The sequence below is a fragment of the Collinsella sp. An307 genome, assembly GCF_002161805.1.
GTDB lineage: Bacteria > Actinomycetota > Coriobacteriia > Coriobacteriales > Coriobacteriaceae > Coprousia.
The window spans coordinates 1-96,594 of sequence record NZ_NFIP01000010.1 but is presented as its reverse complement, the minus strand read 5'-3'; the positions used below and the strand labels follow the sequence as shown (position 1 = coordinate 96,594).

The window sequence follows — 96,594 nt, the reverse complement described above, 5'->3', positions numbered from 1 at the left end:
GAACTCTCCGTCCAATATTCCGGCCGGCACGGTCGTGCCGGTCTCAGTCCATATCGGCGCGGTGGAGCCCGCCCGTCTCGGCTGACGCCGAATCGGATCCATCGTTCGCGTTTCGACCTGAGCGGAATCGTAGGTAATGGAACCTACACCACTCTGAAATCTCATCTGGAAGATGGTGTTCTTCTCTGTCTCTCGGGGCGGAGGGATCTTCCTCCGCCTCCCCGCGATATCCGGTTCTCAAGGTGCCCGCCGCGGCTCGTCCGGCTCTCACCGGGCCGCGCGGCAAGGAGATATATTGCCAGCCCCGGGGCCCCCGCGCAAGGGGGATTCTGAGGTTCACAGTTCCTCCACAACTACTGAGCCGAGCGTTGAAACAGCCCCTATATATAGTGTTTTGGAAACGCTTATCTACTAATACCTACCGTTCGCCGAAGGTGAGCGGTCCACACGGGCGGTTTGCACTACAGAGAGCGCGGTTTTGGCCCTCACAGGTCCCCACGCGCGAGCTCGCTTCCCGCATCCAAAAGGGCGTCGCGCAGCTCTACCGTAGGGGCCTCGGCGCACACGCGCACCACCGGCTCCGTGCCGCTCGGGCGCAGCAGTAGCCAGCTCTCGTCCTCAAACTCCAGGCGCAGCCCGTCCATATGGCTCACACGCACCGGCGTTTTGCCTGCCACGTTCTGGGGGTTAAGCCCGGGCAGGAACGTGCGGAACATCTCTATTACCTCGTTTTCGAGGCGAAGGTCCCGCCTCGCATAGCTCGTCGCCCCAAAGCGACGCTCCAGATCATCCACCAGCTCGCCCAGCGTCTTGCCGCTGATTGCCATCAGCTCGCAGAGCAAGAGGTTCGCCAGGATGCCGTCACGCTCGGGGCAGTACGCGGGGATGCCTATGCCGCCCGCCTCTTCCCCACCGATGAGGACATCTCCCTTGCGCATCTCTTCATATATATACTTGAAGCCGACGGGCTTTACGCTCACGCGGCAGCCAAGTGCCGCAGCGGCGCGCCGTGCGATAACCGAGGTCGACTGATTGACGACCACGCGTCCGGTAAGGCCGTGATGGTTCACCAGATGCTCGGCCAGAAGGGCAATGATCTTATAGGGGGCAACATAGCGCCCGTGCTCGTCCACCGCACCCGCACGGTCCGCATCGCCGTCACTAATAAGGCCCGCGCATGCGCCGTGGGCCACAACCGCCTGCTCGCAGTCGTCAATCCATGGCTCGATAGGATCGGGATGGATATCTGCAGTGTCCGCATCGTCGTGGCCGTGAATCTCGACCACCGACACGCCGAGGGCACCCAAGACGTCAGGCACCAGCCCACGAGCCGCGCCGTACAGCGGGTCGTACACCACACGCAGATGAGCACGGGCAATGGCCTCGGCATCCACCGCCTCGCACAGATGGTCAAGATACGGCGTCACAAAGTCCTCGCGCGCAATTGGCCCGCGGGCGGACGTGGCGTCGGGGTCAATCGCCGCCTCGAGGGCATCGGTCACGTCCTGCGTAAGCGTGGCCCCTCCCGCAAGGCAGAACTTGATACCAAGGTAGTCGGGCGGATTGTGCGAACCGGTAACCATAAGACCGCCGCAGGAGCGCACGTCGTTTGCAACCGCCCACGATATGGCAGGCATGGGCGAGGGCTTTGTCGAGACCTTGGCAACGATTCCGTGTGCAGCGAGGACCTCGCCTGCCAGCACCGCGTAGTGCTCGGCGCCGAGGCGGGTGTCAAACCCCACGTAGACGATGGCGCCGGGCGTCGTTTGCGCCCAAAGCGCTCCCGCCGCGTCGGCGATGCGCACCACGTTTTCCTCGGTGAAGTCACCATCTAGGCGGGCGCGCCACCCATCGGTCCCAAAGCTGATCATCGTCGCCACCAGAAAGACACCTCTCGCGTTCGGCTGCGGCCAATTCATACGTGAGAGGTATACCCTTTAGCGTCGCTCAAGAAACGAACCCAGGCGCCCTCCACAAACAGAAGCACCCCGCCGCCTCTACCAAGAAGCGACGGGGTGATTTCGCCCGGCAAGGCGCTTTTGCCGGACGGGGCCTTTGCCCGACGGGACCTTTGCCCGACGGGGCCATTTCGCCAAAACCGCGTTTACCAGCTCCTGAGCGGCCTCAAGAGCTGGTAAACTCTGCTTCGCCGACAGGGCGCAGTAGCGTCAGTCAATGGGCGCACGGTAGAAGTTACCAAAGAAGTCCTCGGTCCTAAACACATTCACGACCGCGCCGCCGTCCTGCACGCGCACCAGATGCATGATGTCGTCCACCTCGTATGACGAGACCACGGTGTTGATGAGCCAGTAGCGCTTGCGGCTGCGCCCGCCCATGACTTCCATAACCGACGAGCCGTGCTTGTGGATGTCGTTGTACGCATCCAGAATCTGCTCGGGGCGCTGGGTCACGATCTGTAGCGTCACGCGATCGTAGCGGTGATAGAACATCTCGATTGCCTTGGTGGAGATGAACTGGAAGATAATCGAGTAGGCCGCCGCCTCCCAGCCAAACATCGCGCCAAAGATGCAAAGCACCACGCAGTTGCCCGCAAAGACAAGCCCCCAGATGGACTGCCCGGTCTTGTTGGAGACCATAAGCGAGATAAAGTCCGTTCCCGCCGTACTCGCACCGCCGCGCAGCGCCACCGCAATGGCAAATCCGTAGAGGAAGCCGCCAAAGACCACCTGCAGCATAAGGTCGTCGAGGATGGGCTCGAACGTCAGCACGCGCAAGAAGAAACTCGCGAGAAACACCTGCAGCATGGAGAAGATCACGAATCGCCGGCTGATGCTCTTCCAGCAAAGGATCGCTACGGGGATGTTGAGGGCGATCATGCCGAGCGAGGTGGAGAAATGCACGCCAAACAGGCCCGTGATGCGCTCGATGAGGATGGCCACGCCCGTGAAGCCGCTCGAGAGCAGGTTTGCCGGGTAGACGAAGGCCTGCATAGTGTAGGCCTGGATAAACGCCGAGCACACCACGGCGGCAAGCGTCATCGCACGGCGGATGAGCGTGAAGCGCCTCAGGTTCTTTAAGCGCTTGGCCTCAGCCTTGAAATCAATCTTGACCTCGGGGAACGTAAACAGCGGGGGCTCTTGGCCCTGCTCGGCCACAACCTCCTCGAGCTGCTGCATAACAGCCGCCCGGCGCTCCTCGCGCTCCTGCCGCGCATGCATGACGGCGCGGTTACGCGCATCGCGCCGGCGCTCGGCAGCACGGGCATGCGCCTCGGCACGCGCAATCGACCCTTTCTCCTCCGACTCACTCATATTAGAAGCATGCCTTCTGCTTGAGATCGGTGATGTCGGCGCCGTCCACAAGGCCCTTGGCGACGAGGCACATGTTCTTGAGGGCCTCGTTAAGGCCGGTGCCGCCCTTCTTGGGCGTGCGGACGATGGCAATCTTGTCGCGGTAACGCTCGATAACGTCGGCGTTCTCCTGGCTCACCGCAGCGAGGGCGTGGATCTTGCCCGCGGCCTCAATATCCGCGGCAACGCGGCAGGCCATCTCGGCGTACTCCACGTAGTTGAAGGTCGGTCCGCACATGACAACATCGGGGTTAATCTTGTGGCACATGGCAACGAGCTTGCGAGCGACCTCGTCGGGATTGTCGCCGTAGGTGCCCCAGCCGCAGTACAGCGTGGCCACAACCTTGCCGTCCACCTGCTTGAGCAGGTTCTCCATCATAATCGTGGGACCAACCGGCTCCTTCAAGATGCCGAGCGGAAGGTTGCGGTCGTCCTTGGCGCCAAGGCCGGACTGAATCTGGTCGTAGATCATAACGATTTTCATGACGATTCCTTTCCTATGCCCCGCAAGGCGGGGCGTTGGCAACGGTTGGAAGCGGGCCTACGCGGCGGGCTGCCTACGCGGCGGGCTCCCCTTTCTCCACAAGAGCGACCCGCGTACCCCCGATAAAGTCGTGCAGGCAGCGGTGGTCTTTGCGGATGAGAATCATGCCGCAGCTCACAGCGGTGATGGCAAAACCCACATACATAAGCGGGTGAACGATGTTGATACCCGTGACGATGGTCGCCATCTGGTGCCAGATGCCGCTCGCGTTGGCGATAACGCCCTCGAGGATCACCACGCCCACAATCTGGCGGAGCGCCAGGTGCGGGAAGTCAACGGGGCCGCCGTCGGCAAGCTCGATGCGGATACCGCACAGGCGCTTGCCGGGCGTCTGGCCCGGCCAGACAAGAAGCGGAATGGCTATGTAGTAGAGAAACGCGCACAGAAGCGCACCGGCACCGGCGATCAGCCCGTAGGGCGAGGGAAAGTCGACGAGGTACTGATTGGTAATGTCGCCCGTGAGCTTGGCCGCAACGAGCGAGATGGGGACCGCGGAGCAAAGAGCACCCACGTACCAATCGATAAGGTACGCAAAGAAGCGGCGTGCCACCGGAGCGGGCGCTCCCGCATGGGCGGCAATGCCGGCAATACGCGAGGCGATACCGCGCGACGCAGGAGCCTCGGCGACGGGCGCGCCTGCAGGCGCGGAGGCTGCCGTAGAGTGCTGCTTCTTCTTGTGCTTCTTAGAGCTCATGGTCCATCCCATCGGATCGTTGGTCGGTGTCTGCGCGCCCTCGGCCGCTTAGCGTGACAGCAGATAGAGCGACAGCGCGTAGATTTTGGCGTTGGTAATGATATCGGAGACGTCCATCCATTCGTTGGGCTGGTGGCCAATGCCCTTCTGCCCCGGGAACGACGGCCCAAAGGGCACGATGTTGGGCATGAGCTTGGCGTAGGTGCCCCCGGTGGTGGTCACAGGCGACCCGTCCGATCCCGTAACGTGCTCATAGGTATAGACGAGGGTCCGTACGAGGCGGCAGTCCTTCTCAAAACGCACGGGGTCGTAGTTGCCCGTGACTTCAAAGGCGAGCCCCTGCTCGGCTGCGACATCGCTGAGCTTGGCGCGAATCTCGTCGGCCGTAAGCGAGGCGGGGTAGCTGATGGCAAACTCCACCGCAGGCGCATCGGCAACGAGATCGAGCTTGTAGTTGCGGACCTCGGTCACACCAAACTCCGGGTCGGTGCGGTCGATGCCAAAACGCTCGCCTGTGGGCTTGGCGTTCAAAACAAACTCGTTCATGAACGAGAAGAAGCGCCCAAGCACATCGTCGGTGCGCCCTCCGCGCAGGCTCGGCCCGGTCAGGCGCACACCCATGCGGCCACGCTCGGCGTAGACGACAGGGTACTTGCAGTCGGGCGTGAAGCCCATAACGGGCGCGGGCTCGTGCTCGAGGTAGTAGCGCAGGTCACGAAAACCCGTCTCCTCGTTGCAGCCAAAGATGATGCGCACATCGCGGCGGGGTGCAAGGCCCAGGCGCTTAAGCGCCCAGAGCGCGTAGAGGCACGCGTAGATGGGGCCCTTGTTATCGAGCACGCCGCGGCTTGTAATGCGGCCGTCGGTAAGGTCGGCGCTGTACGGGTCGACCTTCCACCCCGTCGTGCCCTCGGGCACGACGTCGAGGTGGCCGAGCGCGCAGACGTAGCCGGGAAGCGGCTCCTCGCCTTCTGCGGCCTCGGCGCGCCAGAGGGCGTAGCCCATGTAGCCATCGACGTTTACCGTCTCGAACCCTAGCTCGCGGCAAAGGGCGAGCGTCTGGTCGAGGGCAGCGCGCACGCCGGTGCCAAACGGAGCGCCGGGCGCCGGGGTGTCCTCAACACTCTTCTGGCGCACGATGGCGCGGATCGCCTCGATCATGTCATCGGACACGGCATCGACCTCGGAGAGGATGCGCCCCTCGAGCTCGGCATCGATCGAAGTCTCTTCGTCTCGACTCATGTGAGACACCTCTAATCCAAGGTAACCGGGGCCATGCGCGAGGCCATGTAGGCGTCCTGCCACTCCTGGCTTGCAACCTCGTGGGTGCAGGTTCCGTCCGGCTGCGGGTGCGCCAGATAGACGCAGGCAGGCTCGGTCTCAGTCTCAACCACAAACGAGAACCCCTCGATGTTAGAGGCGGCGCCCCAGCGGCCCTGGGCGTCCATGGCAACAAACGAGATATCGCCCGCATGGCCGCGGCGCTCCTCGAGCTTCTTGCTAAAGGCAAAGATCGCCTTCTCGCAGGCCTGCTGCGGGTGCATGCCCTCGCCCATAAGGCGAACGATCTCGTAGCCCACGCAGCCCTTCATGACGTCCTCGCCAAGGCCGGTCGAGGCGGAGCCGCCCCAGGCGGAGTCCACGTAGAAGCCGGCACCCGGGATGGACGAGTCGCCCACGCGGCCGGGGCGCTTCATAAAGAGCCCGCTCGTGGAGGTGGCGGCGGTCATGGTTCCCGCGGCATCGAGGCAGACCATGCCCACGGTATCGTGGCCGCAGGGGTCGGTCCCCTCCTGGTCGACGCCGGCGCGCGGCGGCTCGGCCTCGCGACCGGACATGGCGCCGCGTGCGGTCTCCTGCTCGGCCTCGGGCTCGCCGAGGGTGCGCACCGCGTCGGGCATACGGCCGCCCTCCTCGGCAACGCGCTTGGTGTACATAATCTTGGCGCGGTCGGTGAGCATATTCTTGCGCTCAAAGCCCGCCTTGTCCGCAAACTTCTCGGCACCGGTTCCCACCAGCAGGTTGTTGGCGTCGCCGGTAGCAAGGGCGCGCGCAACGCTCACGGGGTTCGCAAAGTTCTTGAGCGCGCCAACGGCACCAAACTCGAGCGTGTCGCCGTTCATAAAGGCAGCGTCGAGCTCGACTTCCATCTCCTCGTTGGGCAGGCCACCGTAGCCAACCGACTTGTAGTACGGAAAATCCTCGACCTCGCGGATCGCACGCTCGATGGCGTCACCGGCGCTGCCGCCGCCAGCGAGCATGTCGCCCGCCGCCTCGACGCCCTCGCGCGCCATTCTCCAGGTCGCGATGATTCCCCACATGGCTTCCTCCTCAAACCTCAGGTCGCCCGGCGGGCGCCGGCAGTGCGTGCCGGCCCCGTCCCTTATACCAGATGCGCCCGTGCCCCGCGGCATCGCCAACGGGGCACGGGCGGCGATGCGGTGTGTTCGCATGCTCGCTGGGGTATGTCCCCGGCGCTTAGCTCTTACAGATCGTCGAACGAGAGGTCGTTGAGGTCAATGTCGTCCTCAACCGCGGTCTCGGCCTCGAGCGCAGCCTGCTCCTCATCGCGCAGGTACTGGTTGTCGATGGTCTTGATGAAGGGCAGATAGATGAACACGCCCATGATCAGAAGCAGGATCTGCAGGACGCCGCCGACCCAGTTGGTGGCGATGAGGCCCGAGATGCCGAGCGGCATCGTCCAGGGCACCTGGACGCCAGAGCAGATGGGGACGATGCCCAGGTCCATAGCGAAGTAGGAGATGACGATGTTCAGCGTCGGCACGAGGATGAACGGGATGATGATGACCGGGTTCATAACGATCGGCAGACCGAACACGATCGGCTCGTTGATGTTGAAGATGCCGGGCACGAAGGCAAGGCGGGAAAGCTGCTTGATGCGCGCGGACTTGCAGAAGAGCACCATGGCGATGAGCAGCGAAAGCGTGGAGCCGCAGCCGCCGAAGGTGGCGAAGAGGTCCTGGAACTGCTGGCAGATGATGTGGCCCTCGCCAACACCGGTGCGGAAGAACTCGAGGTTCTCGGCCGCGAGCGTCTGGAGGATCGGGTTGAAGACGGCGCCCACGACAGAGCCGCCGTTGATGCCGAAGAACCAGAAGGCGTGCAGGAACAGGTAGGCAACAACCATAGCGCCGAGCGTGTCACCAAGGCCGAGCAGCGGGGTCTGCAGGAACTGGAAGACGATGTCGAACACGTTGGTGCCAAAGAGGCCGAAGACGACGTTGATGAAGAAGAAGATCGTCATCGTGATCGTGATCGGGATGAGCGAGGAGAAGGACTCGGTGACGGTGGGCGGAACGCCGGCGGGCATCTTGATGACCCAGCCGCGGTTCTTGACCCAGGTGTAGATGGCGGTGGCACCGAAGGCGCAGAAGATACCCACGAAGATGCCCTTGGCGCCGACCCAGCCCAGCGGGATGCCAGAGAGGGCGACGTCAACGGCCTCGCCGCCGACCTCGACCGAACCGGTCACGGTGTAGGGCATGATAAGGAACCACGCCATGAGGGCGGCCGCCGCGCAGAAGAGCGAGTCGCTCTTGACCTGGTTGGCGTAGCTGTAGGCAATGCCAAAGGTCGCAAAGATAGCCATCAGCGAGAACGTGGCGTCAGACGGCTTGGAGAGGTAGGTCGCCAGCGTGCCGTCGGCGATGGGGATGCTCGCCACCCACTCGGAGAAACCCGGGATAGGCAGGTTGGCGATAACGAGGAAGATCGAGCCCGCGATGAGCAGCGGGGTCGAGATCAAAAAGCCGTCTCGAATGGAGACGAGGTACTTGTTGTTGCCGATGGCCTCGGCCAGGGGCATAAGGACTTTCTCGAGTTTCTCGAACACGGGAAGCCTCCTTAGTAACCTAAATAACTATCTGCTTACTTCTTGTAGGTCTTGATGAGCTTGACGGCGTACTTGAGCGACGCCTCGCCGTCCATAAGACCGTAGGCCTGCTGGTCGAGGATGCCGACGGGGATGTCATAGGTGCCCTCGATGCGTGCCTTGGTGGCCTCGTACTGATGGTGAACCTGCGGGCCCAGAAGGACGCAGGCCGGGTGCTCGGACGCGGCGATCTCATCGACCTTGCCGATGGGATAGGCGCGAACCTCGACCGGCAGATTGTGGGCGTCGCCCACCTGCTGCATGTTCTGGGCGAGCATGCTCGTGGACATGCCGGCGCTGCAGAACAGGTAGATCTTCTTCTTGTCTGCCATAGTCCCTTCCTTTCTCTGCGGCCTTGCGGCCGCGTGACGTAACCGCGCGGACCCATACCGCGCGGGGAGCAGCGATCTGGACCCTTACGCGTCCTTCTCCATGCGACGGTAGACGTCGATGAGCTCGGCGGCCACGATCTTGAAGCTCTCGGCAGCCATAAGCTGGTCCTCGGCGTGGGTGATCATGAGGGTCATGTTCACCGGGTCGCCGGCGGCCTCGCGCTGGATAAGCGAGGTGTGGGCGTCGTGCCCGCCCAAGAAGCTTTCGTCACCGGCCTTCATGAGCTCGTCGGCGCGCTCAAAATCGCCCGCCTTCGCCGCAGCGACGGCCTCGACATAGGAGCTTCGCGCACCGCCCACGGCGGCAATGATCTGGAAACTCGTCCGTACCAACTCGTCCATTTATTCTCCTTCCAGTTCGCTCAGGAGCACCTCGAACCGCATGTCGTCGATCAGTTCCTGAATTGCCTGCTGCTTGGTCAAAAGACCGGTCATGGCGCGATAAAACGCCTCAAGGTCCGCGCCCGCGTCGCGCGCGACGCAGACCATGAATACCGCTTGAACGGGCGTACCGCCCCAGTCGACGGGCGTGTCGGTGAGGGCCACGGCCACAAAGGTCTTGCTGCTTACAGCCTCGTAGGGGTGCGGAAGCGCCACCAGGTTGCCAAACGACGTGTTGGCCGCACGCTCGCGCTGCCACACGAGCGCCTCAAAGTTCTCGGGCAGCTCGTCGTAGGCGGCGCAGCGCTCGCAGAGGAAGTCGATGATCTCCTCGTGCGTGGTGAGCGCGCAGCGCGGGAAGAACAGGTCGCGCGAGAAATACGATTTGATGTTGGCGTCGCTGTCCTGCTTGAGGGCGCGCTTGACGTCGCGGCGGCTCGTCTCGTCCAAAAAGAGGCTGATGTGGACGACGGGCTGCTCGACAGCGCGCTCGAGGGGCACCGTGGTGAAGATGTAATCGATATCGGTGAGGTCGCGCGTGCTGAAGTCGGAGGCGTCACAGGTGTCCACGCACTCAAAGTCGGAGCTGAACTCCTCCTGCAGGCGGTAGGCAAGCAACCGGGCGCTGCCCGCACCGGACGCGCACACCACCAGCACGTGCTTTTTGGCGTGCCCCGTGTGGCGACGCTCGAGCGCAAGCGCAAAGAAGAGGGCCACATACCCAATCTCGGCATCCGACACCGCCGTGTCGTGGCGCTCGCCGAGCACGCCGAGCGCGTCAGTTGCCATGGAAAACGGCAGCGGATAGCGCGCCTTGATGTCGGGAAGCAGCGGATTGTCGTAGACCATGCCGTACTTGAGGCGGACCTCGAGCGGCATGAGGTGGCGCGCGAGGTTCATGCGCAGCTCCGCGTCATCGCGGAAGTCAAAACGGAAGGCGCGCCAGACAACGTCGAGCATCTCGGCGGCGAGGTTCCAAGCCTCGTCGGTAATCTCGAGGTTTTTGGCCCCCTCTCCGCTCGAGGAACCATCGCCCTCGATGAGATGCTTGCTCGCGAGGTGGATGGCGATGTAGGCGACCTCTTCCTCGGGCAGGTCGACGGTAAAGGCGCTCTCGATGGCGCGGGCGACCACGTCGGCAACGGCGTACTCCGCCGTATCGCGCACGTGCTCGAGGTTTGCCGCGTCCATGGGGACGTAGCAGTTCTTGCGGATGCGCGTGATGGCGATGGCGATGTGCACGACGAGGTTCTGGTGCGACACCGGGTTGATCTTGTACTGCTCGCGGTCGAGGACCTCGGTCACCCGGTGCTCCACGGCGTCGAGCATGGCGTGGTAGTCAGCGTCGCCGAGCTCGTCGTCGGCAAGGCGCGCCTCGACGGCGATGTTTGCGAGGCAAAGACGACGGTCCATCTCGGAGCCGGTAACGCGGATGCCGTGGCGCGGGCGCTTCTCGATATGCAGATGGAACTCGTCGAGGGTCTGCTCCACGCGGCGCAAGTCGCTCGAGATGGTGGAGCGCGATACAAACAGCAGGCTCGCCAGGTCCTCGAGCGTGATCCAGTCGGTGCGGGAGAGCAGGTCCTGCAACAGGTAGGCTACACGCTCCTCGGGCGTGGAGGGCAGACGGTCAAACGCGTCGCGCGCCGCCGAACCGCTGAGCCAGGCCTCAAAGCCCTCGCTATCGAGGATATCGACCACATAGCGCTGGCGCGCACGGTCGTAGACGATGATGCCGCGATCGTGCATAGAGTCATTGGCGTGGCGGATGCGGTCACGCATCGCGCGCTCCTTGACGCCGAGGTGCACGGCAAGCTCCGCCGGCGCAATGCCGTCGTGCTTCATGATGTAGCGCACCAGATTGGTATCTTGCATACCCTCATTCCTCCCTCGCCACCATACTATCCGCGATGGCGGCGATACGGACGGGCGTCCCGTGCCGGTAGAGGCGGCAGTGACTCTGCACGAATTACTGCCGCCCTGCACAAACGTACGGACGGGACTCTGGACGGGGCGCCTAGCGCCCTCGCCGGAGCCTCGCTAAAATGGGCGCCGCCCGGCCGTATGGCTGAGCGACGCCCGCATGTGCGTCAAATGGCGTATGTTGTGACGCTACGCCTTGATGAAGGCGAAGGGGTGCTCCGGCAGGATGTAGTCGAGCAGGAACAGCTCCTCGGCGGGGATGCGGCCAAGGAGGTTGCGCGTGCCGTCGTTGGGCATGTCGCGGCGGGCGATGTGGAGCTCGCCACGATAGTGCGCCATGTTGTCGTTCACCACGAGGACGTCGCCCTTGTGGAAGGTCTCGGGCGCCTCGCGCGGGGCGATCTCGCGCTCGCGGAAGATGAAGCGCGGCCAGCTCGAACGGATGAGGTACTCAGAGCAGTCGCCGCGCTCGTTGTGGTTGAAGCCCCACAGAACCTCGCGCTCGCCCTCGGTGATGCCGGGGTCAAGGTCGATGCGCATGGTAACGCGGCTGGTGTCGACTGCCGCCATGGCAGCAAGCTCGTCCTCGCTCGCAAAGGCGTTGCCGATGATGATGTCGTCGATAAGACCCGTGCCCACGAGGTGGCGCACCTGCAGGTCAATGGGGCGACGGCGGTCATCCTCGCAGGTGGGAAGACCGGCAAAGACGGGCCAGGGGCCAAAGGTCTCGGGCTGCTGGCTCGAGACAAAGGCAGCCGTCTGGAAGCCGGCCTTATGGTACTTGCGGGAGAGCTCGACAAAGCGCTCTTCGCTCATGCCCGTCCAGGGCTCGGGGAAGAAGTTCGCGCAGGTGACCATGTTGCGCTTGTCGGCACCGCGCTCAACAAGCAGGTCGAGGCCGAGGTTGCCGCTGCCGTTGAACTCAACCTTGATGCCCTCGCGATTGCGGGTGAGCATGATGTCGCCCTCGTCGCCCAGATGGCCGTCGAGGCGGATGATGTCAACGCCCATGTCGGCAAAGGGCTTGAGGTTCGTCGCCGTGGCACCCAGGCGCTCAAACACGTGCGGATTCGTGTCGACCGCAACGGTGTAGCCCAGCTCGTGGGCGCGCTTCATGAAGCCGCCAAACTCGGCCACCGTCTCCTCGGCACCCTTCTCCACCGAGAGCAAGCAGGTGAAGATGCGGGAGAAGCCGTACTTGGCGGCAAGCTCCATGTACGCGAAGTCCTTCTCCTGAGTCGAATGCTCAGGGTAGAGGGAAATTCCTAGACGGTGCATGCTTTGTCCTTTCTCTCGGGGGCGAGCGCCCCGTTGTACCACAGAGAGTTTCCCGGATGCCCGGTGCAGCGCCGAGGCATACCGCTCCTATTGTTCCCACTATCGATACAGGCTATCGGCAGGTGAGAGGCAAGTCAATCAGGCCAACTGCCGGCTGGCGTGGCAGAAATCGCGAACGTTTGAGGGCATGGCGGCGGCGCTGAGACCTCTATGATGGGCTAAAGACCGATTCTAATCGGCGCGTCCGCGCCCGTGCGCGGCGCGATCCATCGTGTTGGGAGGAACCATGGCACTGCTGAGAGAGTTCTGCGCAGAGAACATGGAGCGCGTACCGGCCGCCGTTGCGGCGGGCGCCGGGCGTATCGAACTCTGCGACAACCTTGCCGTTGGCGGCACGAGCCCCAGCGTAGGCGTCGTGCGCGCCGCTGTGGCCTTTGCGCGCGAGCATAACGTGGCCGTAATGGCCATGGCACGCCCGCGCGGCGGTAACTTTGTCTACACCGCCGCCGAGCAGCAGATGATGGCAGATGACATTGCCTGCGAGCGCGCCGAGGGCGTGACGGGCGTTGTCTTTGGCTGCCTCGTGCGCGACGATGCAACCGGTGAGCTTGCCATCGACCGTGCCATGACCCGCGCCCTCGTCCGCGCCGCTAAGGGCGCCGACGGTGAAGGGGAGCCTGTGCAGGTGACCTTCCACATGGCCTTTGACGAGCTTTCTGAGGAGCGCCAGCGCGAGGCCATCGACGTACTTGCCGAGCTCGGTGTCGAGCGCATCCTCACCCACGGCGGCGCCGCCGGCACGCCGATTATGGGCAACATCGATCACCTCGCCCGCCTTATTGCCTACGCGAACGGGCGCATCACCATCCTCCCCGGCGGCGGCATCACGCACGCCAACGCCGTTGAGGTAGCCGAGGCCCTTGGGGTATCTGAGGTCCACGGCACCAAGATTGTCGAGCTCTAACATCGTTTGCGCTCGACGTCTCCCCTATCCGGGCAGCACGTCCCCCCCCCTCGTCTGCCACAAGGCGCGGCGGCGGAAGTCTTTAGGGCTTCCGCCGCCGCGCCGTTTTTCTCAAGATTGGGGATGCCGTCTGATGCGAGACGCCGCCGCCTATGCGAGGGCGTCCGCCATGGCAGCCGTCGTCTGCGGCGTCGCCCCGCAGCACGCACCTACGAGGTGAGCCCCGGCAGCAACCCAGTCGTTGACGGCACGACCGAACGCCTCGGGACCGTCAGGCCAGGTGAGCGTGCCGTCCTCGTCACGCACGGGTATGCCGGCGTTAGGTCTGACCATAACCGGCGTACGCGCCGTGGCAACCATGCGCGGCAGCACCTGCGTTGCCGCCGCAATCGAGCAGCAGTTGATGCCAACCGCCTCGGCCCCGCGCTTCTCCGCCCAGAGCACCGCGCCCTCGATCGTGAGGCCGTCTCCCAAAAGATTTCCCTCGTCATCGATGACAAAACTCACCAGGACGGGCATACCGTCCGCCGCATCACACACCCCGGCAAGCGCCGGCTCCAGATCGCGGATGGATGTGAACGTCTCGAGCAAAATGCCGTCTACGCCCGCAACGAGCAGGGCCTCTGCCTGCTCGCGATACGCCGCGCGACAAGCGCGAAACTCGGGCGTGTCGCGCCGCATCCACGCAAGGCCGCAGGGGCCGACCGACCCAAGCAGCACCTGCGGGTGCGCCGCGCGCGCGTTGTCTGTGGCAGCGCGGTTGACCTCGGCCATGGCAGGCACAATCAGATCGCGCGCAAGTGCCGGCTCAGAGGCCTGAAACGTATTGGTGATGAGGACCTGCGCGCCCGACGCCTCGTACAGACGGTGAATCGTCTGCACGGTCTGCGGCTCGGCGAGGTTCCAGAACGCCGCCGGCACATCCGCCGCGCCTGACTCGCCCATAAGCACTGTTCCCATGGGGCCCTGTGCAAGCAGCACCTCAGACGCGAGGCGCTCGCGCAGCTCCTGCGCGCCCGTGCGGTTATAGTAGGCGGTCGAATCCGGCAAGGTCTCTACTCCTCGCCAACCATGATGTTTTGGCCCTCAAGGTAGGTGAGCCAGCGGTTCATGGTGTCCTCAGAGACGGCGTGCTCCATCTGGCAGGCCTCCTCATCCGCACGCTCAAAGGGAACCCCGAGCTCCTTGATGAGGAAGGTGCGCAGCAGGCGGTGGCGGTACCACACCGCCTCACCGATCTCGCGCCCGCGGGGCGTGAGCATGACCCTGCCGTAATGCGCCTGCTCAACAAGACCTTGAGCCTTGAGCACCGAGACCGCCTTGTTAACCGAGGCCTTGGAGACCTCAAGACGCGTGGCGATGTCGACGGAGCGGACGCCGCCCTCGGCACCCTCCTCCTGCTCGATGCGCACCATGCACTCGAGATAGTCCTCGTTTGCCATGGTGAGGTGAAGATCTTGGCCTTGTTCGGTCGCTGCCATGCGCCCGCCTCCTTGGGAGTCGCGCCGGCGCCGTTGGACAGAAGCAAAAACGGCGACGGGCCCAGTGGTGTTCAGCTGATTCTACCCCAACGCGCCGCGCGTGCTAGAGTGGGAGGGTCCGACCACACAAGCGAAGGGATCGAGATGTCCGAAACCGCACACTCCGATGTTCTTGCGCGCTTTATGCGCTACGTCCGCATTGACACCACCTCATCCGACGAGCACGCCGACCGCGTCCCCTCAACTGACAAGCAGTTCGACCTTGCGCGCGTGCTTGCCGATGAGCTTACCGAGCTTGGGTGCGAGGGCGTGCACGTGACCGACAACGCCTATGTCATCGCGCACGTGCCGGCCAGCGCCGGCGCCGAGGAGCGCCCCGCGCTCGGCCTCATCGCCCACCTCGACACTACCGAAGTGGTGAGCGGCACCAACGTGAACCCGCATATCGTACATTACGAGGGAGGCCCCCTCATCTGCGGCGAGGGTGCCGAGGGCCCCGTCTCGATCGCGCCCGATAAGCTCCCCGCGCTCGACGCGCTTGTGGGCGAAGACCTTGTGGTGACCGACGGCACGACCCTGCTCGGTGCCGACGACAAGGCGGGCGTCGCCGAGATTATGGCACTCGTCGCGCGCCTGGCCGCCCATCCCGAGCTGGCGCATCCGCGCCTTGGCATCTGCTTCTGCCCCGACGAGGAGATTGGCCACGGCGCAGAGCTTCTTGATATCGAGGGCTTTGGCTGTACGTACGCCTACACCGTCGACGGCGGCCCCATCGGCGAGCTGGAGTGGGAGTGCTTCAACGCCGCCGAGGCAACGGTGCGCTTCCGCGGCTACTCCATCCACCCCGGCGACGCCAAGGACAAGATGGTGAACGCGGGCAACCTGTTTGCGCGCTTCCATGCGCTTCTGCCCAAGCACGCCCGTCCCGAGCACACCGAGGGCTACGAAGGGTTCATCCACCTCGAAGGCGTCTCGGCCACCTGCGAGCACGCCACGGCACGCTACATCGTGCGCGACCACGACGCCGCCAAGTTCGACGCAAAAAGCGCCCTCATCGAGCGCGCGGCCGCCTTTGTTAACGCAGAGCTCGGCAGCGATCGCGTCACAGTGGAGATCAAGCAGCAGTATCGCAACATGGCAGAGATCGTTGCCGACTACCCCGAGCTCATCGAGCTTGCAAAGGAGGCGTTCACCGCTGCAGGCGTGGAGCCGCACGTGCTCCCCATCCGCGGCGGCACCGACGGCGCCCAGCTCTCGTTCCGTGGCCTTCCCTGCCCCAACCTCTCCACGGGCGGGTACTGCTGCCATGGCGTAAATGAGTTCATCCCGGTGAGCTCGCTCGAGAAGATGGTCGACGTCCTCGAGGCCCTCGTGGCGCGCTTTGCCTAACACCAAGCTCGATAAGAAAGCGCCCCGGATGCAGACGCTTTGTCCGCATCCGGGGCGTTCTATCACGCGACTAATCTGGCGCTGTTACTCGGTGGTTGCAGTCTCGCCGTCCTCGGCAAGTTCCTCTTCATCCACCGAGCTCGAGGTGGTCGCCGTGCCGTAACGCCAGTCCTCGTTGCTGTTCTCGTACAGGTCGCCCACGGTGCCGCCCGTACCATCGCCCTGGCCCATGGTCTGCGGACCCTGCGGATCCTCGCCGGCGTCGACACGCTCCATCATCTTCTCGAGCTTGTCCTCGTACACAAAGACAAAGCTCTGGCCGTTGATGTAGGTATCCTGACCCGCCCACGAGGGGATGTTGGCAGAGTACATGCTGTTGACATCCATGCCGCGCATCGCGTTGATGAGCGACACGATGTCCGAGACCTGAAGCGAGGTCTTCACCATGTCCGCGAGCTGATTCATGAGCGCGGGCACGGTGGCGATGTCGAGGTTGTTCAGGATCTTCTCAGCGAGCGCGCCGAGCACCATGCGCTGATGGCGCATACGCGTGTAGTCGCCGTCGGCAAACTGGTGACGCGCACGGCTGAAGGTCAGCGCCGCCTCGCCGTCCATGTGCTGCTGGCCGGACTCGATGGTAACGGGGCCTGCCTCGGGGTCGTCGACCTCGTCGCCCTCGGGCACGTAAATGTCAATGCCGCCGACCGCGTCCACAAGCGCCTTCATGCCATCGAAGTTAATCTCGGCGTATTCAGAGATCTCCACGCCGCAGAGGTCGTTCACCGCCTCGACCATATCGTCGGCACCGCCATAGCTAAACACCGCGTTGATCTTAACGGTCGAGCCTTGGTAAACGTAGCGAGTGTCGCGCGGGATGGAGATGAGCGTAACCTGTTTCTCGATGGGATCAACGCGCGCGAGAATGATGGAGTCGGTACGGTAGGTCTCCTCGCCGGGACGACCGTCGGTACCCAGAAGAAGCATGTAAAACGGGTCGCGTGCCACATCGGAGTCGACAAGCGTTGCCAAGAGGTCGCTCGTGATGACCTCGCCGTCGTTCAGGCGCGACATGAGGTTCGTGACCCACGCGCCCGCGGCGACGACACCCACCAAAAGCACGCCCAAAATACCCACAAGGATGCCACGGCGGACCACGCGTCCGCGGCGGCGCTGGCGCGCACGCTCGGCGTAGCGGCCGACGTTCTCGCGGCTATAGATACGGCTCGCGGCGCCCGAAGTGGGACGGTGCGCCTGCTGAACGGGCTTTTTGCGGATACTCATAGGCAACCTAACTTAGTCTTCGGCAAGGTCAGGCACCTGAACGCGCTCGACCGAGGCGCCCAAGCCGACCAACTTGTCGCAGAACCGCTCGTAGCCGCGATCGATGTGATGGATCGCAGAGACGTCGGTCTCGCCCTCGGCGATAAGTCCCGCCACCACGAGCGCGGCGCCACCGCGCAAATCGGGCGAGACCACCTGGGCACCCGAGAGCGACTTTACACCATGCACGATGGCGTGATGGCTCTCGATACGAATATCGGCCCCCATGCGTACGAGCTCGGAGGCAAACATAAAGCGATTCTCAAAGATGTTCTCGGTAATCACCGAGCTGCCGTCGGCCATGGCAGAAAGCACCATAACCTGGGCCTGCATGTCGGTGGGGAATCCCGGGAACGGCAGGGTCTGAATATCCACCGGCGCGATGCGGTCGGCGCGCCACACGCGCACCCCGTCGACGCCGCGCTCAAGACGGATGCCCATGAGCTCCATCTTCTTGAGCACCATACCGAGGTGATGCGGGTTGAAGCCCGTGACCTCGATACCGTCCCCATCGGCCGCAAGGGCGCCCGCAACGATAAAGGTGCCGGCCTCGATACGGTCACCGATCACGCGGTGCTCGACCGGATGCAGCTCGTCGACGCCCTCAATCTCCACGACCGGGGTGCCGGCGCCCTGGATCTTGGCGCCCATCTCGTTCAGCATGTTGGCAAGGTCGACGATCTCGGGCTCGCGCGCGGCGTTGTCAATCACCGTCGTGCCCTTGGCACGAACCGCCGCCATGATGAGGTTCTCCGTCGCGCCGACACTCGCAAACTCGAGGGTCACCATCGTGCCCGACATGCCCTCGTGCGCATCGGCAAAGATGTAGCCGTGGCTCGTGTCAAAGGAGACGCCGAGCGCCTCGAGACCGAGGATATGCATGTCGATCTTGCGTGCACCGAGGTTGCAACCGCCCGGCATGGCGATCTTGGCGCGGCCAAAGCGGCCGAGCAGAGGGCCCATGACCGCGGTGGAGGCGCGCATCTTGGCGACGAGCTCGTAGGGAGCCTCCCAGGAGTTAGCACCCGAGGTGTCGATGGCGAGCGTGTGCTCGTCAACAACCTCAATCGTGCAGCCCAGACCCTTTAAGACCTTGCCCATGACGTGCACGTCGGAAATATTGGGAACGTTGGTAAGCGTGGTCACGCCCGGCGCCAGAAGCGTCGCGGCCATGAGTTTGAGTGCCGAGTTCTTAGCACCCGAGACGTGCACGCCGCCCGTAAGCGCATGCCCGCCCTGAACGCGGATGATGTCCAAGTCCTACCTCATCTACCAGCTAGAATCGATTCCGGCCCGGCAGGGGCCGGGCAGCTAGGCAGCAAGCAGGAGCTTGCGCCACGCCATCTCATTATAAAGATAGGCGCGGCGTGCATCATCTTGCGACAAATTACTCAGCTGGTCTTCAAAACCTTGGAGCTCCGCGCGGATGGCATCGGCGTCGATAGCGTCGAGGTCGCAGGCGCGCTGGGCCAGCACGACCACCTCATCTGCGGTGATCTCGGCGTAGCCGCCGGCAACGGCAAAACGGTGGTCGACCGCCCCCATCGCCTGGTCGCACACGCGCACGATACCGGCCTCAACGGTGCAGATCTCGCTCGCATGCCCCGGGAGCACGCCCATCTCGCCGTCGGTAGAGGGAAGCGCCACAAAGGCAGCTTCCCCCTCGTAGGCATTCGATTCCGGGCAAGCGATACGGATGCGCATCGGCTATGCACCCGCTTCCATCTTGGCGGCGCGCTCGCGCACGTCGTCGATGGTGCCGGCGTAGCGGAAGGCCTGCTCGGGCAGGTCGTCGCACTCGCCGTCCACAATGGCGGCAAAGCTGCGCACGGTGTCCTCAATGTGCAGGTACACGCCCTGGTTGCCGGTGAACTTCTCGGCCACGTGGAAAGACTGCGACAGGAACTGCTGCAGCTTGCGCGCGCGGTTCACAGTCAGGCGCTGCTCCTCGGAAAGCTCGTCCATACCCAAGATCGCGATGATGTCCTGGAGGTCGGAGTACTCCTGCAGGATCTCCTGGACCTTGACGGCAACGCGGTAGTGCTCCTCGCCCACAACAGAGGGGTCGAGGGCGTCAGAGGAGGACGCGAGCGGGTCAATGGCCGGGTAGAGGCCGAGGCTCGCGATGTTACGCGACAGAACCGTCTGGGCGTCGAGGTGGGTGAAGGTCGTTGCCGGAGCGGGGTCGGTAAGGTCGTCCGCGGGGACGTAGACCGCCTGGACCGAGGTGATCGAGCCGGTCTTGGTCGAGGTGATGCGCTCCTGAAGGTCGCCCATCTCGGTGGCGAGCGTCGGCTGGTAACCAACGGCAGAAGGCATACGGCCGAGCAGGGCCGAAACCTCAGAGCCCGCCTGAGAGAAGCGGAAGATGTTGTCGATAAAGAGCAGCACGTCCTGGCCGCGGTCGCGGAAGTACTCCGCCGCCGTGAGGCCGGCAAGGCCCACGCGCAGACGCGCTCCGGGAGGCTCGTTCATCTGACCGTAGACCAGGCAGGTCTTGTCGATAACGCCCGATTCCTTCATCTCGAGGTACAGGTCGGTGCCCTCACGGGTACGCTCGCCCACGCCGGTGAAGACCGACGTGCCGTTGTGCTCGAGGGCGAGGTTGTTGATGAGCTCCTGGATGAGCACCGTCTTGCCCACGCCGGCGCCGCCAAACAGGCCGGTCTTGCCGCCGCGGATGTAGGGCTCGAGCAGGTCAATCGCCTTGATGCCCGTCTCAAAAATCTCGGTCTGGGTGGTGAGCTCGTCAAAGGAGGGCGCCGGATGGTGGATGGGATAGTAGTCCTCCACCTCGGGCATCTCCTTGCCGTCAACCGGCTTGCCGAGCACGTTCCAGATGCGTCCGAGCGTACCGGGGCCCACGGGCATGGTCATGGGGCCGCCCGTGTCGGTGGCGGTGATGCCGCGAATGAGGCCGTCAGTGGAGCTCATCGCAACGGTACGCACCACGCCGCCCGGCAGCTGGCTCTCGACCTCGAGGATCGTCGACACATGGCCCATGGGCGTGTCCGCCTCGACGGTGAGCGCGTTGTAGATCGCGGGGACCTGCCCCTCGAACTTGACGTCGACAACCGGGCCGACGATACGGACGATATGCCCCTCGCCCGCCGTATGGCGCTCGACGGCGTCTTTGATGTCGTTCAAATCGTAGCTCTGAGCCATTGCTATTCCTCCAATGCGTTGGCGCCGCCCACGATCTCGTTGATCTCGGTCGTGATGGAAGCCTGGCGCACGCGGTTGTAGGTGCGGGTGAGGGTCGCGATGATCGCGGTGGCGTTGTCCGTGGCGGAGTGCATGGCCTTGCGGCGAGCGCCCTGCTCGGAGGCGGCGGAGTCGATCAGCGCCTGGTGAATGACGGTAAGGACGTAGGACGAGACGAGGTTTCCGAGCACCACCTCCGCAGAGGGCACGAAGGCAAAGCTCGACGAGATGCGCGTCGGGGCCTCGTCCTCGTTCTTGCGCGGACCGCGCGCGAGCGCCACCATCTCGGTGTCGAGCGGCAGCAGGTGCTCTACGCGCAGGACCTGGTCGACGCGGTTCTTGGCGTGGTGGTAGATGACCTCCACGCGGTCGAAGTCGCCCGAGGTGTAGCCGTGCGTGATATAGCTCGCAATCATGCGGGCCTGCTCGAGGGTCGGCTCGGCAGAGCTTCCCTCAAAGTGCATGACCACGTTGGCGTGGCGGCTGAAGTACTCGGTCGGCTTGCGGCCGCAGGTGATGAGTTCGACCTCCTCACCCTTCTCGGCGCAAGCGTGCATGATCTTCTCGGCCTCGCGTGCAACGCCCACGTTGAAGCCGCCCGCAAGACCGCGGTCGCTCGCGATGGCGACCACAAGAACGCGCCGCTCGGCATCGTGACGGGCCAAGAGCGGGGCGTCGCCCGCAGCCTCGGCGTCCTGCGCCACGGTGAGCATGACGTCGGTCAGCGCGTCCTTATACGGCTCGGCCGCATAGGCGCGCTCCAACGCACGACGGATCTTGGCCGTGGAGACCATCTCCATCGTGCGGGTGATCTGCTTCATGCTCGTCGTCGAGGTGATGCGCTTCTTGATCTCGCGAAGGTTGGCCATAGCGTCTCTACGCCTCCTGATCCACGGAGGCGTCCGCGTTGCTCTCCGCCACGTGCTTAGCGGCGAAGTCGCGCTTGTAGTCGGCGATGGCGCGATCGAGGTCGCTCTCGAGGTCGCCGGCGATCTTCTCGGTGCGTAGGCGCTCCAAGATCTTGCCGTAGCTGCTCTTGAGATAGGTCACAAGCCCGTCGCGGAACTCGAGAACCTGCGAGATGGCCAGATCGTCGAAGTAGCCCTGGTTGCCGGCAAAGAGCACGGCGACCTGCTCGGCCACGTCGAGATGGTAGTAGCGCGCCTGCTTCAAGAGCTCCATCATGCGCGAGCCGTGCGTGAGCTGCTTTTGCGTCTGCGCATCGAGGTCGGAGCCAAACTGGGCAAAGCCCGCGAGCTCCTGATAGGAGGCGAGGTCAAGGCGGAGGTTGCCCGCGACCTGCTTCATGGACTTCACCTGAGCGGCACCGCCCACGCGCGAAACCGAGATACCCACGTCAACGGCCGGGCGCTGGCCCTGCAGGAACAGGTCGCTCTGCAGGTAGATCTGGCCATCGGTGATCGAAATCACGTTGGTGGGGATGTAGGCCGACACGTCGCCGTCCTGCGTCTCGATGAGCGGCAGGGCCGTCATGGAGCCGCTGCCGAGCTCCTCAGAAAGCTTGCAGGCACGCTCGAGCAGGCGGCTGTGCAGGTAGAAGATGTCGCCGGGGTAGGCCTCGCGTCCCGGCGGACGACGCAGCGTCAGCGACATCTGACGGTAGGCAACGGCCTGCTTGGAGAGGTCGTCGTAGATGACGAGCACGTGCCCGCCCGGGTTCTCGGCAGATGCCGGCTTGCCGTCGGCACCGTTGTACATAAAGAACTCGCCAATAGCGGCACCCGCCATAGGGGCAATGTACTGCATGGGCGCGGACTCGGCGGCCGTCGCGGAGACGATGACAGTGTAGTCGAGGGCGTGGTGCGCCTCGAGCGCCGCACGGATACCCGCCACCGTGGAGGCCTTCTGGCCGATGGCGACGTAGATGCAGATCATGTTCTTGCCGCGCTGGTTGATGATCGTATCGATTGCGATAGCGGTCTTACCGGCTTTGCGGTCGCCAATGATGAGCTCGCGCTGGCCGCGGCCGATAGGAATCATGGAGTCGATGGCGAGGATGCCCGTCTGCACGGGCTCGCACACCGGAGTACGATCGATAACGCCGGGCGCCTTGAACTCAATGGGACGACGATGCGTGGCGCGAATCTCGCCCAGGCCGTCGATGGGCTGGCCGAGCGGGTTCACCACGCGGCCGAGCATGGCGCGGCCGACCGGGATATCCATAATGCGGCCGGTGGTGCGGCACTCGTCGCCCTCTTTGATGGCGGCGACGTTGCCAAAGAGCACCGCGCCGACCTCATCGCGCTCGAGGTTCTGGGCAAGGCCAAAGACGCGCTCGCCGGTCTCCTCGCTCTTGAACTCGAGAAGCTCGCCTGCCATGGCGCTCATAAGGCCCGAAACACGCGCGATGCCGTCTCCGACCTCGTCGACGTGCGAGACCTCCTGCGTATCGACCGCGGCATCGAGCGTGTTCAAGCGCTCGGCCAAGATCTTAGTGATGCTCGCGGCATCAATGATCTCACTCATGGGCTGCCTCCCCTCCGATAGTGGCAGTGGTGGAATCGAGGGCCTCGCGCGCAGCGCGCAGCTGCGTCTTGACCGAGATGTCGCGGCGCTGGCCACGCGCCTCGATCACAAGGCCGCCGATGATAGACGGATCGACGTTCTCGATGAGGAAGACCTCGCGGCCCAGACGCTCGCGCACGCGCTCAGAGATCTTGGCGCGCAGGTCGTCGTCGAGCGGCACGGCCGTGGTGACCTTGACACCCACCACGTCCTCGTCCTCCTCGGTCATGGCGTGATAGGTCGCCGCGACCTCAGAGAGGAGATCGAGCTGTCCGCGCTCGACCATCGTGGCGAGCACGCCCAGAAGCTCGGGCGACGCAGAGGCGAGGGTCTCCAGGTCAGCGCGGTTCTTGAACACGCGCCCCTGGCCCTTGCCCGCCTCGATGAGCGTGCGAGCATAGGTCTCGAGAACGCGCTCCTGCTTCCGGCTAGTCGGCATTCAGGCTACCCGCTTCCTCGATGTAGCGCTCGATAAGGCGACGCTGCTCGCCGTCCTCGTCGAGCGTCTTGGCGACGATCTTGGAGGCCACCGAAACCGAAAGGTCTGCGATGGATGCGGCGGCATCGGCGTAGATGGAGCGGCGCTCCTCCTCCGCGGACGTGTGCGCCTTGGCGAGGATGTCCTCCGCCTCGGCATGCGCGGCAGCGAGGATGCGCGAGCGCTCGGCCTCCGCGTCCTGACGAGCGGCGAGCACGATCTCGGCCGCCTGACGGCGTGCGTCGGTCACGATGTCGTCGGACGCCTTGCGGTCGGCGATAGCCTTCTGGCGGGTCTTCTCGGCCTCGTCAAGGCTGTCGGCGATGCGCTTCTCGCGCTCCTCCATGGTGGCGAGAATCTGCGGCCACGCCATCTTGGCGAGCACGATGAGGATGATCAGAAACGCGATGAGAGCCGGAATGAACTCCGCCATCTTGGGGATGAGGATGTCCGCACCGCCGGCGGCCTCCTCGGCAAACGCCGGACGGGGCAGCGCGAGGGCGGCCGCAACACCGGCGAGGCCCATCACATAGACGTTGTGCTTCATAAGGTCAGCTCCTTAACTCAGATGAGACTCAGCGAGCTTCCCTTAGGCGATGAGCGTCACGACGAAGCCGATGAGGCCGAGTGCCTCGGTAAACGCGGACGCCAGAATGAAGACGGTGAAGGCGCGACCCTGGATCTCGGGCTGGCGAGCCATGGCGCTCGTGGCACCGAAGGCAGCAAGGCCAATAGCAAGACCGGCACCGATAACACCGAGACCGTAACCGATAACTCCCACGATTCCTCCTTTGACGTGCGCCTTGGCGCTATATAGCCGGTGGCGCTAAGTACCAACTATCTACCCGGGTCCGGGGAGCGGGCCCGTGGTGACCTGTAAAGCGGGCCGGGCGGCTAGTGCCCCTCGGCCTCGGCAATCTGGATGTACACGGCGGCAAGCACCGTGAACACGTAGGCCTGCACAAACGCGACGATGAGCTCGACCGCGTAGATAACAAGCAGGATGGCGAGCCACGCCACGCTCGGGAGTGCCCCGAGCGCGTTCATGGCGCTGAAGTGCTCAAGCAGAGGCTCCGCAAAGAGCGCCGCCATGATGGAGAACGACCCCATGACGATATGACCGGCGAACATGTTGCAGAACAGACGGATGGCAAGCGTAATCGGGCGGAGCAGCAGCGAGAAGACCTCGATGACCCACACGAACACGTTCATGGGGAAGGCCACACCCGCGGGAGCGAGGCTCTTCCAGTACCCAATGAAGCCGTGCTTCTTGCATCCGAAGTAGATGAAGTACACAAAGGTGACGAGCGCGAGCGCAGCCGTGCAGCCGATGGCGCCCGTGCCCGGCTTCATGCCCGGGATGAGGCCGATGAAGTTGTTGATGAGGATGAAGAAGAAGATCGTGGCGAGGAACGGGAAGTGACGGCGCCACTCGGTACCGACAACGCCCTTGGCCACGTCGTTTTGCACGTACTCAACGAGGTACTCGACGCCGTTGACAAAAAAGCCGTGCGGTACGAGCGTCTGCTTCTTGACGAAGATGACCATGACGACGGCGAGCACCACCGCGGCAACAAGCAGCCAAAACGAGTACTGCGTGAGGCCAAATGTGAGGTCGCCCACCACAGGAGCCGAGCCAAACTCGGCAACGAGCTCTTGGATCTCACCCGAAAGCTTTGCGAACGCTTCCAAAGTTCCACCTTTTCTTCCAGCCGGCACAAGGCCGGACCGTCATCTGCCGAGCATAACCACCAAGACGGTGGGAATGACGACCAGCGCTCCCACGAACCCGCACATCTCCCCCACCGCAAACGGCACCAAACCGCCGCGGTCGAGGAGGTGGGCGGCAAAGACGCCCACGAGGAGCACAGCGAACGAGACGCCGATTGCCAGCATCCCCGCCACCATGTTCACCCGGTTCGTACCCTTAAGCACCGGCGCGAGCGCCGCTGCCAGCGGGACGAAGGCGACCAGACCCACGAGAGCCCCGATGACGATGTGCACGGTGCTGCCCGGCCAATCAAGGGCAGACAACATCTTGCACCTCCCTGCTCGAACCACCCGCGCAAACAAGTGATTCGAATCTCGTTCCGAATACTCTAGCCAGCCCCACCGAAAAGTCAACAGATGAAATCACGACGTGACATAGACGCATCATCTTTGCAGCTCAGCGGTGCTTTTTACGTGACGATTTGCCCCGGTTTGAGAAACCTTAGCCCTCGAGCGCCGTGATTTTGGCAATACGGCCCTCATGACGGCCGCCCTCAAAGGCAGTCGTGAGGAACGTCTTCACAATCTCTTTGTTGACGTCGAGGTCGATGAAGCGACCGGAGAGGCACACGACGTTGCCGTTGTTATGCTGACGGAAAAGCTCAGCAAACGCGGGCGAGGTGATCGAAGAGGCGCGCACGCCGTCGATCTTGTCCGCCGCAATGGCCATGCCAATACCCGTGCCGCAGACAAGCACGCCAAAGTCGGCAGAGCCCTCGGCCACCGCGCGCGCCACAGGCGCGGCGTAATCGGGATAGTCGACGCTCTCGGTGGAGTCGCATCCCATGTCCTCGACCTCGCAGCCGAGCTCGTTGGCGATATAGGCTTTAAGCTCCTGCTTCTGCTCGAACCCGCCGTGGTCGGCGCCGATGGCGATACGCATGCTTCATCCTCTCAAACGAATGGGTAAAAATACGTCGCTTCCTATATTACTGAATAACGCGCGTTTGCGCCGCCGGGCTGACCGGCGGGTTAAAGCGAGCGCCTCCCGGCAGGGATCCGTCCCAGCTGCCGGGAGACGCTCATGGCATGTCTGGCGCAAGAGACGCTCTACGTCAGAAGAGGTGTGCTACTTGGTCTTGGGCAGCAAGAAGAGCGCCAGGCCAGAGAGCAGAAACGGGATGGCAAGCGCGGCAAAGCCAACCGAGAAGCCCATGGCGTCGGCAATACCCGCCACAACGGTGTTGCCGATGATGGCGCCGAGGAAGGCCATGATGTTGATGACCGCGTAGGAGGAGGCGATCATCGAGACGGGCACGATAGTGCCATCCTCGTTGGCAAGCGGTGCGTAGGGCAGAGCGACGATGGCGCTGAAGACGAGCATGAGCAGGAAGGTCGAGCTGTAGAGGAAGGCGACGATGGCCACAAGCTCCTGCGAGGTGGTCATCATGTAGAGGAGCACGGCGCCGATAGCGCTGCAGATGACCGCGAAGATCTTCTCTTTACCGCGGAACCAGGCCTTGATGATGAAGTTGGAGGCGACCATAGCGACGCCCATCACGATGGCGTACCCGATAAGAATCATGTTGGTGAGACCCGGGTTCACGGCCATCTCGGCCTTGATGACATCGATACCCTGTAGATAGGAGGGCAGCCAGGCGAGCGAGACCACGCCCACCATGTTGTTGCACAGAAGCGCGAAACCGAGGACGAGCGAGTTCTTGTGCTTCCAAGCGGTGAAGAGCGACACGCTGCCCGCGGGCGGGGTGTACTTCTTGGGGACGATGACCACCATGAGCACAAGCGCGATCAAAAAGAGCGCGGAGAGCACGTAGTAGGCAATCTGCCAGCCCATACCCACAAGGCCCGTGAACACGGTGTAGGCAAGCAGGGCGCCCAGACCGGCCGTGGCGACGACCACGGACTGCACGGTCTGGCGAACCTCGGGTTGGAAGTTCTCGACAATGACCTTGGACACGCCGTTGGTGTAGCCCGTCTGGCCGATGCCGATGAAGAAACGCGAGGCCAGAAGGCCGGTGAGCACGCCCACCGCTCCGCCGGCGCCGGCGGCAAGCATGCCGGAGAGACCGAAGGTGAGCGAAGCCACCGTGAGGATGGTAAGGGCCGTGACCATGAACGGCTTATAACCAAAGCGGTCGACAATCCAGCCGGAGACGAGCGTCATCACGATATTGCTCGCGTAATAGAGGTTAGTGATGTTGGCGAACTCCGTCGCGGAGTACCCGTACTCACCGCGGATGGCCGTTGCGGCAACGCCGATCAGCGATTTGTCGAGGTTGGCCACCAGACCGATGAAGAAGAGCGTCAGAAAGATCGCTACCTCTTTACCCTTGAGCTTTCCCATTGTTTCCTCTCTTTCTTATTCGAGCGACCGTGTGGCCGCCAAGCGCCCGGGCTCGGGGCGACACCGCACCCGGGCGTTAAAGTACCGGTGGCCTTAGGCCGTGTGGGAGGCGAGCCAGTCCATGGCAACGCTAACGTGCGCCGCGCACCCCAGCTTGAAGAGCGACTCGTCGAGCGTCATGTTGGGGTTGTGCACCGGATACTCGCCGCCTGTACCGAGCTGCATAAAGAGCGACGGGACCGCCTGGCTCACGTAGGAGAAGTCCTCGGTGCCGGAGAGCGGCGGGCAGGAGATGACGTTATCCTCGCCCACCACGTCGGCAACCGACGGCGTGACCTCGCGGATGAAATCGGCGTCGTTGTTGGTGGTCGGCGTGCTAAAGAAATCGATGTGGTAGGTGCCGCGCCAGGCGCGCACGATGCCGTCGACCATCTCGGGGATGCGCTCCACCAAATGATCGCGGTCCGCGCGCGAAAGCGTGCGCATGTTGCCCTGGAGAACGGCGCTGTCGGGAATGATGTTGGTCACGGTACCCGCCTGGACGGCTCCAATGGAGAACGTCACCATGCTGCGCGGATCGGCCTCGCGCGTCATAAGGAGGTTCAGCTGCGTATAGAGCTGCGTGGCGATCATCGAGGCGTCGATGGTCTGGTTGGGCATGGAGCTGTGGCCGCCCTTGCCCTGGATTTGGATGATGAACGTGTCCATCGAGGCGCTCGCAACATCGGGCGCAAAGAAGAAGCGGCCGCGCTCAAGATCGGGCATGACGTGAAGCGCAAACGCGGCGTCGACATGCGGGTTCTCGAGCAGACCGTCGTCGATCATAAGCTTGGAGCCACAGCCCATCTCCTCGCCCGGCTGGAACATAAGCTTGACGGTGCCCTTGAGCTCCGCCTCATGCTCCTTCAGGATCTTGGCAGCACCCAGAAGCATCGCCGCGTGCGAGTCATGACCGCAGGCGTGCATGAGGCCCTCGCACTGGGACTTATAAGGAACGTCGGCGAGCTCGGTGAGCGGCAGAGCGTCGTAGTCGGCACGCAGCAGGATACAGGGTGAACCCTGGCCGATGGTCGCAACGAGGCCAGTCGCGTGCTCCATGCGCCCAAAGCCGGCGCGCTCGTACTTCTCCACCACCTCTGCGGGAATCTCGCCGCCGCAGGGCTTGGCCTCAATACCCATACGGGCGAGCTCCTCGGCAACGTACGCCTGCGTCGCGGGAAGGTCAAAGCCCTTCTCGGGATTTGCATGGATATGACGGCGCCACGCGATAATCTGGTCTTCGATGCGGGCGGCTTCTTCCAGAGCGGTCTTCACGATGCACTCCTTACCTTGGGAGCTTTGCTGATGGCCTCATCTTCCCACCGGGCGCCGGGTCGTGCGTATCGTGTTTTCATTCATTTATACTTTGTTTTGTGAATAATCTGGAATGGAGGTTGCCGTGGAACTCGACCGGTATTTGGAGCGCAACGTTGCACGTCATGTTGTTTTGACCGAGCGCTTCTACTACCAGCCAGAACAACGCATAAGCACGCTGGCGAGCGAGCTTGGCGTCGACCGCAACACCGCACTTTCTGACATCGATGCGCTGCGAGCGCTGCTCTCTCCCTACGTGCGCGCGCATGAGCGCAGGCGCGGCACCGTCCTTGTGCGCTTTGACCGCGCAACCACGCTGCTCGAGCTCATACAGCACGTATACCGCGAGTCCAACCTGCTGCTTCTTTGTAACGAGTATCTAACGGGAAAGGTGGACGTTGCCGCATTTGCGAGACGGCGCGGCCTCTCTGTCTCTGCCGCATATGCGCTCAGCCGCAAGGCCGCGACTTTTTTGGGAGCAGCGGGCGGCACAGTGAGGCGCAGCTCGCTTGACGCGAGCGAGCTCGCAATGCGCTATATCAGCATTTTGGTGAGAACGGCGCTCGGATTCCGGCCCCCGGTGCTTGAGGCGCATCTACCCGGCGTAAACCGTATGATCGCCGCGCTTGAGAGCAGGCTGGGCTTTACCCTCACCGATCTTGACCGGTCATTTTTGCGAGCCTCGACCGGGCTTGCCCTTGAGCGCGGCGGGCGCCCGCTTGACCAGGGCTTTCTTGAGGTGGTGGCGGACATGCCGGAGGTTGCGTTCTTTGAGGAGGATACGGAGGTTGACGGCCGGCGCTTTGGACACCAGGAGGCGCTCTTTATGGCCGCTATGTCCGCCTGCGTTTCCGCCAAAAACCGCATCAGCTCAACCGATGCGCTCGCCCTCTGGGCAGACGGAGATGCCTCCTACCGCGACCTCGAGAAGCGCATGCGCGCGCACTTTGGCAAAAAGGCCTGCGAAACTGAGCTCTTCCGCGCGGCACTGCGGAGGCTCTTTCTCTTTATCCGCCTGGGGGCGGCCGCAACAGCCTTCACGCAAGACCGCCCTATTCCCGACGCACGGCGCCCCGTGCTCGATGCGTGCCGAGAGATCGTGAAGGCGTGGTCGCAAACGTTTGCACCGGCGGGAGCGGGAGAAAACGACGACCTCATCGTGCAGTTTGTGCTGCAGATTCTGCCTCTTATCGATACCGATACCACGCCCGAGCGCATCTGCTGCGCCATCGTCACGGCAAGCGAGCTCAACCGTCTGACCATTGCCGCTGCCATTGAGCGGCAGCTTCCGGGAACCGCGCACGCCCTAGAGCGAGCATGCTCCACCATCGAGGCGGCCGGGGCAGAGCTCGCCCGCCTGCTGGAGAACGCCCCGGAGGCGCGCGGGATTATTGTTGTCGACCGCGAATACGCGCTCGAAACGCCCCAGGAAACGGGCTCGTACCCTATCGTTGGCACCTCTGTTGCCGAGGAGGGAGAGATGCTCGCCCGGCACCTGCAAGCAAGCACGACGGGCGGAGACTAAGGTTGCGCGGCGCTAGGCAACGCTCGGCATCAGAAGAGGCAGGCCGTCAGGCAATGTCCGGCATCAGGCAGCGCGCTGTGCTAGGCGACGGTTGAGCGGGAACGTTTGACGGCATCGTGCCAGCCGCGCAGGTTGCGGAGGCGCAACTCCTCCGCCTCATCTCCAAGCGCCGGGGAGAAACGCTCCGCAACGGCACAGTTAGAGAGTAGCTCCTCGCGATTCTCCCAATACCCAACGGAAAGACCCGCGAGGTACGCCGCGCCTATTGCCGTCGTCTCGATGGACTCCGACTGAACGACGGGAATCTTCAACAGGTCCGCCTGGAACTGCATGATGAAATCGTTGCGCGAGGCACCACCATCGACACGCAGCTCGCTGATCTCGCAGCCGGCGGCACGCTCCATGGCGCGCAGCACGTCGTAGACCTGGTAGGCGAGCGACTCGCACGCGGCGCGCACGATGGTCGAGCGCGTTGAGGCTGCCGTGAGTCCGCAGATGAGCCCGCGTGCGTCGGCATCCCACCAAGGGGCGCCGAGACCGCCGAACGCCGGCACGAGATAGCAGCCGTCGTTTGTGGCACACGAGCACGCAACCTCTGCGGTCGATTGCACATCGTCGATGATCCCGAGCCCGTCACGCAGCCAGCGCACGACCGACCCGGCATGGAAGATCGAGCCTTCGAGCGCGTAGCTCACGCGCCCGCCCTCGGCGATGCCCACGGTTGCCACGAGCCCCTCGCTGGATTCAACGACCTCATCGCCCGTGTTCATCAGCAAGAAGCAGCCCGTGCCATAGGTGTTCTTGGCCTCGCCCGGGCGGAAGCAACAATGGCCAAAGAGCGACGCCTGCTGGTCGCCCGCCACACCGGTAATGGGCGGCCGGTGACTCATGATCTCGTGCGAGACATGCCCGTAGTCGTCTGAACTCCACTTGAGCTCTGGCATCATGGCGCGCGGAATACCAAAGAGCGCAAGCAGATCGTCATCCCAATCGAGCGTGCGGATGTTGAAGAGCATCGTGCGGCTCGCGTTGGTGTAGTCGGTGGCAATGACCGCACCGCCCGTGAGGCTGTAGATGAGCCAGGTGTCGACCGTGCCAAAGACGAGCTTGCCGGCGTCTGCCATCTCGCGCGCGCCCGCAACGTTGTCGAGAATCCAGGCGACCTTTGTCGCCGAGAAGTATGCGTCGGGCGTAAGGCCCGTCTTGCGGCGAATCATGGCGGCGGTGTCCGGGTCGGCAAGTGTGCGGGCGGCGTCCGCCGTGCGGCGGCACTGCCAGCCGATGGCGTTGTAGACGGGCTGGCCGCTCTCGCGATCCCAGACGATGCACGTCTCGCGCTGGTTGGAGATGCCCACCGCGGCGATGTCCTCGGAATGAATGCCGCTTTTGAACTGGACCTCGACAATGACCGAGATCATGGATGCCAAGATCTCGGTGGGGTCCTGCTCGACCCAACCGGGATGGGGGTAGTGCATGCCGAGGGGGCGCGACGCCTGAGCGACGACCCCGCCAAACTCGTCCACAATAACGGCGCGCACCGACGTGGTGCCCGCATCGAGCGACATGATGTAGGAGCCGCCGAAGCGAAACGCCGCGTCAACGAGCCCGAGGTCTTTAAGTGAGAGAGGCATGCACGATCACCCTTTTCGCAGGGACGTCGCGCGCTCGGGGCCGCAAGGCTCCTCGAGCACACGCTTGATATCTGCCGCGGAGAGCGCGCCCTGCCGTATGATCTGTGGCTCTCCACCGGGGAATGAGACGATAGTCGACGCGTCCTGACAGGGCGTCGCGCCCGCATCGATGGCGATATCGACGCCATCGAGAATGCGTTGCTCTACCGCGCAGAACGAGGCAGGCGCGGGGGCGCCGTGGGTATTTGCGCTCGTGCAGGCAAGCGGGCTGCCGCAAGCCTCGATGAGCGCGGCCACCACCGGAGAGGCCGACGAGCGCAGCGCAACTGTTCCGTCTGCCGCGCGCATAAACGCGGGCACGTCATCACGCGCCGGGACGATAAGGGTGAGGGCGCCCGGCCAGAACGCGCGGGCGAGCGCCTGCACGCCGGGGTCGACGTCGTGCCCATAGCGCTCAAGGGCACCTGCGCCATCTACGAGCCAAGGCACGGTCTGCGCGAGGTCGCGTTGCTTGAGGTCGAAGATGCGACGATAGCCGGACCCCTCGGCGGGCACGGGGCAACCGTTAACCAAGGGCTCCGCTGCGTCCGCGGAGGGACAGGTGAATGCGGACACCGCTACGGCAAGACCGTACACGGTTTCCGTAGGGATGAGTGCGAGCCCGCCCGCCATGAGGACGCGCGCCGCCTGCGCGATTGCTGCGGACTCAGTTAGGCCCTCATCTGCTGCGGTGCGGAACACCTGGGTCATCGTTGCGTCGCCTGCTCCCTTTAAAAATCGCTCGGGCGACGGCTGTTCCGCGTCGCCCGATACTCCTGCTGACGTTTTGCGCAGTATTGTCGCACGGGAGACGGTGACATAGGGACACATTGTCAATAACGCACGCCAACGGGCCGCGTGGCTCGGCAAAAGGAGAAGATGCGTAGGAAATGTGTCGCCCGACCGCTCACGGTCGGGGTTAAGTTGTCGAGGCTCTGGCTAGGCGCGATGCGCAAGCACGAAGCGGGGCCTTCCCGTCATTTAGCTTCTATCCCGCCGCCGCCAAGCCAACATGCGAGGCGCGTGATCGCTCCCCCAGCGCCTCCTCCCGTTGCGCCAGTATTTTGCGCATCTCGACACTTTCCTTCGAGACCATTCGCGTCGCCCCCACACGCCAGGAGTCTAACTTACCCGCCTTGCAGAGCTGCGCCACACGTGCTGTGCTCACGTTCAGCGCCCGCGCGGCATCGGCGGCAGTCATAGCAGGGATATCATCACGCCCCGCAAGAACAGCAACCGCAATTACTCTTCCGCCATATTGCGGCACATGCCCCAATGCCCCTCCGGGCAGTGCCTTGCCTTTTGCCAACGAAGCTAGCGCCGCGTCCCTCAACCAGTCTGCTGCCATATAAACCGCATCATTAAAACTGGTCCCTTGAGTTCCGCCTTCCATATCGCAAGGGAGCGCGACAAAGATTCCTTCGTCGACAAACACCTCGAATTCTCTAACGAACACTTCTTCCCATTCGTTTCCCGCATGTTCTTGCGAAGACATTCCGTTATTCACGAGTCTCTCCCCTCTTGCGCTTCGCGTCCAAGGGACGTCGAACGACCAGCCCCGCCTGTTTCCGAATCCTATCCGCCAGCGCATCGCTAATCTCACCATGACGCGGCATCGTCACTCTTCCTGACCCCTTGCGGAAGTAGTCGTGTTTGCCTCCGTGCCCCATTACCCATCCGGCGGATAGAAGCTCTCGAATCAAATCCCGGCGCTTCGTCATAATGTCACCTCTATCTTAGCATTGCTAAGGCTCTATGAGTGCGGCAATAGCGCACCTTCCGAAAAGGCTTTGAATGAAAGGCTCTGTTTTTCCACATCAACGAACGGCGTCGCTTTAAGTCCGTACCAAACGCGTTGCGTTGAAACCCGCCTTACCTTAGGCGCAATGCGCGAGCACGAAGCGGGGCCTTCCCGTCATATCGGAGGCAACGCGCACGTCGGTGAATCCGGCGGCGCGGCAGAGCTCCGCAGCGGGCTCTGTGGCGGTCTCGAATAGCTCGACGGCAAACAGCGCTCCCGGCTTGAGCAAAGCCGGTGCAACGTCGAGCAGGCGCCGGAAGATATCGAGCCCGTCCGCTCCACCGTCGAGCGCGAGGTGCGGCTCAAAGGCGGCCACCTCCCGCGGGAGCGTATCTACCACCTTGGTCGGCACATAGGGCGGGTTCGAAACGAGCACGTCAAAGGCGCCGTACTCCTCAGCGTGAACAGGCGAAACCAAATCGCCCTCACGAATATCAACGGCGTCACCCGCAAGACCGGCGCGCTCGCGGTTGCGGTGCGCGAGCGCGACAGCACGCGGCTCGATATCGGTGGCAACGCAGCGAACTGCGCCCGGCCTCTCGGCAGCAAGCGAGAGCGAGATGCAACCGGTGCCGCACCCCACCTCAAGCACATGCGCAACCGGCGGTGCTACGGGCTCAGGATCCGACGCCTCGAAATCGCCTTCGCCAGCCGTGGTATCAGCAGGGGCCGCCTCGTCCGGCGTCGCTACACCGTCCGCAGCGTCCTCCTCCGCCTCCGTCGCCTCGTCATCGCTTTGCGCCTTTGCGGCAAGAGCGGCGAGCTCTTGCTCGCGCGCTTGGGCAACCTCGGCGTTCCAGGGAAGCTCAACACGCTCGCGACGCGCGACGGACGACCCGCCGGTAAGAACCGCGTGGTCGAGGTACTCGAGCACAAAGTCAACCAGCAGCTCCGTCTCGGGACGCGGGATGAGCACGCCAGGCTCGCAGAGGACGTCGAGCTGGCGGAATGAGGTTTCGCCCGTGATGTACTGCAGAGGCTCCCCCGCCGCACGGCGCTTCAAGCCATTGCGGACCGCAGCAAGCTCGGCCTCGGACAAGGGCTGATCAAAATTGAGATAGAGGTCGATGCGCTTACGATGCGCCGCGGCGCAGATCAACCACTCAGCCGCCAGGCGCGGACGCTCCTCGCCATGGCGCTCAAGATAGCCCGTGGACCACCTGAGGCAGCGCTCGATGGTCCAGACCTCTTTTTGCGGCTGTTCCGGCGCTGTGACCTGCCCCGCGTTCTGTCCAACCATTTGTTCTGTCGTGCCCATGGCTTCCCCTCATCGTCGGCTCGGTGGAGATTCTACTGCAGGCGCTCCCGGGAGACCGCCGCGCTTCTCACGTTAGCGCGCACCTCAAACAGAAATCAGCACGCCTCTCGCACCGGACAAACCATTCGCCAACTGAGATTGTACGAATTCTAACCGCCCAGCTCAGCGTGGGCGTTTTTGCACGCCTGCGCCGATGCGGGCGACGGAAGGCGCTTTGAGGTTCCATAAAACCGGCATAGAAACGGGCACCCGCAGGTGCCCGTCGCACGCAGTTGGTTTGATGGCGCGCCTTAGACCGCCTGGGCCAGCTTCTCGGCGCGATCGGCCGCGGCAAGCGCGTCGATGACGGTACCCAGCTGGTCGCCCAAAAGCACGCCGTTGTAGGTGGAGTTGAAACCGATGCGATGGTCGGTCACGCGGTCCTGCGGCTGGTTGTAGGTGCGGATCTTCTCAGAGCGGTTTCCGTGGCCGATCTGGCTCTGGCGCTCGGCACCAAGCTCGGCCTGCTGCTTCTCAAGCTCCATCTCGTAGAGGCGAGCGCGTAGCATCTGCATGCAGACCTCGCGGTTCTGGATCTGGGAGCGCTGCTCCTGGGACTGCACCACGGTGTTGGTGGGCAGGTGGGTGATGCGCACCGCCGAGTAGGTGGTGTTAACGCACTGGCCGCCGGGGCCCGACGCGCAGTAAGTGTCGATGCGCAGGTCGGACTGGTCGATCTTGATGTCGATCTCGTCCGCCTCAGGCAGCACCGCTACCGTGGCGGTCGAGGTCTGGATGCGACCCTGGCTCTCGGTCTTGGGAACGCGCTGCACGCGGTGCACGCCGCTCTCGTACTTCATGACCGAGTAGACCTTGTCGCCGTTGACCTTGAACTCAATGGACTTGAAGCCGCCGGCCTCGGACGGGCTCGAGTCGAGCACCTCGAGCTTCCAGCCCTGTGCCTCGCAGAAGTGCTGATACATCTTGAAGAGGTCGCCGGCAAAGATGGCTGCCTCGTCGCCGCCCGCGGCGGAGCGGATCTCGACGATGGTGTTCTTCTCGTCGTTGGGATCGCCCGGGATGAGCATGAACTTGATATCCTCTTCGAGCTGAGGAAGCTTTGCCTCGTTCTCGGAGATGTCCTCCTGAAGCATCGCCTTCTCGTCGGCGTCGGAGGTGTCGCGCAGCATCTCCTTGGCGGCCTCGATGTCGTCGAGGGCGCTCAGGTACTCGCGCGCGGCCGCTACCAGCGGCGTCTGATGCGCGTACTCCTTGTTGAGGCGCGTGAATTCCTTTATGTCGGAGGCAATCGAGGGGTCGGAGAGCTTCTTCTCGAGCTCCTCGTAGGCAGCGATGAGTTTTTCCAGCTTGTCGCGCATGATGGTTCCTTTGCAGGTGAGCGCCCTGGGGCGCGGAGGGTACAACGTGAGGCGCCGCGCTATGGCGGCAAAGCGACGGCCCAGCTAGAGCATGTCGAACCTGATATACATGCGCATCCTTTCTTCCGGCACCTAATCATACCCAGACCGGTGAAAAGGGCAAGCGGCGGTGCCCCTATCCTGCAGAATCGCCATCAGCGGGCTCGCCGGCATGGCAAAGGCGGCGCGCCAGAAGCGCACCGCCTCGCCCAAATCGCTCTTTTGTGCCGCCCGCGGCGGAGCCGCCCTACAGCAGCGTGATGTCGAAGGAACGCTCGAAAACCCCGCCGGGCTCGAGAATGGTGATGTCGTGCTTGTGCTCGAGCACGTCGTCCTCGGTATCGAGCGTGGTCGTGCCCGTCCAGGGCTCGAGCGCCACAAACGGCGCACCCGGGGCCGCCCACACGCCCACAAAGTCAAATCCGGGGAAGTCGACGCGAATCCCGTGGCCCGACTTGGTGCCCACGAGGGAGAGGGTGTTGCCGGGCACGTGGTCGAGAATCATCGTGTCGTAGCGGAAGATGTCGCGCGTGAGCGGCAGCGTATCGGAGCCGTCAACCGTGCGGAACGTATCCTCGTACGTGGCAAGTCCGCCCTCAACGAGTTTGGGGCAATCGGCCGTCCACGCCTCGGCAAAACGGAACTCGTAGTCCTCGTACGCCTCGTCGGTGCCCTCGACCGGGATGTTGAACGCCGGGTGCCCACCCACCGAGAACGGCAGGTCAACATTGCCCGTGTTCTCGACGCGGAAGGTCTGCGTGAGCGTGGCGTCGCCCGTGATGGCATATGTCATGTTGAGCTTGAAGTCGTAGGGGTACTGCGCGCGCGTCTCGTCGTTGCTCACGAGCTCGAAGGTCACACTCGAGCCGTCGTCGGAGGTCGAGACCACCTCATGCTCGTTGATGCGCGCCACGCCGTGGCGACCCATATGGCACGGACCCTCGGCAGACTCGGCAACGTCATTGCGGATGGAGCCCACAATGGGGAACAACACCGGCGCGTGCTTGCCCCAAAACGCCGGGTCCGCCTGCCAGAGATACTCGCGCCCGTCGAGTGCGAGGCTCTGGAGCTCGGCGCCCATGGAGTCAATCTTGGCGGTGAGCCCGCCCTTCTGGATAGTGACGACGCTAGACATCAATGCCCCTTTCGCAGATGGCGACGGGTCTTCCCGTCAAACCCGACCATACCGATAGTAAACCGGCCCGCGCCGGCCTCCTCAACCTATCTTATCCGTTGCGGCGGGCGCGCGCGGCGGTTCATCCGCAGACGGTTGCCGCGCACCAGTCGCCCCGCACCACACCGCTCCAGGGCTCAAGTCGCTTATGAGCGTAAAAACGGTGCCCTAGCTATCGCTGCTCTTGTTTTCAGGGAAAAGCGTCTATGTTTTCCCAGATAGTTGCTTTAGCTAGATAAAGTGTCCCGAAAGCCCACGCTCTTTACGCTCATGAACGACTTGGGCTGGCGCAAAGGAACGATTCGAGCCCTCTCGAGCCGCCGGGGCATGACAACATAAAGCCCCGCCGCAGGCACTGGCACCTGCGACGGGGCTCGTTGCAACGAACAGTTCGTCGGTCCGCGCGACTACTCGAGCTCGAAGGCTCCGGTGTAGAGCTGGTAGTACGTACCGCGCTTGGCGATGAGCTCATCGTGGCTGCCGCGCTCGATGATGCGACCGTGGTCGAGCACGATGATGGCATCGGAGTTGCGGACGGTCGACAGACGGTGCGCAATCACGAACGTGGTGCGCCCGTTCATGAGGGCGTCCATACCGCGCTGCACGATAGCCTCAGTACGCGTGTCGATCGACGACGTCGCCTCGTCCAGAATCATGACGGGCGGGTCGGCGACGGCGGCACGGCTGATCGAGAGCAGCTGACGCTGGCCCTGCGACAGATTCGAGCCGTTGTCGGTAAGCATCGTCTGGTAGCCCTGCGGCAGGCGCTCGATGAAGCCGTGCGCGCCAGCGAGCTTGGCGGCGGCGATGCACTCCTCATCGCTTGCGTCGAGGCGACCGTAGCGGATGTTGTCCATAACGGTACCCGTGAACAGGTTCACGTCCTGCAGGACCATGCCGAGCGAGCGGCGCAGGTCGTCCTTCTTGATCTTGGTGACGTTGATGCCGTCGTAGCGGATCTTGCCGTCCTGGATGTCGTAGAAGCGGTTGATCAGGTTCGTGATGGTGGTCTTACCGGCACCGGTAGCACCCACGAAGGCGATCTTCTGGCCAGGCTTTGCCCAAACGGAGATGTCGTGCAGCACCGTGTGGCCCGGCTTGTAGCCAAAGTCCACGTCAAAGAGGCGCACGTCGCCCTCGAGAGGCACAAGCTCGGTCTCACCGGTGTGGTGCGGCCACTTCCACGCCCAACGGCCGGTGCGCTTGTCGGTCTCGACAATCTTGCCGTTCTCCATCTTGGTGTTGACGAGCGTCACGTAGCCCTCGTCATGCTCGGTCTCCTCGTCGAGCAGCTCGAAGAGGCGCTCGGCGCCGGCGAGGCCCATGACCACGGCGTTGATCTGCTGCGAGATCTGACCGATCTGGCCGGCAAACTGCTTGGTCATGTTCAGGAACGGCACCGCCACCGCAATGGTGAGCGGCAGGCCCGAGAACGAAAGGTTGGGCACCTGATAGGCAATAAAGACACCGCCCATAAGCGCCACGACCACGTAGAGCAGGTTGCCGAGGTTCATGAGGATGGGGCCGAGCGTGTTGGAGTAGAGGTTCGCAGCGCGCGACGCACGGAAGAGCGCCTCGTTACGGACGTCGAAGTCCTCCTGGGCGGCATCCTCGTGGCAGAAGACCTTCACCACGCGCTGGCCGTTCATGATCTCCTCGACGTGGCCCTCGACAACACCAATCTCCTTCTGCTGCGCAACAAAGTTCTTGGCGGAGCGGCCGCCGAGCGTCTTGGTCATGTAAGCCATAAAGAGCACGCCGGCGATAACCACGAGGAACATCCACACGCTGTAGTAGAGCATGACGCAGGTCACCGAGCAGATGGTGACGATGGTGAGCGTGATGTTGGGCAGCGACTGGCCAATCATCTGGCGAAGCGTGTCGATGTCGTTGGTGTAGTGGCTCATGATGTCGCCACGCTGATGCGTGTCGAAGTAGCTGATCGGCAGGTCCTGCATGTGATCGAAGAGCTTCTCGCGGAACTTCTCGAGCGAGCCCTGCGTGATGATGGCCATCATGCGGGTGTAGCTGAAGTTCAGCACGAGGATGATGGCGTACATGCCAATAAGCGTGAGCGTGAGCGTGGTGATCTGGCCGGACACGCTCGCCCAGTCGCCCGTCTGCCACACAGCGGTCACGATCTCGAGCGCGCGCTGCATAAAGGTCGCAGGCAGCGTGCCCAGGATGCCGGAAATGATGATGAACACCAGCACGAGCGGCAGCATCTTGGGATAGAAGGAGAACAGGGTCTTGATGACGCGGCCGAGCGTCTTGAGCTGAACGCCCATACCCTTCTTCTGGGGCATGGCGCGGCGGCCGGCGACGTTTTGGCGCGTATCGTTCTCATCCACGTAGCGCGGGTCGCGCTTCTGGGGCGCCGGGTAGGAGTTGTCGTTGCCGGAGGCGGCGCTCACGCGCTCGACCTCGGCCTCAAAGTCCTTCTCGGTGAACTCGGTCTTACTGCTCATCGGCGACACCTCCTTCCAGGGCGTGCTCAACGTGCGGCGCGGGCTCGGCGGCGGCATCTGCCTCCGCGCCCTCCTCACCGGTACGGTTCTGCGAGATGTAGGTCTCGCGGTAAATCTCGCAGTTCTCCATGAGCTCGGCGTGGCTGCCGAGGCCGGCGATGCGGCCGTTGTCGAGCACGAGAATGCGGTCGGCATGCTCAACGGAGCTTGTACGCTGCGCGATGATGATCTTGGTCGTGTCGGGCAGGTAGCTCGCCAGACCCTCGCGGATAAGCGCGTCGGTCTTGGTGTCGACGGCGCTCGTGGAGTCGTCGAGGATGAGGACCTTCGGGCGCTTCAGCAGGGCGCGCGCAATGCACAGACGCTGCTTCTGGCCGCCGGAGACGTTGGTGCCGCCCTGCTCGATGTAGGTGTCGTACTTCTGCGGGAAGCCCTGGATGAACTCGTCCGCCTGAGCGAGCTTGCAGACCTCCACGAGCTCGTCGTAGGAGGCGTTCGGGTCGCCCCAACGCAGGTTCTCCTTGATGGTGCCCGAGAAGAGCACGTTTTTCTGCAGCACCACGGCGACGTTGTTGCGGAGGTACTCGAGGTCGTAGTCGCGCACGTCCACGCCGCCGACCTTGACGGAGCCCTCGGTCACGTCGTACAGGCGGCTGATGAGGTTCACGAGCGAGGTCTTAGCCGAACCGGTGCCGCCCATGATGCCAATGGTCTCGCCGGAGCGAATGTGCAGGTCGATGTCGGTCAACGCCGCGTTCTCGGCCTTCTCGGAATACTTGAACGTCACATGGTCAAAGTCGATGGAGCCATCCGCCATCTCCATCACCGGATTCTCCGGGTTTTTGATGGTGGGCTCGGTCTCGATAACCTCAACGATACGCTCGGCAGACTCCTGCGCCATGGTGATCATGGCAAAGACCATCGACACCATCATGAGGGCCATCAAGATCATGAAGCCGTAGGTGGTGAGTGCCGAGAACTGGCCGACGTTCAGCGCCACGCCCTTGGTGGAAACGATGAGGTAGCTACCGAACTGGATGACCACGGCAAAAACCGTGAACACGGCGAGGTTCATCATCGGCGCGTTGAAGGCGAGGATCTTCTCGGCACGGGTGAAGTCGCGGCAGACGTCCTGAGCGGCGCGGCCGAACTTCTCCTTCTCGTACTCCTGGCGCACGTAGCTCTTGACATCGCGCATGCCGGTGACGTTCTCCTCGATGGACTCGTTCAGCGCGTCGTACTTATGGAAGACCGCGCGGAAGATTGGGTGCACGGTGCGCACAACCTTGAAGAGACCAAAGCCCAGAAGCGGCACGACAATCACATACACGATGGCCATGGGGCCGCCCATGATGAAGCCCATGACGATGCCGGCGAGCAGCAGCATCGGGCAGCGGATGGCGGTGCGGATAACCATCATGTAGGCGAGCTGGACGTTCGTGATGTCCGTCGTGAGACGGGTCACGAGCGAGGAGCTCGAGAACTGATCGATGTTGGCGAAGCTGAAGCGCTGCACGGCGGCAAAGACGTCGTGACGCAGGTTCTTGGCAAAGCCGCAGCTGGCCTCGGAGCAGGTGATGCCCGCGCCGATACCAAAGGCGAGCGAGGCGAGCGCCATGGCGATCAGGATGCCCGCGTAGGGCAGCATCTCGTGCACCCCGGCCCCGGCCTGAATGGTGTTGATGAGCTGGGCGGTCACGAACGGGATCGCCACCTCCATCACCACCTCGCCGGACACGATGATCGGGGTCGCGATGGCCGCCTTCCGGTACTCGCGGATGCTTGCCATCAGGGTTTTAAGCATCTAGTTCCTCCCATCTGGTACGAATGCGCTTAAGCATGTCAAGAAGCTGGAGCTTCTCGGCGTCGTCGAGGCACGTAAACGCCTCGGCGCGAAACTTGGTACGGCCCTCCTGCTCGAGGCGTGCCTGCTCAAAGCCGGCATCGGTGAGCCGAACCGTAAGCTGGCGGCGGTCCTCGGGGTTGCGCTTGCGCTCGATGAGACCGCAGGTCTCCATCTTGTTGAGCACCTCCGAGAGTGACCCCGGCTTGAGCTCAAAGCTGGCGCCGAGCTCCTGCTGCGACATCTGGCCGCCGCGTTTGGCGATGAGGCAGATGATAGGCGCTCGTCCGGACATACCTCCGTTACGGAAGTGGAGATAGTGCCCGCAGAAGCCGAGGCCGTGCAGCAGCTCGCGCGCGAGGTCGTCGGCAGCTTGCGCCGCCTCGTCAGTGGGCTGCGCCGCAGCGGCGGTATCGTCCACGTTCTGTTCTTGCTTGTCACACATACGTTCCTCCCCTCTATACTCCCAACTTGATTTGACGGGAGAAGTCTACTCCCCTCATCCGCAACTATCAAGGTACCAAATCATTAGGTTGCAATATTGTACGGGTTCTTAACAATTGATGGGTCAAGTAACGTCTTTCCACCTGCTCCGAGCGCAGGCGGGCGGCACGAGTCGCTGCAGCTAGCGGAGCCGCGTGAATCGGCGAGTACCGAAGCAGTGGGGTCTGCACTGCGCCCGAAAACCCGATGCGGCTCTCCCTGCAAAAAGTGAGGTAGTGAACCCGGCGCCGGCAAGGCGCTGAATCGCGCATTATCGGGTTCACTACTTCATTTTTTGCAAGAAACGGCAGCCGGGTTCATTACCTCACTTTTTGCATGAAGCGGGGCAAAGGGCGGCCGGTGCTTTACCATGAGAGCCGTCCCCATAGGGTAAGGAGCACGCATGACCGACTATCAAAAGCCGCAGGCCACCGTCGACGTGGGCCAAGGCAAGCCCATACCCGTGCTCGTGCCCGAGTCCGAGCAGTTTGCTCGGCGTCTCATCAAGGTCGCACGTCTGCGCCGCCGCTGGGCAGCGCGCGAGAGCATCACCTGCTACCGCGTCTACGACGCCGACCTCCCCGACTACGCCGCCGCCATCGATCTGTACGAGGGCGCGCCCGAAACACCGGGCCGCTGGCTCGTTATCGCCGAGTATGCCGCGCCCAAGACGGTCGACCCGGCGCTCGCCCACGCCCGCATGACCGACATCCTTGCCATTGCGCCGCGCGTGCTCGACGTGCCTGCCGACCACGTGCACGCCCGCGAACGCCTGCGGGCGCGTGGCGGCTCGCAGTACGCCCTCGCCGGCGAGGCCGACCCGCGCCACGGCGGCCTTGGCCGTGCAAGCGGCTCCCGCGCCGCGACTTCGACCGTCGGCAAAGCTGGCGCGGCTTCAACCGGATCGGCCGCAGGCAGTAAAGCACCCGCAAGCGGCGCAGCGGCGGCAGGCGATGCCCTCGCCCACCCGCTTATCCGCGAGGGCGGTCTCACCTTTGAGGTGAACTTTGACGATTACCTCGACACCGGTATCTTCCTCGACCACCGCGTGACGCGCGGCCTTGTGCGCGAGCACGCGCGCGGGCGTCGCTGGTTTTTGAACCTCTTTGCCTACACGGGCACGGCTACCTGCTACGCCGCCGACGCCGGCGTGGAGGAGACGGTAACCGTTGACCTCTCTAATACCTACCTCGACTGGGCGGAGCGCAACATGGTGCGCAACGGCTTCACCGGCCCCGAGCACCATTTTGTGCGTGCCGACGTGCTGGCGTGGATCCGCCAGATGCGCAAAAACCCGGACAACCGTTGGGACCTTATCTTCTGCGACCCGCCGACCTTCTCCAACTCGAGTAAGATGGGTCAGCGCACCTGGGATGTGCAGCGCGACCACGTGGAGCTCCTCTGCGGCGTGGCGGGCCTGCTGACCGACGACGGCGAGGCAATCTTTAGCTGCAACCTGCGCACCTTTAGGCCCAACGTCCGCGAGCTCGAGCGCCGCGGGGTCGTGCTTGAGGACATCTCCGCCGAGACGATTCCCGAGGACTTCTCGCGCAACGCCCGCATCCACCGCTGCTACCTCGTCCGCAACGTACGGAACAGCAGGTAGAAGCTCTAGCGTAGTGGGTTCACTATAGCTATAATGCCCATCATCAGGCCGAGCATGCTCCTCGTGGGGCACCTCGGCCATCGTCTGCTTTGAACCGGGCTCACCCGCGTGCAGGTAGACGGCATCGCAGGCGTCTTAGAGGAGCTTTCTTCCATGAGCAAACAATCTACCGGCGACCTATCGGCCACCGCAAAGGGCACCGATAAAGCCGCAAGCGGGGCGCATCCCGCTATCCCGGTGAGCATCGGCGCGATGCTCGTCACCTTGGGTGTTGTCTACGGCGACATCGGAACGTCGCCCATGTACGTCACCAAGGCGCTCGTCGCCGGCAACGGCGGCATCATGAGCGTGAACCAGGAGTTCGTGCTCGGCGCGCTGTCGCTCGTCATTTGGACGGTGACGCTGCTTACCACCGTCAAGTACGTTCTGATTTCACTCAAGGCCGATAACCACGGCGAGGGCGGCATCTTCGCGCTCTACTCGATCGTGCGTCGCTTTGGCAAGTGGCTCATCATCCCCGCCATGCTCGGCGGCTCGGCGCTGCTCGCCGACGGCATCCTCACCCCCGCCGTCACCGTGACGACGGCTATCGAGGGTCTGCGCACCATCCCCGAGGTCTACCAGGTCATTGGCGATAACCAGATGAACGTCGTCGCCATCACGCTCGCCATCATCTGCCTGCTCTTTGTGGTGCAGCGCGCCGGCACGAGCAAAATCGGCCGCGCCTTTGGCCCCGTGATGACGCTCTGGTTCATTTTCCTCGGCGTCATGGGCCTCATGCACGTGGTCGACAACCCCATCGTCTTTTTGGCGATCAACCCGCTCTACGGCATCCAGTTCTTGCTTTCGCCCAACAACTACGCAGGCTTTATGATTCTTGGCAGCTGCTTCCTCGCCACCACCGGTGCCGAGGCGCTCTACTCCGACATGGGCCACGTCGGCCGCGGCAACATCTACGCCACCTGGCCGTTCGTTAAAATCTGCCTGCTGTTCTCCTACCTCGGCCAGGGCGCGTGGCTGCTCTCCAACGCGGGCAATGCCGAGCTCCTCGCTATCGAGGACCTGAACCCGTTCTTCCAGATGCTCGACCCGGGCGTCCGTCCGTTCGCGGTTCTGCTCTCCACCGCGGCAGCCATCATCGCTTCGCAGGCGCTCATCACCGGCGCCTTCAGCCTGGTTTCTGAGGCAATCCGCCTCGACCTTATGCCGCACATGCAGACGTTCTATCCGGCCGAGACCAAGGGTCAGCTCTATATCCCCATGGTCAACTACGTGCTGTGGATCGGCTGCGCCATCGTTGTGCTGCTGTTCCAGAGCTCCGCGCACATGGAGGCGGCCTACGGTCTTGCCATCACCATCACCATGCTCTGCACGACGCTTCTGCTCTTCTTTTATCTGCACAAGCTTCGCCGTGTGAAGGTGTTCCCCTGGATTTTTGTGGCGTTCTTTGCGCTGCTTGAGGGCTCGTTCCTCATCTCCTCGCTCACCAAGTTCTTCCATGGCGGCTACTTCACCCTGCTTATGGCCGCGCTCATTATGGCAATCATGCTCTGCTGGTACGCCGGCACCGCCGTCGAGCGCCGTCAGGCAACGCTTCTGCCCATCAAGAACTACCTTGACCAGCTCGACCGTCTGCGTCACGACACCACCTACGACCTCGTGAGCGACAACCTGGTCTACCTCACCAACGGTACCAACACGGACTTCCTCGATCGCGACATCCTCTACTCGATCCTGGACAAGCACCCCAAGCGCGCCAAGGCCTGGTGGTTCATCAACATCCAGACGATGGACGAGCCGCACACCTTTGCGTACTCAGTCGAGAACTTTGACACCGACTACGTCTATCGCGTGCACCTCTACCTTGGCTACAAGGTGCCACAGCGCGTTAACGCCTACCTCCGCCAGGTGGTTCAGGACCTTTCCGCCACCGGCGAGTTGCCCGCGCAGGTGCACGAGTATTCGGTCTACAAGAAGCCGGGCCCCGTGGGTTCGTTCATGTTCTTCATGCTGCGCAAGACCCTCTCGCCCGAGAGCGACGTGGACCATCACGAGCGCACCGCCATCGCGCTCAAGTACGCAATCCGCCGCTGGGCGGGTTCGCCGGCACGTTGGTACGGTCTGGAGAACTCCAGCGTCTCCATCGAGTACGTGCCCATGTTCACCAAGTTCAAAGAGGTTGAGCGCATGCGCCGTATCGGGCCGAACGACCGCCCCTAAGGGCTTGATCACATACGCCTAAGGGCGTGGCCGCATCCACCTAGGACTAGGCCACATACGCCTAAGGCGTGACCACATACCCCCAAGCGCTTGAGCGCATACGGGTTTGACGCGGGCGAGGTGCAGCTTACAAAAGCGGCGCCTCGCCCGTCCAGTTTTGATACCAAAGCGCGAGCGACCGGTCCATCTCGGCCATGAAGTCGCTCGTGTGCTTGCGCTGGTAGATGTCGCGCACGCGGGCCCCGGGCTCTGCAGCGTGCGGACGAAACATGGCGTCCATCTCTGCAATCTGCGCAGCGCGCACCCTTGCGTCGGCGCGATGGTAGCGCTCCTCCATCACGATGTTGACCGTGGGATGCGGCGTGGCGGGGCGCTCCTTGGCGGGCGTGCCCAAAACCAACATAGAGAGCGGCAGCGTGTAGGGTGGCAGGTCAAGAAGCGCCGCCACTTCTTCGGCATGCTCGACCACATCTCCAATGTAGCAACTCCCCAGGCCCACCGCCTCCGCAGCGATCACCGCGGTCTGAGCCGCCGCAACCGTATCCTGCGCGGCGATGGCAAGCTCCCCTCGCAGCGGCGGGCGCGGGCCGGTACCCTCGGCATCTGCACAGTCCAGCTCAACAAAGAGGTCCATCCACTTTGCGTAGTCGACCACAAACACCAGCGCCCACGGCGCCTTGGCAATAAAGGGCTGGTTGTCGCAGAGAACCGCGAGCTGCTCGATGGTCTCGCGCCGGCGAATGTCGATAATCGAGTACATCATCATGGCACCGCCCGAGGGCGCGCGCGTTGCCGCGTGGAGCACCGCCTGGCGCTGGGCCTCGTCAACCGGCGCGTCCGCAAACGCACGGGTCGAGGACCTCCGGCAGATAAGGTCCAGCGTTGCATTGGTGGCAACAGCTTGGGGTAGCGCATCAATGTTGGTCATGGGAGCCTCCTCGCACCGCGCCGCGAGCGCCCAATGGCCGCGGCGGCTTTGTGATCTTTCTTGCGTTTATCTTAGGCGTTGTAGCTTTTCGGCGGACAAACCGCATGTCGACATTTTCTTGACACGTGAAGGATACGATAAGGCGTTGGTTTGTAAGCATTTGATTAGGCGTCGGCAAACGCGCACGTAGCCGCGCCGACGGAGATGGAAGGTCACCATGATCGTAGCCGTCATCTCATATATTGGTTTGATTGCGAGCATCGCGCTCGGCATCCTCGCCAACACCCGCTTTGCGGGCGCCATCGTTGGCACCGCCGGCGCCGCCACCCCCGCCGGCACCAACGGCGCAGCACACGCCGCGCCCACCGCAGGGAGCAACACCGCAGTGGCGCAGCCCGCGCTCTTCCGCAAGAGCGGCATTGCCTGGGGCATCGTCATCTGTGCAATCCAGCTCTTCATTGGCGTCTGGGCTACGCTCGGTCTTGTGGAGAACGACCTGTTCTCGGCGCTTTTTGCCAACATTGTCCTCACGCTCACCGCCGTATGCTGCTTTGCCCGCCCGCACCTGGCCGTGCGCGTCCGCACCCTCACTGCCGAGGGCGGCCGCTTCCCTCATCCCATGTGCGCAACCGTTATCGCCCTGCTTGTGGCCGGCGTGTTTGCCACCCTGGGGCTCGAAATCCCCAGCAACCACGACATCTTCTGGATGTATCCCCTCTGCCTTCTGCTTGAGTACGCGCTTGTTACTGCGGCGCTCGCCGGCCTGTTCTTCCTCTTCCAGCGCCGCGCCACCGCTCCGGCTGTGCTCGCGCTTGCCCTTTGCGCCCTCGGCATCGCCGAATACTTTGTCATCCTCTTCAAGTCGATGCCCATCCAGCCCGGCGATCTCTTTGCCCTGAGCACCGCCGCCGCCGTAAGCGCCGGCTACACCTACCTGCTCTCGCCATACTGCATCTACGGCATCGCGCTAGCCGCGCTCGGTGTGCTCGCGCTCATCATCGCCGGCCTCTGGCGACCCGAGCGCGCTCGCCGCACCCGCCGCGCGCTCCTTATCAACCTGCTTGTGGGCGCACTTTGCCTCGGCGGCATCACCGCGCACGTAACGCTCATCGATTACTACAACACCCTCGGTATCCAGATCTACACCTGGCGCCCGCTCGAGAGCTTCTACCGCCAGGGCTACATCCCCTCATTCATCACGAGCGCCCAAACCATTATCCCGCCCAAGCCGCGCGACTACTCCGCCTCCGAGGCCGAGGAGCTGCTCAACAGCTATGCTGCCAGCTACGACGAGGGCGCCGGCACAAGCGAGGAGCGCGCCCAGGCCGCCGCGCAGTTTGACGAGGAGAAGCCCACGGTAATCGCCATCATGAACGAGACCTTCTCCGACCTCTCCATCTATCAAAACCTGCACGCCGACTACGAGGGCCCCACGTACTTTAAGAGCATCTCCGACGCCGTGGCGCGCGGCACGCTTTACGTCTCTGCGTACGGCGGCGGCACCTGCAACACCGAGTTTGAGTTCCTCACCGGCAACTCCATGGCCTACCTCGGCAACGGCGTGTACCCGTACTCGACCTACAACCTCACGCAGACCGAGAACCTCGCCGAGCAGTTCAGCGAGCTTGGCTACACCACCACCGCGATGCACCCCAACCACGGCACCAACTGGAACCGCGAGAACGTCTATAACGACTTTGGGTTTGACGAGTTCCTCACCATCGAGGACTTTGAGGGTGCTGACAAACTCCGTGGCATGGTGACCGACGAGGCCACCTACGACAAGATCCTCCAGATGCTCGACGAGAACAGCGATCCGCAGTTCATCTTCGACGTGACCATGCAAAACCACTCCGGCTACGAGACGGGGCTTCTGCCGAGCGATAAACAGACCAACTACCTCGTCGACGGCGAATACGACGCCGAGGTCAACGAGTACCTCGCGCTCATTCAGGAGTCCGACCGCGCGCTCGAGCAGTTCCTTGCCGAGCTCAGTCAGCTCGACCGCAAGGTGGTCGTGGTGTTCTTTGGCGACCACCAGCCGTTCTTCCCCGACAAGTACAACGACGCCTGGTTTACCGGCGAGGACGAGGCCACCCACGCCGAACGCCTCTGGCAGACCGACTACGTCATCTGGGCAAACTACGATGTCGCAGGCAACAGCCAGACGAGCGAGAACATCGACACCTCGATCAACTACCTCGGCGCCCTTATGAAGCAGCTCATTGGCGCGCCGCTCACCGATTATGAGAAGGCGCAGCTCACCGCCCGCGAAAGCATGCCGGCCATCAACACCACCGGCTTCTGCGACGCGCGCGGCACGTGGTACCTCACGGGCACTAGCGCAGACGAGACCACCACCGAGGCGGGCGACGCCGCGGTGAATACGCGCTACGACCTGTCGCTGATTCAGTACCTCAAGCTCTTTGGACACGGCGATGGCATCTTTATCAAGACGCTGCAGAGCGCAGCGAACGAGACGGACCCCAACCTCGCGCCGGGCACAACCAAGATCAAATAACGTTTTTGGTTACCTTGCCGTGCGGCCCTGCAAGCGACGGCAGATGCGCTCGACGGTCGCGGCGTTGCAGCCGCAGGTGTCCACCAAAAAACGCCGGGCATTGCCGTAGCGTTCGTACAGGTAGGTAAGCGTTCGCTCCATCTCGGACGGGCTAGCCTCAAACAGGCACTTGGGCACGATACGCCGCGCGAGCAGCGAGGCGCCCACGCGCTGTATGCGCAAAAAGCCGCCCATGTAGCGCTCGCTCGCCGCGTAATCGGCAATGATGTCGCGCGGCGCCACGCCGGCAAGGTCGAGCAGAAGCATCGCGATCACGCCCGTGCGGTCCTTGCCCACACGGCAGTGAAAGAGCACGCACCCCGCATCAACATCGAGCGCATCAATAAGCAGGCGAAAGCCTTCCTGCCCCTCGTCAAGAAGGTCGCGGTAGACCGCAAACATGCTCTCGGGCAAAAGCCCCTGGAACCCGTTGGAGTTGAGCTGGTCGAGCATGGGGACGTGGCGGTAGTCGATGCCGGGCTCGGGGCGGCGGCTGTACGGATCGGGAAAGATCTTGAGCTCAAAGTTGCTGCGCACATCGATAACGCGCACGAGCCCGTAGGCGCGCAGCGTCGCGCGGTCGCGCTTGGTGAGGCGCGTGAGCGAGCCGGAACGCAGAAAGACACCCTTTGCCGTGGTGCCCGTAGTGCCATCGGAGTCCGTAAAGGAGAAGCCGCCCAGGTCGCGCACGTTATGCGCCCCGCTTAGACGGAGCGGCACCGATGTGTGCGCGGCAGCGGACATGCTCTCTCCTTTAATGCCAGATAGCACCGAGATATTCGGCGCATCGTTCGAGTATATCGTAGCCCTCTACCGACGCCGGACGGGCTGTCAGGCGCCTGATGAAGCCCTTACAGACTAGAGACCAAGAGCCTCGAGCGCCACGCTCACAATCTGGGCGAGGTCATCGTCCGTAGGATGCGCGAGCGCCGCATCAAAGTTGGCGATCATCGCCTGGGCGCGGGCGTCCTCAGGATTCTCGGCAAGCATGGCCTCGTAGCGATGACGAATGCCGGCGCCCATCTTGCCCTGGCACATCGCCCCTCCCAGAAGCTCTGCGCCCACAGGCAAGTGCTTCTTAAAGTTGCCGAGAATCCGCTCAAAATACGCCGGGTCGCCGCCAAAGCCCGCCGTGCCAAACAGGAACACGCGCTTGCCATCGAGCTTGGCGAGGAACTCGGCAAGCGCCGGGTCGCAATCACCCTTATCGGTCCATGAACCCGCGAGCACGGTATCCGCTGCAAGGATCTGCGCCTCCTCGGGCGCGCCCGCAGCAGGAAGGGCGCCTGCATAAGCAAACTCTGCGCCAGCCGCTGCGAGCGAACGCGCGAGCTCTTCGCCCACCTTAGCCGTGTTGCCGCCCTTGCTTGCCCAAACAATCGCGTAGCTCATGATCTGCCCCTCTCCGAGCGCGCCGCCGCGCCGCATCCTTTGTCTTCTGTGCTGCAAGCGTTGTACCCATACGGCCAAATTGCAACCGCGCCCGAGCCTCCCGCCAAGCGCCAACAGACAAACTCCGCGCAGGCGCGTTCGACGCATCGGAGGACACCGCTTCATCAATCTGCACCGATTTCCTGTGACTATGTCGAACAGCCCCTAAACACAGTAACGCCCTGAGCTGGGAACTTTCGAAATGCTCCGTCGCAAAACGAACTTTTGCTCAGACATAGTCACGGGAAATCGGCACCTGCAACGCTAGCGGCCCGCACATATCGATACACGCGTCTTTGCAAGAGGGCGCTCTCAGCGTTTACCGGAGGCTGTATCGTCAATAGGGGCGTCAGCCGCCGCTCCCCTACTCCGCGAACTGGGCGTTGTAGAGCTCGGCGTAGGCGCCGCCGCGGGCGAGGAGCTCGTCGTGCGTGCCGCGCTCGATAATCTGGCCGTCGCGCATCATGAGGATGCAGTCGGCGTTTCTGATCGTGCTCAGGCGATGCGCCACGATAAAGCTCGTGCGTCCGCTCATGAGCTGGTCAAAGGCCGCCTGTACCTGCAGCTCGGTGCGGGTATCGATAGAGCTTGTGGCCTCGTCAAGCAGCAGGATTGCCGGGTCGGTGAGCATGATGCGTGCGATGCACAGAAGCTGCTTCTGGCCCTGCGAGAACGTGCCGCCGTCCTCACCGATCACCGTGTCGTAGCCCTGCGGCAGCGCGCGGATGAACGAGTCGGCGTGCGCGCGCTCCGCCGCGGCGATGACCTGCTCGCGCGTGGCGCCCGGGCGGCCGTAGGCGATGTTGTCCGCCACCGTGCCCTCGAAGAGCCACGTCTCCTGCAGCACCATGCCAAAGGCCGCGCGCAGGCTCTTGCGCGTGAGCTGGCGAATATCGTGCCCGTCGAGCAGGATCTGCCCGGCGTTAACGTCGTAGAAGCGCAGCAGCAGGTTGATGAGGGTCGTCTTGCCGCAACCCGTGGGGCCCACAAGCGCCACGCGCATGCCGGGGCGGGCGTGCACGCAGATGTCGCGCAGGAGCGGTCGGTCCGGCACGTAGGAGAAGTCGACGTGCTCGATCTGGACGTCGCCCTGCGGGTCGGCAAGCTCAATCGCGGTGGGCGCGTCGGGCGTCTCCTCCGCCGCATCGACGAGCGCAAACACGCGGCGGGCCGAGGCAAACGCCGTCTGGATCTGCGTGATAACGCTTGTGACCTCGTTAAACGGCTTGGTGTACTGATTGGCGTAGGAGAGGAACGTCTGGACGCCGCCCACCGTGAGAGTCGCAGGCCAGCCGGTGATGACGCACGCGCAACCGAACACGCCCACCACCGCGTAGATGATGTTGTTGATAAAGCGCGTGCCGGGATTGGAGAGCGAGCTTAAAAACTGCGCGCGCTCGCCGGCGGTGTAGAGCTCGCCGTTGAGGGAACCAAAGCGCTCCTCGGCGCGCGGCGCAAAACCAAAGGCCGCCACGAGCTTCTGCTGGCCAACGTACTCCTCCACATGCGCGCCGAGCTCGCCCTGGATGCGCTGCTGCGCGGCGAAGCTCCTGTTGGAGAGCTTGGCGATAAGGCCCGCCGCCACAATGGACAGCGGCGTGACGAGCACGACCACGATGGCCATGGGGACCGAAACCGTGAGCATGAACACGAGCGTACCCACAATGGTAACGACGCCCGTGAAGAGGTTCGTGAAGCCCTGGAGCAGGCCGTCGCCCACCTGGTCGACGTCGTTTACCACGCGACTGATGAGGTCGCCGTGCGGGTGCGCGTCGATGAAGGACAGCGGCATGCGGCCGATCTTCTCGCTCGTCTCGACGCGCATGTCGCGCACCGCGCGGTACGAGAGGCGGTTGATGCAGTAGCCCTGGATCCACTGGGTGACGGAGGCGCCGGCAACCACGGCGGCGAGCTGCGTCGCGAGCACAAGCAGCGCCTCGAAGTCGACCTGGCCGGGGCCAATGATGATGTCGATGGCGCGACCGATCTGGATCGGCACGTACAGCTGCAAAATGACCGACACCGCAGCCGAGATAAACGACAGCACAAACAGCCCTGCGTGCGGGCGCACATAGGCGGCGAGGCGGGCGAGGACCGTGCCCGTGGAGAGCTTGGGCGCCGAGCCCGTGCCGCCGCCGGTAAGGTCGTCGGCGCCGCCGGCGATGCTCGAGGTAACGGTTGCCACCGAGCCGGTGGAAGCATAGGGGTTAGGCATTCTCGGCCACCTCCTTAGTGTCGCTCGAAGCAAGCGGGGCGGACGGGGTAGCACCCTCGGCCTCCTCGCGCTTGAACTGCGAGTAGAAAATCTCCTGGTAGACCGTGCACGCGCGCATGAGCTCGTCATGCGTGCCCAGGCCCACCACCTGGCCGCGGCGCATGACGCAGATGAGGTCGGCCTCGCGGACCGACGAGATGCGCTGGCTCACGATAACCGTGGTGAGGGGCACGCCACCCGCTACCGCGCCCTCGCGCGAGCGGACGTGGATAGCGTGGCGAAGCGCCGCATCAGTCTTGAAGTCGAGCGCCGAGGCGGAGTCGTCCAAAATGAGGACGGCCGGGTCGCCCACCAGGGCGCGCGCGATGGTGAGGCGCTGCCGCTGGCCGCCGGAGAAGTTCTTGCCCGCCGCCTCGACCGGCGCATCGAGCCCCTTGGGGTTCGCGCGCACAAAGTCGGCTGCCTGGGCAATCTCAAGCGCGCGCCAGAGCTCGTCGTCTGAGGCGCCTGTGTCGCGCCAGGTGAGGTTTGAGCGGATCGTGCCCGAGACCAGGCTCGCCTTCTGCGGGACGATGCCCACGGCGCGCCTGAGCTCGGCGAGCGGCCAGGTGCGCACGTCGCGACCAAAGAGCTCGACCGTGCCCTCGGTTGCGTCGTACAGGCGCGGGATGAGGTTCACAAGCGTGGACTTGCCCGAGCCGGTACCGCCGATGATGCCCAAAGTCTGCCCCGGCATGAGCGAGAAGTCGGCACCGGCAACGGCGGGGCGCATGGCGCCGGGGTAGGTGAAGGCGGCGTTTGCCATACGGAGCGACGGCACCGCAGCGGGACCCGCAAGCACCGGCGCCGCAGCGGGACCCACAAGCACCGGCACCGCAGCGTCCGGTGCGTCGACGATGGTGGGCGCGCAGTCGAGCACCTCGTTGATACGCGAGGCCGAGGCGCTCGCCTTGGTGAAGACCACCACGAGGTTGGCGACGTACACGATGGAGAGCAGCGTCTGGGTCATGTAGTTCACAAACGCCATGACCTCGCCCTGGCTGAGCTCGCCCGTGTCGACCAGGCCGCCGCCCTGCCAGAGGATGGCGCAGACGGCGAGGTTCATCACGAGGAAGGTCACCGGGTTCAAAAGCGACGACAGCTTGCCCACGGCGATGGCCACGGCAGCCTGGTCGTCGGCAGCGCGGCGGAAGCGCTCGCGCTCGTGTGCCCCGCGCGCGAAGGCGCGGATAACGCGCACGCCCGAGAGCCCCTCGCGCGTGAGCAGGGCAATGTGGTCGAGGCGCGCCTGCAGCTCCTTAAAGAACGGCACGCAGCGAGCCATAACAAACCAAAAGACGCCCGCGATGATGGGGGTGGAGATGAGGAAGATGAGGCCGAGATGCCAGTCGATGGCGAGCGCCGCGATCATGGACCCCACTGCAAGCAACGGCCAACGGATGAGCTGACGGATGGCGAGCGCCACCGCAAGCTGCACCTGGTTGACGTCGTTGGTGATGCGAGTGATGAGCGAGGGCGTGCCAAAGTGGTCGAGCTCGGTGTAGGAGAGCTCGTTGATGTGCTGGTAGAGGGTAGCGCGAATCTCGGTGCCAATGCCCTGCGAGGCGCGGCTCGCCATCTTCTGGCACACGAGGGCAAACGCGATGCCCACAAGCGCAAAGACGCCGAGCACGCCGCCGTAGAACAAAACGGTCGGCAGGCTGTGGCGGCTGACACCCTCGTCGATCATAAGGGCGACCACAATGGGCGTGAGCACGTCAAAGACAACCTCGATGAGCTTGCAAAGGGGGCCTATGATGAGGTTCAGGCGGAACCTGCCAAAAAAACGGCGGGCGAGCTTAAGCATGGTGCCTCACACAGACGCGTTGGGATGGTGCGCCGGACGGCCGCGCCGTAAACCGCCCAAACGTCATAATGATACGGCACGCTGCCGCGTGGGCGTACGCACACGGGCAGGTCGGGTCGCTTTTTCACGACCTGTTGAAGCGTGCCCGCTCGCGCGCCTCAAGAAAATGTGAGCCTCTTCTTGTCGCGCGCGCACTGCACCAAATACAGGTCGCTTGCGATGATGCAGTTTGGGGGAGGGGCGAACGGTATAATAGCGAGCAACACGGCAAACGATAGGCAGGTCACGTGACAGACGCGCGCTACATACCGGAGCTCTCCCCCAGCGCGCGCGAAAAGCGGCGGCCGCGCACCTCGCCCAAGCAGGCGCTTCGCCGGCTCGCCGCCCGCCTTGCCGCGCTCTCCGCCCGGTTCACCGTCCCTTGTGGCCGCCCGACCGCCCGCGTTGCCCGCCTGGCCGTCGTCTGCGCCCTGGGCCTCGCGCTTACGCTCTCCGCATGCGGCGACGACGCATCCGCAGGCAACGGCGGCGGGGGCGGCGCGGCCGCGGACGCCACCGACGGCGAGACAAGCGGCCCCGCCTTTGAGGAGCCAACGTCCATCACGCAGGCCACCTTTGACGCGGCGTCCGCAACCACCTCCGCCGGGGCGAGCATTGACACCTCGCACCTTGCCGAGGGCTACGTGGCGGCCTCGGCCCAAAACGCCAACCGCCTTAAGCTGCAGGTTGTCTGCGGAGAGATGAGCTACAACTACGACCTCCCCGGCGACGGAACGCCCATCGTGGCACCCCTCAACATGGGCGACGGCGCCTACGCCTTCCGCGTCATGCAAAACACAAGCGGCAACAACTATGTGGAAATCGCCCGCGCAGACGCCATCGTTACGCTTGCGAGCGAGTTTGAGCCGTACCTGCGCCCCAACCTTTTCTGCAGCTACAACGACGACAGCGCCTGCGTGGCGCTCGCCCGCGAACTTGCCGCCGACGCCGCCAACGAGGGCGACGTCATGCGCAGCGTCTACACGTGGCTTGTCGAGAACATCACCTACGACTACGACAAAGCCGCGCAGGTGAGCGGCACCACGGGTTACGTGCCCGACCCCGACGCCACGCTCGAGGCCAAAAGCGGCATCTGCTTTGACTACGCGTCGCTTGCCGCCGCGATGCTGCGGAGCCTCGGCATCCCCACCAAAATCATCACGGGCTATGTTGCCCCAGACGGCGTCTACCACGCCTGGAACATGGTCTACATCAACGGCAGCTGGACCAGCGTTGCCATCCGGATCGACCCCAACACCTGGACCCGCGTGGACATCACGTTTGCGGCGGCGGGCGCGGGCGATACCGTGGGCGACGGCAGCGGCTACACCGATCGATACACCTACTAGCGCGAGAAGGGCGAGAAGATGGAGAAGCAGACAAACCAGACGCGGCGCGCACCCCTGCCGGCGAGCGCGGTGAGCGTCTTTTGCGAGGACATCGCGCTCATGCTCGGGGCGGGCATACAGCTCGACGAGGCGGTCCATATGCTCGGCGCCAACCTCGCCGACGCCTCGTTCAAGCAGGTGTGCGACGAGCTCTACCCCGCGCTCGCCGGTGGTGCGCGCCTGGCAGACGCCCTGCGCGCCTGCGGCGCCTTTCCCGCGCATGCCGTCCATATGGTTGAGGTGGGCGAGACCTCTGGTCGCCTGGAAAACGTCTTGCGCAACCTCGCCGTCTATTACGACGAGGAGGACCGCGTCTTCTCCAAGGTGCGAAGCGCCGTCGGCTACCCCGCAGCGCTGCTGTGCGTGATGACGGTGATTCTTGCCGTAACGGTCTGGGCGATCCTGCCCGTCTTTATCGACGTGTACGAGGGCCTCGCCGGCTCCCTTACCGCCGGCTCGTCGGCCGTGGTCGCCGTGGCCATTGGCATTGGGTGGGCCGCGCTCGCCGTGACCTTTGTGCTCACGCTCGCCGCGCTGGCCGCGCTCGCCACCAGCCGCACCCCGCGCGGGCAGGAACGTCTCGTGCGCCCGTTTGAGCGCGCGCCCTTCACGCGCGACGCGATGTACCAGCTCGCGCTCTCCCGCTTCTCTTCCGCACTCGCCGCCTACACCGCGGCGGGCCTCGATACCGACAAGGCCATGGCGCGCTCGATCGAGACCGTCGACCACGCGGCGCTGCGGGAGCGCCTTGGCCGCGCGCACGCCGCCATGAGCGACCTCGACCGCGGGCGCAGCCTCGCGCAGGCCATCACCGAGGCCGAGGTATTCGAGCCCGTCTACGCGCGCATGCTCACGGTGGGCACGCGCGCGGGGCAAATTGACGAGGTGCTCGACCGCTTGGCAACAACGTTTTTTGACGATGCCATCGCCCAGATAGACCGCGTGGTAAACAGCACGGAACCCGTGCTTGCGGCCTTTTTGACCGTAGCTGTGGGGGCAACGCTTATTGCCATCATGCTGCCGCTTGTGGGCATTATGGGCTCGATCGGCTAAGGCGGTGGGGCGATGTATCACGACCAAACCGCACAACTCCGGCGCCGGCGGCGGCGCCTTGCGATAGCGGCGGTGCTCGTTGCGCTCGTGCTTGCGCTCGGCTGCGCCATCGGCTGGGGCGCGGCGCGGCGCCAGACGCTCGAGCAGGGGTGCGCCAGCGTGCGCGAGGCGGTGCTCGAGACCGCCGCGCAGTGCTGCGCCGTTGAGGGATCCTACCCCTCCACCATCGAGCACCTCGAGGAGCACTACGGACTTGCAATCAACCACCGCGACTACGCGGTGACCTATGAGGCGTTTGCATCGAACGTCACGCCGAGCGTTGTGGTGGTGCCCCGATGAGCGCGCGCAACACCATAGGTGGCGGCGAGCACCTCGCCCAGAGCGGGCGCCTCGACCAGAGCGGGCGCCCTCGCAGCGGCAGCCTCGCCCAGGGCACGCGCCCTCGCAACGAGCGCCTCGCCTCGCGCGGGGGCTCCCGCAGCGTGCACCTCTTCACCTCGATTCTGTTTTTGGTGTTCGTCTGCGCGCTTTTGCTCGCGCTTGCGGCGGGTGTGGGCGTCTACCGGCACATTCACGCAACCGGCTTGGCAACCGAGAGGGCACGCCTCGCCGGGGCGCTTGTGACCAACGTCGTGCGTTCCAAGGACGCGGAGGCGGCCGTCTCGCTCGACACCGCCCCGGGCGGCGGGCAGAGCCTCGTGCTCACGGAGCGCCTCGATTCCGGCACGTTCGAGACGCGCCTGTACCTCTACGACGGCGAGCTTGTGGAGGAGTACGTGCCCGCCGGCACCGCCTACGACCCTGCGCACGCCGAACCCCTTGTAGCGGCGTCCGCCTTTGCGGTTGAGCTTGACGGGGGCGCGGGCGCGCTGCGCGTTACCTGCGACGACACGACCACGTTTATCGCCCTGCGATCCGACGGAGCGCTCGGCACGTCTAACGGGGCGCTCGGCGCGACCGACGAGGGAGGTGCGGCATGATGCGCGATCGCCAGCCCTTATGGCACGGAGCGGCCTTCTTGGTGGAGGCGCTTGTGTTGCTTGCCTTTCTTGCCGCGTCCCTCGCGGTGCTCTTTAGCCTGTTTGCGAGCGCTCGCGCCGAGGCGGACCGCGCCGCCCGCCTCTCCGAGGCGGTCGCTATCGCGCAAAACGCTGCCGAGGGCATTGCCGCGGCGGACACGTTCTCCGCGGATACCACGCCCGCCACGCAGACCGTGACCGGCGCGCAGACGGGCACCACCTACGAGCTCGCTATCGAGCTCGAGCCGCAGGCAACGGGAGCGGGAACGCTCTGGCACGCGACCATAACCGTTTGCGACGCCAATGCTGTCCACTCCGCCGTGGGTGGCGCGGGCGCCGAGCCAGCCGAACGCGCCGCGGACGTCGAGCCGCTGTACACGCTCGAGACAGCACGTTACCTGCCAGCGGAAGAATCCGCAGCCGCACCCACGGCACAGGGAGGTGAGCGCGATGGCGCGTAAGACCGAGCCCGCCACGACCGGGTCGGTTCGCATGGGCCCCATCAGCATCTTCACCCTAGTGATTGTGATCTGCCTCGCCGTCATGGCAACGCTCGCACTCACCACCGCGCGCGCAGACACCGCCCTCGCCGAGCGGCAGGCCTCCTTCACGGCCGACGACTACGCCAACGAGTGCCTCGGCCAGGCCTTCCTCGCCGAGGTGGATGCCGCCCTCGCCTCCGCGCGCGCCGCGGGACTCGGCCCGGCAGAAGCCGCCGCGGCACTTGCCGAAGAGCTCGACAACCTGGCCGCCCGCGCAAAAGACACCGCAGCGGCCGACGGCCACACGCTGCAGGCGCAAGCGGACGGAAACGCCATCTCCGTTCGCGTCGACGCCCCAAGCGGGCGCACCCTTACCATCGGGCTCGCGGTCACAAGCAACGGCGAGCTTGCGATCTCGTACTGGAAACCCTCGACCACCTGGACCGAAGACACATCGGACACGCTTTGGATGGGAGCATGACATGAACGTAGCTGAGTTTTTGAACAAGATGATCGAGGTCGGCGCCTCGGACGTCTTCATCATCGCGGGCCTGCCGCTCACCTATCGCAAAGGCGGCGTCCAGGTCCGCGCGGACGACGGCGCGCTCATGCCCGCCGACACCGAGGAGGCCGTGCGCGCTATCTACGCTGCCGCCGGGCGCGATACCGAGGGCTTCCTCGCGAGCGGCAACCACGACGAGGATTTCTCCTTCGCGCTGCCGGGCATCGGCCGCTTCCGCGCGAACATCTTCCGCCAGCGCGGCTCGCTCGCCGCGGTCATCCGCGTCATCCCCTTTGGCCTGCCCGACCCCGCCGAGTACCACATTCCCGCCGAGGTGCTGCGCCAAGCCGAGCTCTCGCGCGGCCTCGTGCTCGTAACCGGCCCGGCCGGCGCCGGCAAGTCCACCACGCTCGCCTGCCTTATCGACAAGCTCAACCACGAGCGCGCGGGTCACATCATCACCATGGAGGACCCCATCGAGTACGTGCACCGTCACGGCACCTGCATCGTGACGCAGCGCGAGGTTCCCACCGATGTCGCCACCTACGCCGAGGCGCTGCGATCCGCCATGCGCGAGGCACCCGACGTCATCCTGCTCGGTGAGATGCGCGACCCCGAGACCATCGCCACCGCCGTCACCGCGGCCGAGATGGCGCAGCTCATCTTCTCGACGCTCCACACCACCGGCGCCGCGGGCACCGTCGACCGCATTGTCGACGCGTTCCCCGTCGGCCAACAGCGCCAGATCCGCCTGCAGCTCTCGCAGGTCCTGCAGGCCATCGTGAGCCAGCAGCTCGTGCCGGCGCGCGCGGGAGGCGTGGTGCCGGTGTTTGAGATCATGACCACCAACACCGCCATCCGCAACCTCATCCGCGAGGGCAAGACGCACCAGATTGACTCCGTTATCGCCGCAAACGGCGACGCCGGCATGCGCACCATGGACCAGAGCCTGTTCGCGCTCGTGAAGGACGGCACCATCGACCGTACTGCGTCCCTGCAGTACGCCATCCATCAGGAGGCGCTGGCGGTCCGCCTCGACACAGAAGGGCTCTAGAGGCGCGTTCACAGCGGGCGCCCACGCGCCCGCTCAGCTGGGGGCGCCCGCGCCTCCGCCTTGTAGCTGGCGGAACCGCGGAAGCAGACGCATGCGCAACAGGCGCTGCCGCGCGGCGAAGGCATCGCTTCGCACGCGGTAGCGCCGCCCAAGCGCGCGAAAGATACTCTGAACTAGCTGCTCAAACAGGTGGTCCTCGACGATGTCCTCGTACCACACGTTGATGATGGCGTAGCCCATTCCCACAAGCGCGTTCTGGCGCCGGTCGTCGCGCGCCGACTGCTCGACGGCGTGATAGTGCCTGCCCTTGTATTCGATGCCCACCCTGGCCTCGGGGAACAGGATGTCCACGTAGCGCGGTCCGTCCGGCGTGTCCACGCGGGCGTTTAGCACCATGGGACCAAGCCCCAACCCGCCGCGGCGGCGCCCGTACGACAGCAGGATCGCCACGACGGTCTCCATGGGCGAGTGCGCGCCGTCGTGAACATGCCGCAGGGCATCGAGCGCTAGACGCGCACCATGGCGCGGACTCCATGCCTTTGCCATGCGCTCGAGAGCCCGCACGGAGGTAATCTGTCGGTCGGTTGTGGTATAGCCATCCCACGAGGAGTCGATGACGTACGTCCCGCAGAGCTCGTAGCCTATTTCCACAAGATTAAGCAGGTCAAACTCCCCCGATGCCGCCAGCTCTATGAACATAAGCTCCGGGGAAACCACATAGAGATCGCGCGATGCTTGGATAAACGAAGCGCCGCTACCGCTCCCGGCAAGCTTGTGACATACCAGGTCATCGCGCTCGCGCCACGCTTCGGGCGTGTCGACCAATACGTGGTACGGCCTGGTTTTCACGCCTGCGCGCGTCATATCATCTTCCAGGAATCCACGAGGCGGGATGCAGCAACCCGCGGGCCGCCTCACCCGTGGGGCGTCGAGCAAATCTGGGAGCAACCTCCCGCTCGACCGATACAGCTCAAGAGCTGATATGCCGTACACGCAAATACTCATAGCCCTACGATACGGCATTCTATAAGGCGTATATCTTTGTAAATATTCACCCTAGTACGAGATAAGGCAAGACAATCTGACAGATATCTGACCAAGCTTTATAGCCATCTAACCGCGCATTTAGAAATATGCGTCGTTTTGCGCGAGACCTCATTCTTCGTGCAATAGATAGCCCCAAATCCAAACGATTTATCTAATGCCATTACCATGAGTCCTATACCTACATCATGTGCACACGGCCCAGATGGTCAAAAATCCCCGCAGAATAATAAAGAACCCCCTGCTGTTGAGATCAATCTGCCCCTCAAGAGAGAAAGAGCGGCCTTTTGGCCGCTCTTTTGGCGTCTGAATCGGGCTTGGAGTCCCACTAACCCCGCCATTCAGCGGTACGCCATAGTCCCTGCAGGGGGTCTTTTATTATTCTGCGGGGGTCTTTGACCACCAGACCCAAATCAGCGCCCACAGGCATCGATTGCGGCGACCAGACGGTCGTAAACTGCACGCACCTCGGGTACGAGGACACGCGCGGCGGGCCAATCGTCGGCACGGATGAGCTCGCATTGGCGTGCGGTCAACTCATAGAGCTTGGTCATGGACAAATTTCCGCTCACCCCTTTGAGAGCGTGAGCCGCCTCGAGACCCGCCGACGCATCGTCGGCCGCGGCCGCTGCCTCAAGCCGATCCATGTTCTCATCAGCTAGAAACGTTCCCAGCAGGCGCCCGAGCAGCGCCTCGCTTCCCATCAGACGACTAAGCGCATCTGCCGTATCCAATCCGGCGGCATCCAAAACGGCAAGATCCATAACTATCCCTCCCGGCGCAACAACAATCAGCGCGGCGCCTATTCGTACAGCTTCACAATCTCCGGCTCAATCTCAAAGAAGCAGGACAAGAGCTCGGGATTGAAGGTCCCGCACTCGCCGTCGGCAATCATGCGCAGCGATTCCTCGCGCGTGAACGCCGCTTTGTACACGCGCTTGTTGGTCAGCGCGTCATACACGTCGGCAAGCGAGACCACCTGCGCCCAGATGCTTATCTCGTCGCCCGCGAGGCCATCGGGGTACCCCCGGCCATCCCAGCGCTCGTGGTGATGGCGCGCGATGTCGACCGCATAGCGGTACGCCCCAAGGCTATGCATCTGGGGTATCCGCTCCAGAAGATCCGCACCCTGCACCGTATGCGTCTTCATGATCTCGAACTCCTCAGCCGTGAGGCGCCCCGGCTTGCAGAGAATCGCATCGGGGATGGCGATCTTGCCCACGTCGTGCATGATGGCAGCGAGGGAGATGTCGTCGATATCCTCCTCGCTGAGCCCCGCGCCAAACGGCGTGCGCGAGAGCATAAGGTGCGTAATGTCGTGGATGCGGCGCACGTGGTCGCCGCTCTCGCCGTCGCGAAACTCGATCGCGGTGGAGAGCGCCTCGATCATGCCAACGTTGAGCTCGATGATCTGCTCCGCGCGCTCGAGCAGCTGCTGGCGCTGATCCTCCACGGTTGAGGAGAGGCGCTTTCGGCTCTCAAAGAGCTCGATGACCGAGTTCACACGTCGCGTGACCACAAAGGGAATAATCGGCTTGGCAATAAAATCCATCACACCGAGGCGGTAGGCGTCCTCCATAACCTGCGAGGTGCGCTCGGCGGTAATCAAAAACACCGGGACGCGCTTGGTGTACCCGTCCGCCGCAAGGCGCTCTAGCACCTCCATGCCGTTCAGGCGCGGCATCATCACGTCGAGCAGAACCGCAACGACGGCGTCGCCCTCGCGCGCGATAGCCTCGAGGCACTCCTCGCCGTTTTCCGCCTCCACGACCCGGTAGGAATCTTTAAAGAGCTCCGAGAGAATGATGCGGCTGATGGCATCGTCGTCGACGATGAGTATGGTGCCGAGGCCTCCGCTCGCGCCGTCGCGGCGCACGTCGGTGATATTCTCGCTGCTAGGCAATCCTCTCGCCTCCCCCGTGGTTCCCGCGGCGCTCCGCCTGCGGCGGGTGCGGCGCGTGCACCCTATAGGCATACCCGCCCTTGCTGGAACCTTTCACCTCGTAAAGCGCCTGATCCGCCTCACGCAGAAGCTCCTCAAAGCTCGCGGCGCCCTGGGGCGCGACAACCACGCCCGCGCTGCACGAGACGCGCATGTCCACCAGACGGCTGCCGCGCTCGCGCAGCTCGGCGCACACGTGCTCGACCTTTGCTGAGGCCACATGTTCGTCGGTAAGACCGGGCGCCACGACCATGAACTCGTCACCGCCGTAGCGCACCACCGCGTCCGACGTGCGGAAAGACGTGCGGAGGATATCGCCCATAAGGCGCAGGAGGTCGTCGCCGGCGTCGTGACCGCGCTGATCGTTCACCTGTTTGAAGTCGTCGAGGTCGAGCATCATAACGCATACACCCTGCGCCGGAGCGAGGGTCGCGCTGGACCCTGCACCGCGCGCAGCGCTGCCGCCAGCACCCGCAAAGAGGCGCGACGTAAAGGTCGCAAGCGCGCCGCGGTTGAGAAGGCCGGTCAGGGCATCGCGCTCCGAGAGCTCGCGGTAGCGCTCACGCGCCTCAAAGTCCTGCAGGCGCAGGGCGAGGGCGAGCTCGGCAACAGCGATTGCCACCACATAGCCCACGCAAACCGAGAACGCGTCCGCCGCTGCGATATCCGGCACCTTTGCCGTAACGGATAGCGCAATAAAAGCCGCGTCCGCAGCGCCGAGCACCCAGAGCGGCAGACCCCACGGCGTGACGATGAGCACGCCAAGGCCAATGCCCACCGGCTGGGTGAGGATGCCCGGGCGTCCACCAGAAAAGACCGTGTCGAGCAAAACGACGCAGGCCAGAAGCACGGCCTCGACCGCCAAGCAGAAGGCAGCCGCCGCTCGCGGACGAGACGCAAGTTGTTTGCCGGCAAACACCACGCATAGGGCGAGCACCAGTGCGACCGGGGCGAGCGCCATGTGCGCCACCGTGGGCTGCCACGAGGGGGCGACCAGACGGGCGATGGGCGTGAACCAAAGCGAGATCATGGCGGCAATCACGCACGCCGCCTTCACGTTGCGCAGATTGCGCTCGGTCACGCGCTCCCAGTCGGCGGTATAGAACGCCCGGCGGCGCGCCGCCAACGCAGCAAGGCGGGCGCGGGGCGTATCGGTACTTCTCACGAGGCGTCACCTCCCCGCGCCGCAATGAGCTCGGCGAGCGTCTGGCAGAGCAGGTGGAAGTCGATAGGCTTGGAGATGTGCGCGTCCATGCCGGCGGCCGTGGTGGCCACAATGTCCTCGGCAAACGCGTTGGCGGTCACGGCAATAAGCGGCACCGTGCGTGCATCTGGCCGGTCGAGCGCGCGGATGGCGCGGGCCGCGGCACAACCGTCCATCTCGGGCATCTTCATGTCGAGGAGCACGGCGTCAAAGTGGCCGGGCACGCTTGCGGCAAAGGTGTCGAGCGCCTCGCGCCCATTCCAGGCCTGCTCCGTCTCAAGGCCCGCCATGCCGAGCATCTCGGTCGCAATCTCCATGTTAACCGCGTTGTCCTCCGCAATGAGGATGCGCTTGCCGGCAAGCGACGCGAGCAGGTTCTCTGCCGTGGGCGCCGGCGCTGCCACGGCAGGCGTTGCCGAGGCAACCGGCCGCGGGGCTTCTACGCTGATCGCGTCGGCAGCGGTGGCGTCGGCGCCCGCAGCCGAGCCGGCCGCGGCGGCACCCGCTCCGCCCGCGCCTTCGGCCGCCCGTGCAAACGGAATCGTCACGGTAAACGTGCTGCCGTGGTCGACCTCGCTTGTAACCTCCAACGTGCCGCCCATCTGCTCGACCAGATTCTTGGTGATAGGCATACCCAGACCCGTGCCCACCGTCTGCTGCGTGCCAAAGCGCTGCTCGCGGGCGTACAGGTCAAAGAGGTGGCCCAAGAACTCCTCCGTCATGCCAATGCCCGTGTCCGCCACCGTAATGCGATAGCTCGCCACCGCGCCCGCCGCGCCGGCAGAGGTTGCGTCGCCGGCAAGCTGCTCGGCACGCATATGCACCGCGTCACCCGGGTTGGTGTACTTGATAGCGTTGGAGAGCAGGTTGTTCAGCACCTGGCTCAGGCGCAGCGCGTCACCCATCACCGTGCGGTCACGCACGTCAAACGCAAGGTCAAAGGTCTTGCCCTCGCGCTCCGCCTGCAGCTGGAAGGGCACCGCGCAGTCGCCAAGCACCTGCACGAGGTCCATCTGCTCGTTGTTGAGCGCAACGGACCCCTGCTCCATGCGCGAGATGTCAAGAATGTCGTTAATGAGCGCCAACAGTTGCTTGCCCGACCGGTCGATGCGCTCGAGGTAGCTCGTGGTGGCGGCCGGGTCGTCGGTGTGCTGCCGCGCCAGCTCGGTGAGGCCGATGATGGCGTTCAGCGGCGTGCGCATGTCGTGACTCATGTTGTTAAAGAACGCTTGGCGCGTCTGAATGCTCTGCTTGGAGCTCTCGAGCGCCTCTTTAAGGTACTGGCGCTCCTGCAGCTGGCGTTGCTTTTCTTGGTCGACCTCGCGGAAGCAAAGCACAACCTCCTCAGGGTCGAGCGACTCGTCGTAGAGCACGCGGACGTTGACCCAACGGTACTCGTCCCCAAAACGGCGCATAAAGTCGCCGCCGTAGTCGCGCACGCGCCCGGCCACCAGCCGGCGGATGCTCTCGGCAGAAAAACTCTCTTCAAACTCCTCAAAGGTGTCGCGCTCGATTACCTCGGCCGCGGTGCGCAGCAGGTCCGCGTACGGCCCCTTTTTGGCGATGCGCCGGCGCACATAGTCGGACCCCTTGATCATCTCGTAGGTGCCCTCTTCGTAATTGACGAGGTAGATGGCGTAGTAGCTGTTGCCGAGCACGCGCACCGTCTCGTTGGTGCGCTCCATGGTGCGCGCGCGGCGCAAATCGCGCACGGCCAGAATGCCAATACCTGTGGCAAACGCCGCCACCATGCAGCCAAAGAGCACGTTCACGGTGTCGAGGCTGCCCAGAATCACCTCACGCGGGGCCGTCACGATGGAGTACCAGCCGTTGTCGAGCTGGGCGTAGTCCACCACGCGCTCACGCCCGTCGAGGTCGATGATGTAGGCGTCCGCCCCCTTGAGCTCGCCCGCCTCGATGCGCGTCACCAAGTCGCGGATGTAGTCGTCGATCCCACGCTCGTTGGTGAGCGAGGTCTCGCGGTAGAGGAGGTTGCCGGTGCTATCGCACAAGAAGAACGACGCGCCCTCGGGCAGGTCCTGCTGCTGGTATTGGAAAACAAAGTTCTCGGGGTAGAGGTCAAAGGCGAGCACCGCGTTGCCCGCCCAGCAGGCGCGCGCCACCGTGACGATGTTCTGGCCGGTGAGGGCGTCTTGGTACACGTCGGTAAAGATGGTCTCGCCGGGGGAGGCCATGGCCTCGCGGTACCACGCGCGGGTGGACATGTCGATATCCGGAGTCGCCCCGGTGACGGCGTCGGTGGTGACGTCCTGCTCGGCCAGCTCGCCCCAATCGCCCACGGTAAGTGGCGTGCCATCAATCACGCCGTAGACGTTGATGGCATCGTCCCCCACAACCGAGCGCAGACGCTCGCAGTACATCTCCACCCAGTCCTCGAGCTCGGTCCACGACTCGCCGCGCTCCATTCGCACGTCGAGCGACTCGGTACCAAACTCAAGGAGCGAGCGGTACATGGTAAGGGAGCTGTTGGTCTCGGCCGCGTAGTAGCGCGAGAGCGCGGTGTTGGACTCGTGCGCGTTCTGGAGGAGCGTCTGGCGCAGAATCGCGCCGCCGGCGAGGGTAAGTGCCACAAAGCAGACGAGGAGCACCAGCCCCAAGCGCATGCGGCCGAGCTGCTTTGCTATGGTGCGCATTCTTCGGCCCATGGGCTCGCCTCGCCTTCCGTCAACGTTACGGGCGCCCCGCTGCGGAAACGTTCCGCTACGGATGTCTTTCATCATACCAGCCCAAGCGGACAGCACGTCACCCGGGTGAAAAGTGGACGGGGAGGAGCAAAATGCTGCACCGTTTTCACCCTAGGCCGCCCCGCCACTTGCAACTTGAAGAAATTGTCTCCCCCGGTATAAGCTTTGCGCCTGCGGTGTACGATAAGGGTGCAGCGGAGCCCGGAGGCTTAACAGGGCGGGCGACGCGGTTCTTAACTTAGAGTCCGGTGCCAGCCGGGCTCTTTGCTATTCCCGAGTCATGCGTTGGTGCCTGAACTCCTTCCAAAGGTCGATGAGGAATCGTCCTATACCCGCGATTGCCGCAAGCGCCTGGAGCAATTCAAGAATCTTATTCATTGGCGATCGCCCCTTTCTTGAAGGTGCGCCGCCCGCACGCGAACTCCGCTGCCATAGGAGCACCGCGGGAGCCATGCGATAAGGCGCTACTCCACGTTGCATGTTTCGTACCCGTCCCCAAATGCACCAAATGCAGTTCACAAATGGGCATATATACGCTACTTGCTCGGCGCATCAACGAATCCTAAAATAATTAGTGAGATAATAATTATCTTGCTACTTATTTTAGGAGGCACTATGTTCGTAGGACGTAAACGCGAGTTGACCGCACTTCAAACTCGCTACGACCGTGGTGGCTTCCAATTCGCCGTGGTCTACGGCAGACGACGCGTGGGCAAGACCTCGCTGCTCAATGCCTTCACGCAGGACAAACGCACCCTGTTCTTTACCGCCCTTGAGCAGTCCGACCATGACAACCTGAGAGACTTTAGCGCCGCTATAGCCCGTTTTTTCCAACTACCTGAAGATATGGTTTCCTTTCCCTCTTGGACATCCGCCATCGACTATCTCGCCGAACGCGCCCAACAAGAGCGCTTCGTCCTTGTCTTCGACGAATTTCCCTATGCAGTCAAGCGCAACGAGAGCCTGCCCTCCATCCTCCAAGTAGCTATTGACCATAAACTCAAGCACACCAATCTGTTTTTAGCGCTCTGCGGCAGCAATCAGGGCCTCATGGAGAGTCGCGTCCTTGGGAAGAAGAGCCCTTTGTACGGCAGACGAACTATTCAAATCAAATTGCAACAGCTCGGCTATCTCGAAGTGCGGGAAATGCTGCCAAACGTCGAACCGCAGGACGCCTTTCGCTATTACGGCTGCTTTGGCGGCGTGCCATACTATTTGGAACTTATAGACTCTGCCACTTCGTTGCGCGAGAACTTGTCAAGCCTGTATTTTGACCCTGCTGGCTTCCTCTATGACGAGCCCTTTGGCTTACTCCGTCAAGAGTTATCCGAACCTGCTCTCTACAGCAGCGTACTTAGAGCCATCGCCGGCGGGGCCAATCGCCAAAAGGAAATAGCAGATCGAACGGGTATTTCCGCCACCACCCTCCCCTCATACCTACGAACCTTGGAAAACCTAAGCATTGTCGAGCGTACTGTTCCGTTTGGCAAGAACGCGCGCACAAGCAAGCGCGGGCTGTACCGCATTCGCGACGCTTGCTATGACTTTTGGTTTCGCTTTGTGATGCCCGCAACATCAAGCATCGAGGCGGGGCTGGGCGGTGCCGCGCTCGCCCAGCTTGACGATTCGCGTCTTGACGAGTATTTGGGAAGACGCTTCGAACGTCTTTGCGCAGAATGGTTGACGCGACAGGCAATTGCCGAAAAACTCCCCCTGCCGGTAACCAATGTAGGTTCATGGTGGGGCACCAATCCTCGCAAGCGGGCACAAGACGACATAGACGTTATTGCCGCAGACGAAGGCCACAAGCGCCTCATCATAGGTGAATGCAAGTATCGAGAGTCATTCGACGAGTCGGCCGAAATTGCAGACTTGGAGAGCAAGCGGGATCTCGTGCCAGGACACCATGCAGAGCACCTCTACCTATTTACCAAGTATCCCGTATCCGAGGGCACAGCGCGCAAGTGCCTTGAGAGAACAGATCTGCACGCGGTATCACTGAATGAGATGTATGAGGGATAGCAAAAGGGAAACAGCGTTCGTCGTTTATCCGGAGTCACTAAGGCCTACATATCCTAGACGCTAACGAAATAGGGCGGCCGCTGGATGTTGGTCCAGCGGCCGCCCTTTGCGTGAACTGCCTGTAGCCCGAGCTTTTACGCCCGAACGGTGCCCGCGCTACGCGATGAGCGCGGCAAGCTCCTCGCGGGAGGCGAAGGTGCGCTTGGCGCCGGTGGCTACGGTCACCACGTCGCCCTCCCAGGTCTCGTTCTCACGATTGCCGTCGTCATCCATACGCGTGGGCTTGAACGTATCCGTGTGGATCACGTAACGCCAGTCGACACGCTCGGCATCGTCCTTCTGATCGGGCGGCGTCATGCGCGAGAAATCATACTCAAGTGCCTCAAGCACAGCGGCGATGGAGTCTGCCGCGTTGGAGCCGGGCGCCACCGAGCGCATACCGCTCTCGGAGTTGTAGTAGCGGCCGTCCGCCAGGTAGACCGTGCGCACCGCGGCGCGGCGCTTCTGCTCGGAGCGGTACACGAGCACCGCCCCCGCCGCGATGACGAGCCACCAGACGATGCTGATGACGAGGTCGAGCGGCGAGTCGATCTTATCGAAGCCGAGCCAGAACCACAGCCACAGCAGGAAGACCGAGACGACGGCGAAGACGACCGTGAGTGCGATGTTGGACTTCTTCATCTCTCTAAACCTCCCTTACGCGTTCCGGTTGTCGGGGTCGAGGACGTCCTTCTCGTAGCCCTCGAGGTCGGCGGTGAACTTGCGGCGGTGGATCACGGCGCCGAGGTAGTACACGGCGCTGATGACTAGGCCGACGAGCATGAGCCAGTGGACCCAGCAGTCGCGGTCCTCGCGGCCCGAGGCGAGCGGCGTCTCGTCGTCGGAGATGCGCTCGGTGCCCGCGGCGAGCGGGGTGGCCTCGTCCTCGATGGCCTCGGCGGTGTCATCCGTCGCTGCGGCGGCAGTGCCGTCAGTCGCGGCGGCCGGAGTCGGGGTCGCGGTGGTGCCAGCGCCGGGGTTGGTGCCCGTGCCGCCACCCGGGTTGGTGCCGGGGTTGGTGCCGGTGCCGCCGTCACCCGGGGTTGCCGGGGCCGGGGTGATGGTCAGCGTGCCGGGGACGACCCTCAGCGTGTAGTTGCTGGCCAGGAAGCCGGTCGACGGGTTGTCGGCAAGCTGCATGTCGCCCTGGTTGATGGCGTAGCTGCCCACAGCCTCGCCCGCGTCGCGCACGTGGCCGGTCTGGAAGCTCCAGCCCGCCACCTCGCCGGGGACGGTGCCCTCGTAGCTCGAGGTAAAGGTCGGGTCGGCCGTACCGGCAACCTTAGTCTGGTTGTCAATCGTGAGGACGATCTCGCGCGGCGTGATCTGGTAGGTGCGCTCGACGGTGCCGGCGTAGTCGCCCATGCCGGTGATGGTGACCTCGATGGCGCCGGTGACGTTGGTGCGGTCGGCCTTGCTGTACGTGACCGCGTAGTCCCGGTTGAGCACGAGCACGTTGCCCTGGGCGTCGCGGACCGTTGGCTCCCACGTGTGGTCGGCGCCGTCGTAGGTGAGGTCGGACGGCGAGTTAACCGTGGCACCGCTGTAGAACGGCTGCTTCGGGTTCTCGGGATCGGGCACCGTGGGATCCGGATCGTTCGGATCGGGGTTGCTCGGGTCGGGGTCACCGGGGTTGATGGACTGCGGGTAGACCAGCAGGGTGCCGAGGTTGAGCTTCACGTCGTAGTTGGTCGGCTCGGTGTTGACCCAGCCGTCGATGCGCACATGGTTGGCGCTCACGTCCGCCTCGGTCTGGCTGCCGTACACGGTAGTCTGCACCTGATCGTCGTCCATGAGGCCCTCAACCGTGGCGCTGTCCTCGCCCGTGGTGAGCGCGGTGCCGTCGTAGAGCTTGCTGGCGTCCGGCGTGGAGATGGTCAGCGTTACCGGGGTGATCTGGTAGCTGCCGGAGATCTCGCCACCGTAGTTGTTGACGCCCTTGACCGTGACCTTCACCTCGCCGGCGTTAACCGTATCGTCACCGTAGACGAGCACGTAGTCGCCGGTCTTGCCGCCGTCGGTGCTCTGGGTGAGCACGTTGCCGTTGCGGTCCTTAACCGTTACCGGGAGTTCCTGGCTCTTGCCGTTGTATTCGGTGTTGCCGGGCCACTCGACCGTGATGCCGGTGTAGAACGGCTGGTCCGGGTTCTCGGGGTCGGGCTTGCTGGGATCCGGGTCGTCCGGATCGGGGTTGCTCGGATCGGGGTCATCGGGGTCAACAGACTGCGGGAACACCTGGAGGGTACCGAGGTCCTCAGTCACAATCCGATAGTTGCCGCTCTGAGCAGTCGCCTCGGTTGCACCCTCCTCGCCCGCGAAGACGATGGCGTAGGTGTTGTCGGTCTGACCAACCGCGGTAATGGCGCCCGTGGTCTTGAAGTCGACCGTTTCACCGTTCTTCAGGCCAGTCACGCATTCCTCAGCGGAGCCAGGCGCCTCAAGCGGCGTGCCGTCGAAGACCTTGGCCGCACTCGGCGTGGTGATGGTAAGCGTGGCAGGAGTCACCGTAAGCGTGGCCTCCACGGGATACGAATCCTCGTAGTTGGGGTTCACAGCCTTGACCTGCACGTCGAGCGTGCCGACGTTGGTGATGCTCGGGGCCTCATCGGTCCACGTGGTACCACCGTCGGTGGAGTACATGAGCGTGGATCCCTCGGCAGGGGTCGCCTCGGCGGTGAGCGTCAGCGCCTTGCCATCGTAGACCTTGGTCATGTCCTCGGCAGTAGAGGTGATCTTCGCAACCAGATCAGTGGACTTGGCGATGTGGAAGTCGCCGGGCCACACGTCGTAGGTGTAGTTGCCGTTGAGCGTGCCGTCCTTGACCGCTGCGGTCAGGACGCCCTCGTAGGTGCCGGCACTCTCGACTTCCGCGTTGGTGCGGCTGTAGGCGATGTCGCCCAGCACGTCCTGTTTGCGCGTGAGCACGTTGAGGTAGAGTGGCTGATCGCACGCGCCATCGTTGTAGAGCACGACCTTGCCCTGGAAGTCAGGGTCGTCCTCGCCGTACACCTTGGCGTTGTTGCTCACCACGATCATGGCCTTAGCCGGGTTGATGGTGTATTCCTTCGTGATCTGGCCCTTGTAGTTGCCCTGGCCTTCGACCTTGACCTTTGCAGTGCCAGCGTTCACGTCGTCAACATAGGTGAGTTTGTAGTCAACGCCCTCCTCAAGCGTAGCGATGACCTTGCCGTCGGCGTCAAGGCGCTCAACCTTGACGGGCGACTGCTGATGCTGACCGTTGTAAGTTACGTCGGCCGGCTGGCTCACCTGCACGTTGAGGTAGGAATCCGGATTGTCAGGATCCTCCGGGTTGATGGTCTGCTGCGTAATCTCAAAGTCACCGGGCTCCACCGTGAAGGTGTAGTTGCCATAAAGACCGTTGAGCTCTTCAGCAGTTTGACCAATGGTCAGGACATCCTCGTAGTGGTCAACACCCTCCTCCTCGTTAGAACGGATTACGCTGAGGTCAATGTCAGCCAGCTCGCCCTTGACGTGGTTAGTCATAACAGCATCTTCAAACACCGGATCATCCTGGCCAAAGATCTTGCTATCGTCAGCAACCGTGATGGTCACCGGGCGCCTCAGGATCGAGAAGTCGTCCGTGTCGGAGATCTCGGGGCAGTTCTCGGTGGCGGCCCAGACGGCCTTCACCGTGTAGTCGCCGGCCTGGGTCGGCTTCTGGTCGGTGTAGGTCGAGTCGTCGGCGCCGCGCACCTTGTACTGGTAGGTCGGGCCGTCGTAGTCGGAGCCCTCCGGGGTCACCTCGGGCACCTCGGCCTTGGCCTCGTCGCCGTAGGTCCAGTCGTCGAGGGTGACCGTGCCGGTGAACGCGTCGGCGGCGGCCTGCTCGATGGTGAGCTTGCCGGTGACGGTGATGCGGTAGTTGGCGGTGGTCTCGTTGCCCTCGCCGTCGGTCACCTTGTAGGTCGGGTCGGCGTCGAACTCCTCGTAGACGCCCTTGTTCCTGCCGGTGATGGAGGCGGAGAGGTCCAGGCTCTCGCCGTCGGCGACGGAGCCCGTGGTGATGTGGCCCTCGGTGATGTCGAGCTTCTGGTCGGAGCCGTTGTACTTGACCGTCTTCTCGGCGTGGACCGTGATCTCGCGAGCAGCGATGGTCAGGAAGCCGGGAGTGACCGACACGTCGAACCGAGCGCTGACGTCGTTGCCGTTAGCATCCTTTACCACAGCTGTTCCGATGACGGGAATACTATTCACGGAGTCGGCTACGTTGACGCCAGATGCTTCGGAGGTCAGGCCGTTCACGTAGTAGGTGACGTCGTCGGCGACCACAGGCACACCCTTATCTGTCTCGTCCTGGAAGCCAGAGACGCTCTTCATGGTGCCATCGTAGGTGTCAGACTTTGAGTTAGCCCTAATCGTGACCTCGTACTTCTTAGCGAAGTGAGCGGTGTAAGTAGCGTTGGCTGTGACGTTCTGGGGAACATACGTGGGATCAGTGCTTACTACTTCGCCCTCAGAATCAGTCCAGTTGACGAAGAAGTAGCCGTCATCGGGCTTTGCGGTCGAGCCATTCGCGTTCTCGCCGTACTTCACCACTTCCTGCTTCGTGGACACGGAGCCATTGTCGTCGGCAACATACTTCACAGCGTATTCAGACTTGTGAAGGTCAACGGTGACCGTTGCGCCACCGGGGACATTATCGAGCGTCCAGTTGCCGTTTTCCTCTACGGGATCATGGTATTCGGCAATACTCCCATCAATACCGAGGGTGTCATTCGTATTGTCAGAGCTTACTGACACAACATAGCCAGCAGGGATGTCAAACGTCTCGAGTATGAAATCGGCACAGTTGAAGTTTTCGTAGGTGTAGTCAATCGTGTACAGCTGTGTGTTTGGGTCATAGGTAGCCATGAACCCTTGTGTGGTTCCATCGACGACAGGATTCACATATTTTTTAGCCGCTACTTGATTGCCATCTAGCACAACCTTGACGTAAATTTGCGTGCCCACGTGGGTCCACTGGGCGGTGAGGGTGTTGTCGCCGCCCTTTTGGAGCTCGTCGACGCGAACCTTGTCGCCGGGCTTATATGTAGCGCTGCCGTTGGTCCAGCCTACAAACTTGTAGCCGTCAGGAACCTCGAAGCCGTTAATCGCTTCGAATTCAAAGACGGTGTGCTCCGCATTGCTGGGGAACGAATCAGTCGTATATTCTTCCTTCGCCCCGCTGGGAACGGCGCCCTCGGGATAGTTCGCGTCGTAGGTCACAGTAACCTGAGAAGGACGGTGACCCCAATGGGCGTAGAGGGTCACGTTGCCCTCAATCAAGATCTTGTCCTCAGGCTGGTACAGCGTACCCGTGCCATCTTTATTAGTACTCCATCCAAGGAAGACCTCGCCCTCGGGCGCGGTCATGCCTTCAGCAGAAAGCACATCGGCGTATGCGTCCTCGGCGTACTTGCGATCGTCGGTGGGCGCGGTTTCGCTCGCCCCGTTGGAATCGTAGGTCACCTTGAAGGAACCCTTGCTGATGTAGTACGGGTAGAGCACAACGTCAGAGCGAATCTCGGTGTCGAAGTTGAACAGCGTGTAGACGTAGTTGCCCTCAGTGCCCGTGCGAGTCGCCCAGCCGACGAACTGCATGTCCTCAACCTCAGCGGGTTCACCCAGCTGATTCTCATTGATGGTCTCGCCATAGGACACAGCATCAATGGTCTGAAGTGTGCCCGCACCGTCCATGTCGCTGTAATAGCTTACCGATACCTCGGGCGCCTTCCAGACGGCATACAGCGAGAGGTTGTAGGCCGGCATGGTCGTATCAAAGTTGAACGGATCACCTTCGCCGAACTGGTTGTCGTACCAGCCGGCAAACACAAAGTTCTCTTCAACCGTGCTTGGCTTGTTGGGCGTGTAGGCCAAATCATCTAGCGATGCCTGATAGGGCTTTGTTCTATCCTGCTGCTCATCACCGTTGATAAACGAGACCGTATAATCGTTGCGCGTATAGTAGAAATCGGCGCCGCTATAGTCGCTGCCATCTACAGGCCCCCGGTCGTAGGTGAAGCCTTGAAGCTCATACTTATCTTCAGGACTTACACCCATTCCCGTTCCGGCGCTTACGTCCCTGTGGTGGACCTCGTAACCAGTACCTTCAACATTCTCGACCCAATACGTCGCGGTTGAAGTGCCACTTGCCGTCTGTCCCCAGAATTCATCTCCACCGGAAGGCATGACTTCCATATGGGCCTGCCATGTCCGCGCGCTCTCACTAATCGCCCAACGGTACGGGCCGCCATCAACATCCTCGCTAGTCGGCCACTGATCGCCGATGTACGCACCAACCTTTGCCTCGATCACATACGCGTCAGACCAGCCTCCGCCGACATACTCGTAGCAGCCTTCCCACCACTCGTGCTGATGCTCATCAATTCCGCAATTTGTCTGACCCTCCCGATGCCAGCCAGGGCCGTAACATCCACCGGTGTATTCGTAGTGACCACTGAACCAGCCGTCGTCGTGCCAATCTCGACCTTCATACTCGTGAGTGTGCTCTGTTTTCGTGCACGTAAGTTTATATTCACCTTCGCGGTGCGTCTTGAAGACAACTTTGTACTCGGCCCGGTTGTAGTAGACGTTGACGATGGTCGAGCCGTCACCAGCAACCGTTTTCTGTTCAACTGTTTGGAGTTCTGCATCGTTGAAGGAAAGATCGTTGTAGTCCCAATCCCACCAATCGATTCCGCCAACGTTCGTCGTGGAACCGGAGCTCACGTTGTCGATGACCTCACTACTCATGAAGGAGTAGCGGTCAGCCTCGTTATCGCCCTCTTTCCAGTTGGCCTTCTCGACCCAATAGATGACTCGGTAGGAGGTTTGACCCGGATTCCACTGCGCAACAAGCTTCACATCATCAGTCAGCTCGTCACCAAAGTTGAAGTTCTTTCCGTCTTCCGTTTCCCAGCCGACGAAGGTGTAGCCGGGACGCGTGGGGTTTTCAGGCCCAACGGAGGTTGCCCCGCCAGCCACAAACTGCGGCTCGATGTAGGTGCCACCTTCCGTGCTGAAGGTAATCCAATGGCCGTTTACTACCTTCGGGTACAGATAGATGTTGGCATTCTCGAGAGTCACAGACTCGACGGAATCGCCCTCGAAGCCTTCACTGGTATACCATCCAGCCAGGCCCTGATTAATGGGCAGACTCTGTTCGAGAATCTGAGTGGCCTCTCCAACGGAAACGGAATACCCCGTCATGCCCTCTTCGGTGTGGAAGATACGCCCCTGGTTGTCGTAGAAGAAGACGTAGTGAACCTCTTCGAAATGCGCGTATAGGTCAACGGTCATGGTCTCGCTGACATTCTGCTCGCCAAAGCCGTCAAAGAGTTCCCCGCCCTGCTCTTTGGTGTACCAGCCGGTGAACTTGAAGCCGTTGTCGTTTGCCTCAGGCGCTGCGGGCTCGTAAAGGGTGTCGCCCGTCTTCACGACCTGAGTGCTGACAATCCTATCGTTAACGTAGAAGTTGTACGTCGCGAGGGCCGGCTCGCCCTCATCAGTCACCACATAAATGCTGAAGTGATCGACGTCGAAGCTCTGGACGGAAGCGTCCGCCTGGCGGGTGCCGATGGCCTGGACGGTCGAGGCGTCGTCGGCGACGCGCCAGACGCTAATCTCGCCGCCGCCAAGGCTAGTGTTAAAGAAGCAGACGTTGACCGCACCGTCAGGCTGGATGACGTTGCCGTCGGGGCCGAGCAAGGTCACGTCAATGGCAACGGAGTCCTCAACGACCTTGCCGTTCTTCTCCACAACACTCGAAACAGCATCGAGTACGTCCTGTCGGTTCACCCGATACGCACTGACGGTTGTGCCCTCGGGAACAATACCCTCACCGGCAGTTACCTTGACCGTAATGTCGCCCACGTGAGCGTAGCCCTCGAATGCAGGAGAGCTCACGTCGGCCTTTACCGAGTCGGACTCGAGCTCAGTAACCGCCTGACCGTCTTCGGTGACAAGTTCATCGACAACCGCTGCTTTGTCCTCGGACGCAGCCTCCTCGACAGCCTCATCCTCGGTCGCCTCGTCGGCAGGGGTCTGCTCGTCGGTTGCAGCCTCGTCCTCAGCGGGCTCCTCGGTTGCGGCCTCGTCCTCGGTGGGCTCGGTCGTCTCATCGGTCGACTCGTCGGTCGCCGGCTCCTCGGCCGGAGCCTCCTCGGCGGGCTGCTCCTCGGCGGCCTGGGCCTCCTCGGTCTCAACCTTGATCTCCAGACCGTCGGCCACCGCCTCGGGGGCAATGGTGTAGATGCCGGACGCGTCGGCAGAAAGCTCGGTCTCGGTTCGGTCGGCCGCGATCTGCTTGACCGTCTTTACGGCAAAGCCGCCCTCGGGCGCGACGGTGAACTTGAGCTCCTGGTTGGTCGGAGCCTCCATGGTCGCGTCGGTGGCGGTGTAGGTGTCCGCCCCAACGGTAAGTGTGCTCTCGGCGAGCGAGAGGGCAACAGTTGCGGTGGTGTCCGCCGCGGGCGCTACCGGCGCTTGGCCATTCTCAGAAGCGCCCCCCTCCGTTACGTTTTCTGAGCCTGCGGGAGTCGTGCTCTCGGCGGGCTGATCGGCCGCCGGGGCCTCCGTGGCCGCGGGCTCCTCGGTCGCGGGTTCTGCAGGTTCAGCGGGCTCGGCCGGTTGCTCAACCGGCGCCTGCTCTGTTGCCGGCTGCTCAACCGGCGCCTGCTCTGTTGCCGGCTGCTCGGTTTCCGTCGCAGCCTGGTCGGCCGCCTGATCGGTGGCGGCGCTCGTTGCCTGATCGTTGGACGGCGTGTCCTCAACGGTCGCGAGCGCGTTGCCCGCGGCGTCGGTTGCCGCTGCCACGATCACCGGCAGGTTCATGCACTGGACGGCCAAAACAAATGCCAAGAAGAAGGCGAGCGCCTTCGTGCCCTTGCGTTTCAGCTCCTTGCGCAACTTCTGTGGAACATGCATCTGTACCACTCCCAACATGTCAGCGGGCTACACCGGGCCCGCCCCTCTCGCCTCGCCCCCAATTCGCGGCTGCGGCGTCGCTTGCCGTTGCGAGTTCTGGAGCCCGGGCGCACGCAGCTTTTGCACCCCCGGGGACAGAATGTCTGAGCGCACGGCACCGCAGCACACGCATTCGAGACATAAGCTCCTACGGAGCCAAGTCTAGCTCATTTTGTGTAGAAAATGCGTCGGGGTGCATAAAGCTTGTCAGATTGGGTGTGTACACCCCTCTGGACGGCCAATTCGGCGGGATAAACGGTACCTCCCCCACCAATTGATCAAGAGCTTGTAAAGTGCTATTACTAAAGCACATTATGTTGGGGCACACGAGGGGCGCGCGGCCGCGGCGGGCGGACGGCCCAACGCACCGCGGCGCGGCGCGCGGTGCGAGGCCGGCGCGACACCCGCGAACACATCAACTTGGTGAGTTGGACCGTTTCCGGCCATTTGGTGCCTGCACCAAATGGCCTCCCGCGGGTAATCCCCTTCCCATCGGCAACGCGCTCACCCAAAACCAGCTCAAAAACACCCGCTGGATTAGTTAGGTGCCCGGCCATTACACCAGCGGCAAATCATGCCCGATTTAGACCATGATTTGCCGCTGGTGTAATGGCCGGGCACCTAACTAACGCGCGGAGGCAACGCAAACCACGCAGCCGCGGCGTGTAACCACCCAGCAGCGTGCCACCAGCCGCCCGTTGCAAGCGACTCGCCACCCCTCCGCACAGCCCTGTCCCTCGCCAAAATTCGGAAAACGTCAAACGAAAAGTTCGGAAAATGAATAATGAAACTCTCGGAAAACGTAAACTGCTTCTATAATTCCAGCTAGAGTAGCCAATCTCAGGAGGTTTTTATGGCGGCATCCCCACTCACTCCAGAGGGCTACATTCCGCGTATCGCCGATACACAGGTTGAGCGCTATCTCTCTGTGTTTGGCGCCGTGGAGATTGCCGGCACTAAATGGTGCGGCAAAACCTGGACTGCCCTTGCGCACGCCCAAAGCGTCAGCTACATCGACGACGATTACGCGCTTGCGAGCAGCGACCCCTACCTCGTCACTCTAGGTGAGCAGCCGCATGCCATCGACGAATGGCAGCTCGTCCCTGCAATCTGGAATGCCGTCCGCCGATCCATCGACCGCACCCGCAACCTCCGCGGCGGGTGGATTCTCACCGGCTCCTCCACTCCGTTTTTGCGCCGGGTCGAAGACCCCCAACCGCTTCACAGCGGTGCCGGGCGCATCGGGCGCATCCGCATGCACCCCATGACGCTTTCCGAAATCTCCAATTCCACAAAGAGCGTCTCTCTTTCTGCGCTGTTTAACGGCGAGTTCTCCCCAGCCGTTGTCCCCGACGACTCGCAGGAGCTCATCAATATCATCTGCCACGGCGGATGGCCCGAAGCGCTCGACCTCGATACCGCGCAGGCACAGCTGATTGCCCGGCAGTACCTCCAGCTTTTTTGCACGGAGAGCGTCCCGCAGTCCGGCCGCGATGGAAACGTCGCCCGCCTGCTCATCTATTCTCTAGCCTGTAACCTTGGCCAGGCCGTGACACGCAAAACCCTTGTTGCCGACATGAGTGAGCCCGATTCCCTCGCTGACAAAACGGGCGAGGCTCTTGCGAGTCTTGCCACCATCTCGGACTACCTCGCGTTCTTTAAGAACTCGTATCTTATTGACGAGATTCCGGGGTGGGTCCCCGCTACCCGCTCCCGCAAACGCATGGCCACCAAGCCAAAGCGCTACCTAGCCGACCCATCGCTCGCTGTGGCGCAGCTTGGCATGGATCCGCAGGCACTCATGCGCGATTACCAAACGTTGGGCTTGGCTTTTGAGAACCTGTGCATGCGCGACCTGCTCGTGTATGCCGGGGCACTTCCCAACATCGGGTTTGAGCCTGTGCGTTATTACCGCGACGACGCCGGTTTGGAGGTCGACGCCATCATCGAGCTCGCCGACGGTCGGTGGGCGGCGCTGGAGATCGAGCTCAGCGAAGACAAGGTGGACGATGCCGTGAACTCCCTGCGACGCCTGCAGCGGAAACTCTGCCGCGGCGACGCTGCGCGCACGCGCGAGCCGGAGTTTATGGCGGTCATTACGGGCTTTTCTCAATATGCCCGACAAGTTGACGAAAACATCTACGTCATTCCCATCCGCTGTTTAACGGCGTAGCGGTGTTGAGCGGAGATTCGGAAAACGGAAAGTTCGGAAAATGATCAACGAAGCCCTCGGAAAACGAAACTGACTTTGCGTTTCCCAAGCTAGAAGGGCTATCCCAGACCAGACTGGCGATATGGCAAGATGGCCCTTGCGTGCCTGAAAGAAGACCCCACCACCTCGCTAGCCAGTGCTGACGGTAATGAAATGCAAGCGTGGCCAAAAATGGCGTCGAAAAAGTATTTTGGGCATGCCAGCGCACTCGCAAACGGCGATGAGCGCCTCTGGCCGTTTGAGAAATGCTGCAAATAGATATGTTTTATACCAGTAACCAAGCGGTTACGATGGCTACAGCGCGCTCCGCCACCTTTTGGGCAGGTCGATGTACTTTTTCGACCGCGTTTTTGGCCAGAAGCATCTCCCAATATGGCCGGCCGCTCCAAAAACGAGGTCGGGCGCGCCTTAGCAGGCAAACCCGGCCCCATGTAATGCCATTTGTTCTTGCGCAGGGCAGCATCCGCGCCCCAGCGCCTCCCGCCCCCACGCAGCAAAAGCGGGGCGCGCCGGCCAACAAGGCCGACGCGCCCCGCCTACCTGCAGCTTACACCTCGTACTGCGGCAGGTCCTGCAGCGCGATAACGTCCATCCCCGCGTACGCGGTGAACGGATCGGCCGCACCCACGCCTTGCGCGTCAGCGCCGTGGGCCTCGGCCTCCTTGGCAGCCTTCACGGCCTCGATGGCCGCCACAAACGCGCTCGCACCCGAGAGCGACGTGGCGCTGGTCACGCCGCGGCGCACCGCCTCGGTGCGCATCTTGTAACCGTCGCCGCGGGCGCCCTGGCCGTACGGCGTGTTGATGATGAGCGCAATCTCGCCGTTGGCGATCATGTCGCCAATGTGCGGATGACCGTCGGAGAACTTGTTCACGACCTCGCACTTCACGTTGCCGCCGCGCAGGACCTTGGCCGTGCCCGAGGTGGACACAATATCAAAGCCCAGGTAGCGCAGGGTGCGCGCCGTGGACAGGATGTGGCGCTTGTCGCGATCGTTCACGCTGATGAAGACCTTGCCCTGCTCAGGCGACGGCAGCTTGTAGTCGATGGCGAGCTGCGTCTTGGCGTAGGCCTCGGGGTAGCTCTTGGCAATGCCCATGACCTCACCGGTGGACTTCATCTCGGGGCCGAGCACTACATCGGCACCGGGGAAGCGACCCCACGGCATGACGGCTTCCTTCATGCAGAACCAGTCGAGCTCGCGGTCGTCTGCCGGCAGGTGCAAGTCGGCGATGGACTCGCCCGCCATGATGCAGGCCGCCGCCTTGGCGAGCGGCACGCCGGTGGCCTTGGAGATGAAGGGCACCGTGCGGCTCGCGCGGGGGTTGGCCTCGATGACGTAGACCGTCTCGCCCTGGATGGCGTATTGCACGTTGATGAGGCCGCGCACGCCCACCTCGAGTGCGATGCGGCGGGTGGTGTCGCGCAGCTTCTCAATCAGCGAGTCGGAGAAGCTGAACGGCGGGATGCACGTAGCGGAGTCACCGGAGTGGATGCCGGCCTCCTCGATGTGCTCCAGAATGCCGCCGATGTAGACCTCTTCGCCGTCGCAGAGCGCGTCGACGTCGCACTCGATCGCTCCCTCCAAGAAGCGGTCGAGGTAAACCGGGTAGTCGGGGCTGATCTGCGTGGCCTCGGCCATGTACTCGCGCAGGTGCGGCGCGTCGTAGGCAATCATCATGCCGCGGCCGCCGAGCACGTAGCTGGGACGCACAAGCAGGGGGTAGCCAATCTGCGCGGCAACCTGTTCGGCCTCCTCAAAGGAGCGCGCCTCGCCCGCGGGCGGGTACATGATCTTCATGCGGTCGAGCAGCGAGCTGAAGCGCTCGCGGTCCTCGGCGAGGTCGATGGCGCGGGGCTTGGTGCCCATGATCTCCACGCCGGCGTCCTCAAGCGCGCGGGCGAGCTTGAGCGGCGTCTGGCCGCCGAGCGTCACCACCACGCCGTCCGGGCGCTCCACGTCCACGATGTCCATGACGTCCTCGTAGGTGAGCGGCTCAAAGTAGAGGCGATCCGAGGTGTCGTAGTCGGTGGAGACGGTCTCGGGGTTGCAGTTGACCATGATGGTCTCGTACCCGCGGCTCGCGAGCGCGTAGCTCGCGTGCACGCAGCAGTAGTCAAACTCAATGCCCTGGCCAATGCGGTTGGGGCCGGCGCCCAAGATCATGGCCTTCTTCTTGTGCGTGTGGGTGACCTCGTCGGGCGCCACGCGCTTCTTGGCCTCCACGCCGGGGCGCTGCAGGTTCTCGTAGGTCTTGTAGTGGTACTCGGTCGCGCTCGCAAACTCGGCGGCGCAGGTATCGACCGTCTTCATGCACGGCACCACGCCGAGGCCCTTGCGGTAGGCGCGCACAAAGCGCTCGTCGCTGCCGGTGAGCGCGGCAATCTCGGCGTCCGAGGTGCCGTACTGCTTGAGCAGGCGCATCGCGTCGGCGTCGATGTCCTCCACGCGGAGGCCGCGGATGGACTCCTGCACGGCCACCATGTCGGCAATGCGCGAGAGGAACCAGCGGTCGATCTTGGTAAGGTCGAAGATCCGCTCCACGTCCCAGCCGCGGCGCAGGGCCTCCACCAGATAGAAGACGCGGTCTGCGGTGGGCTCGGCCACATGCTCGGCAAGCTCGGCATCGTCCATACCCACGCCCTCGTTGCCGCCGGCGGAAAGGCCCACGTGCCCGTCCTCGAGCGAGCGCATGGCCTTGCCGAAGCTCTCCTCAAAGGTGCGGCCGATGGCCATAATCTCGCCCACGGCCTTCATGCGGGTGGTAAGGCGCGTGTCGGTGCCCTTGAACTTCTCAAACGCAAAGCGCGGCACCTTGACCACGCAGTAGTCGATCGACGGCTCAAAGCACGCTGGCGTTGCCTTGGTGATGTCGTTCACAATCTCGTCGAGCGTGTAGCCCACGGCCAGGCGCGCGGCGGCCTTGGCAATGGGGAAGCCCGTGGCCTTGGAGGCAAGCGCCGAGGAGCGGCTCACGCGCGGGTTCATCTCGATAACGATGATGCGGCCATTGTTGGGGTTCACGGCAAACTGCACGTTGGAGCCGCCGGTCTCTACGCCGACCTTCTCCAGAATGGCAAGCGACGCCACGCGCATGCGCTGGTACTCGAGGTCAGAGAGCGTCTGCGCCGGCGCGACGGTAATGGAGTCGCCGGTGTGCACGCCCATGGGGTCAAAGTTCTCGATGGAGCACACGATGATGCCGTTGCCGGCGTGGTCGCGCATGACCTCCATCTCGTACTCTTTCCAGCCCTCGATGGACTCCTCGACGAGCACCTCGCCCGCCGGCGAGAGCTCGAGGCCCTGGCGCACGATCTCGCGGAGCTCCTGCTCGTTGTGGGCAATGCCGCCGCCCGCGCCGCCGAGCGTGAAGCTCGGGCGCAGGACGCAGGGGTAGCCCACGCGCTTCACGATCTCGAGCGCGTCCTCGATGGAATAGGCGTAGCCGCTGCGCGCGACCTCGAGGCCAATCTCTGCCATGGCCTCGTTAAAGAGCTTGCGGTCCTCGCCGCGCTCGATGGCGGCAAGGTCGCAGCCAATCATCTCGACGCCCTCGCGCTCGAGCACGCCGGACTTGGCGAGCTCGACTGCGGCGTTAAGACCGGTCTGGCCACCGAGCGTGGGCAGCAGCGCATCGGGGTGCTCGCGCTTGATGACCTTCTCGATAAACTCGGGCGTGACCGGCTCCACGTAGGTGCGGTCGGCAAGGCCCGGGTCGGTCATGATGGTCGCCGGGTTGGAGTTGACGAGGATGACCTCGTACCCGTCCTCTTTTAGAACCTTGCAGGCCTGCGCGCCGGAGTAGTCGAACTCGCACGCCTGGCCAATGACGATCGGGCCCGAGCCAATCACCAGAATGCGCTTGATGTCAGTCCGCTTAGGCATGGTCTACATCTCCTCCTCTGCGAACTTCCACCCCGCGAGGCGGTCTTTCGAGATATCGATGTTGAGGTAATCGGCGTCACCGTCCATGAGGCGCGCGAACGCCGTGAACAGGTAGTGGGCGTCGGTGGGGCCGGGCGAGGCCTCGGGGTGGTACTGGACCGAGAAGCACGGCTGGTCGAGTAGCTGGATGCCCTCGGCGGTGCCGTCGTTCAAGTTCACGTGCGTGAGACGGATGCGGCCGAAGCGCTCGTTCTGCACGACCGGCGCAACCCCGCGCTCCACCCAGAAGCGCAAGTCGCCGGTGGCGGCGGTGCCGTCGGCGCCGGCGGGGTGCTCGGCCACGCCGCCCGAGAGCTCGGGCACGAGCGCGCCGAGGCTCGGGAACACCAGGCCAAAGCCGTGATTTTGGGCGGTGATCTCCACGCGGCGGGTGAGCAAGTTCATGACCGGTTGGTTGCCGCCGCGGTGGCCGAACTTAAGCTTCTCCATATCCGCGCCGCAGGCGAGGCTGATCATCTGGTGGCCCAGGCAGATGCCAAAAATCGGCAGCTTGCCAATGAGCTTCTGCACCTGGGTGTAGGTCTCCTCCACGGCGTCCGGGTCGCCCGGGCCGTTGGAGAGGAAGACGCCGTCGGGCTCGAGCGCGAGCACGTCCTCGGCGGGGGTGTCCCACGGCACGAGCGTGAGGTCGCAGCCGGCGCGGACGAGGCCCTCGAGGATGCCGCGCTTGATGCCGCAGTCGTAGGCCACGACCTTGTGGCGCGCCGGCACCGGGTCGGCGGAGGCAAAGGCGTGGTCGGCCGGCAGGTCAGCGGCGGTGTAGGAACGGCGGTCGGTGCGACTCACGGTCTTGACGAGGTTCTCGCCCACCAGGTCGGGAGCCTCCGCGAGCAGGCGCGCGAGCTCCTCGAGGTCAAAGACCTCCGTGGTGATGATGCCCTTCTGGGCGCCGTTGTCGCGCAGATGCCGCACGAGCGCGCGCGTGTCGATGCCCTCGAGCGCCACGATGCCACGCTCGGCGAGGTAGGCGGGCACGCTCTCGGTGGAGCGCCAGTTGGACGGCGTGCGGCACATGTCGTGCACGATCATGCCGCGCAGCGCCGGGCGCGTGTTGAGCGTGGGGTCGCCGTCGGCGCCGAGGCCGGTCTGGGTGTCGACCGGGTCGATGCCGTAGTTGCCGATCTGCGGGTAGGTCATGGTCACGATCTGGCCGGCGTAGCTCGGGTCGGTGAGGACCTCGAAGTACCCCTCGAGCGAGGTGTTGAAGCAGACCTCGCCCGTGGCCGTGCCCTGAGCTCCGCAGGCGCGGCCGTAAAAGACCGTGCCGTCGGCGAGCATCAGAATGCCCGGAACACTCGACTTTTTGCTGGTTTTGGAAAGCATGTGCTGCGCGAGCTCACTTAAGGCTGCGCTGCGGACGGCGCGGTCGCCGCCGGAGGTGCGGGCCTGCGCGCCCGACACGTCTGTAACCGCCATATGCACTCCTTCCCGGCCTCGCAGGACCGGCTTAAAGGTGGATGGGCTGCACCTCATTGTAGGCGTTTTCTGCCATGCGCGCCCGCTGGGGCGGCCTGTCCGCGATAATTCCGCACCCCGCCCGGCGCGAGGCGCTCGGCGGCGCGCCGGCCGCCGTCGCAAGCACGCCCGTGGCAAGCGGTGTAGCCGCGTCCCGCCTGGTGCGAAGCACTCGGTGCGAAGCGCGCGCAATGTGCGCTCTCTGTTTCGATGTGAATGCGCGCCCGCCCAATCGCCCGCGCGTACTATGCTGGGTAACCGTACGCTGGTCCATAAGTCCGCGGATGAAAGAAGGAATATCCATGTCCAACGGAATCAGCATGTCTACACAGCCCCTTTACCAGCGTGAAGGGGACTACATCCCGCGCGTTGCCGCCGTCCACGACCTGTGCGGCTACGGCAAGTGCTCGCTTGGCGTCGCCATCCCGGTCCTCTCGGCCGCCGGCTGCGACGTCTGCCCGGTCCCGACCGGCCTCTTCTCGTCGCACACCGCCTTCCCCGGCTGGTACATGCACGACACGACCGAAATCCTCTCCGATTACCTCGCCGCTTGGAAGGGTATCGGGGTCGATATCGACGCAATCTACTCCGGCTTCCTCGGCGCGCCCGAGCAGGTCGACCGCATCCGTGACCTCTACGCCACCTACCCTGCCGCGCTGCGCGTGGTCGACCCCGTTATGGCGGACCACGGCCGTGTCTACCCCACCTACACCCCCGAGCTCTGCGACGCCATGGCCAAGCTCGCTGAGGGCGCGGACATCCTCACGCCCAACCTCACTGAGGCCGCCATCATCCTGGGCGAGCCCATCGGGGACGCCTGGGCCGGCGAGGACATCACCGACGACGAGGCGCACCGCCTGACCGACGCGCTGCTTGCAAAGGGCACCAAGACAGTTGTCCTCAAGGGCATCCAGCGCGGCGACGGACTTATCCGCAACTTCGTGGGCGCGCAGGACGGATCGTTCTTTGAGGTCAACAATGAGCTGTTGCCCTACATGCTGCACGGCACTGGTGACCTGTACTGCTCGTGCCTGCTCGCCGCCGTTATGGCTGGCCGCACTACGGAGGAGGCTGTGCGCTTTGCCGGCGACTTCGTGCACGACGCCATGATCGTGTCCTCCAAGCAGCCGCAGTTCCAGGACCGCGGCGTCAGCTTCGAGCCACTTCTGGGCAAGGTCGCCGCGCTTCTGGGCTAATCCAACAGCCTCACGCACTTGAAGCCGGGGGTGCCGCGCAGCCGTGCGGCACCCCCCCTCTCAAAAATGCACGATGTAAGTGGCCTCCGGCAGTCATGGAATCGAATACTCCATCTAGGTAAGGTTTTTACTGGGAAAACCCGACATGGGGGCCGTATGTCCTTCACTGACTCATCCCTTGTCGAAGGGGCCCACTTACATCGCATTTTTTTGCGAACCGTCACCAAACCGCACCCGGCCCGCAGCAGACTCTCCGTCACTGCTCTGAATATGCTCCACGTTAGATGCGAACAATCTGTGAACAGGCCTCGTTTCGCTAACAAGGCGTCTCCGTTTTGTCAAATGCGCTGGTAAATATGCCTGTTTTCTCTTGCCAGTCAGAAACGTGTCAGACATTGGTGAGAACGTGCACCAGAAATCTGAGATTGTTACCCTCCACCCCACTTCTCTCTCTTACCGTAATGCCATGGAGACGATTCTTTGTGACATATCGGCTTTTGAGTTCCTTCGCATCCCGCCCTGCGTGCTTCGCCTCTCGCTGGACACGCCGGACCTCTCAACGAGCCGTGGCAGGCAGTCCCTTTACCGCCGCGACAGGTTTCTTGGCTACGTGCGCGTCCCCTTGCACATCCTTGAATGCAACAGAACCCACATGCACCAGTCCGCCGCATTCATCAGGCATCTTTGGAAAGGCGATCTGCCGAGCGGTTCGCTTATCGAGATCGATGCATACCATTCCGTTACTTCTCCAGAGTTCACGCTGCTTCAACTCGCAAGGCATCTGCCCCTCCCGCAACTTGCACTCGCAATGTATGAGCTTACGGGAACCTATTCGGAGATCCACCTTACCGCCGAGCATCGTAATGAGCTGAAGAGGCGTATGTCCCAAACTGGATGGCGCGGCGAAGACGGCTGGAGGCCAGTAATTGACGTTAAGGGCGATATTACCGACCAGTGGTATCGCGAACCCCTTACAAGCAAGGAAAACCTGGAGCGCTTTGCCGATGCCGTTGGAAATGTGCGCGGCATCAGGCGCTTCCGTCAAGCCGTTGAGCTCCTTTGCGGTGTTGCCAGGTCGTCTTTCGAAGCGAAGGCGGCAATAACAATTGGCTGGGGACGACATCTTGGCGGCTGGGGCCTAGGACCAATGTCCCTCAATCGAACCGTACACTTTGACGCCGGCGCCCAGACCATCGCTGGACAGAGCTACGCCCGTGTCGACCTGTTCCTTGAAACAACAGATTCTCTTCCTGCTCTGGGGATTGAGTGTCAGGGACGCTCGGTTCATGGCCCGGGCGGCATCACGGAGCACGATGCAGACCGCCTGCTCGCGCTAGAGTCGACGGGGCTTCCCATGATTCTTGTGACGTATCAGCAGATTAATAATCAGAAGCGGTTCCAAGAGCTCATCCAATACATTGCCAAGAAAAGAGGGGTAAAACTGCGACCGAAAACGGCCCGGCAAACGGCAAAGGAAAGAGAGCTGAGGTATCAGGTATTGCACGCATGGAACCAACTATGGCGTCAACCTTAACATGATCCGCGCTGGGGCCGCCCCCGAAGGCGCAATCCCGGAGTGGAGGGCACAAAACATCGCCAAGTAAGTGGGCTCTTCCCGCTTTCTTCTTAATGCTTTATCTAAATAAAGCGCCCAACTGGGGAAACACGGATTCTCATAGTGAGCCTAGGAATGAGGAATCAGCGCTTCCCGATATGGCCACTTACAACGCGAGTTTTCTGGAGGTCCCAGCGGCAATTCGCTCTAATTGCAAGGCTACTCCTGCGGTCGCACGTCCTCCGGATACTTCTCGGCGGGGCCGCCCAGGTACTGCTCGCCGCCCAAAAGTTCGCGCTCCAGGTCAAGCTCGCTGCGCTGCGCGTCGAAGTCGTCTTGGTCAATGCCCGGCGTATCGATGAGTGACGACACGGAGTTGACCTGCTCCTGAATACGGCCCGCAATATCCTCGTCCATGCCGATGATGCGCAGCTCCCAGTCGATGTTGGCCGAGTCGCCGGAGCGATACTTGGTCCACACGAACGTAAAGATCACGCCCTCCTCGCCCTGTGCGGGCAGAAGGCCAAAGAGGTGGTCGTAGGTGATGTTGCCGTCCTCGTCGAGACGCGCGCTCACGTTGTAGACCACCTGGTTGATGTTGTCGTTCAAAAGCGCGTTTGTGGCAAGCGCGGCCGCTTGGATCTGGCTGTTAGAGAAGAGCTCCAGCTCGTTGGAGGATTCGGTGTCGACCACGGACACCTCCACGATGCCCGTGCGCTCGTCGGCCTCCTCGACCGTGAAGTCGTGCGGGAACTGCGTGAAGCCGTTGCCCCACTCCACGCCGCCCTCAAGCGCGAGGCTTACGGTCTGAGCATTGGCGGTGTCGGAGAGATTTGCGGTGTTGAGGCGGCGGCTGATGCCGTACCAAAGCTGCATGCCCAGCACGAGCAAAAGCACGCCGATGATAACCGCCATGGCCGCGCGCGAGATGGCGTGGTCGACGTTGGAGCCGGAGGGGTCCTCGTCGGAGAGCGGGTCGATGGTGCGGCGTGTGCGCTTGCGGTGCGGACCGCCGGGGTCGAGCACGCCCGAATCATCGAGCTGCGCAAAGAGCTCGGTGACTTCCTCGGGTGTAAGCGGGGTTTTCTTTGCCATGCGTCGACCTTGGGCAGCGGGTGATCTCCTTTGCGCGGCCGGGCGCAAGCCCTGCCGCATCGGCATTATACGCATACGTCGCAGGCACGCTGCCTACGCTGCGACAATCACCATGCAAGCTGCAGAGCGTCGCGTGCCCTCATGCAGGGCCCGGCCCTGCCGGCATCGCGGCACAAGCCCACACCCACCACGGGCCGCGCCCTACGCGAGCTCGTGCGCGCGGGCGCCCTCAAACTGCATGCGGTAATAGCGCGCGTAGGTGCCGCCGCGCGCCAGAAGCTCGTCGTGCGTGCCGCGCTCAACCACGCGGCCGTTCTCCACCGTGGCGATCTCGTCGGCGCCCTTAATGGTCGAGAGGCGGTGCGCGATGATGATCGTCGTGCGGTCCGCCGCGAGCCGCTCGAGCGACTCCTGCACGGCCTCTTCGCTCTCGTTATCAAGCGCCGAGGTCGCCTCGTCCAGAATGAGGATCTTGGGGTCCTTCAAGAACACGCGGGCGATGGCAACGCGCTGCTTCTGGCCACCAGAAAGACGGCTGCCGCGCTCGCCCACCACGGTGTCGTACCCCTCGGGCAGACTCGCGATGAAGTCGTGGATGTTCGCGCGACGCGCGGCCTCTTCGATCTCGGCCTGAGTCGCGCCGGGGCGACCGTAGGCGATGTTGTCGCGCAGGGTGCCGTCAAACAGGTAGACGTCCTGCTGTACGAGGCCGATGGCACGGCGCAGGCTCTCCTGCGTGACCGAGCGCACGTCCTGCCCGTCGATGCTAATCGAGCCGGAGGCCACGTCGTAGAAGCGCGGCAGCAGCGAGCAGGTGGTGGACTTGCCGCCGCCGGACGGACCCACAAGCGCAATGGTCTCGCCGGGCGCAATCTCAAGCGACAGGTGGTCGATCACCGGGCGCATGCGGTCGGCGCCGTCCTCGGTGAGCTCGGCGTCGTCGTAGCTAAAGCACACGTCGCGGTAGGCAATGGCGCCCGCGGTGACCTCAAGCGGACGCGCGTCGGGCGCGTCCACAATGTCGGGCATGCTCAGGATGACCTCGTCCATGCGCTTAAAGCCCGCGATGGCCTTCTGCACCGTCTCGGTCGAGTTGACGAGCGTCTCGATCGGCGTGGTAAAGAGGCTGATGTAGAGGGCAAAGGTCGCCATGTCGACGGCGGTCATCTGACCCTGGGCCACCAGGTAGCCACCCAAGACCACGATGATGGTAAAGAGAGCGCCCGTCATGAGCGCGCTTGTTGCCTGGTATGCGCCCATGGCGTGGTACTGGCTGACCTTGGAGTCGAGGTAGCGCGCGTTGGAGGTACGGAACTTGGCGCGCTCGGTCTCCTCGTTCGCAAAGGACTTGACCACGCGAATGCCCGAGAGCGAGTCCTGCAGCTGCGAGTTAACCTCAGAGATCTTGCGACGGTTGTCCGCAAAAACCTCGCGCATGCGGAAGTTCTGGCGCACCATAATCGCCACAAAGACCACGGTCACCAGCGCCATCACGCCGGCGAGCACGGGCGAGATGGTAAAGAGGATCACGTAGGCGCCCACAATCTCCACGCCGCAGATGATGATCCACTCCGGCACGTGGTGAGCGGCCTCGCAAATGTCAAACAGGTCGTTGACCACGCGGCTCATCATGTCGCCGGAGTTCACGCGGTCAAAATAGCTAAAGCAAAAACGCTCGTACTGGTCAAACAGGTCCTCGCGCATGCGCGACTCCATACGCGCGCCCATGATGTGGCCCTGCGCCGACACAAAGTAGCGGCAGCCCATGCGCACGAGGTAGAGCACCACAAGACCGAGGGCAATCATGCCCAGCGCGCCCAGAATGGCGTCGCGCCCCTCGGTAAAGAGGCCGCCCGTGAGCGAGCGCAGAATGCTCGGGAACGCAAGGTCAATGCCGGCAATCACCAGCGCGCAGACGGTGTCGGCAATAAAGAGGCCGCGCTCCGGCCCGTAGTAGGCAAGAAAGCGACGGAACATGCTGCGGTGCTTGGGTGCCGCGGTTGCGGTCGAAGAGTTAGCGGCCGAGGTGGTACTAGCGGTGCTCACGGTAGGACACTGCCTTTCGTGGTTGAGATGTAAGATGCCGAGGTCCGCGCTGCAAAAGGTGCCGCACAAACCGGCGCTTAGTATACGCCATGACGAGCGCCGGCCGCGCCGCGCAAACCCTTGCAGCATGGTTTATCGAGAACGCCCTTGCGGCACGGTTTTAGTTGCCGCCAAATCACATTCAGTTGCCTGAGAATCACAAACCGCACGCCCCTTCGGCTCGAGAGCGCTTACTCCGCGGCCTCCTCGGCCACGGCGGCATCCGCCAAGCGGCGGCTCATGACCTCGCAGGCAAGGGCGCCCACCACAGTCTTGGCGTCCTCGATCTTGCCGTCGAGCACGGCGTCCACCAGCTCCTCCACCGGCACCAGGTCGACGTTGAGGAACTCGTCGTCATCGGGGCGCGCCCCCTCAAATGAGAGCTGCGTGGCCAGGTAGATGTGGATGAGCTCGTCGGCAAATCCGCAGCTCGTGGCAATGGTGGTGAGGTAGGCAATGCGCCCGGCCACAAAGCCGGTCTCCTCCTTGAGCTCGCGCTTAGCGCACTCGAGCGGGTCCTCGCCGGGGTAATCGAGCTTGCCGGCGGGGATCTCCACCGTCACGCGGCCGAGCGAGGTGCGGTACTGGCGCACGAGCGCGATCTTACCCGAGGTGGTAAGCGCAACCACGGCCGCCGCGCCGCGATGGCGCACCACGTCGCGGACCGAGGTGTGACCGTTGGGCAGGCGCACGTTCAGGCGCTCGACGTCAAAAATCTTGCCGCGCCAGGCAATCTCGCTGTCGATGACCTCCTCGTGCAGGTCGGCATCGTGCTCAGCCTCGTCGCCCAGCACGAGCGCGGGCAAATCCTCCATCTCGGGCTCGGGCGAGGCGTTCTCCTCGGTGCGGTCGCCGTCGTTAACCTCAACCGCAGCCTCGTCGACCGTGTTGCGCTTCTCTTCTGCCATGGTTCCTCCCCCAAGCCAGCTACTGTTCCCTACAGGGTACCCGTTTTCTGCACGCGTGAGGCACGTTGGAGTACCGCACATGGCCATCTTTGCAAAGTGTCTTTTTCACCCCTAATTCAGCATTGCAAGTTGTCATTTTTAGGCCGATTTCTTACTTGCAAATTGCACTGAGATTCTTACCATGAGCTGCATCTACGGTACCGTCAAGAATCTTGCGCACTTTCCGGCAGCCCATAGGCCCGCCGTCCGGTGCGGCTACCCCTCCAGCAGAGTCACGTCCAGGTAGCGCCTCGAACCCCACTCGCTCTCGGCCACGTACTTGAGCCTGGCGGTCACGGGCATGAGGGCCGAGTTGCCGTCGGGAAAGGTGCCCACCACCCTCGTCCTGCGGCGGATCTCGCGGTTCAGGCGCTCTATTGCGTTGTCGGTGCGTACGCGCCGCCAGTGCTCGCGCGGGAACCTCGTGTAGGCCAGGGTCTCCGCGTAGCCGTCCCTCACGGCCTTGGCGGCCTCCCCGAGCTTCATGCCGCCGGGGCCGGCGGCCACCTCCAGCACCTTGGCCTCGGCGGCCTCGCGGGACTCCATGGCGCGGATCGCCCTGAGCATGGCCGCGACCCCGGATCGCCCGGATTTGGGCACCCCGGCGAGAACGTCGCGGTAGAAGTGCACGGCGCGGCGCCGGTGGGCGGCGCCGGGGAAGACCTCGGCGATGGACCCCACCATGCCGGCGGCCCTGTCGCCGGTGAACCCGCGCACGCCGCGGAGCCCCCTGGACTTCAGCCACGACAGGAGCTCCCGCCAGCACCCCGAGGACTCGGTGAACCCCTCGGCGGCGCCTATGACCTCGCGGTAGCCGTCGTCGTTGACGCCGATGGCGACCATCACGGCCACGTTCTCATAGCTCCCGCCCCAGCTGCGCTTGAGGTAGATCCCGTCGACGCAGGCGTAGGGGTAGGCGCGCTCGAGGGGGCGGTTGCGCCGCTCCTCGACCGAGGCGAACGCCTTCTCGTTGAGGTTCGAGACGGTGGCAGCCGAGACGCTGGAGCCCCAGAGGATCTCGGAGACGTCCTCTATCCTGCGGGTCGAGACCCCGGCGAGGCACATCTCGATCATGGCCTCCTCGACGCTCGCCTCGCGGCGCCGGTAGCGCTCGATGATCGCCGCGGTGAACCTCATGCCCTTGAGCTTGGGCATATGGATCGTTACCTCGCCGGACGACGTGGCCAGGCTGCGCTCGTAGTGGCCGGAGCGGTACACCTCGCGCCCGGCGGCGCGCTCGTACCGCTCGGCGCCGACGAGGTCCCCCGCCTCCTCCTCGAGAAGGCCGTTCAGGGTGTCCTCGACGGTCCTCCTCACCAGCTCGCGCAGATCAGTCTTCAGCGAATCCTCGTTCAATGTCACGATGGGCCCGGACATGGCCTGCCTCCAGCATGTTTCCTGTCTCGACAACTCGAATCATACCGGGGCGGGCAGTGCCCCCCTTCCTATCCGGACGCTATTCCGCTGTCAAAGTGCGCAAGAAATTGTACGTTACCAGCACCTTCTGCATCGCGCCGCCAGGAGCGCTCACCGTGAAGGAGCCTCTGCACTATATATAAGTACACCGTCGGACCTGAGCTTCCTGCGCTGTCGAGCAAATAGCAAGCAAATACGAGAGGCACTCAAGCCCAAGCCGGCACGTAACGCTTATTCTTCTTCGACGCGTCCGCGTCCACTGCGCGAATCAGCCCGCGGTCAATACAGGTATGAATCAAACGGGAAATCTGCGCAGACGCCGATGAAGGCAACCCAAAACGTGCCCTGAGAGACTGGTTAGTCGCTGCCGTACGGTTCGCATAACAGATGCATGTGTGCCAATAACAGGCAAGCTCGCGCTCCTCTGGCGTAAGGGCGCGATATGCGATAGCCGCAAACAATGTTACGCGCGTGCTATCCTGCGGCGTCTCGATGCGTGGTGCGGGCAGGGTGTAATACTCGCACGCTTCAACAACCTTGTCCCAACCGGAGCCCGCCTCCTCACAGAAACCTAAACGACGCATAAGAGCAGCGGTTTTCTCATTACGAGCACGCGGCGGATCGTTCACGATACGCATAACGTCTACAAGGGGCGCACCCGCATTGGTAACCTCAAGCCTGTCTGCAAATACTTCAATCAGCGGACCGGTTCCCGTAATAGAAAAATCTTGATGGATGAGGGCGTTTGCCACAATCTCACGAACTGCCAGCGCAGGTAGTTGTGTTTGCGTGCTTCGCGTTGCGTGCACAATGACCTCACGTGACGGCAGGAGCGCCATGATGTAATCGACAAGTTCATCTAAACAGATGGCATATCCCGAGGCAAACGTCCTGCTCCGAAGCATCGATATGCGTCCGCGCCCCTCGTACTGAATAACACGTGGCGCCTTGCGCATAACCACAGGAAACTCTTCGAGGTTACGCGCGAATAGAAGGGCACCCATGTTGGTAACCGCAAACATGCCGTCATCCTCGGCAACAGCCAGGCCTTCGTCGATTAGGTAATGAATGATAGTCTGGCTACTTTCGGGCGTTGGCATTCCCTGCCTGTTAAAGTAGGCTTCGCAGTCCAGAAGAGATCGCAACTCTTCCGCAGTGCACGACGTGCGCGCAATCTGTGATTCATAATCTTCCTGCTGCACCTTGCGCCATAACTCAGATTCCAAAGCCGATCCGCCTCTTCTCGCTTCGCATCGATTGTGCCCACGCTCGACTCGCAAAAGCAAATAGCAAGCAAATACGGAGCAAATAAGAAGCAAATAAAACTCGATAGTGGTTCCAAGCTGTTTGCGCAGGTAGATAGCTTATCTGATTTCTTTAGGCCACTTTTTTGCCGCCATTTGATAATTGCAAAGCAAATACGAAGCAAATAAAAGTGGAGGACCTGAAGCCGTCCCCACCCTGTACCCTCATGTCCGTTTTTCGCAATCTATGGGACTGCGGACGTTTTCCTGTACATCCTACACCGCGTAGCCGAGCAGCCTGCGGTTCTCGTCCGGCGTCCTCCAGCCCAGCGCCGCCGACGCCCGCTCCGACCGGA

72 protein-coding genes are annotated in these 96,594 nt (G+C 63.2%); 17 read left to right on the top strand and 55 right to left on the bottom strand.

The genetic code is table 11. The features are described from left to right. Nucleotides 1-485 precede the first annotated feature (485 nt). The 11 genes from B5F89_RS09025 to B5F89_RS08975 all read right to left on the bottom strand — a co-directional run bounded on the left by B5F89_RS09025 (nucleotide 486) and on the right by B5F89_RS08975 (nucleotide 12,415). A complete protein-coding gene (locus B5F89_RS09025) occupies nucleotides 486-1,871 on the bottom strand; it encodes a phosphoglucomutase/phosphomannomutase family protein (RefSeq protein ID WP_239286732.1) in 1,386 nt (461 codons plus the stop codon). Between the two features lie 297 nt (nucleotides 1,872-2,168). Further along, nucleotides 2,169-3,272, bottom strand: coding sequence for a YitT family protein (locus B5F89_RS09020; RefSeq protein WP_239286730.1), 1,104 nt, complete (start codon nucleotides 3,270-3,272; stop codon nucleotides 2,169-2,171). Between the two features lies 1 nt (nucleotide 3,273). Beyond that, on the bottom strand, nucleotides 3,274-3,795 hold the full coding sequence (locus B5F89_RS09015; RefSeq protein WP_087431451.1) for a GrdB-related putative oxidoreductase: 522 nt from the start codon (nucleotides 3,793-3,795) through the stop codon (nucleotides 3,274-3,276). Between the two features lie 73 nt (nucleotides 3,796-3,868). Continuing rightward, nucleotides 3,869-4,549 (bottom strand): RDD family protein, encoded by a 681-nt coding sequence (locus tag B5F89_RS09010; protein WP_158098458.1) that lies wholly within the window; start codon nucleotides 4,547-4,549, stop codon nucleotides 3,869-3,871. A 48-nt stretch (nucleotides 4,550-4,597) separates the two neighbouring features. Next, nucleotides 4,598-5,791: a Sapep family Mn(2+)-dependent dipeptidase gene (locus tag B5F89_RS09005; RefSeq protein ID WP_204230659.1), complete on the bottom strand. Its 1,194-nt coding sequence runs from the start codon at nucleotides 5,789-5,791 to the stop codon at nucleotides 4,598-4,600. An 11-nt stretch (nucleotides 5,792-5,802) separates the two neighbouring features. Beyond that, nucleotides 5,803-6,870 (bottom strand): N(4)-(beta-N-acetylglucosaminyl)-L-asparaginase, encoded by a 1,068-nt coding sequence (locus B5F89_RS09000; RefSeq protein ID WP_087431449.1) that lies wholly within the window; start codon nucleotides 6,868-6,870, stop codon nucleotides 5,803-5,805. A 164-nt stretch (nucleotides 6,871-7,034) separates the two neighbouring features. Next, nucleotides 7,035-8,402, bottom strand: a complete 1,368-nt coding sequence (locus B5F89_RS08995) for a PTS sugar transporter subunit IIC (RefSeq protein ID WP_087431448.1) — start codon at nucleotides 8,400-8,402, stop codon at nucleotides 7,035-7,037. Nucleotides 8,403-8,437: 35 nt separating this feature from the next. Beyond that, the gene (locus B5F89_RS08990) at nucleotides 8,438-8,773 is read right to left on the bottom strand and encodes a PTS sugar transporter subunit IIB (protein WP_087431447.1); all 336 of its coding nucleotides are present in this window, start codon (nucleotides 8,771-8,773) and stop codon (nucleotides 8,438-8,440) included. Between the two features lie 84 nt (nucleotides 8,774-8,857). Then, nucleotides 8,858-9,175, bottom strand: a complete 318-nt coding sequence (locus B5F89_RS08985; protein WP_087431446.1) for a PTS lactose/cellobiose transporter subunit IIA — start codon at nucleotides 9,173-9,175, stop codon at nucleotides 8,858-8,860. After that, complete coding sequence (locus B5F89_RS08980; protein ID WP_087431445.1) at nucleotides 9,176-11,089, bottom strand: PRD domain-containing protein; 1,914 nt, start codon at nucleotides 11,087-11,089, stop codon at nucleotides 9,176-9,178. A gap of 237 nt (nucleotides 11,090-11,326) precedes the next feature. After that, entirely contained in the window at nucleotides 11,327-12,415 is a 1,089-nt protein-coding gene (locus tag B5F89_RS08975) for a MupG family TIM beta-alpha barrel fold protein (RefSeq protein ID WP_087431444.1), read from the bottom strand. A 286-nt stretch (nucleotides 12,416-12,701) separates the two neighbouring features. Between B5F89_RS08975 and B5F89_RS08970 the strand changes: the two genes are divergently transcribed. After that, nucleotides 12,702-13,379, top strand: a complete 678-nt coding sequence (locus B5F89_RS08970; RefSeq protein WP_087431443.1) for a copper homeostasis protein CutC — start codon at nucleotides 12,702-12,704, stop codon at nucleotides 13,377-13,379. A gap of 150 nt (nucleotides 13,380-13,529) precedes the next feature. Here the strand turns inward: B5F89_RS08970 and B5F89_RS08965 are convergent, their stop codons facing one another. Both B5F89_RS08965 and B5F89_RS08960 read right to left on the bottom strand, forming a co-directional pair. Further along, nucleotides 13,530-14,429 (bottom strand): homocysteine S-methyltransferase family protein, encoded by a 900-nt coding sequence (locus B5F89_RS08965; RefSeq protein WP_239286729.1) that lies wholly within the window; start codon nucleotides 14,427-14,429, stop codon nucleotides 13,530-13,532. A gap of 5 nt (nucleotides 14,430-14,434) precedes the next feature. Then, nucleotides 14,435-14,860: a metal-dependent transcriptional regulator gene (locus tag B5F89_RS08960; RefSeq protein ID WP_087431442.1), complete on the bottom strand. Its 426-nt coding sequence runs from the start codon at nucleotides 14,858-14,860 to the stop codon at nucleotides 14,435-14,437. A 144-nt stretch (nucleotides 14,861-15,004) separates the two neighbouring features. Between B5F89_RS08960 and pepT the strand changes: the two genes are divergently transcribed. Continuing rightward, nucleotides 15,005-16,249, top strand: coding sequence for a peptidase T (gene pepT / locus B5F89_RS08955; protein ID WP_087431441.1), 1,245 nt, complete (start codon nucleotides 15,005-15,007; stop codon nucleotides 16,247-16,249). Between the two features lie 84 nt (nucleotides 16,250-16,333). Here pepT and B5F89_RS08950 read toward each other — a convergent pair whose 3' ends face one another. The 14 genes from B5F89_RS08950 to B5F89_RS08885 form a co-directional block, all read right to left on the bottom strand. Next, nucleotides 16,334-17,530 (bottom strand): LCP family protein, encoded by a 1,197-nt coding sequence (locus B5F89_RS08950; RefSeq protein WP_087431440.1) that lies wholly within the window; start codon nucleotides 17,528-17,530, stop codon nucleotides 16,334-16,336. 12 nt (nucleotides 17,531-17,542) lie between these two features. Continuing rightward, nucleotides 17,543-18,826 (bottom strand): UDP-N-acetylglucosamine 1-carboxyvinyltransferase, encoded by a 1,284-nt coding sequence (gene murA, locus B5F89_RS08945; protein ID WP_087431439.1) that lies wholly within the window; start codon nucleotides 18,824-18,826, stop codon nucleotides 17,543-17,545. A 54-nt stretch (nucleotides 18,827-18,880) separates the two neighbouring features. Beyond that, on the bottom strand, nucleotides 18,881-19,273 hold the full coding sequence (gene atpC, locus B5F89_RS08940) for an ATP synthase F1 subunit epsilon (protein WP_087431438.1): 393 nt from the start codon (nucleotides 19,271-19,273) through the stop codon (nucleotides 18,881-18,883). Nucleotides 19,274-19,276: 3 nt separating this feature from the next. Continuing rightward, the gene (gene atpD / locus B5F89_RS08935; protein WP_087431437.1) at nucleotides 19,277-20,734 is read right to left on the bottom strand and encodes a F0F1 ATP synthase subunit beta; all 1,458 of its coding nucleotides are present in this window, start codon (nucleotides 20,732-20,734) and stop codon (nucleotides 19,277-19,279) included. Nucleotides 20,735-20,736: 2 nt separating this feature from the next. Beyond that, a complete protein-coding gene (gene atpG / locus B5F89_RS08930; protein WP_087431436.1) occupies nucleotides 20,737-21,642 on the bottom strand; it encodes an ATP synthase F1 subunit gamma in 906 nt (301 codons plus the stop codon). 7 nt (nucleotides 21,643-21,649) lie between these two features. Further along, nucleotides 21,650-23,260: a F0F1 ATP synthase subunit alpha gene (gene atpA, locus B5F89_RS08925; protein WP_087431435.1), complete on the bottom strand. Its 1,611-nt coding sequence runs from the start codon at nucleotides 23,258-23,260 to the stop codon at nucleotides 21,650-21,652. Next, complete coding sequence (gene atpH, locus B5F89_RS08920) at nucleotides 23,253-23,738, bottom strand: ATP synthase F1 subunit delta (protein WP_087431434.1); 486 nt, start codon at nucleotides 23,736-23,738, stop codon at nucleotides 23,253-23,255. The genes atpA and atpH overlap by 8 nt, the downstream gene beginning before the upstream one ends. Continuing rightward, complete coding sequence (gene atpF / locus B5F89_RS08915; protein WP_087431433.1) at nucleotides 23,728-24,324, bottom strand: F0F1 ATP synthase subunit B; 597 nt, start codon at nucleotides 24,322-24,324, stop codon at nucleotides 23,728-23,730. Before atpF ends, atpH begins: the two co-directional genes overlap by 11 nt. 42 nt (nucleotides 24,325-24,366) lie before the next feature. After that, entirely contained in the window at nucleotides 24,367-24,558 is a 192-nt protein-coding gene (locus tag B5F89_RS08910) for an ATPase (RefSeq protein WP_087205101.1), read from the bottom strand. A gap of 113 nt (nucleotides 24,559-24,671) precedes the next feature. Continuing rightward, the gene (gene atpB / locus B5F89_RS08905; RefSeq protein ID WP_087431432.1) at nucleotides 24,672-25,469 is read right to left on the bottom strand and encodes a F0F1 ATP synthase subunit A; all 798 of its coding nucleotides are present in this window, start codon (nucleotides 25,467-25,469) and stop codon (nucleotides 24,672-24,674) included. 39 nt (nucleotides 25,470-25,508) lie between these two features. After that, entirely contained in the window at nucleotides 25,509-25,814 is a 306-nt protein-coding gene (locus B5F89_RS08900; protein WP_087431431.1) for a hypothetical protein, read from the bottom strand. 175 nt (nucleotides 25,815-25,989) lie between these two features. Then, nucleotides 25,990-26,430 (bottom strand): ribose 5-phosphate isomerase B, encoded by a 441-nt coding sequence (gene rpiB, locus B5F89_RS08895; RefSeq protein ID WP_087431430.1) that lies wholly within the window; start codon nucleotides 26,428-26,430, stop codon nucleotides 25,990-25,992. A 186-nt stretch (nucleotides 26,431-26,616) separates the two neighbouring features. Then, on the bottom strand, nucleotides 26,617-27,852 hold the full coding sequence (locus tag B5F89_RS08890) for an MFS transporter (protein ID WP_087431429.1): 1,236 nt from the start codon (nucleotides 27,850-27,852) through the stop codon (nucleotides 26,617-26,619). A gap of 93 nt (nucleotides 27,853-27,945) precedes the next feature. Further along, nucleotides 27,946-29,166 carry a M20 family metallopeptidase gene (locus B5F89_RS08885; protein WP_204230658.1) on the bottom strand — a complete coding sequence of 407 codons (1,221 nt, stop codon included), beginning with the start codon at nucleotides 29,164-29,166 and terminating at the stop codon, nucleotides 27,946-27,948. A 124-nt stretch (nucleotides 29,167-29,290) separates the two neighbouring features. On the opposite strand from B5F89_RS08885, the gene B5F89_RS08880 reads away from it, so the two are divergent. Beyond that, nucleotides 29,291-30,730 (top strand): hypothetical protein, encoded by a 1,440-nt coding sequence (locus tag B5F89_RS08880; protein ID WP_087431428.1) that lies wholly within the window; start codon nucleotides 29,291-29,293, stop codon nucleotides 30,728-30,730. A gap of 80 nt (nucleotides 30,731-30,810) precedes the next feature. Here B5F89_RS08880 and glpK read toward each other — a convergent pair whose 3' ends face one another. The 9 genes from glpK to B5F89_RS08830 form a co-directional block, all read right to left on the bottom strand. Then, nucleotides 30,811-32,361 (bottom strand): glycerol kinase GlpK, encoded by a 1,551-nt coding sequence (gene glpK / locus B5F89_RS08875; RefSeq protein WP_087431427.1) that lies wholly within the window; start codon nucleotides 32,359-32,361, stop codon nucleotides 30,811-30,813. Nucleotides 32,362-32,367: 6 nt separating this feature from the next. After that, nucleotides 32,368-33,111 carry an L-threonylcarbamoyladenylate synthase gene (locus B5F89_RS08870; protein WP_087431426.1) on the bottom strand — a complete coding sequence of 248 codons (744 nt, stop codon included), beginning with the start codon at nucleotides 33,109-33,111 and terminating at the stop codon, nucleotides 32,368-32,370. Nucleotides 33,112-33,388: 277 nt separating this feature from the next. After that, nucleotides 33,389-33,907 carry a DNA-binding protein gene (locus tag B5F89_RS08865; RefSeq protein WP_143758360.1) on the bottom strand — a complete coding sequence of 173 codons (519 nt, stop codon included), beginning with the start codon at nucleotides 33,905-33,907 and terminating at the stop codon, nucleotides 33,389-33,391. Between the two features lie 370 nt (nucleotides 33,908-34,277). Continuing rightward, nucleotides 34,278-35,459 carry a HemK/PrmC family methyltransferase gene (locus B5F89_RS08855; RefSeq protein WP_239286728.1) on the bottom strand — a complete coding sequence of 394 codons (1,182 nt, stop codon included), beginning with the start codon at nucleotides 35,457-35,459 and terminating at the stop codon, nucleotides 34,278-34,280. Between the two features lie 290 nt (nucleotides 35,460-35,749). Continuing rightward, nucleotides 35,750-36,817, bottom strand: a complete 1,068-nt coding sequence (prfA, locus tag B5F89_RS08850) for a peptide chain release factor 1 (RefSeq protein ID WP_087431423.1) — start codon at nucleotides 36,815-36,817, stop codon at nucleotides 35,750-35,752. A 286-nt stretch (nucleotides 36,818-37,103) separates the two neighbouring features. Next, nucleotides 37,104-37,991: an aldose 1-epimerase family protein gene (locus B5F89_RS08845; protein ID WP_087431422.1), complete on the bottom strand. Its 888-nt coding sequence runs from the start codon at nucleotides 37,989-37,991 to the stop codon at nucleotides 37,104-37,106. A gap of 446 nt (nucleotides 37,992-38,437) precedes the next feature. Further along, entirely contained in the window at nucleotides 38,438-40,336 is a 1,899-nt protein-coding gene (locus B5F89_RS08840; protein ID WP_087431456.1) for an ABC transporter ATP-binding protein, read from the bottom strand. Between the two features lie 151 nt (nucleotides 40,337-40,487). After that, entirely contained in the window at nucleotides 40,488-42,302 is a 1,815-nt protein-coding gene (locus tag B5F89_RS08835; protein WP_087431421.1) for an ABC transporter ATP-binding protein, read from the bottom strand. Continuing rightward, nucleotides 42,295-42,786, bottom strand: a complete 492-nt coding sequence (locus B5F89_RS08830) for a MarR family transcriptional regulator (protein ID WP_087431420.1) — start codon at nucleotides 42,784-42,786, stop codon at nucleotides 42,295-42,297. Before B5F89_RS08830 ends, B5F89_RS08835 begins: the two co-directional genes overlap by 8 nt. A 441-nt stretch (nucleotides 42,787-43,227) precedes the next feature. Between B5F89_RS08830 and B5F89_RS08825 the strand changes: the two genes are divergently transcribed. Further along, nucleotides 43,228-44,430, top strand: a complete 1,203-nt coding sequence (locus B5F89_RS08825) for a class I SAM-dependent methyltransferase (RefSeq protein WP_087431419.1) — start codon at nucleotides 43,228-43,230, stop codon at nucleotides 44,428-44,430. Between the two features lie 252 nt (nucleotides 44,431-44,682). After that, entirely contained in the window at nucleotides 44,683-46,650 is a 1,968-nt protein-coding gene (locus B5F89_RS08820; RefSeq protein WP_239286731.1) for a KUP/HAK/KT family potassium transporter, read from the top strand. A 127-nt stretch (nucleotides 46,651-46,777) separates the two neighbouring features. Here the strand turns inward: B5F89_RS08820 and B5F89_RS08815 are convergent, their stop codons facing one another. After that, nucleotides 46,778-47,578, bottom strand: a complete 801-nt coding sequence (locus B5F89_RS08815; protein WP_087431417.1) for a nitroreductase family protein — start codon at nucleotides 47,576-47,578, stop codon at nucleotides 46,778-46,780. 217 nt (nucleotides 47,579-47,795) lie between these two features. Between B5F89_RS08815 and B5F89_RS08810 the strand changes: the two genes are divergently transcribed. Next, a complete protein-coding gene (locus B5F89_RS08810) occupies nucleotides 47,796-50,099 on the top strand; it encodes an LTA synthase family protein (RefSeq protein WP_087431416.1) in 2,304 nt (767 codons plus the stop codon). Nucleotides 50,100-50,108: 9 nt separating this feature from the next. Here the strand turns inward: B5F89_RS08810 and B5F89_RS08805 are convergent, their stop codons facing one another. The 4 genes from B5F89_RS08805 to B5F89_RS08790 form a co-directional block, all read right to left on the bottom strand. Then, nucleotides 50,109-50,882 carry a tyrosine-protein phosphatase gene (locus tag B5F89_RS08805; protein ID WP_087431415.1) on the bottom strand — a complete coding sequence of 258 codons (774 nt, stop codon included), beginning with the start codon at nucleotides 50,880-50,882 and terminating at the stop codon, nucleotides 50,109-50,111. A 114-nt stretch (nucleotides 50,883-50,996) separates the two neighbouring features. Beyond that, nucleotides 50,997-51,530, bottom strand: coding sequence for a flavodoxin family protein BilS (bilS, locus tag B5F89_RS08800; RefSeq protein WP_087431455.1), 534 nt, complete (start codon nucleotides 51,528-51,530; stop codon nucleotides 50,997-50,999). Between the two features lie 403 nt (nucleotides 51,531-51,933). Then, a complete protein-coding gene (locus B5F89_RS08795; protein ID WP_087431414.1) occupies nucleotides 51,934-53,784 on the bottom strand; it encodes an ABC transporter ATP-binding protein in 1,851 nt (616 codons plus the stop codon). Then, nucleotides 53,777-55,630 carry an ABC transporter ATP-binding protein gene (locus B5F89_RS08790; RefSeq protein ID WP_087431413.1) on the bottom strand — a complete coding sequence of 618 codons (1,854 nt, stop codon included), beginning with the start codon at nucleotides 55,628-55,630 and terminating at the stop codon, nucleotides 53,777-53,779. The genes B5F89_RS08795 and B5F89_RS08790 overlap by 8 nt, the downstream gene beginning before the upstream one ends. Nucleotides 55,631-55,917: 287 nt before the next feature. Here B5F89_RS08790 and B5F89_RS08785 point away from each other — a divergent pair, with 287 nt between their 5' ends. The 7 genes from B5F89_RS08785 to B5F89_RS08755 are packed head-to-tail and all read left to right on the top strand — an operon-like array spanning nucleotide 55,918 to nucleotide 61,167. Beyond that, a complete protein-coding gene (locus B5F89_RS08785; RefSeq protein WP_087431412.1) occupies nucleotides 55,918-57,018 on the top strand; it encodes a transglutaminase-like domain-containing protein in 1,101 nt (366 codons plus the stop codon). Nucleotides 57,019-57,036: 18 nt separating this feature from the next. Then, on the top strand, nucleotides 57,037-58,110 hold the full coding sequence (locus B5F89_RS08780; protein ID WP_087431411.1) for a type II secretion system F family protein: 1,074 nt from the start codon (nucleotides 57,037-57,039) through the stop codon (nucleotides 58,108-58,110). Nucleotides 58,111-58,122: 12 nt separating this feature from the next. Next, nucleotides 58,123-58,449 (top strand): hypothetical protein, encoded by a 327-nt coding sequence (locus B5F89_RS08775; protein ID WP_087431410.1) that lies wholly within the window; start codon nucleotides 58,123-58,125, stop codon nucleotides 58,447-58,449. Further along, nucleotides 58,446-59,090: a DUF4860 domain-containing protein gene (locus tag B5F89_RS08770; protein ID WP_087431409.1), complete on the top strand. Its 645-nt coding sequence runs from the start codon at nucleotides 58,446-58,448 to the stop codon at nucleotides 59,088-59,090. The genes B5F89_RS08775 and B5F89_RS08770 overlap by 4 nt, the downstream gene beginning before the upstream one ends. Further along, entirely contained in the window at nucleotides 59,087-59,590 is a 504-nt protein-coding gene (locus B5F89_RS08765; protein ID WP_087431408.1) for a hypothetical protein, read from the top strand. The genes B5F89_RS08770 and B5F89_RS08765 overlap by 4 nt, the downstream gene beginning before the upstream one ends. Then, entirely contained in the window at nucleotides 59,580-60,092 is a 513-nt protein-coding gene (locus B5F89_RS08760) for a hypothetical protein (RefSeq protein WP_087431407.1), read from the top strand. The genes B5F89_RS08765 and B5F89_RS08760 overlap by 11 nt, the downstream gene beginning before the upstream one ends. 1 nt (nucleotide 60,093) lies before the next feature. Next, nucleotides 60,094-61,167: a PilT/PilU family type 4a pilus ATPase gene (locus B5F89_RS08755; RefSeq protein WP_087431406.1), complete on the top strand. Its 1,074-nt coding sequence runs from the start codon at nucleotides 60,094-60,096 to the stop codon at nucleotides 61,165-61,167. Nucleotides 61,168-61,200: 33 nt separating this feature from the next. Here the strand turns inward: B5F89_RS08755 and B5F89_RS08750 are convergent, their stop codons facing one another. From B5F89_RS08750 to B5F89_RS08730, 5 genes are all read right to left on the bottom strand, one after another. After that, nucleotides 61,201-62,031 (bottom strand): hypothetical protein, encoded by an 831-nt coding sequence (locus tag B5F89_RS08750; RefSeq protein WP_087431405.1) that lies wholly within the window; start codon nucleotides 62,029-62,031, stop codon nucleotides 61,201-61,203. A 593-nt stretch (nucleotides 62,032-62,624) separates the two neighbouring features. Beyond that, nucleotides 62,625-62,975 (bottom strand): Hpt domain-containing protein, encoded by a 351-nt coding sequence (locus tag B5F89_RS08745; RefSeq protein ID WP_087431404.1) that lies wholly within the window; start codon nucleotides 62,973-62,975, stop codon nucleotides 62,625-62,627. A 38-nt stretch (nucleotides 62,976-63,013) separates the two neighbouring features. Beyond that, the gene (locus tag B5F89_RS08740) at nucleotides 63,014-64,114 is read right to left on the bottom strand and encodes an HD domain-containing phosphohydrolase (RefSeq protein WP_204230657.1); all 1,101 of its coding nucleotides are present in this window, start codon (nucleotides 64,112-64,114) and stop codon (nucleotides 63,014-63,016) included. Then, nucleotides 64,107-65,318, bottom strand: coding sequence for a GGDEF domain-containing protein (locus tag B5F89_RS08735; protein ID WP_087431402.1), 1,212 nt, complete (start codon nucleotides 65,316-65,318; stop codon nucleotides 64,107-64,109). The genes B5F89_RS08740 and B5F89_RS08735 overlap by 8 nt, the downstream gene beginning before the upstream one ends. Then, the gene (locus B5F89_RS08730; RefSeq protein ID WP_158098457.1) at nucleotides 65,315-68,023 is read right to left on the bottom strand and encodes a hybrid sensor histidine kinase/response regulator; all 2,709 of its coding nucleotides are present in this window, start codon (nucleotides 68,021-68,023) and stop codon (nucleotides 65,315-65,317) included. The genes B5F89_RS08735 and B5F89_RS08730 overlap by 4 nt, the downstream gene beginning before the upstream one ends. Nucleotides 68,024-68,677: 654 nt before the next feature. Here B5F89_RS08730 and B5F89_RS08725 point away from each other — a divergent pair. Continuing rightward, entirely contained in the window at nucleotides 68,678-70,084 is a 1,407-nt protein-coding gene (locus B5F89_RS08725) for an ATP-binding protein (protein ID WP_087431400.1), read from the top strand. Nucleotides 70,085-70,240: 156 nt separating this feature from the next. On the opposite strand, the gene B5F89_RS08720 is transcribed toward B5F89_RS08725, so the two are convergent. Next, nucleotides 70,241-70,765 carry a hypothetical protein gene (locus tag B5F89_RS08720; protein ID WP_087431399.1) on the bottom strand — a complete coding sequence of 175 codons (525 nt, stop codon included), beginning with the start codon at nucleotides 70,763-70,765 and terminating at the stop codon, nucleotides 70,241-70,243. Between the two features lie 15 nt (nucleotides 70,766-70,780). Next, a complete protein-coding gene (locus tag B5F89_RS08715) occupies nucleotides 70,781-79,048 on the bottom strand; it encodes an InlB B-repeat-containing protein (RefSeq protein ID WP_087431398.1) in 8,268 nt (2,755 codons plus the stop codon). An 892-nt stretch (nucleotides 79,049-79,940) separates the two neighbouring features. On the opposite strand from B5F89_RS08715, the gene B5F89_RS08710 reads away from it, so the two are divergent. Next, complete coding sequence (locus B5F89_RS08710; RefSeq protein ID WP_087431397.1) at nucleotides 79,941-81,260, top strand: DUF4143 domain-containing protein; 1,320 nt, start codon at nucleotides 79,941-79,943, stop codon at nucleotides 81,258-81,260. 586 nt (nucleotides 81,261-81,846) lie between these two features. Here the strand turns inward: B5F89_RS08710 and carB are convergent. After that, nucleotides 81,847-85,185: a carbamoyl-phosphate synthase large subunit gene (gene carB, locus B5F89_RS08705; protein ID WP_087431396.1), complete on the bottom strand. Its 3,339-nt coding sequence runs from the start codon at nucleotides 85,183-85,185 to the stop codon at nucleotides 81,847-81,849. Nucleotides 85,186-85,188: 3 nt separating this feature from the next. Further along, nucleotides 85,189-86,661 (bottom strand): glutamine-hydrolyzing carbamoyl-phosphate synthase small subunit, encoded by a 1,473-nt coding sequence (carA, locus tag B5F89_RS08700; protein ID WP_087431395.1) that lies wholly within the window; start codon nucleotides 86,659-86,661, stop codon nucleotides 85,189-85,191. A 341-nt stretch (nucleotides 86,662-87,002) separates the two neighbouring features. Between carA and B5F89_RS08690 the strand changes: the two genes are divergently transcribed. Then, a complete protein-coding gene (locus tag B5F89_RS08690) occupies nucleotides 87,003-87,896 on the top strand; it encodes a PfkB family carbohydrate kinase (protein WP_087431393.1) in 894 nt (297 codons plus the stop codon). Nucleotides 87,897-88,302: 406 nt separating this feature from the next. Beyond that, nucleotides 88,303-89,430 carry a hypothetical protein gene (locus tag B5F89_RS08685; protein ID WP_087431392.1) on the top strand — a complete coding sequence of 376 codons (1,128 nt, stop codon included), beginning with the start codon at nucleotides 88,303-88,305 and terminating at the stop codon, nucleotides 89,428-89,430. 240 nt (nucleotides 89,431-89,670) lie between these two features. Here B5F89_RS08685 and B5F89_RS08680 read toward each other — a convergent pair whose 3' ends face one another. The 5 genes from B5F89_RS08680 to B5F89_RS08660 all read right to left on the bottom strand — a co-directional run bounded on the left by B5F89_RS08680 (nucleotide 89,671) and on the right by B5F89_RS08660 (nucleotide 96,220). Further along, nucleotides 89,671-90,546 (bottom strand): hypothetical protein, encoded by an 876-nt coding sequence (locus tag B5F89_RS08680; protein ID WP_087431391.1) that lies wholly within the window; start codon nucleotides 90,544-90,546, stop codon nucleotides 89,671-89,673. A gap of 201 nt (nucleotides 90,547-90,747) precedes the next feature. Then, nucleotides 90,748-92,523 carry an ABC transporter ATP-binding protein gene (locus B5F89_RS08675; protein WP_087431454.1) on the bottom strand — a complete coding sequence of 592 codons (1,776 nt, stop codon included), beginning with the start codon at nucleotides 92,521-92,523 and terminating at the stop codon, nucleotides 90,748-90,750. 299 nt (nucleotides 92,524-92,822) lie between these two features. Then, a complete protein-coding gene (locus B5F89_RS08670) occupies nucleotides 92,823-93,446 on the bottom strand; it encodes an NUDIX hydrolase (protein WP_087431453.1) in 624 nt (207 codons plus the stop codon). Nucleotides 93,447-93,794: 348 nt separating this feature from the next. Continuing rightward, on the bottom strand, nucleotides 93,795-94,955 hold the full coding sequence (locus B5F89_RS08665) for an IS256 family transposase (protein WP_087431390.1): 1,161 nt from the start codon (nucleotides 94,953-94,955) through the stop codon (nucleotides 93,795-93,797). 245 nt (nucleotides 94,956-95,200) lie between these two features. Further along, nucleotides 95,201-96,220, bottom strand: a complete 1,020-nt coding sequence (locus B5F89_RS08660) for an ATP-binding protein (protein WP_087431389.1) — start codon at nucleotides 96,218-96,220, stop codon at nucleotides 95,201-95,203. Between the last annotated feature and the right edge of the window lie 374 nt (nucleotides 96,221-96,594).

Coding starts and splice junctions, on each gene's coding strand:
- carB (WP_087431396.1), bottom strand. CDS start 85,185: ATGCCTAAGCGGACTGACATCAAGCGCATTCTGGTGATTGGCTCGGGC.
- B5F89_RS08825 (WP_087431419.1), top strand. CDS start 43,228: ATGACCGACTATCAAAAGCCGCAGGCCACCGTCGACGTGGGCCAAGGC.
- B5F89_RS08790 (WP_087431413.1), bottom strand. CDS start 55,630: ATGCTTAAGCTCGCCCGCCGTTTTTTTGGCAGGTTCCGCCTGAACCTC.
- B5F89_RS09010 (WP_158098458.1), bottom strand. CDS start 4,549: ATGAGCTCTAAGAAGCACAAGAAGAAGCAGCACTCTACGGCAGCCTCC.
- B5F89_RS08990 (WP_087431447.1), bottom strand. CDS start 8,773: ATGGCAGACAAGAAGAAGATCTACCTGTTCTGCAGCGCCGGCATGTCC.
- B5F89_RS08810 (WP_087431416.1), top strand. CDS start 47,796: ATGATCGTAGCCGTCATCTCATATATTGGTTTGATTGCGAGCATCGCG.
- prfA (WP_087431423.1), bottom strand. CDS start 36,817: ATGCGCGACAAGCTGGAAAAACTCATCGCTGCCTACGAGGAGCTCGAG.
- B5F89_RS08765 (WP_087431408.1), top strand. CDS start 59,087: ATGATGCGCGATCGCCAGCCCTTATGGCACGGAGCGGCCTTCTTGGTG.
- B5F89_RS08725 (WP_087431400.1), top strand. CDS start 68,678: ATGTTCGTAGGACGTAAACGCGAGTTGACCGCACTTCAAACTCGCTAC.
- B5F89_RS08715 (WP_087431398.1), bottom strand. CDS start 79,048: ATGCATGTTCCACAGAAGTTGCGCAAGGAGCTGAAACGCAAGGGCACG.
- B5F89_RS08805 (WP_087431415.1), bottom strand. CDS start 50,882: ATGTCCGCTGCCGCGCACACATCGGTGCCGCTCCGTCTAAGCGGGGCG.
- atpA (WP_087431435.1), bottom strand. CDS start 23,260: ATGAGTGAGATCATTGATGCCGCGAGCATCACTAAGATCTTGGCCGAG.
- B5F89_RS08750 (WP_087431405.1), bottom strand. CDS start 62,031: ATGACGCGCGCAGGCGTGAAAACCAGGCCGTACCACGTATTGGTCGAC.
- B5F89_RS08780 (WP_087431411.1), top strand. CDS start 57,037: ATGGAGAAGCAGACAAACCAGACGCGGCGCGCACCCCTGCCGGCGAGC.
- B5F89_RS09025 (WP_239286732.1), bottom strand. CDS start 1,871: ATGATCAGCTTTGGGACCGATGGGTGGCGCGCCCGCCTAGATGGTGAC.
- B5F89_RS08950 (WP_087431440.1), bottom strand. CDS start 17,530: ATGAGTATCCGCAAAAAGCCCGTTCAGCAGGCGCACCGTCCCACTTCG.
- B5F89_RS08815 (WP_087431417.1), bottom strand. CDS start 47,578: ATGACCAACATTGATGCGCTACCCCAAGCTGTTGCCACCAATGCAACG.
- atpC (WP_087431438.1), bottom strand. CDS start 19,273: ATGCGCATCCGTATCGCTTGCCCGGAATCGAATGCCTACGAGGGGGAA.
- B5F89_RS09005 (WP_204230659.1), bottom strand. CDS start 5,791: ATGAGTCGAGACGAAGAGACTTCGATCGATGCCGAGCTCGAGGGGCGC.
- B5F89_RS08900 (WP_087431431.1), bottom strand. CDS start 25,814: ATGTTGTCTGCCCTTGATTGGCCGGGCAGCACCGTGCACATCGTCATC.
- B5F89_RS09000 (WP_087431449.1), bottom strand. CDS start 6,870: ATGTGGGGAATCATCGCGACCTGGAGAATGGCGCGCGAGGGCGTCGAG.
- B5F89_RS08985 (WP_087431446.1), bottom strand. CDS start 9,175: ATGGACGAGTTGGTACGGACGAGTTTCCAGATCATTGCCGCCGTGGGC.
- B5F89_RS09015 (WP_087431451.1), bottom strand. CDS start 3,795: ATGAAAATCGTTATGATCTACGACCAGATTCAGTCCGGCCTTGGCGCC.
- B5F89_RS08675 (WP_087431454.1), bottom strand. CDS start 92,523: ATGTTCCGTCGCTTTCTTGCCTACTACGGGCCGGAGCGCGGCCTCTTT.
- B5F89_RS08745 (WP_087431404.1), bottom strand. CDS start 62,975: ATGGATCTTGCCGTTTTGGATGCCGCCGGATTGGATACGGCAGATGCG.
- B5F89_RS08775 (WP_087431410.1), top strand. CDS start 58,123: ATGTATCACGACCAAACCGCACAACTCCGGCGCCGGCGGCGGCGCCTT.
- B5F89_RS08665 (WP_087431390.1), bottom strand. CDS start 94,955: ATGTCCGGGCCCATCGTGACATTGAACGAGGATTCGCTGAAGACTGAT.
- B5F89_RS08755 (WP_087431406.1), top strand. CDS start 60,094: ATGAACGTAGCTGAGTTTTTGAACAAGATGATCGAGGTCGGCGCCTCG.
- B5F89_RS08730 (WP_158098457.1), bottom strand. CDS start 68,023: ATGGGCCGAAGAATGCGCACCATAGCAAAGCAGCTCGGCCGCATGCGC.
- B5F89_RS08680 (WP_087431391.1), bottom strand. CDS start 90,546: ATGGCAAAGAAAACCCCGCTTACACCCGAGGAAGTCACCGAGCTCTTT.
- B5F89_RS08890 (WP_087431429.1), bottom strand. CDS start 27,852: ATGGGAAAGCTCAAGGGTAAAGAGGTAGCGATCTTTCTGACGCTCTTC.
- B5F89_RS08710 (WP_087431397.1), top strand. CDS start 79,941: ATGGCGGCATCCCCACTCACTCCAGAGGGCTACATTCCGCGTATCGCC.
- pepT (WP_087431441.1), top strand. CDS start 15,005: ATGTCCGAAACCGCACACTCCGATGTTCTTGCGCGCTTTATGCGCTAC.
- rpiB (WP_087431430.1), bottom strand. CDS start 26,430: ATGCGTATCGCCATCGGCGCCGACCACGGCGGGTTCGAGCAGAAGCAG.
- bilS (WP_087431455.1), bottom strand. CDS start 51,530: ATGAGCTACGCGATTGTTTGGGCAAGCAAGGGCGGCAACACGGCTAAG.
- B5F89_RS08830 (WP_087431420.1), bottom strand. CDS start 42,786: ATGTGTGACAAGCAAGAACAGAACGTGGACGATACCGCCGCTGCGGCG.
- atpF (WP_087431433.1), bottom strand. CDS start 24,324: ATGAAGCACAACGTCTATGTGATGGGCCTCGCCGGTGTTGCGGCCGCC.
- B5F89_RS08980 (WP_087431445.1), bottom strand. CDS start 11,089: ATGCAAGATACCAATCTGGTGCGCTACATCATGAAGCACGACGGCATT.
- B5F89_RS08970 (WP_087431443.1), top strand. CDS start 12,702: ATGGCACTGCTGAGAGAGTTCTGCGCAGAGAACATGGAGCGCGTACCG.
- B5F89_RS08760 (WP_087431407.1), top strand. CDS start 59,580: ATGGCGCGTAAGACCGAGCCCGCCACGACCGGGTCGGTTCGCATGGGC.
- B5F89_RS08960 (WP_087431442.1), bottom strand. CDS start 14,860: ATGGCAGCGACCGAACAAGGCCAAGATCTTCACCTCACCATGGCAAAC.
- B5F89_RS08835 (WP_087431421.1), bottom strand. CDS start 42,302: ATGCTTAAAACCCTGATGGCAAGCATCCGCGAGTACCGGAAGGCGGCC.
- atpD (WP_087431437.1), bottom strand. CDS start 20,734: ATGGCTCAGAGCTACGATTTGAACGACATCAAAGACGCCGTCGAGCGC.
- glpK (WP_087431427.1), bottom strand. CDS start 32,361: ATGCCTCTCTCACTTAAAGACCTCGGGCTCGTTGACGCGGCGTTTCGC.
- B5F89_RS08820 (WP_239286731.1), top strand. CDS start 44,683: ATGCTCGTCACCTTGGGTGTTGTCTACGGCGACATCGGAACGTCGCCC.
- B5F89_RS08770 (WP_087431409.1), top strand. CDS start 58,446: ATGAGCGCGCGCAACACCATAGGTGGCGGCGAGCACCTCGCCCAGAGC.
- B5F89_RS08670 (WP_087431453.1), bottom strand. CDS start 93,446: ATGGAGGATTTGCCCGCGCTCGTGCTGGGCGACGAGGCTGAGCACGAT.
- B5F89_RS08855 (WP_239286728.1), bottom strand. CDS start 35,459: ATGGGCACGACAGAACAAATGGTTGGACAGAACGCGGGGCAGGTCACA.
- B5F89_RS08690 (WP_087431393.1), top strand. CDS start 87,003: ATGTCCAACGGAATCAGCATGTCTACACAGCCCCTTTACCAGCGTGAA.
- B5F89_RS08840 (WP_087431456.1), bottom strand. CDS start 40,336: ATGCCCCAGAAGAAGGGTATGGGCGTTCAGCTCAAGACGCTCGGCCGC.
- B5F89_RS09020 (WP_239286730.1), bottom strand. CDS start 3,272: ATGAGTGAGTCGGAGGAGAAAGGGTCGATTGCGCGTGCCGAGGCGCAT.
- carA (WP_087431395.1), bottom strand. CDS start 86,661: ATGGCGGTTACAGACGTGTCGGGCGCGCAGGCCCGCACCTCCGGCGGC.
- B5F89_RS08975 (WP_087431444.1), bottom strand. CDS start 12,415: ATGCACCGTCTAGGAATTTCCCTCTACCCTGAGCATTCGACTCAGGAG.
- B5F89_RS08870 (WP_087431426.1), bottom strand. CDS start 33,111: ATGACCCAGGTGTTCCGCACCGCAGCAGATGAGGGCCTAACTGAGTCC.
- B5F89_RS08720 (WP_087431399.1), bottom strand. CDS start 70,765: ATGAAGAAGTCCAACATCGCACTCACGGTCGTCTTCGCCGTCGTCTCG.
- atpH (WP_087431434.1), bottom strand. CDS start 23,738: ATGCCGACTAGCCGGAAGCAGGAGCGCGTTCTCGAGACCTATGCTCGC.
- B5F89_RS08795 (WP_087431414.1), bottom strand. CDS start 53,784: ATGCCTAACCCCTATGCTTCCACCGGCTCGGTGGCAACCGTTACCTCG.
- atpG (WP_087431436.1), bottom strand. CDS start 21,642: ATGGCCAACCTTCGCGAGATCAAGAAGCGCATCACCTCGACGACGAGC.
- B5F89_RS08845 (WP_087431422.1), bottom strand. CDS start 37,991: ATGTCTAGCGTCGTCACTATCCAGAAGGGCGGGCTCACCGCCAAGATT.